Genomic DNA, 115,343 nt, shown 5'->3' on the forward strand with positions numbered 1-115,343 from the left:
ACTCATTCATTTGATGAAAGAACAATATGCCGTTGAACAAATTTATTTAAGTGTGCATGACGAAAATGAAAAAATCATACCTTATTATCAACGTTTTGGATTTGTTGATAGTCAAAGGTATGATCCAGAAAATGGTGAACGAATCATGTATTTAGATGTGTAGGTTAAGATCTTCGATTTTTATTTATTTTTTTGTTAGCTTTTTGATAACGAGTACCAATGTTAGAATCACTAACACAATTATCAGAAAGGCAAACAGCATTTCTGATAACACGCCTATCTTGACGATTAAATCACCCATGATTACTTTCCTCCTTTTGATAAGAAACGAATTGATAAATGAGTCTTCGTTTCTGTTCATATTCGAAATGCTAATATTATGTAAAAATCAAAAATTCTTGTTAAGTCAGTAGAAGACTACAAGGAAATTGATTTGTTTTTATCTTATCTTATCTATATTTTAGAAATTCAATCTATTTCGTTCTTTTTATTCTAAAGTTTCAATGTTGTCCCCGCAAAAGGCTGCTTAGTTAAAAGTAGTCATTGCGGGGATCTTTGTTTGTTCAGTATTTTTTCAACATTTTAAAAGGATAATCAAATGAGTTTTTGTGCTTTTTGCGTATTAGCAAAATGCAGCTTCGCATAATTGGCGAGTAGTGGTAGACCACCCTTTTTTAAGATGGTTGCTGCAACTGTATCTGATTTTGTGCCTGCACCAGATGGTAAAGTTATTCCAAGTTCAGCAGAAGCTTTATCAAGTTCTTCTAAAAAACTTGCACGGCTGATGATAGAAGCTGCAGCAACTGCTAGATGATATTGTTCACCCTTTGTCACAAAATAAAGTTTTTCTTGAATTTTATTTTTTTCTAGTCGTGCATACTTTTTGAAATTTGCTTCAGGGGTAAATTGATCAATTAAAATTGCTTCAGGCTTTGTTGGCGAAATTTTTTGTAAAAGTAAATGAATTGCTTGATTATGCAAAGCAACCTTCATCCTAACAGCATTATATTCAGGTTGTATTTCATTGTATTTTTTTGGTGTAAGTACTAACAATTGATAAGGAATCGTTTCCTTTAAAACTTTTGCTAATTGAATGATTTGAGTATCTTTCAGTTCTTTTGAATCTCTAACTCCTAAATTTTTCAAGGTTTTTAAGTGCTCTCGATCAACGTAAGCAGCGCAGACAGTAACAGGACCAAAGTAGCTTCCATTACCCACCTCATCACTACCTAGAACAGAAAGCTGACTAATATTATTAGGCAGTGAAGCAGAATTTTTTGCATTCACCTTTTTTGTAGGTGAGGATGTATTCGTGACTCCCCAGCGACTTGCTTCTTGTTCGGCATTGGCGCCTTGAAACATTACTTTTCCAGATGTATAGGCAGTGATTGTAGTACCATTTTTTTTAGCAGAAAAAGTTGTATAGGGCATTTTTTTTTGAAGCAAGTTTATTTGGTAAGCAGCTTTCATTTCATTCATTTTTGCTTCAGAAACTTTGATTATTACATTACTCATTTTAGGCCTCCATTATTTGCTGTGATCATGATAGTATGATTCGTTTGGCAGAATCAAGGTGTCACTGATGGGACATAGCATTTTTTCAAAGTTTATCATATAATAGTAAAGTATGTTTAAGAAAAATGTGCGAAGTACACACGTATAAAAACTTCGTGGTACACTATATAGGAATTTTATTATGGGAAGGAAATGGTTCGTATGGCGCATGAAAAAACACGCTATAAAGCAGTGATTGCTAATCAGACGTATACGATTATTGGTCGCGAAACGAAGCATCATATGGATATCGTTACAAAATTAGTGAATGACCAATTGATGGAGCTAAAACAATTATCGCCACAAATGGATAATGAACAAGCCGCAATTTTAATGGCGGTCAACGCGCTTTCGGATCAGTTGAAAAAACAAGAGCAACTCTTGGAATTAAATGAAGAAGTCGCGCAATTAAAGAAAAAAATGATTAAGTTTACTGAACTAGAAAATCGTGTGAAACGGATGGAAGCCATCGAGAACGAAGCACGTGAAGTTTTGAAAGAAAATGGTCAACCTGATCGTGAAATCAAAAATCATGTTGAAGCACAACAGATTTTGAATGAGAAGCGTAAAGGCCAAATCAAGCAGAAATCTGCTACTTAATCAAACAAAGTTTTTTGACTAAAGCTAGAAGAGAAAGGAACATGGCATGCTAAGTCTATTGATTATTATTTTTTTACTGATTGCCTTTTTTTCTGGTGCGAAAAGAGGATTTGCTTTACAAGTTGTCTATACTGTTGGCTATTTGGTATCTTTTCTTGTCGCACAACATTTTTATAAGCAGTTAGCGAATCATTTGGAACTATACATTCCTTATCCGGCCGTAACGCCAACATCGGATTTGGTCTTTTTCGATCAAACGATTTCTTTTAGTTTAGATCAAGCATTTTATGCAGGTATCGCATTTCTTCTTATTTTAATGGCTGGTTGGTTGATTACTCGATTTGTTGGTATCTTTGTACACAGCTTAACGTACTTGCCTGTGCTGAAACAAGTTGATTGGCTAGCTGGTGGTCTTTTGTCAGTTGTCGTAACTTTTGTCATGATTTTCTTGCTGTTGAGTTTACTTTCATTTGTCCCTTCAGATTTTATCCAAAACCAATTTAGAAGTAGCGGACTTGCTCGATATATTGTTGAAAACACACCAATATTAACGAATAAAATTTATGATTTGTGGATTACGAGGGTGATTGGATAAGGTTGTGGCGCAAAGCGTTAACTCCGACAAGATAGCGAGTAGTCACTTCAAATAGTTCTTCATATTTTGAAGTGACTGCAAGCTATATCGAGGAGTTGCTTTGGGAACACCGTGGATAAGGTTGTGGCGCAAAGCGCTTAGCTTCAAGCAATAAGAATGCTTTTCTAAAAATAGTTTTCCATATTTTAAGAAAAGGGGATTTATTGCCGAAGGAGCTGCTTTGAGAACACCGTGTATGAGGTTGTAAAAGAAGTGCCCAGCTCCAATAAATAAGAATAAATTACCAGAAATTGCTTCTCAAATTTTTGAGTAATTTGGGCTTATTTTGCAGGAGTTACTTCTTGAACACCGTAAATAAGGTTGTAGCGCAAGGCGTTCAGCTTACATCAATAAAAATTTCCCTAAAACAGCATGCATAGTTTTGAACAATTCTGAGTTATTTCGAGAAAAAGATTGTGGTACAAGAACCATTCTTAAAGTGATAAGAAAATTACGAGTTTTTAATGTAGTTAGTAGTATGTGAGTTGAAAAATGTAAAAAGTCTGGGGTTTTTGTTTGATCCCAGACTCCTTTTTATAGTTAAAGTGAAGTAGGTGAAAAAATGAATAAACGAATTTTAGAAACATTAGAATTTGAAAAAGTAAAACAGATGATCCAACAATTTGTCGTGACGGCCCAAGGAAAAGAAGAACTTGCTCGACTAGTTCCAGACAATCAATTGCAAAAGATTACCAATGCTCTTCAGGAAACAGAAGACGGGTTAAAAGTGCAACGATTACGCGGAGGGATTCCAATCCCTAAACTAGAAAATATTCGTCCGCATATGAAACGGATTGAAATTGGCGCTGACTTAAATGGCGTGGAACTGGCGCAAGTTTCTCGAGTGTTATCTACAACAAGTGAATTAGCTCGTTTTATCGACGATTTAAAAGACAGTGAGATAGAGTTTAATCGTTTATACATGTGGGCGGAGCAATTAGTTACGATCCCTGTTTTGAGTCGTCGACTAAAGGAGGCAATTGATGAAGATGGGCGAGTAACAGATGATGCTTCGCCAGAATTAAAAATTATTCGTCAAAATATTCGTCGCAGTGAACAAACGGTTCGTGAACAATTGGATAGCATCGTACGTGGGAAAAATGCGAAATATCTAAGCGATGCAATTATTACTATGCGTAATGATCGTTATGTTATTCCTGTTAAGCAAGAGTACCGCGGTGTTTTTGGCGGTGTTGTACATGACCAAAGTGCTTCGGGGCAAACGTTATTTGTTGAACCAAAACAAATTGTGGATTTGAATAATCGTTTACGTCAATATCAGATTGCAGAACGAAATGAAGTGCAACGAATCTTAAGTGAATTATCTGCAGAATTAGTCCCACATCGACAAGAAATCATTCATAATGCGTATGTTATCGGACAGATGGACTTGATGAATGCAAAGGCTCGATTTGGGAAAGAAATCAAAGCAATCGTGCCAACGATCAGCGAAGAAAACTATGTTGTCTTGAAGCAAGCACGTCATCCTTTAATCGATCAAGAAAAAGTGGTGCCAAATGACATTTCCATTGGTGAGGGGTATCAGGCAATTGTTATCACTGGACCAAATACTGGTGGGAAAACAATCACGTTGAAAACACTTGGATTACTTCAATTAATGGGACAGGCAGGTCTTCCAATTCCAGTTGATGAGGAAAGCCAAATCGGTATTTTTAAAGAAGTTTTTGCGGATATTGGAGACGAACAATCAATTGAACAAAGTCTTTCTACTTTTTCTTCTCATATGACAAACACGGTAGAAATCTTGTCAAAAGTAAATGAAAAAAGTTTAGTGCTTTTTGATGAGTTAGGTGCTGGAACAGATCCACAAGAAGGTGCGGCCCTTGCGATTGCCATCTTGGATGACTTGGGTAAAAAATCGGCTTACGTTATGGCAACGACTCATTATCCTGAATTAAAAATTTATGGGTATAATCGAGCGAACACCATTAATGCTAGTATGGAATTCAACGTTGATACCTTGAGTCCAACCTATCATTTATTGATTGGTGTTCCAGGACGAAGTAACGCTTTTGAAATTTCCAGCCGGTTGGGGTTAGCACAAGAAGTAATTGATGAAGCAAAACAACTAATCGACGACGAAAGCCAAGATTTAAACGAAATGATTTCTGATTTAGAAACGCGTCGAAAAATGGCTGAAACAGAATATTTAGAGATGCGTCATTATGTTGAAGAAGCGGAAGCACTTCAAGCAAACTTGAAAGAAGCATATAGCTATTTCTTTGAAGAACGCGAAAAGGAATTAGAAAAAGCAAAGAAAAAAGCGAACGAAGTGGTTTCAGAAGCAGAGGAAAAGGCAGAAAAAATTATTGCTGACATTCGCAAAATGCAGCAACAAATCGGTCGAACGAACGTGAAAGAGCACCAGCTGATTGATGCCAAATCACAATTAGCTGACTTACATCAAGAAGAGACTCTTAGAAAAAATAAAGTGTTAAAAAAAGCAAAACAACAAAAAATCTTAAAAGTAGGAGATGAAGTTTTAGTCACTACTTATGGTCAAAGAGGAACTTTGTTGAAGAAAAATGGGAATCAATGGCAAGTTCAAATTGGTATTTTGAAAATGAATGTGTCAGAAGATGACTTAACACCAGTAGCACCTGAAAAAGAACCAAAACAACGAGTGGTTCATGCTGTTCGTTCTGAATCAAGTAGCCATGTGGCGAATCAATTAGATTTGCGTGGGAAACGTTATGAAGAGGCACTAAATGAAGTAGATCAATACTTAGATTCGGCGATTTTAGCCGGCTACCCACAAGTGACGATTGTTCATGGAAAAGGAACTGGCGCGTTACGTCAGGGAATCACTGAGTATTTGAAAAATCATCGTAGTGTGAAAAGTTTTGAATTTGCACCTGCAAATCAAGGTGGAAATGGTGCAACGATTGTGAAATTTAAGTAAGACTTACTAATGGTAAGCAAATTGTTCGATGGATTGAGTTGAAGGTGTTATACTAGCCAGAGATTAATAAAAACGGAGGTCTTTTTTATGTCACGTGAAATTACAGATCAAACATTTAGCCAAGAAACAGATAAAGGATTAGTTTTAATCGATTTTTGGGCAACATGGTGTGGCCCTTGTCGAATGCAAGCACCAATTTTGGAACAATTACAAGAAGAATATGATGAAGACGAATTTCGTATTGTAAAAATGGATGTAGATGAAAATCCTGAAACACCACAACAATTCGGAATCATGAGCATTCCAACTTTACTTTTGAAAAAAGATGGTCAAGTAGTCGAAAAAGCTGTTGGTGTTCATTCAAAAGAACAATTGCGTCAAATGGTTGACCAATACCTATAAAAAATAAAAATCAAAGAGCGCAATTGCGAGAGGTCGGCAACTAGTCGACCTCTTCTTTTTGACGTTAATTAATAGAAGGGGAACTTTTGTTCTTGACAACCATGTTATAATAAATAAAAGAATAACGAAGAGGGGAGTACCCGATGAACGAAAGAATTAAGAACAAATTAGCTTTGCTTCCTGATCAACCGGGCTGTTACTTAATGAAAGATAAGAACGGGACGATCATTTATGTTGGTAAAGCAAAAATTTTGAAAAATCGAGTTCGTTCATATTTTACTGGTAGTCATAATACAAAAACAGAACGATTAGTCAGTGAAATTGAAGACTTTGAATATATCGTTACAGAATCAAATATTGAAGCATTACTTTTAGAAATTAATTTGATCAAGAAAAATGATCCTAAATATAATATTATGCTAAAGGATGACAAAACGTATCCTTTTATTAAAATCACAAATGAAAAGTATCCACGTTTGGTCATTACCCGAAAAGTTCTCAAAGATAAAGCAACGTATTTTGGTCCCTATCCAGATGTTGGTGCGGCTAATGAAACAAAAAAAATTTTAGATCGATTGTTTCCACTACGTAAATGTAAACCAAGTCAGACAAAGGAACCTTGCTTGTATTATCATCTAGGACAATGTTTATGTCCTTATTTCTTCCATGTTGATCCAGCTGTTTACACAGAAATTGTGGACGAAGTTAAACGATTTTTAGGTGGCGACTATGTAGCGATTGAGACAGAGATTCAACAAAAAATGGAAGTAGCAGCTGAAAATATGGAATTTGAAAAAGCTGCGGAGTATCGTGATCAAATTCGGGCAATTGATACCGTGATGACCCGCCAAAAAATGACAAATACTGACTTGAAGAATCGTGATGTTTTTGGTTATGCTGTTGATAAAGGCTGGATGTGTGTACAAGTGTTTTTTGTTCGTCAAGGAAAGTTGATTGAACGTGATGTTTCCATGTTCCCTTTTTATAATGAACCTGAAGAAGATTTCTTAACTTATATCGGGCAATTTTATCAAGAAAATGAACACTTCATTCCACAAGAAGTGCTCATTCCAGATACGATTGATAAGCCAAGTGTGGAAGCCCTACTTTCAACTAAAGTTTTGCAACCGCAAAGAGGAGAAAAGAAAAAATTGGTTGAATTAGCCAATAAGAATGCTCGAGTGGCATTAAATGAGCGTTTTGATCTCATTGTTCGAAAACAAGAACGAACAATTGGTGCCGTAGAAAAATTAGGAAATGCAATGAACATTCCAACACCGATTCGTATCGAAGCGTTTGATAACTCAAATATTATGGGAACATCACCCGTTTCGGCTATGGTTGTATTTATTGATGGAAAACCTGCCAAAAAGGAGTATCGAAAATATAAAATCAAAACAGTTCAAGGTCCAGATGATTATGCATCGATGAAAGAAGTGATTTATCGCCGTTATTCTCGCGTGTTAAAAGAAGGCTTACCACTCCCCGATTTAATTTTGATTGATGGTGGTAAAGGGCAAGTTGATGTTGCCAGAGAAGTGCTAGCAAATCAGTTGGGTGTCGATATCCCGATTGCTGGGCTGGCAAAAAATGATAAACATAAAACAAGTGAGCTTTTATTTGGTCCTGAACTTTCGGTGATTCCTTTAGAACGTAATTCTCAAGAATTCTTTTTACTTCAACGGATTCAAGACGAAGTGCATCGGTTTGCGATCACGTTTCATCGTCAATTACGTAGCAAAAACAGCTTTGCTTCTCGTTTGGATGGAATTGATGGGCTTGGACCTAAGCGAAAGAAGGCCTTGCTTAAGGAGTTCAAGTCTTTAAAAAATATCACTGCAGCATCAATTGAAGACTTGCAAGCAATTGGTCTACCAAAGAATGTTGCACAAAATGTACACGATAAGCTAAGTCAAAACTAAGTTAGGGACACTTTACAAACCTTGTAAAGTGTCCTATTATTTTTTATATAAAGAAAAAATGGATTGAAACAAGTTTTTTTTGACCAATATCTTTAAGTCAAGAAAGCTTGTCTCTTTTTGTATCTGTTTCAACTATTTTTATGAATGAAATGAAGAGCAACAGTTTAGGGAAGAAAAGGAGTGAAGTGATGTTAGAGGTTACAGATTTAGTTAAGACATTTGGCGACTATACTGCAGTTGACCATGTATCTTTTCGAATACCAGATGGAAAAATCATGGGGTTGATTGGACAAAATGGTGCAGGAAAAACAACTACGTTTCGTTTGATTTTGGATTTCTTGACTCAAGATCAAGGAGAAATTTTGTGGAATGGTAAACCATTAGGGGAAAAAGAATATGATATTATTGGGTATTTGCCTGAAGAACGTGGGCTTTATCCAAAAGTTACGATTCAAGATCAATTGATTTATTTTGCAGAGTTACGTGGGAAAACACGAAAAGAGATTGAGCCCAAGATTGATTTTTGGATGGAAAAGTTTCAAGTTAAAGGAAAGAAAACAGATAAGGTAAAGTCTTTGTCTAAAGGGAACCAGCAAAAGGTTCAATTGATTGCTACATTGATTCATGAACCAAAACTGATTATTTTAGATGAACCATTTAGCGGACTGGATCCAGTGAATGCAGAACTACTGAAAGATGGTATTCTTGAGCTGAAAGCAAAAGGATCATGTGTTATCTTTTCCAGTCATAATATGGATAACGTGGAGAAAATCTGCGATCATTTGATTATGTTGCGAAATGGGAAAATGGTACTTGATGGTAAGGTTCATGAAATTCGTGAGTCTTTTGGTCGAACAAAAATATTTTTAGAATCAGATTTAACACAAGCTGAAGTTGCTGAAGTTGAAGGTGTTGAAAAAGTCGTTTCGCGTGAAGATGATTCACTTGAAATTACGTTGTCAGACCCCGAGGCAGGTAAAGAAATCTTTACTCGTGCAACACAATTTGGCTATATCCCAATGTTTAATCAACAGCCGCCAACTCTTGAAGAAATTTTCAAACTGAAGGCAGGTGAGTTCGATGCGTAAATTTTGGATTATTACAAAAGATGTTTATTTAAAAAATGTAAAATCAATTTCCTTTCTAGTGATGATTCTGGTTCCATTTATTATGATGGGAATCATGTATGTGGCGGGGAACTTTGCACAGAATAATAGTGAAGTAAATAAAATCGGTATTTTATCAGAGAATCCTCAACTGAGTGAACAGATGAGCCAACTAAAATCAGATGAATTTAGTTTTGAAAAAGTAGATTCTGAAAAATCAGCACAAAAGCAACTTGAAGATGAAAAAATTGATGCCTATCTAGTCGTTACAATGGCTAATAATGAAGTCAAAGGAACTTTATACAGTGAAAATTCACTGGGACAAAGTACTCAATTGTTGATTCAACAACAATTGACAGGTATTCAATCAACTGTTCGTGCTAGTCAACTTGGGCTTTCTGCACAAGAAGTGGCAAGTTTAAGTGAGATGGCTGGATTGGATAGACAAAAAGTCAGCTTTGATGACCAAGGGAAGATGACTATTGGGGAAGATAATTCCCTTGTGCAATATGTGGTAAGTTATGTGGTCACTATTACGCTATTTATTATCATTTTGACGTATGCACAAATCATTGCTCAAGAAATTGCGTCGGAAAAAGGGACAAGAATCATGGAAGTTATTTTGTCTAGTACGACAGCACAAAAACATTTTTATGGGAAATTAACCGGTGTTTTGTTGGTCGCTTTGACACAGATGGGCTTATATGGCGTTATCTTTGGAGTAGGATATCAACAATTTAAGAATATGGACATGGTCAAAGAAATTTTGGCAGGTATTTCTTTGACGAATATCTTCGGTCCATTCTTGTGGTTCTCATTAGCGTTCATGATTTTAGGGATTCTGATTTTCTCTGTGTTGGCAGCTTTATGTGGCTCATTGGTCAATAAAGCAGAGGATACCGCAAAAGCTATTCTACCTGTAACTTATCTTTCATTAGGTGGTTATCTTTTGGGATTGATTCTTGGCGCATCAGATCCTAATAATATTGTGATTCGGATTACTTCTTATATCCCGTTCCTTTCTTCTTATGTTATGCCAATTCGTTTGGCGAATGATACAGTGGGATTGGGTGGTGCATGGATTTCGTTGATTCTCTTACTCTTGATTACTTTCTTCTTAACAGTCGTTTCAGCAAACATGTATAAATCGAATGTTCTTGTTTATAGTGAAGGTGGCATTTGGAGTTCATTGAAACAATCAATTTCGATTATGAGAAATGAACGGAAAAAAGGGTAAACTGCGTTTGTGAGAAAAAGCAGTTCATCTCTTTCTAACTGAATTTAAGTCAAAGACTCAGACAGTTTTGTCTGAGTCTTTTTTTTGGATAGACCAATTATTTGTTTTTATCTATTTTGATTGTTTTAAACTTGTTTAAAAAGTTTATTGGTAATAGAATATGAACTATACCGATTAAGGAGGGTCATTGATGGATCCGTATTTAGAATTATTGTCAGAAAAGTTTCCAACGACCGAAGCAGTTTTAACTGAAATCATTAATTTAGAAGCGATTTTACAATTGCCTAAAGGAACGGAATTATTTTTAAGCGATATTCATGGTGAATTTCCGGCTTTCGATCATATTTTGCGAATTGGTTCAGGAAACTTGAAGGAAAAAGTTCGCGAATTATTTGAAAATCAATTATCGGAAGAGGAAAGAAATCAGTTAACTTTGTTTGTTGCTTACCCAGAATATGTGCAACGAACAGCTTGGTACGCTCAACAAGAAAAGGAACAACTAGTCGTACAGTTGATTGATCTCTTGGGATTTACCTCAGTTAAATATACTCGGTCTAAAGTTAGAAAAAGTTTACCTAAAGAATACAGCTATATTATCGAAGAACTTTTGTACTTAGATAATCGGTTACAAGGAAAGAAAGCTTACGCACAAAAAGTGATTGAACAACTTGTACGGTTAGGAGAAGTCGATCGTTTTTTAGAAAAACTTGCGTTAACGATTCAAACGTTAGTGATCGATCATTTACACATTGTTGGTGATATTTTTGATCGCGGAACACAAGCGGCGAAAGTGATGGATCGATTGATGACACAATCATCAATTGATATTCAGTGGGGAAATCATGATATTTTATGGTTAGGTGCATTTTATGGTTCAAAAGCTTGCTTGTTGACTTTACTGCGTATTGCAACACGCTATAATTATTTGTTTGAGTTAGAAAAAGAATACGCGATTAATTTACGACCATTATTTTCGTTTGCCCATCAAACGTATAAAAAAAATGCTGTGTTTACACCAAAAAACAGCGAAACTATGACCGATTCTGAACAAAGTGAATTGGAACAAGTTCATCAAGCATTAGCGATTATGCAATTTAAAGTTGAAGAGCAGTTGCTCATGCGAAGACCAGAATTTGAAATGGACGAGCGCCAACTTCTACACAAAATTGATTATGAAAAAGAAATAATTACTTTAGAAGGAGCAAGCTATTCGATTAAAGGTGCCTGCTTTCAAACAATTTCCCCTGAAACACCTGAACAATTGACAAAAGAAGAGGAGCAAATAATTGATAGTTTGATGTATTCCTTTCAGCACTCGCTACGAATGAAGAACCACATGGAATTTTTATTGGAAAAAGGAGCGATGTATCTCGTTTACAATGACCATTTGTTATTCCATGGGTGTATTCCAGTGGATGAAAAGGGAAACTTTTTAGCGTTAGAGCAAGAGCAAGTTGTTGGAGGAGTTGAGCTGTTAACATTTTTTGAAGAAAAAATTCGTGAAAGTGCAAAAACACCAGATTCTGGTGAAGATTTAGCAACGGATTATATTTGGTATGCTTGGAGTGGGCGGGTTTCACCTTTATTTGGAAAAAGTAAAATGGCAACCTTTGAACGCTATTTTTTAGAAGAAACACAGACCCATGTGGAAAAAAGTAACGCCTACTATCGTTTGAGAAATGAGTTATGGTTTAGCCAAAAGGTCTTGTCCTCATTTGGTATAAAATCGACTGGCTCAGTGATTATCAATGGTCATACTCCTGTGAAAGTTTGTAAAGGTGAGTCACCAGTCAAAGCGGAGGGAACTGTTTTTGTGATTGATGGAGGACTGTCTAAAGCGTATCAGAAAACAACGGGGATTGCTGGCTATTCACTACTTTTGAATTCTTATGGTTTCCAGTTAGTCACTCATTATCCCTTTGTGTCAATCGAACAGCAATTAGCGCAGACAGATGAGGGAACCTATGTTAAAAAGGTGATTGATCAACAGTTGCCGCGTCGTTTAAATCGAACTACGACTAAGGGAAGAGTCCTTCAACGAGAGATTAATCATCTACATCAATTACTAGAGATTTATCCAACCAGATAATTGAATTAATTAGAAAAAGGAGATGTGACAAAAGTCTTGTCACATCTCCTTTTTCTAACAAACGGTGTTCCCAAAGCAACTCCTTCGGCAATAAGTCCTCTTTTCTTAAAATATGGAAAACTATTTTAAAAAAAGCATTCTTATTGCTTGAAGCTAAACGCTTTGCGCCACAACCTTATTCACGGTGTTCCCCAAGCAACTCCTCGAAATAATTCGTAACTGCCTAAAAATATGGCATGCTATTTTTGTCAGTTGCTCATTATTTTTTCGGAGCTAAACGCATTGCGCCACAACCTCTTTTTATAGTTTATTGACAAAGTAATCGAAGAGACTTTGATCCAGTGGATTGACTTGGTGTGTCAACTCAGGGTGCCATTGAACACCAAAAATTTTTTCTTCGGGATTTTTACTCTCGACTGCCTCAATGATTCCGTCATTTGCAATGGCGATTGCTTTCAATGAAGGAGCTAAATCTTTGATCGCTTGATGATGGTAGGAATTGACAAAATAAGATTCTGGTAACAAAGAACCAAGTAGACTATTAGCAGAAACCTTTACTTCATGAGTAGCAAAAGTTGGTACAGTTGGTTGTTGTTCGTGTTTAACTGCCCAATTGGGATAGAGGGAAAGATCCTGATACAAGGTTCCACCTAGTACGACATTCACTAATTGTGTACCACGGCAAACAGAAAAAATAGGTTTCTTTTGTTTGATTGCTTCTTTGATCAATGCTTGTTCAAAAAGATCTCGGTTCAAGTTAGTTTCTTGTAGCTTTGGATGTGGATCTTGCTGATATAATTGAGGGCTGATATCTTGTCCCCCAGCTAATAATAATTTATCGACACGGCTGATAAAGGCAGCTGCGTAGCTTGGTTCAAGTATGGGAAAGATGAGTGGTAAACCACCTGCTTGTTTCACTGCTTGAACAAATCCTTGTGGGGTATAAGTAACTTCATTTCCTTGAAAAGTATCTGTTGCTTTATTTAAATGATTACCGGCAATTCCAATAATAGGTTGCATAGTTGTTCCTCCAGACTGTAACTAAACTGATTGTAACAACTTTTGAAAAAAAGTGGAAATACTTTGAATTTTTTGTGGTACTGAAACCCTGATGCCATTAGGGTTGGCTAGACTTTTTTTGTAAGTCGCCATTAAAAAGCGTCCGAAAATGGTTGAACATTTACCTCATTTTGCTATAATGAAAGACAAATTCAAATAAAAAAGGTTGGGCGCAAGCTTTCAAGGATCAAGTTCTTCAAGGGGTGAGAAGAACAGTTGTTGAAAGTAGCTCGATTACCAGACAGATATCGTTAGAGGTAGCTGCTTTCAATGAACTTGAAAGGCAGTTACCTCTTTTTTTTTATCGAAAGGATGTGAACGATTTGTTAGAAATTTTGGAACAGATTCGTAAAGCGGAAGAAAAAAATGAACAACAGATGCAAGTTTTGCGTACTGAGATGCAACAGTTAACAAAGAAAAAAGAAGATGAGATTCACGTGATTGAGGAAAGAAAAAGGCAAGAATTGACTCAACTTCTTTCAGAGAAAAAACAAATCAAAGAAGCAACACTTCAGACCAAACAAAAACAGTTAGATGAGGAAATCCAACAGGTTCAACAAACACTAGCTGAACAATATGACGAACATCAAGAACATGCAATAGATCTAATTATTGAAAGGGTGAAAGAATATGTCCGTCACTAAGATGGAAAAAGTCACACTCATTTCAGATCAGAAGAACCAAGAAGCTGTTTTACAAGCTATCCAAGGAATTCAACAAGTTGAATTCCGCAATTTATTTCAAGAAACGACTAATAATCATTGGGTCGATACCTACTTTCCACAGACCAAAACTTTTACTGAGAATACGAGTCAACATGAATTAGAACAACGGTTGCAATCAATTCGTGAAGCGGTTCAATTTATTGAGCATCATGGTCATTCTCAACAAAAGCTGGTTCATTTAAAACGAACGGAACTTTCTTTGCATGAATTAGAAGCTGCTTATTCAGAAGCTGATTTTTTGAAAAAATTACAAGAAATCTTGGAATTAAAAAAACAGTGGCAGAAGCTAAGTGAACGACGTAAAGAACTAACGGAAGAAGAGGAATATCTTTCAAATTGGCAATACTTGGATGTGATTCCTGCAACTTTTCATAGTCAAAAGACAGTTCTAGTTTTGGGAAGTATGGGAACAACTAGTTTGGAACCTTTTCAAACAGCTGTAGCACAATTACCTGTTTATTTGGAAGAGATTTATTCTACACCAAAATCTGTTTACTTGGCGTATATTACTTTGCAAGACGCAGCGGAACAGGTAGCAGAACTTGCAGGTCGGCATGGCTTAACGGTGTGTAATTATCCCTATGATGAAGTGCCAAGCAAAGCTTTAACCAAAATCAAACAGCAAATGCTAGAAGTGCAAACTAACCAAAAGGAACTAGCTGCCAAGATTGGTTTGTATCGTGAAAAGATTCGTGAATTTGAATGGGTGGAAGAAGTGACCTTAGCGCTGATTGAACGTGAAAGAATCAAGCAACAATTTGTGCGTTCAAAGCAACTGATTGTTTTACAAGGCTGGATTGGAATAGATACAAAGGAAGATTTGATGACAGCTTTAGCAGAAAAACTTCCAGCTTCGGCTGTTCATGTTCAATTTGAGTCGCCAACAGTCGAAGAAATTCAAATGGAAGTACCAACAAAATTAACCAATCATCCACTAGTCGAGCCATTTGAATTACTAACAGAGATGTATAGTTTACCAAAATACGAAGAAGTTGATCCAACGCCATGGTTCATGCCGTTTTATCTTGTCTTTTTCGGTATGATGGTCGCAGATGTTGGGTATGGGTTATTGTTATTGATTGGTTCGATCTTATTACAAAAATGGGTCACTTTACCACGTGGACTTACAAGATTTGTTAAGTTTTTTGAGATTTTATCTATCCCAACGATTATCTGGGGCTTGATTTACAGTTCATTTTTCGGCATGGCGTTACCAAAAACAATCTTTGGTCTACCACTACCATTTCCTATTTTATCAACAACAGAAGATGTTAATACGATTTTGATTTTATCAGTTATTTTTGGTTTGATTCAAATCTTAGTTGGTCTATTTGTTTCAGCAAAAGAAAACTTGAAGAGAAAAGCGTACTTAAATGCGATTAGCGAAGGATTTGCATGGCAAGGTATCTTAATCGGAATTGTCTTAGCTGTAGTCGGAGCAGTTGTGTTAAAACAAAAACAATTTTTGTATCTTGGAGGCAGTATTGCGATTTTATCGGCGCTTTGTATTGTGATTATTCCAATCATTCAGTCTACTTCGAAAGCGAAAGGGGCTGCCAAGGGCGTATACAATCTATACGGATTAACGAGTTATATCGGTGACCTAGTTAGTTATACTCGTTTGATGGCACTTGGGATTTCTGGTGGAAGTATCGCCGCCGCGTTTAATATGTTGGTAGCATTTATGCCACCAGTAGCGCGATTTAGTGCAGGTTTGTTTTTGATTGTTCTCTTACATGCATTAAATCTATTCTTAACATTATTGAGTGCATATGTTCATGGTGCTCGGTTACAATATGTCGAATTTTTTGGCAAGTTTTATACAGGTGGTGGGCGAGCATTTCAACCACTTAAAACCGCAGAAAAATATGTCAACATCAATCATCGAAAACAAAAAAAGTGAATAATGGAGGAGTTTTAACAAATGATGGATTACTTAATTACAAATAACGGTGGAATTGTTTTTGCAGTATTAGCGATGGGCGTGGCTACGATTTTTTCAGGAATTGGTTCAGCTAAAGGTGTGGGAATGACTGGTGAAGCAGCAGCAGCACTGACAACTAGCCAACCAGAAAAATTTGGTCAGGCACTGATTTTACAATTGTTACCAGGAACGCAAGGACTCTACGGCTTCGTAATTGCTTTCTTGATTTTCATCAACTTGAGTGGCGACCTATCTGTTGTTCAAGGAATGAGCTATCTAGGTGCATCTTTACCAATTGCATTTACAGGATTATTTTCTGGTATTGCACAAGGTAAAGTGGCGGCAGCAGGTATTCAAATTTTAGCGAAAAAACCGGAACATGCAACGAAAGGAATTATTTTTGCTGCGATGGTTGAAACCTATGCGATTTTAGGCTTCGTGATTTCTTTCTTATTAGTTTTAAACGCGTAAACGTAAAGGAGGAGAATCAATGGATGCCATTGAACAAATCATTAAGCAAATAAATGAAGACGCAGCAAATGAACGTGCTGCTTTTGAGACAGCTGAACGTAAAAAGATTGAGCAAGTGTTCAAACAAAAATCAGAACAAGTAACGACTACTTTTCAGCAACAAGAGCGTAAGCAACTCGAGTCATTAGAGCGACACTATCGTCAATTAGAAAATCGTCAGCAAGTCGAAGCTCGACAAGATATGCTAAATCAAAAACAAGCTTTTTTAGATAAGTTATTTGATGAAGCAATTGAGAAAATGGAAGCGTGGAAACCACAAGATGTTCTCGCATTTGTACAGACAGCTTTAAGTCCATTGGCATTAAAAGGAGAAGTAATCTTTCGCGTAGGTGAAAAATCGGCAGATATTTTTACGGAAGAGCAAATAAAAGATTTCTCTCAAAAACTGCCCTTTACATTAGTTAAAGATCCAAAGGTAATCCCAAATGAAGCTGGTTTTGTCTTGGACAGTAAAGGAATTCAATACAATTTTTTGTTTAGTCGGTTAGTGACGGAGTTAAGAGGCTCGATGGGGTATGAGCTAGCACAACAATTGTTTACTTAAGGAGGGGAACGATGAACTATCACGAATTAAATCCTTTGATTCGCGGGAGAGAGCTTGAATTATTGACGAATGAAGATTTTGAGCGTTTGATTCAAGCCCCTTCAATCGACGCATTTGGCGAACAATTGAAAACGACGATTTATCAACCTTATCTTTATGAGGGATTTGAATACGAATTGGAACAAAACTTAGCAAAGGAACAAAGTGAATTGTTTGCATGGCTAAAGGAACGAGTTCCTGAACCAGAGATTCTTTGGATTTATACGATGCGCTTTACTTTCCATAACTTGAAAGTTTTAACCAAGGCAGAGCTAACAGGCAAAAATCTGGATCAGTTATTTATTGATGACGGCTTCTATTCATTAGATATGATGAAAGAAGCGGTTCGAACACAAGATTCTGTTGAATTACCGGAGACATTACTTGCCAGTATCCGTGAAGTGTTTGATTATTTTGAAGGGGCAACTATTTTACAGGGAATTGATGTGATTTATGATCGTCATTTTCTAACAGAACAGCGCCGACTTGGCGAGAAACTCGGGTACAAGGAACTGTTAACGGAAATCATTGCATTGATTGATCTCACAAATATTATAACGATGGCACGTGGACTGAGTCAAAATCGAACGAAAGGATTTATGACAACTGTTCTTTCAAGTGCGGGTGGCATCGAAAAGGAAATCTTTTTGTCTTTTGTTGGTCAAGAATTAGAAGCATATACTCGCTTTTTATTAACAACTGATTATGCAGAAATTATTCGCCCTGCACTAAAAGAAACAGAAATTGATCTAATTACTTTGGAACGTTTGAAGGATGATTACCTTTCCTCCCTTTATCAAGAGGCGCAAACACAGGCTTTTGGTCCATTACCATTACTTGCTTTTTTAAATGCAAAAGAAGTAGAAGGAAAAAATTTGCGTTTGTTAGCAGTTGGTAAACGTAGCCAATTTAGTACAGAACAAATCAGAGAGCGGGTGAGGACAGTCTATGGGACATAAAATTGGTGTAATTGGTGACAAGGCATCTGTCTTACCTTTTCAGTTAGTTGGTTTTGATGTTCACTTTGAAACAAATCCACAGAATGTACGTCGACTCGTGGAGCAAATGGCAAAAGAGGGCTATGGTGTAATCTATGTCACAGAACAATGTGCGACTTCCATCCCAGAAGTAATTGCTCGCTACCAAGAACAACTGATACCAGCAATCGTATTGATTCCTAATTATCAAGGAACAGAGAAGATTGGATTAACTGAAATTCAAAACAATGTTGAAAAAGCCGTAGGTCAAAATATTTTATAGTAGGGAAAAGGAGCGAATGATTTGCAAATTGGAAGAATTATCAAAGTGTCTGGACCACTTGTTATGGCTGAAAATATGAGTGATGCTAGCATTCAAGATATGTGTTTAGTAGGAGAACTTGGGGTTATTGGCGAAATCATTGAAATGCGTGGTGATGTCGCTTCAATCCAAGTTTATGAAGAAACATCAGGAATTGGACCAGGTGAACCAGTACGTTCAACGGGCGAAGCACTGTCTGTTGAACTGGGACCAGGAATTATTTCTCAAATGTTTGATGGTATCCAGCGCCCGTTGGATACCTTCATGGAAATCACCCAAAGTAATTTTTTAGGTCGGGGTGTACAACTACCAGCTTTAGATCATGAGAAAAAATGGTGGTTTGAAGCAACAGCTGAGGTAGGAGAGTTTGTCGTTGCGGGGGATGTAATTGGAACTGTGGCTGAAACGAAAGTAATCCAACATAAAATCATGGTTCCAAATGGAATCAGTGGGAAAATCAGCCAATTAGCGTCAGGAAATTTCACGATTGATGAAGCTGTATGTGTTCTTGAAACTGAACAAGGAAGTCAAGAATTAACGATGATGCAAAAATGGCCAGTGAGACGAAGTCGACCAATTAAGGAAAAACGCAACCCAGAAGCGCCTATGATTACTGGACAACGAGTGATTGATACTTTCTTCCCAGTGACAAAGGGAGGAGCAGCAGCTGTTCCCGGACCATTTGGAGCTGGAAAAACAGTTGTGCAGCATCAAATTGCTAAATGGGCAGATGTTGATATGGTTGTTTATGTTGGTTGTGGCGAGCGTGGAAACGAGATGACGGATGTCTTAAATGAATTTCCTGAATTGATTGATCCAAATACTGGTGAATCCATAATGGAACGTACAGTTTTAATTGCAAACACATCAAATATGCCAGTTGCGGCACGAGAAGCGTCGATTTATACAGGCATTACAATTGCTGAGTATTTCCGTGATATGGGCTATGATGTGGCAATCATGGCAGATTCTACTTCTCGTTGGGCGGAAGCTTTACGAGAAATGAGTGGTAGATTGGAAGAAATGCCGGGAGACGAGGGGTATCCAGCTTATCTGGGCTCGCGTTTAGCAGAATATTATGAGCGGTCAGGGCGAGTAATGACTCTTGGTTCAGTGCCCCGAGAAGGTAGCATTACAGCCATCAGTGCCGTTTCTCCTTCAGGTGGAGATATTTCTGAGCCTGTGACACAGAATACATTGCGTGTGGTGAAAGTTTTCTGGGGGTTAGATGCTAACCTAGCACAACGTCGTCATTTTCCATCAATCAACTGGATGCAAAGTTATTCTTTGTATTCGACGGAAGTTGGTCAATATTTGGATCAAGTATTGCAAGCAGACTGGTCAAAAATGGTTACAGAAGGCATGCGTATATTAAAAGAGGAAGAACAATTAAATGAAATCGTTCGTTTAGTTGGGATTGATTCACTTTCTGATAATGATCGTTTGACTTTGGAAGTTGCAAAGTCAATTCGAGAAGACTATCTTCAGCAAAATGCTTTTGATGATGTTGATACATTTACTTCAAGAGAAAAACAGTTCAAAATGTTGCAACTGATTTTAACGTTTGGACAAGAAGCGCGTCGTGCGCTGTCTGTAGGTTCATATTTAACTGAAATTATGGAAGGAACGGTTGTCCTTCGTGACCGAATTGCACGAAGTAAATATATACCAGAAACTGAAATCCAGCAGCTTGATGCACTATTGGTTGAAACGAAAGAAACAATCCAAAAAATCATTGTGGAAGGAGGAATGACTGTTGATTAAAGAATACCAAACGATTGGTGAAGTAGTTGGTCCTTTGATGGCGGTAGAAAAAGTAGCAGGTGTAAAGTACGAAGAGCTGATTGAAGTTCGTATGCAAAATGGTGAAATTCGCCGAGGACAAGTGTTAGAAGTTCAAGAAGACAAAGCAATGGTTCAGATTTTTGAAGGAACTAGTGGTATTAATCTGCGAGATTCTGCTGTACGATTTCTTGGGCATCCGTTAGAACTTGGTGTTTCTGAAGACATGATTGGCAGAGTCTTTGATGGTCTAGGTCGCCCGAAAGATCATGGTCCAGAAATTTTGGCAGAGAAAAAAGTCGATATTAATGGGGAAGTTATCAATCCAGTTGCACGAGATTATCCCGATGAATTTATTCAAACTGGTATTTCAGCAATCGATCATTTGAATACGTTAGTAAGAGGACAAAAATTACCTGTATTCTCTGGTTCAGGACTCCCACATAAAGAATTGGCCGCTCAAATTGCACGACAAGCAACGGTGCTGAATGAAGCGGAAGATTTTGCTGTCGTCTTTGCCGCAATTGGGATTACATTTGAGGAAGCAGAATTTTTCATGGAAGACTTTCGTCAAACGGGTGCAATTGATCGAAGTGTCATGTTTATGAATCTGGCTAACGATCCTGCAATTGAGCGGATCGCTACACCACGAATGGCACTGACAGCAGCAGAGTATTTAGCTTATGAAAAAGGGATGCATGTCTTGGTCATTATGACAGACATGACCAATTATGCGGAAGCTTTGCGCGAAATTTCTGCGGCACGACGAGAGGTTCCAGGACGTCGTGGCTATCCAGGGTATCTATACACGAATCTAGCAACGTTATTTGAACGTGCTGGTCGAATTCGTGGCGTAAAGGGTTCTGTCACTCAGATTCCGATTTTGACGATGCCAGAAGATGACAAAACGCATCCGATTCCTGATTTGACAGGTTATATCACAGAAGGGCAGATTATTTTATCACGAGAATTGTATAAGAGTGGGATTCAGCCACCGATTGATGTGTTACCTTCCTTATCTCGACTAAAGGATAAAGGAACGGGTGCCGGCAAAACAAGGGTCGATCACGCAGCTACGATGAATCAATTATTTGCAGCTTATGCGCAAGGAAAGCAAGCGAAAGAACTTGCAATCGTATTAGGTGAGTCGGCGTTGTCTGATGTGGATAAAATCTATGCAAAATTTGCGAACCGTTTTGAAGAAGAGTACATCAATCAAGGATTTACCACGAATCGCTCAATTTTTGAAACCCTTGACCTAGGTTGGGAATTACTTTCGATGTTACCAAGGACAGAGTTAAAGCGAATCAAAGAAGAGTTGCTAGAGGAATATTTACCTGAAAAGGAAGTGCGCTAATGGCAAGACTAACGGTGAATCCAACGCGTATGGAGTTTACTCGTTTAAAAAAACAGTTAACAACGGCTACTCGTGGACACAAATTACTGAAAGATAAGCAAGATGAATTGATGCGTCAGTTTATTCTATTCGTTCGCAAAAATCATCAGCTTCGTCAAGAAATGGAAGCTGAGTTACAGGCTGCCATGGCAAATGTGGTTCTTGCGAATGCATCAATCAATGAAGCCTTCATTGAAGAATTGTTTGTGCTACCTGCCGAAACGATGGAATTAGCAGTGACTGAAAAAAATATTATGAGCGTCAAGGTACCTGTGATGAACTTTCAATATGATGACCGACTGGGAGAAGCGCCGTTAGAATATGGCTATTTAAACTCCAATGCAGAACTAGATCAAGCAATTGAACAATTTACGAGTGTGTTGCCTAAACTGTTGGCATTAACGGAAATCGAAAAAACGTGTCAGTTGATGGCAAGCGAAATTGAAAAAACACGACGAAGAGTAAATGCTTTAGAGTATATGACGATTCCTCAGTTGGAAGAAACGATTTATTACATTCAAATGAAACTCGAAGAAAATGAACGTGCAGAAGTTACTCGTTTAATCAAAATCAAGGATATGGGAAGTAGCCATTCATAGTAGCTACAATTCTGCGTGAGCGAAAAAAGAGAGTTGATGAAAATCAAGTCTCTTTTTCTCAAAAATGGACTAGCACAAGACGAACAGGAAGGCAGTGAACTTGCTTGAAGACACGATTGATTCAACTTTTTCAAAAATTATCAGCGGTACAATTATTAGCTTTCGGTTTCTTTGCGCTGATTTTTACTGGAGGAAGCTTATTATCCCTGCCATTGTTTAGTCGAAGTGGGGAGGCAACCAACTATCTGGATGCGCTGTTTACAGCGACATCGGCGATTTGTGTTACCGGACTAACTACTTTAAATACTGTCGAACATTGGAATGGTTTGGGACAACTGGTTTTGCTGATTTTAATTGAAATTGGTGGATTAGGCTTTATGATGGTGCCAATTTTATATTTCACGCTTGCTCGAAAAAAGATTAGTTTGAGTACACGTATTGTGTTAAAAGAAGCGTTGAATTTAGAAAAAATGGCTGGTGTAACCGATTTGATGCTTTATATTTTTAAGTTTGCTTTAGTAATCCAGCTAGTAGGTGCCGTGGCATTATCAATCGTGTTTGTTCCTGAATTTGGTTGGATTAAGGGAAGCTGGTATGGTATTTTTCATGCTATTTCTAGTTTTTGTAATGCTGGATTTGATTTGTTAGGCGAGAGCCTGGTTGCACATCAAGAAAATAATTATTTATTACTCGTGATTTCAATATTGATTATTGCTGGTGGATTAGGGTTCATTGTTTGGCGTGACTTGTTGACCTTTCATCAAACGAAAAAAATCAGTTTACACTCAAAAATTGCTTTAAGTATGACGAGTATTTTGTTAGTAGGTAGTTTTTTCGTTTTTCTTTTTACGGAAAAAAATGGAGCAAACTTTTTACAAGGCAATTTTAGTAATCGGATAGTTAATACATTCTTTTTAAGCGTGACACCTCGAACGGCAGGTTATTCGTCGATTGATTATTCTAAGATGAGCCATGCTGGTTTGATCCTAACCATGTTTTTGATGTACATCGGTGGAACTTCTGGTTCAACTGCGGGGGGACTTAAAACAACCACTTTGGGTGTGTTGCTAGCGCAAATGCGTTCAATGTTTAAAGGGAGAACAAGAGCTGAAATTTTTGGACGTACGATACGACAACCAACTATTTTGCGTGCGTTGACTTTATTTTTTTTAACACTGACTCTTTGTGTGGTGGCAGTAATGATTTTATCAATTACAGAATATGTACCAGAAAAAATGGGGCTTGAATATATCGCATTTGAGGTCTTCTCTGCTTTTGGCACGGTTGGTTTGACAATGGGATTGACGCCAGATTTATCAGTTGTTGGGAAAATTTTGATTATGGCATTGATGTATACTGGGCGCGTTGGCGTGTTGACGATTGCTTTTTCATTGATGAAAAAAGTTCATCAGCAAGAAATAAAAATCAAATATCCAGAAGAAAGTGTGATGATTGGGTAAGTCAAATAAAAATAGTGCTTTTTTGACGATACTCCGAACAAAAAAGAAACTGGGAAAAAATAAAAAAACCATCGTTCTTAACACATTTCAAAAAAACGCCTAAAATCAACGTTTTCAAAACGAATTTTAGGCGTTTTTTCTATCTAGGTTAGCTCTTTTTAAGTGAGTGGATTATCCACGAATAACTTCAATTTTATAACCATCAGGATCGATAACAAAGTAATAAGAAGGAGCAGTTCCCGGCAATCCTTTTAAGTCAGTTATATTTAAACCAGCAGCTTGGTGTTTCTCATGTAATGCTTCCAAGTCATCTGCAGCAATTGCAATATGGCCATAACCGTTTCCTAGATCATATGCTTCATGATCATAGTTGTACGTCAATTCTAGTTCGTAATCATCTCCCGGCAAAGTTAAGTAAACAAGAGTGAACTTATTTTCTGGAAAATCGCGACGGCGACTTTCTTCAAAGCCAAACGCAGTTTGATAAAATTCAAGAGATGCGTCAAGGTCTTTTACGCGGACGCAAGTGTGTGCCATTTTCATAAATAAAAACTTCCTTTCTTTTTTATTCATGATAGCAAAGAATAACAAGAAAAATAAATATTGGTGCTTGTTCATGAGAAAACTCTCATGTAAAATAAAAAGAAAAAGGTGGGAAAATGAATGGATTATCCAGTTTTTGGAGAAAAGAAACAGTCAGCCAGCTATCAAACACGCTATGCTGCATATATCATTGTAGAAAAAGAAACAGAAATAGCTTTGGTTGAGGCACCAAATGGCGCATTTTTCCTACCCGGCGGAGAAATCGAGGGACAAGAAACCAAAGAAGAAGCCATTGCTCGTGAGATGATTGAAGAACTTGGTATCACGGTAGTCATTGATTGTTTCTTAGGACAAGCAGATGAATATTTTTATTCCAACTACCGCGCGACCTATTATTACAACCCTGGTTATTTTTATGTTGCTAAAAGCTGGGAAAAAATTGGGGAGCCTACTGAAACAACAAATCGTATTTGGTGGGTAACTCCTGCGGATGCGATTGTGAAGCTGAAGAGAGGTAGCCATCAATGGGCGGTTAAAAAATGGCTAGAGGACAAATATAAAGTTGAACAAGAAATTGAAACAAAAAATTAAAATCGTAAGTACAGAATTAAGTTGTTTAAAAATTCAACGTCTATTTTAGAAGATTTACTTAACAGATGGTTATTAAAAGTTTAGTTCTGGCTTGTGATTCATTGAGGAAAGTAAAAAAGTTGTGGCACAAAGGAGTTAACTTCAAGTAATAAGAACGTCGTTTCTAAAAACAACTTCACATAATTTTAGGAAGGGTAGATTTATTACTTGAAATTGCTTTAGGAACGCCATTTATTCAGCAAAAAAGGCTGTGACAATCCATTTGTCACAGCCCTTTTTGCTGATTCACCTTACTAATTTTTTGGGAATAGTAGTTGCTCAAATAAGTGATGCAGCTGGCTTAGTTTAGCACATATTTTTTGATTGCTTCAGCTACGCCGTGTTCTTCATTTGAAGCTGTTAGTGCGTTGGCTGCTTCTTTTACGATGGTTAAAGCATTTTCCATGGCTACTCCAAGGCCAGCATATTCGATCATTGATAAATCATTTTCATTGTCGCCAATTGCCATGACTTCGTCTTGTGTGATGCCAAGATGTTGTGCTAAGTTTGCAACTGCGGCTCCTTTATTGGCTTCTTTATTCAAGACTTCAAAGTAAAAAGGTGCACTTTTAACCGTTGTATATTTATCACGAAATTCTTGAGGAAGACGCGCAATTGCTGCATCTAAAATTTCAGGTTCGTCGATCATCATCATTTTGACAATATTCATGTCAGGTGTCATTTCTTCAGGGGTACGATATTTCAACGGCATGTTTACAAGGCCAGACTCATGGACAGAGTAAGGGCTAATATCACGGTTTGGTGTGTAGATTGCTTTTTCATCAATTGAGTGTAAGTGGCTGCCAACTCGACGCGCCATCACTTCGATTTCTAAAAAGTCTTCGTGAGTCAATCCGTGACGCGCGATGATGTTTCCTGTTTTCGTTTGTTGAACTAAAGCACCATTATAAGTGATGACATAGTCTGTGTCTTTGAATAATTCTAATGCTTCGAGTTGTTCTCTGACACCAGGTAATGGACGACCTGTACATAAGACAATGTTTACTCCTTGTTTGTCTGCTTGCTGAATTGCTTCTTTGACTTCCGTTGTTAATTCACGTTGATCATTTAACAACGTGCCATCGATGTCGATAGCGATTAATTTGATAGACATAATTTCCTCCAACATTTTTCTTACTTATTTTCAATTAGTGCGCCATTTTGAATGTGACTGGCAAATTCTTGATATGTTTCATCAAAGAGATCATAATGGTTTCTCAAAGTGGGATCAACCATTTCTTTTGGGAAGAAGAACCGTTCGTCACCTTGTTCTTGACCAGCTAAAGCAGCAACTAATTGGCTAACCTTGGATAATTCTATCAAAGTTCCGTCATTTCTCAAAATCTCAATTTGGGTACGATGTCGGTTTTGCTCTGGACGATAGAAATCATAAGGTAAATCATAACTAGAATTGATTGCGGTGTAGTACACAGGATTGTAGCCCACTTTTTCAACTAGTAGAGTGAGTTCTTCGATTAGTGGTGAGTTGCGATCACCGGAAAAAGTGGCAGATTTTAATGGTTTTCGATTTAAAAATCGTTTTGCTAAGTCATTTAAAATCGGATCAGTTGCTTCTGTCCATTGTGTAAAATAAGTCCCTAATACGCCATCGTCAAGTTTCAAGTAATCATCTAACGTAAATGATTCAGCCAAGAAAGGAAGCAACAGTTGTGCATGCATTTCAAATGCAGCAGAGTCTTCCAAATAAAGTTCATGTGCCCGATGAAGTAGGTGTTCTAAAATGACTTCCATTCCACGAGAAACTGGATGGAAATAAACTTGAACGTACATTTGGTAACGACTAACAATGTAATCCTCCACAGCGTGCATCCCATTCATTGAAAAGGCGATACCACCTTCGTAGGGACGAATCACTCGTAAAATCCTAGTCAAATCAAAAGTTCCATATTCAGTCCCTGTGTAATAAGCATCTCTCAATAAATAATCCATACGATCGGCATCGATTTGACTAGAAATCATTTGAACAACCTGTGGATTGGGATACGTTTTTTGAATCACACTTGCAACTTTTTCGGGAAAGCCATCTTCCACTCGATTCAAGATTTGATAAACTTCTGTTTCTGGTGAAGTAATGATTTCTACGGTAATTGCTTCATGATCCGTATGGAAAATATGTTCAAAAGTATGTGAGTAAGGACCGTGACCGACATCATGAAGAAGTGCCGCGCAAAGCGTAACTAATCGTTCTTTGTCATCCCAGCCATTTTCACCAATTTTTTCTTTCGAGTAGTTCCGTGAAAAGATATCACAAATTCGTCGGGAAATTTCATACACACCTAATGAATGTGTAAAGCGACTGTGTTCTGCACCATGAAAAGTAAATGAAGCTGTACCTAATTGCTTAATGCGTCGTAGTCGCTGGACTTCTTTTGAGTTGATTAAGTCCAAAATAACTTGATGCTGTACATGGACATAATTATGGACAGGATCACGAAATACCTTTTCAATAGGAAGAACTTGGTATTTATAAGGAATTGTCATACTGTTGCTCCTTTAAGATAGAATTTCTGTCAGCCATTCGTGCTAGCTGTGTTTCCCATTCATCTGCTGAAATATAGTTTTGTAACCAATCAGTAGAAGAAAGGGGAATGAGAGGCACAGATTGCCCCATAAGGTTTTGAAAAGCAGTTGCTAAGCGGATTTTAACCTCAGAGACGGTCAATTGTTGCTGTAAAAGGTCGCTAAGATTCGCCATTTTTTCTGGTTTAACAGCAGGATAGCCATCTGTACCAAAAGCTTCTTTTAGTGAGACTTGATAAAAGCTTCGCATCAATTCGCCGCGTGCCTGTTGATTCCCATTGACGCTTAGATACATCATGACGGCAATCCCGTTTTTGATTCGGCGTTGTGCAATTCCAGCAAATTTTTTCCCAGAGATACTCAAATCATACGTTCCAGGACAATAGGAGTCAGAAATTTCAAAAGCTTCAATGGCTGCTTCAGGAAAAGCTTTTCTGGTCAAAGCTAACATTCGTTCGTAACCATCATCAATTGAAATTTTTTTATCATCTGTTTGTGGAAATAGCAAGGAAACATTCAAAATACCAGTATCAGAAACGATACCTAAGCCTCCTGAATTTCGTACGACAGGCGTATATCCCGCTTTGCGAATGGATTGAACACCTTCAGTAAAGAAAGGTGTGCGGGTATCTTTCATTCCAAAAATCACTGTTTTGTTATATTGCCAGAAATGAAGAAATGTTTGTTGCTGTTTCTTCGTTTCAGCGGTTAATAAATCGGTCAATGCAAAAGGGGAAAAGTCATTGCCTTGATAGATGTCTTGATCCAATAAAATAGGAGGATTCATTTCATCAACTCCTTGTTCAGTTAGTTCCCTTATTTCTCTCCTAGTATACCTCAAAAACAGTCAGAAGTTTTTAGGTACGCTTCTTATTAGAAGAACTAACAGCGGCTAAAGAAGGGTGAAAAAAGCAAAAAGATAAAAAATATACAAGTTGGTTGACAAAATAGCAGAAACTGGGAACAATAAGCCTATGAGAAGTAAAGGAGAATGCGAGATGGATTTATCACAAGGAACACCGATTTCAATAAAACTACGTACAAAAGTGAAACAGCAAGGGGAAGTGCAAGACTTTTATTTTGATTTAACGGGTCAAATGGTAAAAATTGGTGATACGTTATACATACGGTATAAAGAAGTTCAAGAAGAAACAGGACAAGAAGTTCCTGTGACGATCAAAATCATTCCTGATGGTCATGTTCAGTTAATTCGTGCTGGGGAAATGCGAATGCGTCTAAAATTTGGCTACAAAGAACGTTTAGAAACAGCCTATAAGACACCTTACGGAATGATTTTGATTCAAACATTTACCAACGAACTGCATGTTAGTTTAAAAGATCGACCGGCCTCAGGAAATATTGTGATTGCTTACGATCTATTTATGGGCGAAGAAAAACTAGGTGAATATCATTTGACCTTAGATTTTACAGCATAATTTAAAAGAAAAGTTTGATTTTTTATCGTTGATTTTGTATGATAAGGGATAGACTGTGAAAGGACGTGTCCTGATTGGAAATTAGTGTATTTGAAGGTGCAAACAAAAACGAATTATCAATGATCGAAGTTGCACATGCGATTTTAGAACAACATGGTGATGTGATGGATTTTTCTGATTTAGTTAATCAAATCCAAAACTATCTTGGCAAAACAGATGGAGATATTCGTGATTCATTAGCACAGTTTTATACTGACTTAAATATTGACGGCAGCTTTATTTCTTTAGGTGACAACCGTTGGGGCTTGCGCTCATGGTATGCAATTGATTCAATTGATGAAGAAGTAAATCATGGAATTGACGAAGAAGATGAAGATAAACCTCGTCGCCGCAAACGCAAAAAAGTGAATGCCTTTATCAATGATGATGAAGATGCAATCGACTATAACGATGATGATCCAGAAGATACTGACTTGTCTGATGAAGATGACGATGATCTATTTGAAGATGATGATGACGACGATGAAGAAATCGCGGCGTACAACTCTGATTTACAAGAAATCGGTGCGGATGACAATAGTGACGATGAAGAAGTATTACCAGGAAACATTGAAGAAGACTTGAGCATTATCGAAGACGATGACGACGATGATGATGAAGAGTATGACAATGAAGAATTTTCTGAAAAAACAGAGTAACGAATCTTTCGCTTGAAGAACAATGCATTCTAATTGTAGAAATGTATAGAAAGATCAGGACCAACTAGCTGGGAAATGGCTGGTTGGTTTTTTTTCAATAAAAAGAAGTGAAAAAACATTCATTTAAGAGTGAAATATATGTATAAATAATATTTTTGGTTGTTTTTTAATTACAAAATATAACATTTATGATTAAAAAACTTAAATTATTGGTTGGGTTAAACAAAATTATGTTTTAATAATTTTAACATAGTTAGCGCTTACTACGTTGGGGAATTAAAATAATATAATAGAATATTGGAGGTAAAGTATATGTATGCAAAAAAAATGGTTGTGTTATCCGTATCTACTCTTATGTTAGCAACGACTTTTGTTTCACCTGTGGTAGGGTTAAGTAATGAGGTCTTTGCTGATGAAATTGGGACAAAAGTTGATACAAATGCTAGTTTACCAGATTCTATGCTGTTTAATAAGGCGATTGCTAATAAAGACTTTAATTCTAGTATAAAGATTTCTTACGATGGTGCTACTAAAATCAGTCAGTTAGTAGATGAAAATCAAAATGTATTAGCTACTGAAATTTCAAATCCTGTAACTTCAGAAGTTTTAGCTGTTACAAGAACAGCTAAAGAAGTTATTGTTGAAAAAACAATTAAAGGATATAATGGCGAATATAATACACAAATCAAACATTTTGCATTAGCTGTAATAAATGAGAACGTCGATGTTAATGAGACATCTAGTATCAGCCCAAGATATCATTATACACCTTGGAGATATACTAATCTTGCAGTAGGAGCAGATCTTTTTGCATTTCTTACGGATCTTTCTTTAACGGCAGTAGTGGCATTTACAGCAAATGTTTTTGGAATTACTTTAAAAGCAGCTGATTGGTTGCTTGGATACATGGGAGCAAAAGGGTTAAGTACTGGAGAAGCGCTCGCATCGGCATTAGATACAAGTGGAAATGGTTGGATTGGATTATATGTTCGAGAAATGTGGAATGATTCACAGACGGTTTTCTATGGAACACAACATAAGACAATGTAAGTAAGGAGAAATAATGAAAAAGCTGGATTCCAGATATATAATGGGAATATTTCTTGTACTATTTATTTCAATAGGAATCATAGAATTTATTTGGAAAGAAAATTATTCATTTACTCTCAATGAAATTTATTTTAGAGTACTGATTGTTGGTAGTATTATGATTGAACTGCTACCAATTAATAAAGATTGGGGTACGTTAAAATCTCTTTTTTTCATTTTTTTGAGTGATTATTTACTGAAAAAATTATTTGATTTTTTAGGGTTAGAAGAAATAACTTTTAAACTAATACCTTATATTGTTGTCTTGGGAATCCTTCTGATTGTTTTTGTTGCTAGACTAACCATAAAATCGAAAAAAGAGTCTCCTACATATTTAAAAAAAGAATAGAGGAATCAGAGCCCAGAAAGTTTTTTCTTGGGCTTTCTTTATGATTATTTACTAATGATAGTCGGAAAAGTAAAATGAATAAATAATAAAGCTTTGGGAAATATCAGTCTAACAGCCGTAATTATTCACTTAGTGTATTACAAAGGGATTAAGAGGAATATTCTAAGCTGTTTTTATTTAAGGGATTCTCCATAAAATGTGCTTAAAAAACACCTTAAACTAGCAGTTGAGAGGTGATATATGTTTTATAAAAAGAAAATTAAAACAAGCCAATCTTCCCCAACTCATTCAAAAAAAGATAGACAATTCACAAACTAAAAAAATACACAAAAAAGAAGTGAAGGATTCCAACTGAATCCTTCACTTCTTTTAAATAATAGAAAGCAAAGATGTTTAAATTATGCTAAAATGGCTATTGAACGCGTCCTGAGGGAATCGAACCCCCGTCTCAAGAACCGGAATCTTACGTGATATCCACTACACTAAGGACGCAAGCACTGGCATAATTGTAACCAACCAAAAAATAATTTACAAGGGGATAAGGCAAAAAAATGAAATTTCAACAGAATTTTTCACAAAAACAACAACAAACGCAAAAATTGGCTATGACTCAGCAATTGCAGCAATCAATCCAAATCCTCCAATATAATAGTGAAGAATTATTAGCCTTTGTTGAAAATCAGGCGCTAGAAAATCCTTTGGTTGAAGTAGTCGAGCCTGAATGGCAACCGGACTACAAAAAAACAAGTAACAATTATGATGGAGAAGAGACAAGCTATCTTAATCAAATTCCTGATACAAAAGGCTCGTTGTTTGAATCATTGATCGATCAAGTACATTTGAATTATCGTGACACATTTTTACGTAAAATGATTTTATATTTGATTGAATACATTGATTTAAATGGTTTTTTGACAATTGATTTGGCCGATGCGTCCGAAGACACGGGTGCATCAGCAATCCAACTATTAGATGCATTGACGTTAATTCAACAACTAGAGCCGGCAGGTGTAGGTGCTAGAAATCTTCAAGAATGTCTGATGCTACAAACTGAAAGAGATGATTTTGCTCCAGCTTTAGCTTACATTGTTTTGGAAGAATGCTTTGATGAACTAGTCCAACGAAAATGGAAAGACATCGCACAAAAATTTTCAATCGAACTTAGTGAAGTTCAAAAAATATTTGATTATCTTCAAACTTTATCACCAAGTCCAGGTAGGATCTTTGACAACAGTAATGAACTGTATATCATTCCAGATGTGAAGGTTTTGGTTCATAGCAACAACGAAGTGCAGGTAGTTTCGAATCGAGCAAGTCAGCCGAATATTCGTTTTCAAGAAACCTATTTCAAACAAATGAATCAAAAAGCAGACAAAGAAACAGCTACGTATTTAAAAGAACGTAAGCAAGAATTTGATTGGCTAAAAAAAACAATGATGCAACGCGGTGATACTATTTTAAAAGTGGCACAAGTAATCGTTTCTCGCCAAAAAGAATTTTTCACCGATGTTAATCGACCAATCAAACCATTGACCTTAAAAGAAGTGGCTTCTGAAATCAATGTCCATGAATCAACTGTGAGTCGAGCTGTTCACGGAAAATATTTGGAAACAACTTTTGGCATTTTTGAACTTAAAAAGTTTTTTACAACCCGCATAGCAAACAACAATACGACTGGGTCGGAAGATTTATCCACAGAAATGGCAAAGAAAAAACTACAAGAGTTAGTTGATCTGGAAGATAAAGCAAAGCCATTATCGGATCAAAAGTTAGTCGAACTTCTAAAAAAAGAAGAAGTTGTGATTTCTAGAAGAACCGTTGCAAAATATCGAGATCTTTTAGGAATCCCGAGTTCATCAAAAAGAAAACGGTATGATAAATAAAAAAAAGAGGGCTAGTAAAAGTATTTTACTTTTCTAGTCTTTTTTAGTTGAAAAGTTAGGAAGAAACTGTTAGACTAACGCATGTGAGGTTGAGGTTTTCCTTTTCATAAAAAAGAAAGTAAAACAATCAATTTTATTTTTTTGTCGTACATGGGTCGTTTTGAGTCTACATTGGACGTTTATCGTCCAACTAAGGAGATCGCTATGCTAGATGAATTGAAAATGATTGAGTCCGTTGCACCAGATATTATCGAAGTTCTTCAAGAACGCTATAAAATTTTACGTAATATTTATTGGATGCAGCCGATTGGTCGACGTAGCTTATCTGAAAGTATGGGGATAACAGAGCGAGTTTTGCGAACAGAAACAGATCTTTTGAAAAATCTTCAACTAATCGATACGTCAAAAAGTGGCATGACGTTGACCACGAAAGGTGAGGAAGTTTATCAAAGTCTTGAAAACTTCATGGATCAGCTTTTAGGAATGCATCAGACAGAAAAAAAACTGGCTGAGTATTTTGGTAATCAACGTTGTATCGTTGTTTCGGGGAATAGTGACGCACAATCAAAAGTGACAGATGCTTTTGGTGAAGCTTTAAACGAATCCTTGAACTTATTACTTCCAGAAGGTGAAAATATCATTGCCGTAATGGGAGGAACCACAATGGCTGTGGTTGCTGAACAGTTGACGAATTTGGAAAACAAGAAACGACATAACTTGTTTGTTCCTGCAAGAGGGGGAATTGGTGAGGCGGTTACCGTACAAGCGAATTCAGTTAGTGCCAGAATGGCAGCTAACACAAATGGGGATCATCGGGCATTGTATGTTCCAGAGCAACTAAGTTTAGCTACCTACAATTCTTTACTCAATGAACCATCTATTCAAGAAGTGTTAAACTTGATAAGTCAGGCAAATTGTGTTATTCATAGTATTGGACGTGCGTTGCATATGGCAGCCCGCCGAAAAATGACTGAAGAAGAGTTAATCATGTTGAAGCAGGCGAATGCTGTAGCGGAATCCTTTGGTTATTTCTTTAACGAAAATGGAGAAGTTGTTTACAAGGTTCCAAGAATCGGCATCGAACTGAAAGATTTAACACAGGTACCAATCATCCTTGCGATTGCTGGCGGAAAAACAAAAGCCAAAGCAATCCGAGCGTATATGAAAAATGCACCAAAACAAACGTGGCTGATCACAGATGAGGCCGCAGCAAATGAGATTTTAAAAGGGGTAACCCTTTAAAATAAAAATTTTTTTGATTTTCATAAGGAGGAAATCTTAAATGACAGTTAAAGTAGGTATTAATGGTTTTGGACGTATCGGACGTCTAGCGTTCCGTCGTATCCAAGATGTAGATGGAATCGAAGTAGTAGCAATCAATGACTTAACAGATGCTAAAATGTTAGCACACTTGTTAAAATATGACACAACTCAAGGACGTTTCAACGGAACAGTTGAAGTTCATGAAGGTTCTTTCAACGTTAACGGTAAAGAAGTTAAAGTTTTAGCTAACCGTAACCCTGAAGAATTACCATGGGGCGAACTAGGCGTAGACATCGTTCTAGAATGTACTGGTTTCTTCACTTCTAAAGCAGCTGCTGAAAAACATTTAACAGCTGGTGCTAAACGTGTTGTTATCTCTGCTCCTGGTGGAGACGATGTTCCAACAATCGTTTATAACACTAACCACGAAACATTAACTGGTAAAGAAACAGTTATCTCAGGTGCTTCATGTACTACTAACTGTTTAGCTCCTATGGCTAAAACATTGAACGACAAATTTGGTGTTGTTGAAGGATTAATGACAACTATCCATGCTTACACAGGTGACCAAATGACTCTAGACGGACCACACCCTAAAGGTGACTTCCGCCGTGCACGCGCTGCTGCTGCAAACATCGTTCCTAACTCAACAGGTGCTGCTAAAGCTATCGGCTTAGTTATCCCTGAATTGAACGGTAAATTAGACGGAGCTGCTCAACGTGTTCCTGTTCCAACTGGTTCATTAACTGAATTAGTAACTGTTCTTAACGAAAAAGTAACAGTTGACGAAGTTAACGAAGCTATGAAAGAAGCTGCAAACGAATCTTACGGATACAACACTGACGAAATCGTTTCTTCAGATATCGTAGGTATGACTTTCGGTTCATTGTTTGATGCAACTCAAACTAAAGTAATGACAGTAGGCGACCAACAATTAGTTAAAACTGTTGCTTGGTACGACAACGAAATGTCTTACACTGCACAATTAGTACGTACTTTAGAATACTTCGCTAAACTATAAGAAACACGTACGAGTGTAAATTTAAACAAGTACACTTAAAAGCGGGGAAGCAATCGCGCTTCTCCGCTTTTTTTGATAACAAGTTTATTTAGGAGGAAACAAAATGGCTAAGAAAACAGTAAAAGATATCGACTTAAAAGATAAAAAAGTTCTTGTCCGTGTTGACTTTAATGTTCCTTTGAAAGATGGCGTGATCACTGATGATACACGTATCAAAGCTGCTTTACCAACAATCAACTACGTGCTTGAACAAGGCGGAAAAGCAATCCTTTTCTCTCATCTAGGACGTGTGAAAGCTGAAGAAGATAAAGCAGGTAAATCTTTAGCACCAGTTGCTAAACGTTTAGGCGAATTATTAGGTAAAGAAGTTACTTTCGTACCTGAAACTCGTGGAAAAGAATTAGAAGACGCAATCAGCAACATGAAAGACGGCGAAGTTGTTGTTTTTGAAAACACTCGTTTTGAAGATGTTGATGGTAAAAAAGAAAGCAAAAATGACCCAGAATTAGGTAAATATTGGGCTTCATTAGGTGATGTTTTTGTAAACGATGCTTTCGGTACAGCTCACCGCGCACATGCTTCTAACGTAGGAATCGCTTCAACTGGTATTCCAACAGTTGCTGGATTCTTAATGGACAAAGAAATCAAATTTATCGGTGAAGCTGTTGAAGAACCAAAACGCCCAATGATCGCAATCCTTGGTGGCGCTAAAGTTTCTGACAAAATCGGCGTTATCGAAAACTTGATTCCAAAAGCTGACAAAATCTTGATCGGTGGCGGAATGACTTATACATTCTACGCAGCAAAAGGAATGAAAATCGGTAGTTCTTTAGTTGAATCTGACAAAATCGAATTAGCAAAAGAATTGATTGAAAAAGCAGGCGACAAACTTGTATTACCAATCGACAACGTTTGTGCACCAGAATTCTCAAACGACGTAGAAACTCAAGTTATCGAAGGCGACATTCCTGATGGATTGATGGCTTTAGATATCGGACCTGCATCAGTTAAATTATTTGCTGATACATTAAAAGGTGCGAAAACTGTTGTTTGGAACGGACCAATGGGTGTGTTCGAAATGAGTAACTTCGCTAATGGTACAATCGGAGTTTGTGAAGCAATCGCAAACCTTGAAGATGCTACTACAATCATCGGTGGTGGGGATTCTGCAGCTGCAGCTGAACAACTTGGCTTTGCTGACAAATTTACTCACATCTCAACTGGTGGGGGCGCAAGTTTAGAATTGTTAGAAGGTAAAGAGTTACCTGGTCTAGCAGCAATTAACGACAAATAATTCACTTATATCTAGGTGTACACTTTGAAAAGAGTGTACGCTTAGCCTTGTGTTTTGAAAAAGAAAAAGGAGTGTGTGTTCATCATGCGTAAACCAATCATCGCTGGTAACTGGAAAATGAACAAAACTGCATCAGAAGCAAAAGCATTTGCTGAAGCAGTAAAAAACAAAATCCCTTCAAATGAAGTAGTTGATTCTGTTATCGGATCACCTTCATTATTCTTACAAGAATTAATGGCATCTGCTGAAGGTACTGAACTAAAAATTTCTGCACAAAACTGTTTCTGGGAAAACTCAGGTGCATTCACTGGTGAAACTTCACCAGCTGCATTAGCAGATCTTGGTGTTCAATATGTCATCATTGGTCACTCAGAACGTCGTGAATACTTCCATGAAACTGATGAAGATATCAACAAAAAAGCAAAAGCCATTTTTGCAAACGGCATGACACCTATCTTATGTTGTGGTGAAACTTTAGAAACATATGAAGCAGGAAAAACTGCTGAATGGATCGAAGGTCAAATCACTGAAGGTCTTAAAGACTTAACAGACGGTCAAGTAAGCAATATGGTAATTGCTTATGAACCAATCTGGGCAATCGGTACTGGTAAATCTGCTGATGCACAAATCGCTGATGAAATTTGTGGCGTTGTTCGTCAAACAGTTGAAAAATTATATGGTAAAGAAGTTTCAGAAGCTGTACGTATCCAATACGGTGGTTCTGTTAAACCAGAAAACATCGCTGAATACATGGCTAAAGAAAACGTTGATGGTGCTTTAGTTGGCGGAGCTAGCTTAGAAGCTGATTCATTCTTATCTTTATTAGACGCTGTAAAATAATTTTTGAAAATTTGTGAAAAAAAGCAATAAATGTTTGCACTTCATCACAAAATTAACTAAAATCGTATATGAGGGAAATCCCTTAGGATAAAAACAAACTCAAAGGAGAGACAAAACATGTCAATTATTACTGATGTTTACGCTCGCGAGATCTTAGACTCACGCGGTAACCCAACAATCGAAGTAGAAGTATACACAGAAAGCGGAGCTTTTGGCCGTGGAATGGTTCCTTCAGGTGCTTCAACTGGTGAATACGAAGCAGTTGAATTACGTGATGGCGACAAAGCTCGTTACGGTGGTAAAGGTGTTACTAAAGCTGTTGACAACGTAAACAACATCATTGCTGAAGCAATCATTGGCTACGATGTACGTGACCAAATGGCTATCGACAAAGCTATGATCGCTTTAGACGGAACTCCTAACAAAGGTAAATTAGGTGCGAACGCTATTTTAGGTGTATCTATTGCTGTTGCTCGTGCAGCTGCTGACTACCTAGAAGTACCTTTATACCACTACCTAGGCGGATTTAATACAAAAGTATTACCAACTCCAATGATGAACATCATCAATGGTGGATCACATGCTGATAACTCAATCGACTTCCAAGAATTCATGATTATGCCTGTAGGAGCTCCAACGTTTAAAGAAGCTCTACGTATGGGTGCTGAAGTATTCCACGCTTTAGCTGCAATCTTAAAAGGTCGCGGATTAGCAACTTCAGTTGGTGACGAAGGCGGATTTGCTCCTAACCTTGGTTCAAATGAAGAAGGTTTCGAAGTTATTATCGAAGCTATCGAAAAAGCTGGCTATGTACCTGGTAAAGACGTTGTTCTTGCTATGGATGCTGCTTCTTCAGAATTCTACGACAAAGAAAAAGGTGTTTACGTTTTAGCTGACTCAGGCGAAGGCGAAAAAACAACTGACGAAATGATCAAATTCTACGAAGAATTAGTTTCTAAATACCCAATCATCTCAATCGAAGATGGCCTAGACGAAAACGACTGGGACGGATTCAAGAAATTAACTGACGTATTAGGCGACAAAGTTCAATTAGTTGGTGACGACTTGTTCGTAACAAACACTCAAAAATTAGCTGAAGGTATCGAAAAAGGAATTGCTAACTCAATCCTTATCAAAGTTAACCAAATCGGTACTTTGACAGAAACTTTTGAAGCAATTGAAATGGCTAAAGAAGCTGGTTACACTGCAGTTGTATCTCACCGTTCTGGTGAAACAGAAGATTCAACAATCTCTGATATCGCTGTTGCAACAAACGCTGGCCAAATCAAAACTGGTTCTCTTTCACGTACTGACCGTATTGCTAAATACAATCAATTATTACGTATCGAAGACCAACTTGGTGAAGTTGCTGAATACAAAGGTTTGAAATCTTTCTACAACTTGAAAAATAAATAATTTTTATTAATTAACTATTTTTAGACGTGGGGCTTGCCCCACGTCTTTTTTTTGTCCATAAAATACTAGGTAGTTAATTGTTTTACAAGCTGGTCGAATTTTTATATGATAAATAGCATCAATAAGTAGCTAAGGAGAGGAACAACATGCATCTTTTTTCAACGATCATCATCACATTAGTAGCAATCGAATTTTTTTATATTATGTATTTAGAGACGTTCGCAACGACATCAGCAACCACTGGACGAGTGTTTCATTTATCAAAAGAAGAATTAGCACGTCCGTCAGTAAATGTTTTATTCAAGAATCAAGGAATTTACAATGGATTGATTGGAGTAGGATTGCTTTATGCGACATATGTTTCTTCCGCAGGTAGTGAGTTAGCAAAGGTTTTGCTAGTCTATATTATTTTAGTGGCTTTGTATGGAAGCATAACGAGTGATAAAAAAATTATTATTACACAAGGCGGATTAGCGATTATTGCTTTTGTTTCACTCTTTTTTTAAGTTAAGTATTTAAAAATTCAACAGTTTTATTTATTAGAATGGTACAATAAAAATATAGTTTACTTGAATTTTCTTTAAAGAAAAAATCAGTCTTGGTTAATTGATCGCATAGTGAAAAATCAAGGATAGCTGAGTGGTGGAGGTGATTAATTGATTATTATGTTGTATTTTATTTTAGTAATCGTGATTCTTGCTATTATTTTTAATGTTATTTCTTATTCTTATGCAAAAAAGTTGATCACGGTTGGTGTACAACGAGGTCATAACTGGTATGAAACAACAGGACACCTCTTAATGGATCCTGCAGCGACTGAAATTGTCGAAGCAAAACGACAACAGCTAGAAGAAGCGGCAGAATCTTTTTGGCAAACAGGTGTAACAGAAACAATCAAAAGTCACGATGGATTAAAACTAACGGGAAAATGGTTTGTTACAGATCGAAGACAAAAAAATTGGGTGATTTGTATCCATGATTACCGAAGCACGGGCAAGCGTGACATGTCTTTTGTTGGGAAAAAATATGCAGAACAAGGGTTTAATGTTTTGATTCCAGATTTACGTGCCCATGGCGAAAGTGAAGGAGAAATCATCGGAATGGGCTGGTTGGATCGTCTGGATTTGATTGCTTGGATCAAGCAGCTGATGAAAGAATATCCGGATGCTTCGATTGTTTTGCATGGCGGTTCAATGGGCGCTTCGACGATTATGATGGCTAGTGGTGAGAAGCTGCCTTCTTCTGTGAAAGGCTTTATCTTGGATAGCGGGTATGTTTCTGTCTATGCAGAATTTCGTTATATGCTAAGCAAGTTAACTTCATTTCCAAAGTGGTTGATTATGAGATATGCAAATTCTTACGCCCAAAAATATGCTGGTTATTCTTTGAAACAAGCATCTGCTACACGCCAACTAGGTAGTAATCATTTACCACTATTAATTATCCATGGTGAACACGATTATTTTGTGCCTGTTGAAGCAGCTTACACTGTGCAAAATGCAACAGCGGGGGAAAAAGAATTACTATTGGTTCCAAATGCAGAGCATCTAGCGGCAGTATTGAATGAGCCAAAGACTTATTGGACTGTTGTGTTTTCTTTTATCAATGAACGAATTTTAGCTGGGCAATAAATCGTGTTGCATTCTTGAATGATGAGTTGTCAAACTACTAATTAATATAGAAGAAAAAAATTCGCAAAGTTTCCTATAAGCAATTTATATTTATAGTGAACTCCAAGTTGAAAATCTGACGGAGTAGTTACGTGTGATTTATTAAAAAAGAATACTTTATCTGATTACTCCTGTTTGCGAGGATAAATAGTTGCTGGTTTGAAGAGAGATTGTTAGAATGAATTGTACAAAAACGCAAGTTATTTTAGGGGTGGTATGATGGGGCAACAGGTGAACAATGAACATTTTTCAACCGAAGAAGAATTGTTTGAAGCTGGTTATCGAAAATATTCGGGTGAAAAGATAGACATTTTTTATAACAAAGAGATTTGTATCCACAGTGGAAATTGTGTTCGTGGGAATGCAGCTGTTTTTGAAGTTGGTCGCAGACCGTGGATCATGCCGGATAATGCAAGTGCTGATGAAAGTAGTCGCGTTATTCAAACATGTCCGAGTGGCGCATTGAAGTTTATTCGAAAGGATGAAGTGTAAAATGGAAATCAAAGAAGAAAAAAATCGTTTTGCTTTATACAATGATGAACAACAAGAAATTGGAGAAATGACTTGGTCTGATGCTGGACCAGATATCATGATTATTGATCATACATTTGTCGAACCTACTTATCGTGGACAAAAATTAGCGGAAAAATTAGTGAATAGCGGTGTTGAATTAGCTCGTCGCGAAGGTAAAAAAATTATTCCACTATGCCCATTTGCTAAAAAAGAATTTGATACAAAACCTGAATATGGAGATGTATTACGCAAATAAATAGAAACAAGTAGAAGAGTTACGTTTGACGTGACTCTTTTTTTTGAATAGATTGTTGAAAGTCGATTTTCATGAGGAGTCTAAACGTATGGAGCTAGCGTTGGAAAGAAAACATTGCTATTTGCGATGAAACATTGGAAGATAAAGTTTTTCGATGTTTCCCAAAAAATTCTCGCAACAAGCCATAGATCAATAAAGTAATGGGAGCTATTTTATCAGACTGTTCACTAGTTTGTAGGAACGAGATGCTTTGCGCCATAATTTTATTCACGGTGTCACCAAAGCAACTTCGCAAAATGATTTATAATTGTTCAAAAATATGAAAAAATACTTTTATCAGTTGCTTTTTATTTTTTCGAAGCTTGAAGCTACAACCTTCTTTTATAACCTTATTTTGAATTTATTTTCATTCTATGGTAAAGTTAAAGAGATGATATTTTTCAAAGAAGGAGGAGCTGAAGCGTATGTATAATTTAATTTTAGGAATCGTAATTGCCTTATCAATCGTCATGATTATCGCAATTATGATGCAGCCAAGTAAACAAAATAGTGCAGCGAGCGCATTTACTGGTGGAGCGGATCAGTTGTTTGGGAAGCAAAAAGCACGTGGCTTTGAAGCCGTGATGCAACGAACAACTGCTGTGCTGGGAGCCGTTTGGATGATTTTATTATTTGTCCTAGCGTTTTTATCTTCAAACTAATCAAGAAACCTCTCGCCGATTTGCGAGGGGCTTTTTTTATTGGTGGAGCAGGTGAAAACGAGAAGTTTCTGAGTGCAACTATGTTAAAATGAAGAGCGAGAGGTGATTGAATTGAAAGGAAGTTTACCAAAATCATTTTATGCGGAGCATGGAGAGAAAGCTGTTTTACTTTTGCACGCATATTCAGGTAGCTCAAACGATGTCCGAATGCTTTGCCGTTTTTTAGAAAAAGCAAATTATACTGTTTATGCACCGATGTTTTCGGGACATGGAACGTTGAATCCAGAAGATATTTTACATCAAGACGCCACAACTTGGTGGGAAGATGCGAAAGCAGCGCTCGCGTTTTTAAAAGCAAATGGCTTTCATGAGATTGCTGTTTTTGGTTTGTCTATGGGTGGTATTTTTGCGACAAGACTACTTGAAGAAGAAAATGTGATTGGAGGCGGCTTTTTCTGTTCACCAATTTCACCAGTAGAAACGAATGTACCAGAAAACTTTCTCATTTATGCACAACAAGTATTGAATATCGCAGGACTGTCAGAAACAGAAATTCAGCAACAACTTGAAATTTATCGTCCCTTAGTTAAGGAACAATTAACAGATATACAAGAACAAGCAGCTTATGCAAATGAAAAGCTGTCAAAAATTCAAGCACCAATGTTCCTAGCTCAAGCAGGTCAAGATGAAATGATTGATCCAATGGGTGTTTATGAAACGGCTCGTCGTTTGAATAAACAGCGAGTAACGCTTCAATGGTATCCAACCAGTAAGCATGTGATTACGGTTGGAAACGCTCGGCGGGAGTTAGAACGAGATGTCTTAGAATTTTTAGAGAAATTACCCTGGAATGAGGAAAATAAATGACAAAAAAAACAATTAAAGAAAAAATTATTTTTTTTATGGAAAGTAGCCGTAAAAAAAGCTTTTCAATGGAAGAAATTGCAGAAGGCTTAGGCTTTCAAAAAAGTGAAGACTTTAAATTATTAGTTCAAACAATTGCACAAATGGAAAGAGAGCAGAGCATCGTTTTTAATAAGAAAGGTAAAGTGAAATTACCATTACAACCATTATTGATTGAAGGAACATTTCGTGGCAATGAACGTGGCTTTGGTTTTGTAACGATTGATCCCGAAGAAGATGACATCTATATCCCGAAAGAATCAACTGGTTATGCAATGGACGGAGACACTGTAGCAATCGATATTATTAAAACGGCAGATACGGCACTTGATCGAGGAGCTGAAGGAAAGATTGTTGAAATCCGAAAACGTGGAACAACACAACTCGTTGGTGAGTTCGTTGCTTATTCACCTGAGGAAGAAGCAGAAACGGATCTTTATGGTGTCGTGATCCCTAAAGATAAAAAATTAACAAAGTTTAAGGTGTATGCAGCTGCAGAAGGAATCCGCCCAGTAGATGGAAGTATCGTGATTGTAGAATTGACCCATTACCCAGAAAATGGCTATGCTACTAGTTTAGAAGGAATTGTCAAACAAGTAATTGGCCATAAAAATGACCCTGGTATGGATATTTTATCAATCGTTGTAGCAAACGGAATTCCAACAAAATTTCCTGATGATGTAGTGGCAGAAGCAGATAAAGTTCCTGATCATATCAATGAAAAAGATTTGGTTGGTCGACGTGATTTACGGGATCAATTGATTGTAACGATTGATGGTGAAGATGCAAAGGACTTAGATGATGCAGTAACTGTTCGCAAACTAGCAAATGGAAATTACTTTTTAGGCGTTCATATTGCAGATGTTTCTTATTATGTAACACAAGGAAGCCAGTTGGATCGAGAAGCTTATGATCGTGGAACAAGTGTCTATTTGACTGACCGTGTGATCCCAATGATTCCACAACGATTGTCAAACGGAATTTGTTCATTAAACCCACATGTGCCAAGATTGACGATGAGTTGTGAAATGGAAATTGATTCAAGTGGGCATGTCGTTAGTCATGAGATTTTCCAAAGTGTTATTCAAACAACCGAACGAATGACTTATACTGCCGTGAATGAAATTTTAGAAGATGAAGAACCTGAAACAATGAAACGTTATAAACAATTAGTGCCAATGTTTCAAGCCATGAAAGAACTACACGAGATTTTAGAGAGTATGCGGATTCGCCGTGGGGCTATTTCTTTTGAAGATCGCGAAGCGAAAGTGTTAGTGAATCCAGAAGGACATCCATTGGATATTTTGCTGCGAACACGTGGTGTAGGGGAACGCTTGATTGAATCATTTATGCTTGCTGCCAATGAGACAGTGGCGCAACATTATCATGATCTTCATTTACCATTCATCTATCGAATTCATGAACAACCTAAGGAAGAAAAAATGCAACGCTTCTTTGACTTTGCTTCAGCATTAGGAATCCTAGTTAGAGGGACAAAAGGTACGATTACGCCGAAAGACTTGCAAAAAGTAATCGAAGATGTGGAAGAAAAGCCTGAATCTGCGGTAATTAATACGATGTTGTTACGAAGCATGCAACAAGCTCGTTATTCAGAAGAAAACTACGGTCATTATGGCTTAGCAGCAGAGTACTACACACACTTTACTTCACCAATTCGCCGTTATCCAGACTTGATTGTTCACCGTTTGATTCGTTCTTATGGTGAAGATCGTAGTGAAGAAAAACAAGCAATCTGGTCTGCAGAACTTCCAGACATTGCTGAACACAGCTCAAAAATGGAACGCCGAGCAGTGGAAGCAGAACGTGAAGTTGATGCAATGAAAAAAGCAGAATACATGATGGATAAAGTCGGGGAAGAGTTTGATGGCATCATTAGCTCAGTGGTAAAATTCGGTTTGTTTATTGAGCTACCTAATACAATCGAAGGTCTGATCCACATCAATGACTTGAAACAAGACTATTTCCACTTTATTGAAAATCATTTAGCATTAGTTGGCGAACGAACGGGGCTAACATTTAAAATTGGGCAAAAGGTCCGCGTCAAAGTAGTCAAAGCAAGTCCAGAAGAACGAGCAGTTGATTTTGAGTTAGTTTCGGCAGAAGAAGTGCCTCAACTTGAACGACCAAAAGCAAAGCAAAAAGGGAAAGCATCAGGCAAACAAAATCAAAATCGTGGACGCAAAGCAGCTCCACGAAATAAAAAAGTAGGCGGGAAGAGAAATGACTTCCAGCCTGCTAAGAAAAAAGGAAAAGGTGGTAAAAAACCTTTCTATAAAGGAATTAAGAAAAAGAAAAAATAAGATAGTTTGGGGGAAGTAGAATGCCAAAAGGCGAGGGAAAATTAATTGCACAAAATAAGAAGGCTCGCCATGACTACTCGATTATTGACACGATGGAAGCAGGCATGGTTTTACAAGGGACTGAGATCAAATCGATTCGAAATAGCCGAATCAATCTAAAAGATGGATTCGTACGTGTTCGAAATGGCGAAGCCTTCCTATATAATGTCCACATCAGTCCGTATGAACAGGGAAATATTTTTAACCACGATCCGTTGCGGACACGCAAACTACTTTTGCACAAAAAACAAATTGCCCGACTAGTTGGTGAAACAAAAAATGCAGGGGTAACAATCGTCCCATTAAAAGTGTACATCAAGAATGGGTACGCCAAAGTTTTGATTGGTTTAGCTAAAGGGAAAAAGTCCTACGACAAACGAGAAGATTTGAAGCGTAAAGATGTCGATCGTCAAATTGATCGGACGTTGAAAAATTTCTCCAGATAATTTCAATATCCTTTTTCGCATATTCGGTGCTTTTACTTTTACTTAGTGATAAAATTTGGTAGCATTTAATCTGATAAAGCACGATTACTAAAGGTTTTCCTAGAAAATCACCATCATAATTTAAGTGAAAACTTCATCAAATTAGACTGAAACGAAAAAGTGTCTAATTTTCATGAAAATGTTTTGTATTTTCTGTTTCATGGTGGTATGATACCGATTGGTTATGATCAGATTTTTTCAGAGAAACCAAATGCGCACTTGAAAGTTATTTCATGTGAATTTCAGGGAAAAGAGAAAAGAGGTGAAATGAATTGGATGAACGCTCGCTAACGTTCCACATTGGACCTGTGTGGTTTGATGGTACTGTTTGTATGATGGTGTTATTGACTTGTCTAATCGTTTTCTTTCTAGTGTACTTCTTTACGCGTAACTTAAAGATGAAACCAACTGGAAAACAAAATGCGATTGAATGGGTAATTGATTTTAGTCGAGGAATCGTTACAGATAACTTGCCTAGAAAAGAACTAAGTAATTTCCATTTACTTGCATTTACCTTATTCTTATTTGTATTTATTGCAAATAATATCGGTCTAATGACAAAAATCGTATTACCAGATGAAACGACACTTTGGAAAAGCCCAACAGCTGACCCATTTGTGACATTGACCTTGGCATTTATGATGATTTTACTTACACATTTGTTTGGGGTAAAACGATTTGGGTTGAAAGGCTATTTTGTAAATTCATTCTTGAAACCGTATAGTTTCATGTTACCAATGAAGATCATTGAAGAATTTACAAACTTATTAACACTTGCTTTACGTCTTTATGGGAATATTTTTGCGGGGGAAGTTTTGCTAACCTTGATTGCAAAAATGATGACAAGTCTAGGGTGGCTATCCTTGCCATTAGCGATTCCATTAGAGATGATCTGGATTGCATTTTCATTGTTTATCGGAAGCATCCAAGCATTTGTCTTTGTCACTTTATCGATGGTTTATATGAGCCATAAGATTGAAGTAGAAGAGTAATATTTATTTAAGTAATTTACTATTTATTTTAGGAGGAAAAAATATTATGAATTATATCGCAGCAGCAATCGCAATTTTAGGGGCAGCAATCGGTGCCGGTTATGGTAATGGTAAGGTAATCTCAAAAACAATCGAATCAATGGCTCGCCAACCTGAAATGTCTGGTCAATTACGTACAACAATGTTTATTGGGGTAGCCTTAGTTGAAGCTGTTCCTATTCTTGGTGTGGTTATCGCTTTAATTCTAGTATTCATGTAGAAAGAAGTTAAGTACTATATTATTCTCATTGAAACTAGAGAGACCTCAAAGAAAGGAAGGCTAGCTTATGCTGAATCAATTGGCAATTGCAGAAGTTGGCAATCCGATGTTAGGTAATATCATCGTTGTCAGCGGCTCATTTTTGATCCTACTTGCTCTTTTAAAGCATTTTGCTTGGGGACCAATTAGTGAAATTTTGAAGAAACGTGAAGATAAGATCGCCAATGATTTAGATTCTGCAGAACAATCTCGCATCAACTCAGCGAAAATGGAACAAGAACGCGAACAACAATTGTTAGCTTCTCGCTCTGACGCAGCTGAAATTATTAAAAATGCGAAAGAAAGTGGAGAACTTAGCCGCCAAAATATTTTGAAGGATACACAAGATGAAGTTATTCGTCTAAAAAACAAAGCTAAATCGGATATCACGTTAGAACGTGACAATGCGTTAAACTCTGTTAAAGACGATGTTGCTGATCTTTCACTTCAAATTGCGGAAAAAATCTTGAATAAAGAATTATCTCCAGAAATGCATGAATCATTAATCAACCAATATATCGAAGGTCTAGGTTCTTCAAATGAAACTAGATAAATATACTGTCGGTAGACGCTATGGAAAAGCTTTGTTTGAACTGGCGATCGATTCAAACAAGAGTGAAGAAATCTATCAAGAACTGTTGAGCTTGCGTAAAATTTATGAAAAAGTCCCTGAATTAGGGGAAGTGCTCAGTGATGCTCGTTTAGAACCACATGAAAAACGACTTATCATGGATAAGTTGATTAGTGGCTATGACGGTGTTGTTAAGAACTTTTTAGAAGTGGTCTACAATTACAATCGGATGGATGATCTGTTGTTCATGATTGACGAATATGAACATCGTTATAATGAGAATAATGGATTATTACTTGGAACAGTAAAAACTGCCGTTCCTTTATCTGATGAACAGTTAAAAAAATTAGAACAGAATGTAGCAAAAACAATGAACTATCAAACAGTTGAATTAGAAACAATCGTTGATTCTTCTATTCTTGGTGGCGCAATTGTTGAAGCCGACCATCGAGTGATCGACGGCAGCATTCGGACGCAATTGGAAACAATGCGTAATCAATTAAATAGATAGTACAAAGAGGTAGGTGAATCGAATGGCCATCAAAGCAGAAGAAATTAGTGCCTTGATTAAAGAACAAATTGAAAATTATCAAAGCGTGCTTTCAGTTGAAGAAATTGGTACTGTCACATACGTCGGTGACGGGATTGCTCGTGCGCATGGATTGGAAAATGCAATGAGTGGTGAGTTGCTTGAATTTTCAAACGGCTCATACGGAATGGCGCAAAACTTAGAATCAAATGATGTAGGGATTATTATCCTTGGTGATTTCGAATCCATTCGTGAAGGTGATAAAGTAAAACGTACAGGTAAAATCATGGAAGTTCCAGTTGGAGATTCTTTGATTGGACGTGTCGTGAATCCTTTAGGTCAACCGATTGATGGACTAGGAGAAATCGTTACCGATAAAGCTCGTCCCGTAGAAGCAATGGCACCAGGTGTTATGCAACGTAAATCAGTTAATGAACCAATGCAAACAGGTCTAAAAGCAATCGATGCTTTAGTACCAATTGGTCGTGGTCAACGTGAATTAGTTATCGGTGACCGTAAAACAGGTAAAACATCCATTGCAATTGATACAATTATCAACCAAAAAGGGCAAGATATGATTTGTATCTACGTTGCGATTGGACAAAAAGATTCAACTGTACGTACACAAGTTGAAACATTGAAAAAATATGGCGCTATGGACTATACAATCGTAGTCAATGCGGGTGCTTCTCAACCAGCACCATTACTTTACATTGCACCTTATGCTGGTACAGCGATGGGTGAAGAATTCATGTATAACGGCAAACATGTTTTGATTATCTTTGATGATTTATCAAAACAAGCTGTTGCTTATCGTGAACTTTCACTACTACTACGCCGTCCGCCAGGTCGTGAAGCATATCCAGGGGATGTTTTCTACTTGCATTCACGTTTGCTAGAACGCGCAGCAAAATTAAGTGATGAATTAGGTGGCGGTTCAATGACTGCTTTGCCATTCGTTGAAACACAAGCAGGAGATATCTCTGCATATATTCCAACAAATGTTATTTCAATCACTGATGGACAAATTTTCTTAGAAAGTGATTTGTTCTACGCAGGAACACGTCCAGCCGTTGATGCTGGGTTATCTGTATCCCGTGTTGGTGGTTCTGCACAAATCAAAGCAATGAAAAAAGTTGCCGGAACGCTACGTCTTGACTTAGCAAGTTACCGTGAACTTGAAGCATTTACGCAATTTGGTTCAGATTTGGATGCAGCGACACAAGCTAAATTAAATCGTGGTCGTCGTACTGTAGAAATCTTGAAACAAAAATTACATGCACCACTTGCTGTAGAAAAACAAGTAGTCATTTTATATGCATTGACGCATGGTTTCCTAGACAGCATCCCAGTGGATAGCATTCTTGACTTTGAAAGTGAATTATTTGAATACTTGGATACAAATCATCCAAATATCTTTGAAATTATCCGTACAACACAAGATCTTCCAGAAGAAGATGAGTTGAACAGCGTAATCAAAGAATATAAAGACATTTTCTTAGCTTCTAAAGGTAGTACATCCTCGACAGAAGACAAATTGAAATCCATTCAAAATGCATAGTGAGGTGAGATGAATGGGTGCTTCACTAAATGAAATTAAGACACGTATTGCTTCAACGAAAAAAACAAGTCAAATTACGCGTGCCATGCAAATGGTTTCTGCTTCAAAGTTAACGAAGTCGGAAGCTTCATCTAAGAAGTTTCAGGTCTACGCGAACAAAGTGAGAGAAATCGTTACGCATTTAACAGCAACCCAATTAAGTGATATTGCTTCTTCAAACACAAATAATGACATTAATTATAACTCAATGTTGATTAGTCGCCCTGTTAAAAAGACAGGCTATATTGTCATCACAGCTGACGGTGGTTTAGTTGGCGGTTATAATAGTTCAATTTTGAAACAAACGATGTCTATTTTGGAAGAAGATCACCAATCATCCGACGAGTATGTGATGATTGCAATTGGTGGTACTGGCGCGGACTTTTTCAAAGCTCGTGGCATTGACCTTGCGTATGAATTACGTAACTTATCTGACCAACCAAGTTTTGACGAAGTTAGAAAAATCGTAAACATGGCTACAACAATGTATCAAAATGAAGTTTTTGACGAATTATATGTGTGCTATAACCACCATATAAATTCATTAACTAGTCAATTTCGTGTAGAAAAGATGTTACCAATCTCAGATTTAGATCCAGAAGAAGCAACAAGCTTTGAGCAAGAATATATTTTTGAACCTTCAAAAGAAAAAATCTTAGCTCAATTATTGCCTCAATATGCTGAAAGTTTGATTTATGGTGCGATTGTAGATGCTAAAACTGCCGAACACGCAGCAGGCATGACTGCAATGAAAACAGCAACTGATAATGCTGCAAACATTATTGATGACTTGACGGTTTCTTATAACCGTGCAAGACAAGGGGCTATTACCCAAGAAATTACCGAAATTGTTGCCGGAGCTTCGGCACTAGAATAGTATTGAGATTGGAGGAAAAAAGATGAGTTCAGGCAAGATTGTTCAAGTAATCGGTCCCGTTGTCGACGTGGAATTTTCTTTAGACCAATCCTTACCAGATATCAACAACGCTTTAGTTGTTTATAAAAAAGATGAGAAAAAATCAAAAGTTGTTCTTGAAGCAACCCTAGAACTAGGTGACGGTGTAATCCGTACGATTGCGATGGAATCAACAGACGGTTTACAAAGAGGGATGGAAGTTGTCGATACAGGCAAAGCAATCTCTGTTCCAGTTGGTAAAGAAACATTAGGTCGCGTATTCAACGTATTAGGGGATACAATTGATTTAGAAAAACCTTTCCCAGAAGATGCTGAAAGAAGCGAAATTCATAAAAAAGCACCTAATTTTGATGAATTAAGCACAAGTACTGAGATTTTAGAAACAGGGATCAAAGTTATTGACTTATTAGCTCCTTACCTTAAAGGTGGGAAAGTTGGTTTGTTCGGTGGTGCCGGTGTTGGTAAAACCGTACTGATCCAAGAATTGATCCACAATATCGCACAAGAACATGGTGGTATTTCTGTGTTTACCGGTGTTGGTGAACGTACACGTGAAGGGAACGACCTTTACTATGAAATGAAAGATTCTGGCGTTATTGAAAAAACAGCGATGGTGTTTGGACAAATGAATGAGCCACCAGGTGCGCGTATGCGTGTTGCCTTGACTGGTTTAACAATTGCTGAATACTTCCGTGATGTTGAAGGTCAAGACGTATTACTATTTATTGATAATATTTTCCGTTTCACACAAGCTGGTTCAGAAGTATCTGCCTTACTTGGCCGTATGCCTTCTGCCGTTGGTTACCAACCAACTTTAGCAACAGAAATGGGTCAATTACAAGAACGTATTACTTCAACGAAAAAAGGTTCAATCACTTCCATCCAAGCAATCTATGTACCAGCCGATGACTATACTGACCCTGCGCCAGCTACAACATTTGCTCACTTAGATGCAACGACCAACTTGGAACGTAAATTAACTGAACAAGGGATTTATCCAGCGGTAGATCCACTTGCATCATCTTCAAGTGCACTTGCACCGGAAATCGTTGGGGAAGAACACTATAAAGTCGCTACTGAAGTCCAACACGTTTTACAACGTTACCGTGAATTGCAAGATATCATTGCAATCTTAGGGATGGATGAATTATCTGATCAAGAAAAAGTTTTAGTTTCTCGTGCACGTCGAATTCAATTCTTCTTGTCACAAAACTTTAACGTTGCAGAACAATTTACTGGTCTTCCAGGATCATACGTTCCTGTTGAAGAAACAGTTAAAGGTTTCCGTGAAATCTTGGAAGGTAAATATGACGATCTTCCTGAAGAAGCTTTCCGAAGCGTAGGTCGAATTGAAGATGTCGTTGAAAAAGCGAAAAAACTAGGCTACTAGAAAGGGGTGCCCCATGGATCAATTTTTAACAGTTAATGTGGTAACACCTGACGGCTTGGTCTATGATCACCATGCAGCAATTGTCGTTGCACGTACAACTGCTGGAGAATTGGGGATTTTACCGAAACATGCTCCAATTATCGTTCCTTTAGCCATTGATGAAGTTCGCATCAAAAGAACGGACTCTGATACGCACGTTGACTGGATTGCCGTTAACGGAGGAATCATGGAAGTTCGTGATAATCTAGTTTCAATCGTCGCAGATACTGCGGAACGTGAGCGCGATATTGATGTTTCTCGTGCTGAAAGAGCAAAACAACGAGCAGAACGCCAAATCGAAGAAGCAAAACAAAAAGAAGATACGAATGAATTGAAACGTGCAACTGTTGCATTACACCGTGCAATCAATCGGATTAATGTTTCTAAGCACACGTAGATTCAAATGAACTTATTTTTTGATAAAAACTGTGCCAAAGTCAGTCCTTGATTTTGGCACAGTTTTTTTAATTGCATTTATTTTATGTAAAAAAGGCACAGTTATTTTTCCTTTTAGAAAATTTATGGTATTATCGTTTTATTGAGTTTACAGTAAATAGATGCAAGAAAGGACGTTATGATGCAAGTCTATGGAATTGACGCGATTATTCGAATTGTGAGTCATTTAGCGTTTATTTATTTAGCTTTTTGGTCTTTGCGTTCTTTGCGTACAGAAACGTTTTTTAAATATATGCAGAATACTACGCAAATCAGAATGGTAATTGTCTTTTTTTCAATTTTTTTAGGATACACTGCCAGTAATTTTTTTCTAGAAATCATAGCGTTATGTCGGAATCTTTTTGTTAGTATCTAATTTCAAAAAAGGGTACTATTTTAAAAGAAGAAATGCTATAATAAAAAAGATTTTGAGTAAGAGTATGCTCATTGGAATTTTTTTGGGGGGAACAACATGGAAGAGATCATCGTACAAGGTGGCAATCAATTAACAGGAACTGTCAAAATTGAAGGAGCTAAAAATGCTGTATTACCAATTTTAGCTGCTAGTTTATTAGCGGAAGAAGGAACAACAACATTAACAAATGTTCCAATTCTTTCAGATGTATTTACAATGAATCAAGTGATTCGTCATTTGAATGTAGATGTTGACTTTGATGAAGATCAAAATCAAGTGACACTTAATGCGTCAAGACAATTAGAAATCGAAGCGCCTTATGAATATGTTAGTCAAATGCGCGCATCAATCGTTGTTATGGGCCCATTGTTAGCCAGAAATGGTCATGCAAAAGTGGCAATGCCTGGTGGCTGTGCCATTGGCAAACGCCCAATTGATTTGCATTTAAAAGGATTCCAAGCGCTAGGCGCAAAAATTATCCAAAAAAATGGTTATATCGAAGCAATCGCTGATGAATTGATTGGTAATACTATCTACCTAGACTTTCCAAGTGTAGGTGCAACACAAAATATCATGATGGCTGCTGTGAAAGCAAAAGGTACGACGATTATCGAAAACGTTGCTCGTGAACCCGAAATTGTTGACTTAGCAAATATCTTAAATAAAATGGGTGCCAATATTTATGGTGCTGGTACAGAAACAATGCGTATTGAAGGTGTTGAGCATTTACATGCAGTGACACATTCAATCGTTCAAGACCGTATTGAAGCAGGAACATTCATGGTCGCCGCAGCAATGACAGAAGGAAATGTTTTAATTGCTGATGCAATCTCTGAACACAATCGTCCTTTGATTTCTAAGTTAACAGAAATGGGTGCGACGATTACAGATGAAGAAGGCGGCGTTCGTGTTGTTGGACCAAAACATGTATTACCAACTGACGTGAAAACAATGCCTCATCCTGGCTTTCCAACAGATATGCAAGCACAAATGACAGCCATTCAAATGGTTGCTGAAGGCACAAGTGTCGTAACTGAAACAGTCTTTGAAAATCGTTTCCAACATTTAGAAGAAATGCGTCGTATGAATGCGCACGTTAAAATTGATGGGAATGTTGCAATGATTGAAGGGGCACATGAATTACAAGGTGCAGAAGTATATGCTACGGATCTACGTGCTGCTGCTGCCTTGATTTTAGCTGGATTAAAAGCAAATGGTGTGACACGTGTTCGTAATTTGAAATATTTAGATCGTGGCTATTATAATTTCCATTTGAAATTACAACAACTTGGTGCAAATGTTGAACGTGTTGAAATGGATCAAACACCAACAGAAAAAACTGCACAAACTATCGCTTAAGGACGTGTTTGAATGAGTAACCATCGTTATATTTTAGTCAGTTTGATGAAGATTTTAATTGTAATCATCTTACTTTTTCTTCTTTTTATTGCCGGTACAATGATTGGTTACGGCGTAATCGGTGGCGGAAATCCTTTCCGAGTTTTCCAACTTGATTTGTGGCTTCATATTCGAGACTTTTTTAACTGAGATCTAAGGGGTTGTGGCAAACTTTTGTCGCAGCTCCTTTTTACATAGAATGATTAGTGAGGCAGAGTAGATGAAAAAATTTCTGATTTATTTAGTAAGAGGCTATCAACGATTCATTTCGCCAGCATTTCCACCGAGCTGTCGGTATTATCCAACGTGTTCGAATTACATGATCCGTGCGATTCAAGTACATGGGGCTGTGAAAGGAACATTGATGGGAACAGCACGAATTTTACGTTGTCATCCTTTTGTAAGAGGGGGCATTGACTATGTGCCAAAGAACTTTAAATTAACAAGGAATACAGTCGACAAAGAACAGCCAGATTATGAAGGAAAAGAGTAAAAGGGAAAAGTTTACTCTTTTTTTATCGTTGAAAGGAGAAAGGTTACCGATGATCGAGCAATTAAAACCAAATGAACTTCCTTGGGATTTGCTATTGGATGCGGATCCTGAAAAAGAAAAAGTTCTTGCTTATCTTGAGCAAGGAGAAGGAATTGTTTGGAAAGATAATGGAGAAACGCTAGGAGTCTTGATTTTTGTCGCAACAAAAAACGAATTTGAAATCATGAATGTTGCAGTAGCACCACAAAGTCAGGGAAAAGGAATCGGTGGCTTATTATTAGAAGCTGCATTCCGACAAATCATTGAAGAGGTAGATAGCCAAACACAAATCATCATTCGTACAGGCAGCATTACTTCTGCTGCTTTACATTTGTATCAAAAGAAGGGCTTTAGCGAAATTTCCCGAGAAAAGGATTATTTTATCAAAAACTATGTAGAGCCCATTTATGAAGAAGGTATTCGATTAAGAGATCAAGTGACCTTAGCCAGAACGATTCAATCGCTTCGCTAGAATTCCCTAACCATTTACGGAAAAGGCTTTCAAAAACATAAGGATTGTTTTACAATATTTTTAGGAAGCAAAAAGGAGCGAAAATAGTTATGGGAATTCTTGTATTTGATTTTGGTGGTTCGGCAGTAAAATATGGTTATTGGAATGGCCATCAGTTAGAAGCAACCAACCAATTTCCAACACCTGGTACTTGGGAAGAAATGAAACAAAAATTAAGTGAAACATACCAAGCGTTTGCTGAAACAAACGCAATTGAAGGCATTGGTATCAGCGCTCCCGGTGTGGTTAACAGTGAGCGTCAAATTATTGAGGGAATTAGTGCGATTCCTTATATTCACGGATTTAATATTTTTAAAGAATTAGAAGAATTATTTGGATTACCAATTACCATTGAAAATGATGCGAATTGTGCTGGAATGGCAGAATTTTATGAAGGTGCAGCGCGCAATTACCAAGATGTTGCATTTGTTGTTATTGGGACAGGAATTGGTGGTGCAATGTTTACGAAGGGACAAATGAACAAAGGTGCTCATCTTTATGGTGGCGAGTTCGGGATGATGTTTTTAGATGGTGATCAAACATTCAGCCGCTTAGGAACTGCTGTGCAGATGGCTTGGCGTTATTGTGAACGTTTAGGTTTAGACAAGATGACCTATTCTGGAAAAGAAGTATTTCAACTGGCTGAATCAGGTGATGTGATTGCACAAGAAGAAGTGGAAAAATTTTATGATTACTTGGCAAAAGGACTGTTCAGTATTCAGTTTTCATTTGATCCAGAAGTGATTGTGCTCGGTGGTGGGATATCTGCAAAAGAGGGACTTATTGACGAATTGAATCAACGTATTGAAAAATTAATGGACAAGTTGGATCTACACGATTTTGTTCCAGAAATCTTATTATGTGACTATCGAAATGATGCAAATTTAGTTGGCGCTGCTGCGAATTACTATGCTCGAAGTCAAAGAGAAGCATGAGAACGAAAAGAAATGAAACAAAAGAATGATTGTATGCCCTGTTGAGTAAACAGGGTATATTTTATTGTGGAGAGTATGCTAAAATAGGTGGGAGGTGAGAATGATGTCAAAAAAGAATAAAGATATTGAAGTACGAGTAGAAGAAATCCAAAAAGTAATTAATGGCAAAAATTATGAGGTTACTCAGTTATTTATTGGTAAAAAAAATATTGGTGAAATTTTAGCATATGGCCCAAAAGAATTCGAAATATTTTTCGGTGAAGAGGATTTTGGGAAAGAAAAAAGTCTTGAAAATGCGATAGAAACAGTAATTCGCCATTGGAATTTACAAGACTAAAAAAATATCAAAAAAGTTTTCAATAAAGGGTTGCAAAAATCTGTGAAATTAGGTATTATAACTAAGTCAGGTTGATACAGACCTTTCGGAGGAGTAGCGAAGTGGCTAAACGCGACGGACTGTAAATCCGTTCCTTAGGGTTCAGTGGTTCGAATCCACTCTCCTCCATTTTTTTATTGGGGTATAGCCAAGCGGTAAGGCAAGGGACTTTGACTCCCTCATGCGTTGGTTCGAATCCAGCTACCCCAGTTATGAAATGGACGTTTACGAGATAACAGTTTCTGTTATCTCGTTTTTTTTTTTGCTTACAGTGTCTTGCTTCTTGAAGTATTTGAAGAATTAGGCTAGAGTTAAATTAGGCACTTAAATGGAAAGGGTGAAGAGAATGAAATGGAAAGAAAAAGTCGATGAAACTGCTGAGAAAATATATGATTTGGTTAAATCCGGAAAATATGATGTAGAAGTCGGACTTCCAAAAAATGCAAAAAAAGCAGTCCAAATCAAGTCAAAACGTCCAACCAATCATACGAAAAAATGGTTAGCAAAAAACCGCTAATAATAACAAAAAACTGCCAAACGCTAAAAAAAGCGGCTTGGCAGTTTTTTGTTATCTTTCGACTTCGATTCCTAATACAGTTAGGTGACCGTTTCCTACTAATTTTACGACTAAAGCAGCCAATTGTTCTGCCGACATGTTCGTGTCACTAGTAATCCACCAGTGAAGAGTTCCGATGAAGATGGAAGTCATGTATTCGATGATAAAATCGATAGGCACTTCAAGTTCATTTTCTGTAATCTTTAAGCGATTGAAGATGTTTGCGTATTTATTGTATAAAAGTTCTTCTAGTTTTTTACGCAAAAGCTCGTTGGATGAACCGTCCATGATAGTCAAAAAGAAAGCTTTTCTTTCTTGGATATTTTTGTAAATATTCGTCAGTGCAGCAATGATTTGTTTGACTTTGATCCGGTTGCCATGAACAAGTTGTTCCAAATCTAACACAGAGGTAAAGGCGTTGATCGCCATTTCAAAAATTTGTTCGTAGAGATCTTGTTTGTCTTTAAAATGAGCATAAAAGGTCGCACGATTAATCATTGCTTCATCGGCAATATCTTGCACGGTCACGTTATCATATCCTTTTTCTTCCACCAAGCGAATAAATGCCTCGATAATCATTTTGTGTGTTCGCTTCACTCGAAGATCAATTTTCTTAACCATAAAAAATTCCTCACTTGTTATTCGACATTTTTGATTTGTTTGTTGCTTATCTCACAAATAGGGGGTGTTTGCCAGTTGCAAAACCAATAAATTGTTCCTAAAATATACATAAGTAGTATAACAGACACTTTGTTAGATAATCAACAAACTGTCTGTTTGAGGAGGGTGAAGAACAGATGAACTTACGAGCGGGAATTGACGTTGGGTCTACGACTGTCAAATTAGTATTACTAGATGAACGAAATCAAACAATTTTTTCTAAATATGAACGTCATTATTCAGATGTCAAGAAAGCAACAGCTAAGACTTTACGTGAAGCACAAGCCTTGGTTCAAAACCAACCAATTGCAATGGCAATTACTGGATCAGGCGGTATGGGACTTGCCGATGTATTGAACATTCCTTTTGTTCAGGAGGTGATTGCGTGTACACGCACGGTCGAAGAAATAATTCCTGAAACAGATGTGGCGATTGAATTAGGTGGAGAAGATGCGAAAATTACTTTTTTTGAAGGTGCACTGGAACAACGTATGAATGGTAGCTGTGCTGGCGGGACAGGTGCATTTATTGACCAAATGGCTGTTTTGTTGAAAACTGATTCAAATGGTGTGAATGAGCTAGCCAAGGAATATCGGCAAATCTACCCGATTGCTTCACGGTGTGGCGTGTTCGCTAAAACGGATGTACAGCCATTGATCAATGAAGGAGCAGATAAAGCGGATATTGCAGCGAGTATTTTTCAAGCTGTAGTAAATCAAACAATTGCTGGATTGGCAGCTGGACGAAAAATTAAAGGCAAAGTGGCATTTTTAGGTGGTCCACTGTACTTTATGTCAGAATTACGCAAACGATTTGTTGAAACGTTAGACATTGCGCCAGAAAATGTCATTTTTCCAGAAAATCCGCAGTTATTTGTGGCAATGGGTGCCGCGTTTTACGCTGAAGAAGCACGAGTGACGACAATTGAGGCTTTACTTGATGCTTTGGAAAATGGTAATCAAGCACAATTGACCCCGTCAACTACGTTAGCTCCGTTGTTCGAAGAAGAGGCAGATTTGACCGCTTTTCGCGAGCGTCATGCACAAGCGACTGCTTCAGAAAAATTACTTTCAGAACATCATGGTGTAGCATTTTTAGGAATCGATGCAGGTTCAACAACGACAAAAGTTACCTTGATTAATGAAGAAGGCGAGATTCTCTTTTCTTTCTATGGTAATAATGAAGGCCAGCCTTTAGAAACAACGATGAAAGTGCTAAAAGAATTATACAGTCAATTACCAGAAGACGTTTTTATCGGAAAAGCAGCAGCAACAGGTTATGGCGAATTATTGATCAAGAATGCTTTAAAAGTTGATATTGGTGAAGTGGAAACGATGGCGCATTACAAAGCGGCAAATTTTTTCCAACCTGGTGTTGATTTTATTTTAGATATTGGTGGTCAAGATATGAAAGCCATGACGATCAAAGATGGTGTGCTTTCTTCAATCCAATTAAATGAAGCCTGCTCTTCTGGCTGTGGTTCATTTATTGAAACATTTGCTAAATCATTGAATTATGATGTACGAGATTTTGCGAAAGCTGCAGTGGAATCCAAAGCACCAGTTGATTTAGGTTCTCGCTGTACAGTCTTTATGAATTCGAAAGTGAAGCAAGTTCAAAAAGAAGGTGCATCTGTAGGAGATATTTCTGCTGGGTTGTCTTATTCTGTTATCAAAAATGCTATTTATAAAGTAATTAAGATTCGTAGACCAGAAGATCTTGGCGAAAAAATTGTTTGCCAAGGTGGAACTTTTTATAACGAAGCGGTGTTGCGCGCATTTGAATTGATTAGTGGACGCGAAGTTGTTCGTCCCTCAATTGCTGGACTGATGGGGGCTTACGGAGCAGCGCTGATTGCCATGGAAAATTATGCGTTAGGTGAAGAAAGCACCATTTTGTCAGAAGAAGAGCTTGATCACTTTACTGCAGAAAAGGAATTTACGCATTGCGGTTTGTGTGAAAATAACTGTATGTTAACAGTTACGTTATTTTCTGATGGTCGCCAATTTATCACGGGAAATCGCTGTGAACGTGGCGCTCGAATCAAGATCAAGAAGGAAGATAAAAAAGTTAACCTAGTCGATTATAAGTATCGTCGTTTGTTTAAATACCGTCCATTACGTAAGAAAGAAGCAGTCAATGGTGTGATTGGTATCCCTCGAGTCTTAAATATGTATGAAAACTATCCTTTGTGGCATACTTTCTTCACTGATTTAGGATTCAGAGTAGAATTATCCCCACGCTCAAACAAAGAATTATACGAGCAAGGAATGGAAACAATTCCAAGTGACACAGCGTGTTATCCAGCTAAAATCACACACGGGCATATTCAAGCAATGATTGATGCAGGTATTCCACGAATTTTCTATCCAGGCGTTGTCTTTGAACGACAAGAATCAACTGAAGCGGATAATCATTTCAACTGTCCCATTGTCCAAAGTTATCCAGATGTTATTAAAAATAATGTGGATGACATTCGCGATGGTAAAGTTGATTATCGGAATCCATTTATCAACTTAGCTAACGAATCGGCAGTAGCAAAAGTCTTACATCAAACTTTTGCGGATTTTGATTTTTCGGAAGAACAGATTGCGAAAGCGTTGCATCATGGGTATGAAGAATTAGCAACGTTTAAGGAAGATATTCAGAAAAAAGGTGAAGAAACCTTATTGATGTTGAATCAAAAAAATGAGCGGGGAATTGTTATCTCAGGTCGTCCCTATCATTTAGATCCAGAAATCAATCATGGAATCTCAGAAGTAATTACGCAAGAAGGTTTCCATGTCTTGACAGAAGACAGCATTTCTCATTTAGGTGACGTTGGGAATTTACGCGTCGTGAATCAATGGGTGTACCACTCACGGCTATATGCGGCTGCACGAGTTGTTGCAAAATCAAAAAATCTTGAATTAGTTCAATTGAATTCATTTGGTTGTGGCTTAGATGCCGTAACAACAGACCAAGTCGAAGAAATCATGGAGCAATATGGAAAAATCTATACAGTTCTAAAAATTGATGAAGGTGCAAACCTCGGAGCAATTCGTATTCGGTTACGATCCTTAAAAGCAGCAGTCAATGAACGAGCCAAGCAAAATTTTGTTCCAGTCAAACGATTTGAAGAACCAGAAAAAATCGTCTTTACAAAAGAAATGAAAGAAAAGCATACTTTATTGTTGCCAATGCTTAGTCCAATTCACCAATCTGGCTTAGTTGATGTCGCGTTAAACGCTTCTGGTTACAATGTTGTCTGCTTACCAGCAGAGGATAATGAAGCAATCAATGTTGGACTGAAATACGTGAACAATGATGCGTGTTATCCAGCAATCATCTCCATTGGTCAACTAGTGGAAGCCTTGGAAAGTGGTAAGTACGATTTGGAAAATACAAGTGTGATGATGACTCAAACTGGTGGTGGCTGTCGTGCGACAAACTATATTCCATTACTTAGAAAAGCGTTGAATGATGCTGGATTTGGAAATATTCCAGTTGTTTCAGTCTCAATGGGGAACAAAGGGGTTGAATCAAACCCTGGATTTAAATTCACGTTTCCAATGTTGAAACGTTTGGCGATTGCCTTTTTATATGGTGATTTGTTTGAAAGAGTCGTCTATCGTACGCGCCCTTACGAGTTAGAAAAAGGGACAGTTGATCGGTTACATGAAGAATGGCTACAACGAGTTGAAAAAAATGTTCGGAATGGCTCCTTAACGTTGTTTAATAGCAATATGAAAAAAATTGTCAAAGCATTTGATACCTTACCGATTTCTGATGTGAAAAAGCCAAAAGTCGGAGTCGTTGGAGAAATATTAGTTAAGTATTCTCCAACTGCTAATAACGATATTGTTCGCTTACTCGAAGCAGAAGGTGCAGAAGCGGTCGTTCCTGATATTGTTGGTTTTATGAACTATTCCTTATACAACCAAATTTGGAAATATGAAAATCTTGGGATGGCTAAACAAAGTAAGTTGCTCGCGCAATTTGCGATTCGGATGATTGAAATGATTGAAAAACCAATGGATAAAGCCTTGAGAAAATCAGAACGATTTGATGGAATCCAGTCAATTCAAGACTTAGCAGAAGATGCAAGTAAAATTTTGTCCATTGGAAATCAGACAGGTGAAGGTTGGTTCTTAACAGGAGAAATGATTGAACTGTTGAAGCATGATGTGAATAACATTGTTTGTATGCAACCATTTGGCTGTTTGCCTAACCACGTAGTTGGGAAAGGAGTTATCAAAGAATTGCGTCGTCAATATCCTAAAGCAAATATTGCAGCGATTGATTATGATCCGGGCGTTTCGATTGTCAATCAATTAAATCGCATTCGTTTAATGATGGCAACAGCTAATAAAACATTAGCAAAAGAAACGATCTCCTAAACAACTTAACTGTACCAACAATAAAAGAGGAAAGAGTAGGTTTAAAACTTACTTTTTCCTCTTTTTCTTAAGGAAAACAAGCTGAATGGTTTCAATTACCTAACGGAGAAAATCCTTTTTTTGTTGAGAATCAGGTATATACCAGTTATAATAAAGAAAACGAAAGGAAGGATGAAATCAGATGTCAAATCAGTTACCCGTATATATACAAATTCATGATCAATTAAAAAATGAGATTGAACAAGGGGTCTGGAAAATCGGTGACCGCCTTCCCTCTGAAAGAGAATTGGCTGTGAAATTTAATGTGAGTCGAATGACTTTGCGCCAAGCAATCCAAAATTTAGCAGATGAAGGGATCTTAGAGAGAAAAATTGGTTCTGGGACTTATGTTGCGCGTGAAAAAGTTCAAGAGAAAATGTCTGGAACAACTAGTTTCACCGAAATTATGGAGTCACAAAATCGAGTACCTTCTAGTCGAACGGTTTCTTATTTCTTAACATCACCTAGTTCAAGTGAGATGGAAAAATTACAATTAGAGAAAGAGGACGTGATTCTTCGAATGGAGCGCATTCGTTATGCAGATAACGTGCCAATCTGTTTTGAAGTTGCTAGTATTCCACAGAAAATCATTGACGGCTATAGCAAATCAGAAATTACAGAATCTTTGTATCGAACGTTAGAAGAAAAAGGTGGAAAGAAAATTGGGCATGCAAACCAAACGATTTCTGCTATGTTAGCTTCAGAGCAGATTTCTGAATACTTAGAAGTCAAACGTGGGGACGCAGTTCTACGATTACGACAAGTTTCTTATTTTGAAGAAGGAACACCGTTTGAATACGTACGTACGCAATATGTTGGTAACCGATTTGAATTTTACCTAGAAAAATAAAACAAGCTGAAACAATTCGTTGTTTCAGCTTGTTTTATTTTTGCTTATTTTTTATTTAGTGTGATGAGTTTTTCGTGATAAGAAATTGGTCCTTTTTCAAAAGTGACTTGTCCATTCAATAGTTCAGTGACAGTTGCTTTAAACTGTGAGATGTCTGTTTCATCAACCATACAAACAACAATTACTTGATCAGTATAACGAGTTTCCTTGACAGTCACTTGTTGTAGCTCAAGAAAATTTTCTAACTTTCCTAATTGAGGATAGGTAATGGCAACGGCGAGTTCTTGTTGTAAGGTACCTTCAACAATACCAACCTCAGTTAGACCGTGAGAAACAGCCTGTGTGTAAGCACGAATCAGTCCACCAGCACCTAATTTGATACCACCAAAATAACGTGTGACAACGGCAACGACATTGATGAGTTCATTCTTTTTTAAAACTTCAAGCATGGGGATGCCAGCTGTTCCGCTTGGCTCTCCGTCATCACTACTGCGTTGAATCTCACTTTTGTCACCAATGACAAAAGCACTACAGTTATGATTTGCTTTCCAGTGTTCCTTCTTGACTGCTTGGATAAACGTTTTGGCTTCTTCTTCAGTCGTCACGCGTTTAAAGGAACAAATAAATCGGGATTTTTTTATTTCAATTTCACTTTGGCTATCTTCTTTGACCGTTAGATAACGTTCAATCATTGTTTTACCTCATTTCAAATGAAGAGTTACTTTCTTTAGTATATGAAAAATCTTTTGATGTTTCAACTTCCGAAATGGTTGCGCAAATGCTGGACTATGCGATAATAAAGGAAAGGTAGGTGAAGTTGGGAATGAAAGAACGTGTGAAAAAATATGATGCTATAACCCACTACATAAAAAATAATGGTGGTTCGCAAATTACTTTGACGTTTACTCAAATGGATGAGTTGTTATTTCCTAACAGTGGGCTTCCAAAGTCTGCCAGACAGACTACGGATTGGTGGGCAAATGATTACCGTCATCCGGAAAAAGGTGCTTACGGTTGGTTGAATGCAGGGTATGAAGTTGTTGTTGTTAATTTGGCAAAGGAATATATCGTGTTCAATCAATTAGTAAAATCAAGTTGGTTATTCGATTAGTTAACCGCATTCAGAAAACGTTGACAATTGTTATCTTTTAGCTATAATAGGTTCATAGGGACGAGAAAGCGGTTACGTTCCTTGGCTTAGAAAAGGGGAGATTAACAATGTCAAAAAAAACAATTATGCTTGTCTGTTCAGCTGGTATGAGTACGAGCTTATTAGTAACTAAAATGGAAAAGGCTGCGGAAGCACAAGGGTTAGATACAGACATCTTTGCAGTATCAGCTTCTGATGCAGATAATCATTTAGCAAGCAAAGACGTTGATGTTTTATTATTAGGCCCACAAGTTCGTTTTATGAAAGGCGATTTTGAAAAGCGCGTTGAGCCAAAAGGAATTCCATTAGATATCATCAACATGGCTGATTACGGTATGATGAATGGTGAAAAAGTGTTACAACAAGCTTTGACATTAATTGGTGATAAATAAAGAGTACTGACGAATTAAAAAGTGTGAGGTTTTTTCATTTTGAAAATGCCTCGCACTTTTTTTGCGTATCTTTTTTTAGGGAAGCAAAATGCCATATAAAACAGTTTGGGGAAGGCGACTATTAACGAGAGAAGTCGCCCAACTACCAAAAGAAATACTGAACCAAGCCACCTATCAACGAATTGCAGGTATAGTAAAACAAAATAAACAGATTGTTTGTCAACGATGTGGAAGAACTACGCAGCAACAAGAAGCCAAGCTAAATGAAGAAGACTATTATTGCCCACATTGTTTGCTTTTGGGGCGAAACGATACGACCCAAGAATTATGGCTGTTTGAACAGCCATCACTGTTTCCACGCCAAATAGTTTTTACTTGGGAGAAAACATTGACGACAGAACAAGCCAAAATCGCTCATCGTTTGACTACGCAGGTAACGGATCATCATTTAATCTGGGCAGTGACCGGTGCTGGTAAAACAGAAATCCTGTATCCACTTCTGCAATTGTTGCTAGCAACTGGGAAACGAGTTGCGATTGCTTCACCGCGGGTGGACGTGTGCCAGGAACTATGGCTACGTTTTACTGCAGTTTTTCCAGAAGAAAAAATCATTTTACTTCATGGCAAACAGCAGATTCCCTATGCGTTTAGTTCCTTCGTTATTTGTACGACTCATCAGTTGTATCGTTTTTACCATGCGTTTGATTTGCTAGTGGTTGATGAAATTGATGCGTTTCCTTATGTTATCGATCAAGGACTTCGGTATGCAACAGAAACAGCAAAGAAACCTGAGGGACAATTGATTTATTTGACGGCAACACCGGATGAACGTCTGTTAAAAGAAATCAAACGAACGTTTCAGATTCATTACTTACCTCTGCGTTTTCATCAACGATTGTTACCTGAGCCTCGACTCATTTTCTGGAATAATTGGCGCCGATGCTTAAACAAACGAAAAAAAATGGAACCATTAATCAAAGCAATCCAAAAACTAGTAAAAAAAAATCATGTCTTATTGTTTTGTCCAAGTATTGAGTTGATGAATGAGTTGCAAATGAAATTAGCAGAGTGGTTACCAACAATTAAAATTTCATCTGTATCTTCAAAAGATGAAAAGCGTCCAGAGAAAGTACAAGCGATGCGGCAGCAAAAATATGATGTGCTTTTAACTACTATGATTCTTGAACGAGGTGTTACCTTCGAAAATATTTCAGTTATTGTTTTAGGGGCAGAACATGAAGTTTTTACGAAATCTTCATTGGTCCAAATTGCTGGTCGAGCTGATCGCAAGGGAGAATTCAGTAATAGTCAAGTCTGTTTCTTTTATCATGAAAAAACGAGTGCAATCAAAAAAGCGGTGAAAGAAATCAAAAGGATGAACAAAGCGGGGAAACTCTTACAATGAAATGCTGCTATTGTCAAAAATCAATCATTAAAAATTTAACCATTAAGGAACTTCTTCAACCGAAAAAATCGAGTGAACTTTGTTGGCAATGTGCCAAACTATTTACTCCTTTGTCCACAGTAAACAGTTGTGATGGTTGCCAAAAAAGTTTGTTAGAGAGTGAGAAACAATTTGCACAAAGTCAAAAAACATTTTGCACGGATTGTCTTTACTGGAAAAATCGTTACCCGACATATGATTTTTGCCATAGAAGTTTTTTTCAATATGATGAAGCGATGCAAGCTTGGTTCCAACAATACAAGTTTATTGGAGATGTTCGCTTGGCTAAAACGTTTGAAAAGCAGTGGCAAAGTTTACCAAAAAGATTTCCGGATTATCTTTTTTGTCCGATTCCATTATCAAATGAGCGGTTGGCACAACGTGGATTTAATCAAGTGAGTCAGATGTTGACCGAGGCTAGGGTGACTTTTCAGTCATTGCTTGAACGAGTCAAACATCAGTCGACTCAAACACAACATTCTCGGGAAGAAAGACTGGCAATGCCTCAGCCGTTCGCTTTAGGTGTTGAGCCGGAGCAAATCAAGCAATGTAAAATTTTATTGATTGATGATGTGTATACAACAGGACAGACGTTATTTCATGCTGCGGCTTGTCTTGCAGAGCATCAACCAACTAAAATTCGGACGTTTTCTTTAGCACGATAAAAGAAAAACTAAAAAATACGTGAAATTGGTAGCGATTTAGTTTGCAAATAGATTAGAGTTCGATATAATATAAATAAGAAGAGGGAAAGAGTGGTCCTTCTCCTTCTTGATTGTGGTAGACGAAAGGGGTAATTTTTATGTTTAGATATAATGTACGCGGCGAAAATATCGAAGTAACTGAAGCGATTCGTGACTATGTTGAAAAAAAAGTAGGCAAGTTAGAACGTTATTTCAGTGATGCACCCGATGCTACAGCCCATGTAAACTTAAAAGTTTATACTGAAAAAACAGCAAAAGTGGAAGTAACGATTCCATTACCTTATCTTGTATTACGTGCGGAAGAAACTTCACCAGATTTATATGCAAGTATTGATTTGGTTGTTGATAAATTAGAACGTCAAATTCGCAAATTTAAAACAAAAATCAACCGCAAATCTCGTGAAACGGGCATGAATACTGCAAGTGCTGCAGTATTATTCAATGAAGAAAACGGTGAAGGCGAAAACGAATCTGAATTAGATATCGTTCGTACAAAACGTTTGTCATTGAAACCAATGGATAGTGAAGAAGCTGTCTTACAAATGAATATGTTAGGACACAACTTCTTTATCTTTGAAGATGCTGAAACCAATGGTACAAGTATCGTTTACCGTCGTAAAGATGGAAAATACGGTTTAATTGAAACTGACTAAAAATAACTATTTTTTAAACCCTTGTGGTGTCTGATTAGATACCACAAGGGTTTTTTTACATAAAGAAGCTGTATTTTTATTAAGAATAAAGAAGTTCAGAGAATAATATAGCTAAGATATTTCAATTATCTATAAGTAATGATAAAATGGATAGGAGAGTCTACATAAGCGAGATGGATACTGCAGAAAAAGGAGATTATACAACGAATGGCCAATTTTATACGTTCAATCATTGAAAATGATAAAAAAGAACTAAAACGTTTAGATAGCATTGCTAAAAAAGTTGAATTACACGCTGATAAAATGGCAGCTTTAACTGATGAGCAATTACAAGCAAAAACTGATGAATTTAAAGGTAGATATCAAAAAGGTGAAACTTTGGACCAACTATTGCCAGAAGCGTTCGCCGTTGTTCGCGAAGCAGCGAAACGTGTCTTGGGCTTATACCCTTATCACGTCCAATTGATGGGTGGGATCGTTCTTCATGATGGGAACATTCCAGAAATGCGTACTGGTGAAGGTAAAACGTTAACTGCGACTATGCCAGTGTATTTAAATGCATTGTCAGGTGAAGGGGTACACGTTGTAACAGTAAATGAATATTTAGCAACCCGTGACTCAACTGAAATGGGAGAACTTTATAACTTTTTGGGACTTAGCGTTGGTTTGAATATCAATTCAAAATCAGCTGATGAAAAACGTGACGCGTATAACTGTGATATTACTTATAGTACAAATAATGAATTAGGATTTGACTATTTGCGTGACAACATGGTTGTTTATCGTAATCAAATGGTTCAACGACCATTGAACTATGCGATTGTCGATGAAGTGGATTCAATTTTGATTGATGAAGCAAGAACACCATTGATTATTTCAGGACAAGCAGAAAAATCAACTGCTTTATACACAAGAACAGATAACTTCGTTAAACGTTTGAAGGAAGAAGAAGATTATAAAATCGATGTTCAATCAAAAACCATTGGGCTAACTGAAGCGGGAATCGAAAAAGCAGAGGAAACTTTTGGATTAGAAAACTTATATGATCTTGAAAATACTGCTTTGACACATCACTTAGATCAAGCATTGCGTGCTAACTACATCATGTTACTTGATATTGATTATGTGGTTCAAGACGGAAAAGTCATGATCGTTGACCAATTTACTGGTCGTATCATGGATGGACGTCGTTACTCTGATGGGCTTCACCAAGCAATCGAAGCAAAAGAAGGCGTGGAAATCGAAGACGAAACAAAAACAATGGCTTCAATCACATTCCAAAACTATTTCCGTATGTACAAAAAACTTTCTGGGATGACTGGTACTGCGAAAACAGAAGAAGAAGAATTCAGAGAAATCTATAACATTCAAGTTATTCAAATTCCAACGAATCGCCCAGTTATTCGTGATGACCGTGCAGATTTACTTTATCCAACATTGGAAAGTAAATTCCACGCAGTTGTTCAGGATATCAAAGACCGTTATCGTAAAGGACAACCAGTCTTGGTAGGTACAGTTGCGGTTGAAACATCTGAATTACTATCAGATATGTTGAACCGTGAACGGATTCCACATGAAGTATTGAATGCTAAAAATCACTTTAAAGAAGCTGAAATTATTATGAATGCTGGTCAAAAAGGTGCAGTTACGATTGCTACCAATATGGCTGGTCGTGGGACAGATATCAAGCTAGGTCTTGGTGTACGTGAATTAGGTGGTTTAGCTGTTATTGGTACAGAACGTCATGAATCTCGTCGTATCGATAATCAGTTACGTGGACGTGCTGGACGTCAAGGAGACCCAGGTATGTCACAATTTTATCTTTCATTAGAAGATGATTTGATGAAACGTTTTGGTTCAGAACGAATCAAAGCTTTCTTGGATCGGATGAAAATTGGGGATGAAGATGCGGTTATCCAAAGTAAAATGCTGACGAAGCAAGTTGAGTCTGCTCAAAAACGCGTAGAAGGAAATAACTATGATACGCGTAAAAATGTCTTACAATATGACGATGTGATGCGTGAACAACGTGAAGTAATCTATAAACAACGTCAAGATGTAATCATGGAAGAAAATAGTTTGTCTCAACCATTGATGAATATGGTCAAACGAACAATTAGTCGAGTAGTAGATGCACACACACAACTAGAAAAAGAAAACTGGAACCTTGAAGGAATCGTCGATTTTGCGGGGAATGCAATTGTCCACGAAGACAGCATCAGCGTGAAAGATCTTGAAGGAAAAACACCAGATGAAATGAAAGTTTATTTAAATGAGTTAGCACAAGACGTGTTTAATACAAAAGCCAACCATTTAAATGGTCCAGAACAACTCTTAGAATTTGAAAAAGTTGTTATCTTACGTGTGGTTGATTCGAAATGGACAGATCATATTGATGCAATGGATCAATTACGTCAATCAATTGGGTTACGTGCGTATGGACAAAATAATCCGTTAGTTGAATATCAAACAGAAGGATACAAAATGTTTGAAGATATGGTCGGCGCAATTGAATATGAAGTAACTCGTTTATTCATGAAAGCTGAAATTCGCCAAAATGTTCAGCGAGAACAAGTTTCTCAAGGTGAAGCTTCACATGCCACAGAAGCAAGTGCGGAAGAAAAAAGCAATACAAGTGCAAAAAAACAACCAGTTCAAGTGAATAAAGTTGGACGAAATGATCCTTGCCCTTGTGGAAGTGGAAAGAAATATAAAAACTGCCACGGAAAAAATGAAGCATAATCATTTTTAAATAGAAAGAAGCTGGTGAGAGAAGTTCTTTTTAGAAAGAATTTGTCTCACCTTCTTTCTGTTATCTTTAGATTCTGGTAGACTAGAAAAAGAAGTGAAAAGAAGACGAAAACGATTGTCCATAGAAAGAAGGAAGCAAACATGGAAATTTTTGAGATTCGTAATTTGTTAGCTGACATGCAAGAGAAGGTCACAAGCTTTAGGGGGTCTCTTTGACTTAGATCAGCTGGAAGAATCGATTGCACAAGCTGAGTACAAAATGGCTGAACCGGGTTTTTGGGATGACAGTGTTGCTGCGCAACAAGTAATTAATGAAAATAATGCGAATAAAGAAGCTTACGACCAATTTCATTCATTAGCAGGTGAATTGGAAGAGTTAGAACTTTTGACGGAGTTATTACAAGAAGAACCAGATGCAGAAATGCAAACGGAGCTGGAGACACGGTTACATGCATTAAATGAAAAAATGAATACGTATGAGTTAGCCATGTTACTTGATGGACCGTATGATCGAAACAATGCTATTCTGGAATTACATCCTGGAGCAGGCGGTACGGAATCACAAGATTGGGGCAGCATGTTGTTACGCATGTATACACGTTGGTCAGAACAGCATGGGTATCAAGTGGAAATCTTGGATTACCAAGCGGGAGACGAAGCTGGAATCAAGAGCGTCACTTTGTTAATCAAAGGGCATAATGCATTTGGTTATTTGAAATCTGAAAAAGGTGTTCACCGCTTAGTTCGAATTTCACCGTTTGATTCAGCTAAAAGACGTCATACTTCGTTTTGTTCGGTAGATGTCATGCCTGAACTGGATGAGACAATTGATATTGAGATCAATCCAGATGATTTAAAAATTGATACGTACCGTGCCAGTGGAGCTGGTGGACAACATATCAATAAAACAGAGTCTGCTGTGCGAATCACACATATGCCAACTGGAACGGTGGTTGCAAGCCAAGCACAACGTTCTCAGTTAAAAAATAGAGAGCAAGCCATGGGTATGTTGAAGGCGAAGCTTTATCAACTTGAAGTAGAGAAAAAAGAACAAGAAGCTGCAGCTTTACGTGGTGAACAAAAAGAAATTGGCTGGGGTTCACAGATCCGTTCCTATGTATTCCATCCTTATTCAATGGTTAAAGATCACCGCACAAATGCAGAAACTGGGAATGTTCAAGCGGTCATGGACGGTGACTTAGACTTATTTATTGATGCTTATTTAAAAATGCATCTGGTATAACATTAGTGGATTATTATTTAATTGACATAAAATTGTAAAATTTTGCAAGCAACTTGAAACATTGCCATGCTATAATGGCTGAAGACTGAAAAAGATATGGAGAGAATGCCATGATTGAAATGAAGGATGTAATGAAGAAGTACTCCAATGGTACGACTGCCATCCGCAATCTCTCGGTCGTTATCGATCAAGGAGAATTCGTTTATGTAGTTGGACCATCAGGAGCAGGAAAATCTACATTTATCAAATTGATGTACCGAGAAGAAAAAGCAACTAAAGGAACATTGACTATTGCAGGACATGATTTGATGGCTATCAAAAATCGTGAAGTTCCTTATTTACGCAGAGAAATTGGAATCGTCTTCCAAGACTATAAATTATTGCCGCGAAAGACTGTTTATGAAAATGTAGCTTACGCTATGCAAGTAATTGGTCGTAAACCACGTGAAATTAAAAAACGTGTGATGGAAGTTTTGGATTTAGTTGGTTTAAAACATAAAGTACGTGTTTTTCCAAGTGAATTATCTGGTGGGGAACAGCAACGTGTTGCGATTGCGCGCGCGATTGTAAACACACCAAAGGTTTTGATTGCAGATGAACCAACAGGTAACTTAGATCCTGAAAATTCATGGGAAATCATGAAACTTCTTGACCGCATCAATGCACAAGGAACGACAGTTGTTATGGCAACACATAACAGTACGATCGTAAATACAATTCGTCATCGGGTAATCGCCATTGAAAACGGCCGAATTATTCGAGACCAAGCGGAAGGGGAATACGGATACGATGATTAGAACCTTTTTCCGCCACTTATTAGAAAGTATCAAAAGCTTGAAACGTAACGGTTGGATGACTGTTGCCTCAGTTAGTGCGGTAACAATCACTTTAGCACTTGTTGGTATTTTTATGGCTGTTATTATGAATGCAACTAAACTTGCACAAGATATTGAAGGAAACGTAGATGTTTCAGTTTTTGTTGATATTGGTACAAAAGAGGCGGATATCAAAAAATTAGGAACAGAATTAGAAAAGCTTGACCATGTTGAAAAAGTATCTTTTTCAAGTAAAGACCAAGAATTGAAAAAAATCCAAGCAGCAATGGGTGATTCATGGAATTTGTTTGAAGGAGATAGCAATCCTTTATATGATGTATACGTGGTAAGTGCAACAGAACCTTCTTACACCAAAGATGTCTCAAAAGAAGCGGCAAAATTGTCTAACGTTTACCGAGCAGATTACGGTGGCACTTCTTCAGACCGAATCTTTGAAATTGCAGGAGCTGTTCGTACATGGGGATTAGCAGCAGCAGCGTTGCTATTATTTGTTGCTATGTTCTTGATCTCTAACACGATTCGAATTACAATTTTATCTCGTCAAAGAGAGATTCAAATTATGCGATTAGTTGGAGCAAAAAATGGCTATATTCGTTGGCCGTTCTTCTTAGAAGGCGGTTGGATCGGTTTGATTGGAGCAATTATTCCAATGTTGATTTTAACATTTGGTTATCGTGAAATTTTCCAATTGGTTAATCCATCGTTACTACGCTCGAACTATTCCTTGTTGCAACCAGCTGATTTTGTTTGGAAAATCAATGTTTTGATGACTGGTATCGGCGTAATCATTGGTTCTTTAGGATCGACGATCTCAATGAGACGATTCTTGAAAATTTAATCAATCATTCAAAGTAAAAGAACATTGTACTCATGAAAAGTGGGTGCAATGTTTTTTTGTTGTGTCGAAAAGAATACTGAAAAATGGAGGATTGAAGCGTGTTCTTTTTTCTCTTTACTTTAAAAAAAAACTTGGTTATGCTTAGGAGGTTAGAAAATGAAGAGGTGAATCCATGAAGGTGATTGTTGATAATTTTTTTACGATCATTTTGATTGCGAACATTTTATTATCGTTAATCATTGTGTTTCGTGAAAGAAGAGAAACAGCACAGACATGGGCTTGGTTACTTGTGTTGATGTTTATCCCGATTTTAGGATTTATTCTATACATTTTTTTTGGTAGGGGAATTTCAAAAGACAAAATTTTTGATTTGAAGATGCAAGGAAAAATTGGGATGAATTTGGAAATTGAAGAAGATAAACGAGCATTAAAACGTGGATTGTATCCCCATCCACCAACAGGACAAGCCGATGTCAGGCAACTGATTTATATGTTGACTGTTTCAGAAGGAACATTATACACGACGCAAAACGAAGTTACGTTGTTTACAGATGGTCGTGAAAAATTTGATGCGTTGATTGATGATATCAATCATGCACAAAATCATATCCATCTTGAGTATTATATTTATCGAAGTGATGATTTAGGCGTAGAACTGCGAGATGCATTGATTGTTGCAGCACAACGAGGCGTAAAAGTGCGGGTTTTATTAGATGCTTGGGGATCGACGCAGGTTTCACTAAGTTTTTTTGATGAATTAAAGAAAAACGGCGGAGAAGTCGCATTCTTTTTTCCATTATTTGTTCCATACATCAATCCGCGAATCAATTATCGAAATCATCGAAAAATCGTTGTAATTGATGGACAGATTGGGTATACAGGTGGATTTAATGTGGGGAATGAGTACTTAGGTTTGGTCAAAAAATTTGGTTATTGGCGTGATAATCATTTAAGAATTTATGGCGAAGCTGTCTACAGTTTACAAAATCGATTTTTGATGGACTGGAATTCTCAACACACAAATGAAGTCAGCTATTCGCCCAATTTTTTCCCAATGATTGATTCAACAGGGGAGATGGCTGTTCAAATCGTAACCAGCGGGCCGGATTCGGAACACGAACAGATCAAGATGACCTATTTAAAAATGATTTCTTTAGCAAAACGAGAAATTTTGATTCAGACGCCTTATTATATTCCCGATGGTTCGATTCATGAGGCACTCAAGCTAGCTTTGCTGGCAGGCGTCAAAGTTCATTTGCAAATTCCCAATAAACCTGACCATCCATTGGTTTACTGGGCAACTTATTCTTTTGCAGCAGAACTGATTGAGTATGGGGCAATCGTTGAAACCTACGAGAACGGGTTTATTCATGCGAAGACGATGATTATTGATGGTGGTGTCGTTTCAGTTGGATCGGCAAATATTGATGTTCGCTCTTTCCGTTTGGATTTTGAAGTCAATACGCTAGTTTATGATGAACGAATGGCTTCGCAAGTACGTAAAGCATTTTTTGATGACTCAAATGTATCGAAACAATTAACCAGAGAAATTTATGAAAATCGAGGAACGGTAATCAAACTTAAAGAAGGCTTAGCGAGATTAGTCTCACCGTTACTTTAAGAAGAATAAGCAAAAAGGACTTGAAGCATAAATCATTGATTTATGTTCCAGGTCCTTTTTTATCGGGGTCACTTCTGAATAAACTCAGAAATGAAGAAAACGTCTCAATCTACTTTCATGAACTTTGGGGTATTTCTTGTTTTTTGGGGAAAGCAAGAAATAAGTTCACTCAAGTCTTTATTCAAGAGACACATTTCAGAAATAGTATAGCATAGTCAAAAATAATGAGATAGTTTTATTTTTATTTTATCAAGAATAACTCATCAATTCGTTATTTAATGATTTTGATTCATTTTCAATAAACAAGGAAAATGTTAGAATAAAATTACTTTATGACTAAAGGAGATTTTTAATGAAAAAATTAAAATTATTATTACCAGTATTGGGATTAGCCGTTCTTTTATCTGGATGTGCGAAATGGATTGATCGCGGGGAATCAATTACAGCGGTAGGTTCTTCTGCATTACAACCGCTAGTTGAAACGGTCGCAGAGAGCTATCAAACAGAAAATCCTGGAAAATTTGTTAATGTCCAAGGTGGCGGTAGCGGAACGGGATTATCTCAAGTTCAATCTGGTGCTGTGGATATCGGTAACTCTGACTTATTTGCAGAAGAAAAGTCTGGGATTGATGCAAAAGCTTTAGTAGATCACAAGGTTGCTGTCGTTGGAATAACACCGATTGTGAATAAAAAAGTGGGCGTTTCAGCTATTTCCATGGAAGAGTTAAAAAAACTATTTACTGGTGAAATCAAAAACTGGAAAGAACTTGGTGGAAAAGATCAAGCAGTGGTTATTTTAAACCGAGCTTCTGGAAGTGGAACCCGTAGTACGTTTGAAAAATGGGTATTGGATGGTGAGTCTGCAATCCAGGCACAGGAACAAGATTCAAGCGGCATGGTTCGCCAAATTGTTGCCGACACACCGGGGGCAATCAGTTATGTTGCCTTTTCTTATGTAACAGACGAAGTAGCAACGCTTAAAATCGATGGCGTGGAACCAACAGATGAAAATGTGACAACAAATGAATGGACCATTTGGGCATATGAACATATGTATACAAAAGGAAAACCAACGGAGTTAACGGATGAATTTTTAGCGTATATTCTTTCAGACGAAATTCAAAATAATATCGTTGGCGAATTAGGCTATATTCCAGTTTCACAGATGAAAGTGGAACGTGATTGGGAAGGAAATATCATTTCTGAATAACCTTTACAAAAAATTTACAAACTTAGCGAAACTTTTACATGTTATTAAAACCAAATTGATGTTTGTTTTGTACACTGAACAAGTATGTTAAACCTGAGCAAGGGGGAGTCATCTGTGGAGGATGTAAAAAAAGTATTATTAACAAAATCGAAGCGTTCAAAAATGGAGCAACGTGGAAAATTTATTAGTTTTCTTTGTATCGCTTTAATTGTTTTAGTGGTATTAGCTATTTTTTATTTTGTTGCAAGTAAAGGGTTAGCGACTTTCTTTGTCGACAAAGTGAATGTGTTCGACTTTTTATTTGGGACGAGTTGGAATCCAAGTCAAGTTGGTCCAGATGGAAAACCGATGGTTGGGGCATTGCCAATGATCACAGGTTCATTTATCGTGACATTTTTATCTGCCATCATCGCAACACCATTTGCTATTGGTGCTGCAGTTTTCATGACGGAAATTTCGCCGAAAAACGGAACAAAAATTTTACAGCCAGTAATTGAGCTGTTAGTTGGTATTCCATCAGTCGTTTATGGTTTTATCGGTTTATCTGTGATCGTGCCGTTTGTTCGTAACGTCTTTGGCGGTACAGGGTTTGGAATCTTAGCCGGAACATTTGTCTTGTTTGTTATGATTTTGCCAACAGTAACAACGATGACTGTAGATGCATTGAAGTCTGTTCCTCGACATTACCGAGAAGCATCATTAGCTTTGGGAGCAACGAGATGGCAAACGATTTATAAGGTAGTTCTTAGAGCAGCTGTACCTGGAATTTTGACAGCAGTTGTTTTCGGAATGGCACGTGCCTTCGGGGAAGCTTTGGCGATCCAAATGGTGATCGGGAATGCAGCGTTGATGCCAACTAGCTTAACAACACCAGCTTCAACTTTGACTTCGATTTTAACAATGGGAATCGGTAATACGATCATGGGCACGATTGAAAATAATGTGTTGTGGTCCTTAGCATTGATCCTATTATTGATGTCATTATTCTTTAATATTGTTATCCGCATGATTGGTAAGAAGGGAGCCTTAAAATAATATGAATGCAAAACGTTCCGATAAAATCGCAACTGGTATTTTATATACCGTTTCTGGAATCATTGTCTTGATTTTGGCTGCTTTGTTACTATATATTTTAGTGCGTGGAATTCCTCATATCTCTTGGTCTTTCTTGACTGAGCCATCAAAAGCTTATCAAGAAGGTGGCGGTGTAGGTATTCAATTATTCAACTCGATTTATTTATTATTGATTACAATGATTATTAGTTTCCCTTTATCACTTGGTGCGGGAATTTATCTATCCGAGTATGCAAGCAAGAACTGGATGACAGATGTGGTTCGTACTTCTATTGAAATTTTGAGTTCATTACCTTCTGTCGTAGTTGGTTTGTTTGGTTTCTTGGTCTTCGTTATTCAATTTCAATATGGTTTTTCCATTTTGTCTGGTGCGTTAGCGTTGACTGTCTTTAATTTGCCACTTTTGACAAGAACAGTGGAAGAATCATTACAAGCTGTTCATTACACACAACGAGAAGCTGGTTTAGCTTTGGGCTTATCACGTTGGGAAACAGTTTTAAAAGTCGTAGTTCCAGAAGCAACACCTGGAATTCTAACTGGTGTAATCTTAAGTTCTGGAAGAATTTTTGGGGAAGCGGCTGCTTTGATTTACACAGCAGGACAAAGTGCGCCAGCTCTTGATTTTAGTAACTGGAATCCACTAAGTGTTTCAAGTCCGATTAGTATCTTCCGCCAAGCGGAAACATTGGCTGTTCATATTTGGAAAATCAATACTGAAGGAACGATGCCAGATGGCGCTGCTGTGTCAGCCGGAGCATCTGCCGTGTTGATCATTGCAGTCTTGCTCTTCAACTTTGGGGCACGTGCGATTGGGAAACGGTTATACCGTAAAATGACTTCAGCCTAAGGAGAAGAAGAAACTATGAAAGAATACAATTTGAATGATACAAATATCATCACGATGCCTCCTGAAAAGAACATTGCTTTACACACTGAAGATTTACATGTTTGGTATGGTGATAACGAAGCAATCAAAGGTGTTGACTTAGAATTTGAAAAAAATAAAATCACTGCATTGATCGGTCCTTCTGGTTGTGGGAAGTCAACTTATTTACGTTCGTTGAATCGAATGAATGATGGTATTGCAAACACAAAAATCACTGGGAAAATCATGTATAAGGATGTTGATGTCAACGCACCCCAAGTCGACGTTTATGAAATGCGTAAACGAATCGGTATGGTGTTCCAACGTCCGAACCCATTTAGCAAATCAATTTATGAAAATATCACGTTTGCTTTGAAGCAACATGGTGAAAAAGACAAAAAGAAGCTAGATGAAATCGTTGAAACTAGTTTAAAACAGGCTGCCCTGTGGGAACAGGTCAAAGATAACCTTGATAAAAGTGCTTTAGCCTTGTCAGGAGGGCAACAACAACGTTTATGTATTGCTCGTGCGATTGCAATGAAACCAGATATTTTATTACTGGATGAGCCAGCAAGTGCATTGGACCCTATTTCTACTGGGACAGTTGAGGAAACGTTGGTGAACTTAAAAGAAGATTTTACCATCATCATCGTGACACACAACATGCAACAGGCTGCGCGTATCAGTGACTACACGGCATTCTTTTACTTAGGAAAAGTAATCGAATATGATCAAACGAAGAAGATATTTACTAGACCGAAAATTCAAGCAACCGAAGATTATGTGTCCGGTCATTTTGGTTAAAACGGAGGCTTCATTATGACAAAAGAAATTATTTCATCAAAAGATCTTCATTTATATTATGGAAAAAAAGAAGCTTTAAAAGGAATTGACTTAAGTATCAACCAAGGTGAGATTACGGCGATGATTGGTCCTTCAGGTTGTGGAAAGTCAACCTACCTGCGTTCATTGAATCGAATGAATGACTTGATTCCTGGTGTAACGATCACCGGAAGTGTGCTGTATAAAGGAAAAGATATTTACGGTCCTAAAACTGATACCGTTGAACTACGCAAAGAAATCGGCATGGTATTCCAACAGCCTAATCCTTTTCCTTTTTCAATCTATGAGAACGTTATTTATGGATTGAAACTAAAAGGCGAAAAAGACAAAAAAGTGTTAGATCAAGTAGTTGAAGAAAGTCTAAAAGCCGCTTCAGTTTGGGATGATGTGAAGGATAAACTGCATAAGAGCGCTTTGTCTTTATCAGGTGGACAGCAACAACGGGTATGTATCGCACGTGTCTTAGCAGTCAATCCAGAAATTATTTTACTAGATGAACCAACAAGTGCACTTGACCCTGTTTCAACTGGAAAAATTGAAAGTATGTTGTTAGAATTGAAAGAGAACTATACGATGATTATGGTCACACATAACATGTCACAGGCTTCTCGTATTTCAGATAAGACAGCTTTCTTCTTAGATGGTCATTTAATTGAATTCAATGATACAAAGAAAATTTTTATGAATCCAGAAAAGCAAGAAACAGAAGATTACATCTCAGGACGATTCGGATAAGGGGGAAATAAAATGCTACGAACGCAATTTGAAGAGGAATTATTAAATCTTCATAATCAATTTTATGAAATGGGTATGATGGTAAGTAGTGCGGTGCATAAGTCTGTTCGCTCTTATGTGAAGCATGACAAAGCCCTGGCACAAGAAGTAATCGAAAACGATACAAATATCAATGATATGGAAATTCGTTTAGAAAAGAAAAGCTTTGAAATGATTGCTCTGCAACAACCAGTAACGACAGACTTGCGCATGATTATTACCGTTATGAAAGCAAGTTCTGATTTGGAAAGAATGGCGGATCACGCGGTATCTGTTGCAAAATCAACGATTCGTGTCAAAGGACAAACGAGAATTCCTGAAATCGAAAAAGAAATCTCGGACATGTCAGACTATGTGAAGAAAATGGTTGATAATGTGTTGGTTGCCTATGTTAAAACGGACGAAAAAGACGCTCGGACAATTGCCAACATGGATCAACGTGTAAATGAGTATTTCAATCGAATCTACAATGCGACAATCAAAAACATGGAAGCAAATCCAGAAACAGTCATTAGCGGAACAGACTATTTGAATGTTGCTAGTTACTTGGAGCGTATTGGTGACTATGTTACAAATATTTGTGAATGGATCGTTTACTTGGCAACAGGTAAGATTACGGAATTGAATACGACCCATGATGAGATTTTTTAAAAAGGTTGTGGCGCAAAGCGGTCAGCTCCGAAAAGATAGCGAACGAGCACTCAAAATAGTTTTCCATATTTTGAAGTGAGTGTGAGCTATGTCGAGGAGTTGCTTTGGGAACACCGTGAATAAGGTTGTGGCGCAAAGTGGTCAGGTTCAAGCAATAAGACTGATTTTCTAAAAATAGCTTTCTATATTTTATGAAGAGCAGCCTTATTGTCGAAGAAGATGCTTTGGAACACCGTGGATAAAATTTGTGACGCAAAGTGTTTAGCTCTGACAAGATAGCGAGTGTTCCAAAAAGTTAGTGTCAAACAATAAAAAATGAACTTACCTTTAAGAGATTGGGGGAAAACGCACTTTGTTTTCTCCCAATCTCTTTTTTTAGTATGATTAGAATAGTAGGGAATGACGGAAGGTGGAGAAAAAGTTACATCTTAAGTCCTATGACATTTTCTTCAAATGAAGGCATAATATGGATGTAAGGAAAAGTTGCAAACAATATTTGCTCAAGGAGGCAATTTCCATGAAAGAAAGAGAACGTATTTTAGACTTAGTAAAAAAAGGAATCCTTTCGACTGAAGAAGGCTTAGATTTGTTAGAAAGTATGGCAACTGAAAAAGACGAAAAGTCAATTAAAAAAGAAGCAGACAAAGTAACTGCTAGTCATAAAGAAAAAGATCAAGTAAGTCAATTGATGGATGATTTAGAAAATGATGCAGAGGAAACCTTCACTGATTCTGAAGTGGATCCAAAGGAAAAAGAAAAACAAGATCAAGAAAACTTAGAAAAAATTCTTGATGAATTAGCAACAGAAGCAAACAAAGCATCTGCACATTTAGATGAAGTGAATGCTGAATTACAAGAAAATCGACAAGCACGCAATGACAAACAGGAAGCATTGATGCAGTTGAATACAAAAGAAGAACTAGATGAGTTAACCGCAGAAGAACTTGAACAACGTCAAGCGTTGGAAAGTGAAATCCAAACGTTAGAAGCAGAAGGCAATAAGCTAGTTGAGCAACAATTGAAGCTCGAAGCAGAATTAAAAGATATTCGTAAAAACCAATGGTCAGAAACGAAAGATTCAATTGCTGAAAAATTTGACTTACCAGATGATTGGAAAGAACAAGCAACAGACACCTTGAACCAAGTTGGCGAAAAAATGTCTGAAGCGGGTAGCCAATTAGGCAAGTTCTTGAAGAAAACGTTCCAAACGGTTTCTGATTCTGTGAACGACAACATGGAATGGAAAGATGTTAATTTACGTGTTCCTGGTATTGCAACAACGAAATTCGAACATGAATTTTACTATGAAGCACCAGAAGCAAGTATCATCGATATCAAAGCGGCAAACGGAAACGTGCTTTTGAAAACGTGGGATAGTGAAGATGTCAAAGTAGAAGCCAAAATCAAACTCTACGGAAAAATGACAGCTGAACCATTTGATGCCTTTTTAGAAAGAAGCCAAATTGAAGTCAATGAAGACCACATTTCTTTCCAAATTCCGAATAAACGTGTACGAGCAGACCTTGTTTTCTACTTACCAACACGCTTATACGACCATGTAGCAATCAAATTGCTTAACGGAAATATCACAATTAAAGGTTTAGAAACAAAAGACACTTATGCGAAATCAACGAATGGAAATATCCTAATTAATGATTTGACAGCAACTATGTTAGAAATTGAAGGAGTCAATGGCAATATTGACGTGAATCGCGGTCAAATTTTAGACTCAATCATTGAAACGGTCAACGGAACAGTCACCATGGCAACAACGCCTGAAAATGTTTCGGTATCATTAGTCAATGGGGATGTTCGCTTGACATTAACAGAGAACTCATTAAGAAAAGTCGAAGCAAGCTCTGTCAATGGAAACGTGAAAGTAGCGTTACCGGAAACATTAGGTGTCGAAGGACATGCAAAAACAAGCTTAGGCAGTATCAATAGCCGCATGAGTGAGTATGATGTTGTCCGCGAAAAGAAAGAAAGAACCAATCAAATGTTACAATTCCGCCGTATTTCTGATACAGGAATTGCCCAGGTTCAATTATCAACCACAACAGGAAACATCTTTTTGAAAGATGCTGAGTAAGGGAACTCTTATTAAATAGAAAAACAAATGTGAGATGGACACAGGATAGCCCAAAAAAATGGGCTATTCTGGGTTGTTCATTCTAGTCTGTGTAGTCGCCAAAAAATACGTGGAACAGACTTTTGTTTCCCAATATTTTCGATTAAAATAGATAGGACAGAGGTGAAATAGAATGAAAAAAAAATTAACGAAATCAACTGATAATATTGTATTAACCGGTACACTTGCGGGAATTGCAGAGTTTATTGGTATTGATCCAACAATTGTTCGTGTGGTGTATGTCTTTTTGAGTCTTGTTGCATTTGGCAGTCCAATTATTTTGTACATTTTACTAGCTGTCATCATACCGTCTGGTAAATCTTCTCGTACAAACTATGGTCACAATAATGAATATTACCAAAAAAATAATTATCGCGAACAAACGAATAAACGCAAAGAAGCTGAAAAAATCGATGATGATGATTGGAGTGACTTCTAATGTCTTATTTCCAACGAATCGTTGTGAATACTTTGACATTCATTTCACTAGCAGTCCTTTTTCCCCAAATGATCCATGTGAGTAGCATTTGGACAGCGGTGTTAGCAAGTTTTGTTTTATCGGTGTTAAACATGTTCGTCAAACCGATTTTAACAATTTTATCTTTACCGCTGACCTTAGTTACTTTTGGATTGTTTAGCTTTGTAGTGAACGCAGCAATATTAAAATTGACTTCCTTCTTTGTTGGAGCAGCCAATTTTGGATTTGCATCATTTGGAGCAGCATTTCTAGTAGCAATTGTTATGTCATTAGTAAATGTTGTTGTTAGTGAGCATAATTTAAATCGTCAGTAACTACGAAAAGACACCAACTAAAAAATCATCATTTCTTTATTCAGCAAGAGAAAAAAGAGATTGCAGGGAAAGTTCAATAGACTTTTCTTGCAATCTTTTTTATTTGAAAAAGAAATAAACCGTTTTTTTTATTTGGTAGTAAGTTTGGGTAGACAATGATAAAATGAAAACGAACACCCTAATAGAAATGAGGTAGCATGAATATGGCAGAAGTAGTTAAAGTTAGCCAACTGGTTGAAAAATTATCTTTAGAAATCGTGACCGGCGATGAAAAAAGTTTAGAACGTGTCATAGTCACAGGTGACATTTCACGTCCAGGCTTAGAACTGACTGGTTATTTTAGTTATTATTCACATGATCGGCTTCAATTATTTGGAAGCAAAGAAATTAGTTTTGCAGAGCGCATGATTCCAGAGGAACGTTTGATGATTATGCGACGTTTATGCAGCGAAGATATGCCCGCGTTTATTATCTCCAGAGGTTTATCTGCACCAGAAGAAATGATTCAGGCTGCAAATGAACATGGGATGGCTGTCTTGCGCTCACCAATTTCAACATCACGTTTGTTAGGAGAACTTTCTAGCTATTTAGACGGACGATTAGCACCACGAACAAGTGTCCACGGTGTTTTAGTTGATGTCTATGGACTAGGTGTCTTGATTCAAGGAGATAGCGGAATTGGTAAAAGTGAAACAGCATTAGAATTGATCAAGCGTGGTCACCGTTTGATTGCAGATGACCGAGTGGATGTTTATCAACAAGATGAATTAACCGTGATTGGTGAGCCGCCAAAAATCTTGGAGCATTTGATTGAGATTCGTGGAATTGGCATCATCGATGTCATGAACTTATTTGGTGCAAGTGCGGTACGTGGTTCGATGCAAGTCCAACTGGCTGTCTATTTAGAGGCTTGGGCGAAAGATAAGAAATATGATCGATTAGGCTCAGAGGATACGTCGGTTGAAATTGCAGAAGTCGGCATCCCACAAATCAAAATTCCAGTTAAGACTGGACGAAATGTGGCTATCATCATTGAAGTTGCTGCGATGAACTTCCGTGCGAAAACAATGGGATTCGACGCAACAAAAACATTTGAAGAACGATTAAGTCGTTTAATCGAAGAAAATTCAGGAAATTAATAAATAAGGAGTGACAAAATGCTCGCACAAATCAATCGAGTAGCGTTTGAGCTTGCCGGAATCCCTATTTATTGGTATGCATTGATCATTGTTTCAGGGATCATTATTGCCATGTGGCTAAGCACTAGAGAAGCAGTCAGAGTCGGTATGAAAGCAGATGACGTGACGGATTTTATGCTATGGGGATTACCACTTTCAATCATCGGTGCTCGTTTATATTATATTCTTTTTGATTTACCTCAATATATTGCAGACCCAATCCAGATTTTTAATATTCGCTCAGGTGGGTTAGCTATTTATGGTGGATTGATTGCTGGTGGACTTACGATGTATTTCTTTACCAAGTATCACTTTATCTCACCGTGGACTTTTCTTGACATTGCAGCGCCTAGCGTGTTGCTTGCACAAGCCATTGGTCGTTGGGGAAACTTTATGAATCATGAGGCTTTTGGGCCGGAAACAACTCGTAGCTTTTTAGAAAGTCTACATTTACCACAGTTTATTATTGAAAATATGTACATTGATGGCGCGTTTCGCCAGCCGACTTTTCTCTACGAATCAGTATGGAGTTTGCTTGGCGTCATCTTATTATTGGTGTTGAGAAAACGACCACATTTGCTTAAAAAAGGAGAAGTTTTTCTTTTATATCTTATCTGGTATAGTTTCGGACGTTTCTTTATCGAAGGGCTTCGAACAGATAGCTTATACTTCCTAAATATCATTCGCATTTCTCAGTTACTCTCAGCAGTACTATTTATTGGAACCATCGTCGTATTCATTTTACGTCGTAAAAAAGATAAAAATTTAACAGATTATGATCGAAGTTTTGGTGATAATCAATCAATTATTTAATGATCAAGCAAACAATGTTCCGTGCAAAGGAGTGGTTAAATGCAACAAAAAATCGCAGTGTTAGGTCCTGGTTCATGGGGGACGGCACTAGCCCAAGTGCTTGCAGAAAATGGTCATGATGTAAGAATCTGGGGACACCGAGCAGAACAAGTAGCTGAAATCAACACAAAGCATACGAATCAACGATATTTACCAGAACTGAAATTAGCAACAGCTATTCGGGCGTTTACCGAAATGGCAGAAGCCTTAGCTGACGTAGACGCTATTTTATTCGTGGTGCCAACGAAAGCGATTCGTTCTGTAGCGCAAGAAGTTGTGATGAAAATGACGCCGAATACGAAACCTGTCATCATTCATGCCAGCAAAGGATTGGAACAAAAGACACATAAGCGTATTTCAGAAATCTTATTAGAAGAAATTCCAGTGGAACAAAGAAAAGCAGTCGTTGTCTTATCTGGTCCAAGTCATGCTGAAGAAGTAGCCAACCATGATATTACGACAGTTACAGCAGCAAGTACGAATACAGAAGCTGCAAAATATGTCCAACGATTATTTATGAATGACTATTTCCGAATTTACACCAACCCTGACGTCATTGGAGTTGAGATGGGGGCAGCGTTAAAAAACATTATTGCAATCGGCACAGGAGCAATTCATGGGCTAGGCTTTGGTGATAATGCAAAAGCTGCAATCATGACAAGAGGATTAGCTGAAATCAGTCGCTTAGGTGTTGCAATGGGTGCTAACCCTTTAACTTTCATTGGGTTAAGTGGTGTTGGTGATTTGATTGTCACAGGGACTAGTGTTCATTCTCGTAACTGGCGTGCCGGCAATTTATTAGGGCAAGGTCAAAAATTACCCGAAGTATTAGAAAACATGGGAATGGTAGTCGAAGGCGTTAATACGACGCAAGCAGCTATGGAATTGGCCAATAGTATGGGCGTGGAAATGCCAATAACACAAACGATTTATGAAGTCCTTTATGAGGGAAAAGACATCAAAAAAGCAGCAAAAGAAATTATGTTACGTGATGGAAAAGTTGAAAATGAATTTTCATTAACTATTTTTTAAAGGAGTCGTCAATCATGAAAGTAAAAAAAGCAGTTATTCCAGCAGCAGGATTAGGAACAAGATTTTTACCGGCTACGAAAGCAATGGCAAAAGAAATGTTACCAATCGTGGATAAACCAACGATTCAATTTATCGTCGAAGAGGCATTGAAATCTGGAATTGAAGATATTTTGATTGTTACTGGAAAAGCTAAACGTCCAATCGAAGATCATTTTGATGCCAATATTGAACTAGAAACAAATCTTCGTGAAAAAGGGAAAAATGATTTATTGAAATTGGTTGAAGAAACAACAGATGTCAATCTACATTTTATCCGACAATCTCATCCTAAAGGGTTAGGACATGCTGTTTTGCAAGCAAAAGCTTTTATTGGGAACGAACCATTTGTTGTAATGCTTGGTGACGACATCATGGAGGACGACATTCCATTAACACAACAACTAATCAATGACTACGAAGAAACCCATGCTTCAACCATTGCTGTAATGGAAGTCCCACATGAAGAAACATCAAAATACGGTATTATCAATCCTGGTGGCGAGCTAGAAAAAGGTCTTTACAATGTGAAAAATTTTGTAGAAAAACCAGATCCAAGCAAAGCACCAAGTGATTTAGCAATCATTGGTCGTTACTTATTGACTCCAGAAATTTTTGAAGTGCTAGAAAACCAAGAACCTGGTGCGGGAAATGAAATCCAATTAACGGATGCAATTGACACGCTGAATAAAACGCAACGTGTCTTCGCTCGTCAGTTTACTGGTCAACGTTTTGATGTAGGAGACAAATTTGGGTTTATGAAAACAAGTATTGAATATGGATTAAAACATCCAGAAGTCGGTGCACCATTAAAAGAATATATTATTGAGTTGAGCAAAACATTAGCAACTCCAGCAAAAGAAACAAAAAAAGTTGAATCAAAAGAAAAATAAGTTACTTTTGCGTAAGTAAGAAAAAGCTTCAACTACTCATAGTTTACTGGTAGTTGAGGCTTTCTTTTTTGATAAAAGTAAGAATTGGTAGTATTTTATTTGTCTAAAAAAAACGTAAATGCTATTCTTAAGAGGAGAGGCAAGGGAAGGAGATTGATTATGACAGGCGGAGAAATCGCAGGATTGATTGCAGCAATAGCTTTTGCAGTGTTAGTCGTGTTTTTAGTACGTATCTTGATGCAAGTATCAAAAACATTAGAAAAAGTTGATAAGACTGTTGCAGAAGCGAATACAACGATTGCAGTTGTAACAAAGGATGTAGATATCCTTTCAAGACAAGTAGAGGGACTACTTGTGAAGAGTAATGATTTGCTTGAAGATGTCAATGGAAAAGTTGCAACGATTGATCCATTGTTTACAGCTGTAGCTGATTTAAGTGAAAGTGTTTCAGAATTGAATTCTTCAAGTAAAAATTTGGTAACAAAAGTTGGCGGCTTAGGAAAAACAACTGCGCAAGCGACAGTTGCTGGTAAAGTCGGTGGAACAGCAATGAAATTTTTTAAAAATAAAAAACAGAATGAACAGACAGGAGGAAAATAAATATGGCTAAAAAAGGTGGATTTCTATTAGGTGCAGTGATTGGTGGAACAGCAGCGGCAGTTGCAGCATTATTGTTAGCACCAAAATCAGGAAAAGAGTTACGCGATGACTTAGCAGCACAAGCAGATGATCTATTAGACGCAGCTTCAGATTATACTGACCTTGCAAAAGAAAAATCTGCAGAGCTAACGGATATTGCAAAAGAAAAGGCTGCTGATCTTTCACAACAAGCTGGTGAGTTAGCCGGCAACATCAAAAACAAAGTTGACCAAACTGCGGAGCAAGCAAGCGATGAATCAGATGATATTTTATTGAATCTGAAAGAACAATCAGCAGATTTATCTGATCGTTTTAAAAAATCAGCAGATGAATTAAAAGAACAAACTGCAGATTTAGGTAGTCTTGCAAAAGACACAACAGCAGATATTGCAGAAGATGTGAAGGATTCTGCAGTGCAAGCAAAGGAAACAGTGAAAGATGGTGTTGCAGAAGCAAAACCTGTCGTTGAAGATACAAAAGATTTAGCAGACATGGCAAAAGAAGATGTGAAAGATGCTGCTAAAAAAGTTGTAGAAGAAAAGTAAGCTACACTGATAAAAAGACGGATCGGAAATTATTCCGACCCGTCTTTTTTGCTAGATATCGTGGTGTTCCCAAAGCAATTCCTCGACATAGCTTAGATTCACTTCAAAATATGGAAAGCTATTTTATGTTTCTACTCGACATAGCTCACACTCACTTCAAAATATGAAATGCTATTTTGAGTGCCTGCTCGCTATCTTTTCGGAGCTAATCGCTTGGTGTCACAACCTTATCCACGGTGTTCAAGAAGTAACTCCTTCAAAATAAGCCTAAATTTCACAAAAATTTGAAAAGCAATTTCCGAAAATTTATTCTTATTTATTGAAGTTGGGCACTTCTTTTACAACCTCATACACGGTGTTCCCCAAGCAGCTTCTTCGACAATAAGTTCTCTTTTCTTAAAAATATGGGGAACTATTTTTAGAAAAGCCTTCTTATTGCTTGAAGCCAATCGCTTGGTGCCACAACCTTATTCCAAAATCAACAATTCTTTTGGTGTTGTTGTAAATGGCACACAACCATCTTTTGTCACATAAACACAATCTTCAATACGCACACCCACTTGTTCAGGAATGTAAATACCTGGTTCAAGAGAGAAACACATACCTTCCTCAATAACCAAATCATTTCCTTCGACTAAAGATGGGTACTCATGAACAGTTGTACCAATCCCATGTCCTAAACGATGATTGAAGTATTCACCATAGCCATAGCTATCAATTACACCACGAGCAATCTGATCTAATTCGCCAGCCGTAATTCCAGGACGAACAGCATCATGAGCTGCTAGTTGAGCTTCTAATGTAATATTGTAGATTTTTTCTTGGAATTCAGTTGGTTTTTTGTAAGCAATTGTTCGAGTTGCATCACTACAGTAACCGTCCCAAACAACACCTAAATCAAATAGAACAAGTTCATTTGGTTTAACTTGTGTATTCCCTGGTGCACCATGAGGACTAGCCGCATTTTTTCCAGCTAAAACTAATGTATCAAAAGACATTTGTGAAACACCTTGTTTTTTCAATTGGTACTCAATTTCGGCAATGATTGCTTGTTCTGTAATGCCTTCCTTTACTGCTTTAAATCCAATTTCAAAAGCAACATCTGCCCATTTTCCAGCTGCAATTAATTTATCTTTTTCTTCCACTGTTTTGATCAATTGTAAACGTTGAATAACCGGAGTCAAGTCAGTAAAGAAATCTGTTCCAGATAAAATATCCGACATATAATCAAAACGTTCAACAGTCAAAGCATTTTTTTCAATTCCAACATTGCCGGGTTGACCATAACGCGTACGAATTTCTTTGCCAATGATTTCCCAAGGGTTTTCACTATCAAGGTAACCGCGAACATCAAAAGTCCAACCACTATTTTTGGCATCATCAACTTCTAAAGCTGGTGTGAATAAAAATGGGTCTTGTTCTAATGGAATAAATAACGCAAGCACACGTTCATGTGGATCACTTTCGTAACCTGAGAAATATGCGATGTGTCCAGGGTCGCTGATATAAGCAAGCTCAACCTGATTATTTGCCATCCATTGACGCAATTCATTGATTTTTACATTGTTCATTTAGCTTCCTTCTTTCTGATAATTCAAACTATTTATCATTGTAACATTAAATTTTTCGAAAGACCATTCCGATAAATTGAAAGAAAAACATAATTTTCATGAAAACACTGTTAAAACGGTTGCAATCCATAAAATAATTTGATATTCTAATTTAGAAATGTAAGTCGTATTTTCAGAAAAAATCAGATAAATAAGAACGGGAGAACACAAATGGAAAAACAAACAATTACTATCTACGATGTAGCTAGAGAAGCAAATGTGTCAATGGCAACTGTTTCACGCGTTGTGAACGGAAACCCAAATGTTAAACCTGCGACACGAAAGAAAGTTTTGGAAGTAATCGATCGTCTTGATTATCGACCAAATGCTGTTGCGCGTGGATTAGCAAGCAAGAAAACTACTACTGTTGGTGTAATCATTCCTGATGTCAGCAATATGTTTTTCGCTTCATTGGCTCGAGGAATCGATGATGTTGCGACAATGTACAAATACAATATTATTTTGGCTAACTCAGATGGTAATGACCAAAAAGAAGTAAACGTACTAAACAACTTGTTAGCAAAACAAGTTGATGGTGTAATTTTTATGGGACATCATATTACTGATGAAATCCGTGGCGAATTTTCTCGCTCAAAAACACCAGTTGTTTTAGCGGGCTCAATTGACCCAGATGAACAAGTAGGTAGCGTAAACATTGATTATACTTCTGCAACAAAAGATGCAGTGAATCAATTAGCAAAAAACGGCAACGAAAAAATCGCGTTTGTTAGTGGTGCACTAATTGACCCAATCAATGGTCAAAACCGTTTGAAAGGTTATAAAGATGCATTGAAAGAAAATAACTTACCTTATAGTGAAGGTCTGATTTTTGAAGCAAGTTATAACTTCAAAGATGGCTTGTCATTAGTTGATCGTATCCATAACAGTGGAGCAACTGCTGTATATGTTTCAGATGATGAACTAGCAATTGGTATCTTGGATGGCATGCTGGATAAAGGAATCAAAGTTCCTGAAGAATTTGAGATCATCACAAGCAACAACTCATTATTAACTGAAGTAGCTCGTCCTCGTTTGACAAGTATTACACAACCTTTATATGATATTGGTGCGGTTTCAATGCGTTTGTTGACAAAAATGATGAACAAAGAAGAAGTTGAAGAAAAAACAATTGTTTTACCTTATGGAATTGAAGAAAAAGGTTCAACAAAATAATTTTTGATTGAAAAAGTAGCCATGAGCAATCATTTTGATTGTTCGTGGCTTTTTTGATAAAAGGTTGTGGCGCAAAACGCTTAACTCCGACAAGATAGCGAGCAAGTACTCAAAATAGTTTTACATATTTTGAAGTGAATGCAAGCTATATGGAGGAGTTGTTTTGGGAACACCGTGGATAAGGTTGTGGCGCCAAGCGTTTAGCTTCAAGCAATAAGAAGGCTTTTCTAAAAACAGTTCCCCATATTTTTAAGAAAAGAGAACTTATTGCCGAAGAAGTTGCTTTGGGAACACCGTGGATAAGGTTGTGGCGCTAAGCGTTTAGCTTCAAGCAATAAGAAGGCTTTTCTAAAAACAGTTCCCCATATTTTTAAGAAAAGAGAACTTATTGCCGAAGAAGTTGCTTTGGGAACACCGTGGATAAAGCTTGTAGCACAAAACACTGCACTCAAAAGATAGCGAACAAGCACTCAAAAAATAGTAAACAAACATAAAAAACACCCACTTTTGAGAGCACAGTAGTTAGGAATTAAAAATAAGGACCAAAAGAAAATAGAACCAAAAGAAAAGCCACAGCATATGCCGTGGCTTTTCTTTTAGTCATTGTTGTTTCGTGCATTTTTTGTCTTGGAAGTTGTACGTGCATAAGTAGAAGCTGTCTTCCAATAATCAGTATAATTGTCATCTGTTCCACCAATACCGAATTTAAAGGTACTCTTTTCTGGTTCATTTTTTGCCCAAAGAGATTCAACCGTATTACTTGGTGTTTGAATCGAACGCTTATTGACTGTGACTTTTCCAGGAAGTTGACCAGTAAAGGAAGCCACTTTTTCTTTTTTCACATCAGAGGAAAGTTCGAATTTTTCTTGTGTTGCAAAAACAGTTGGATTGGTCTGATAGACACGGTTAATTAAATAGGCTAAATAGTTTGCGGAACGTTTTCCAGCCTGATTATCCATTGGCGTGTTATCATCGTGTCCCGACCAACTACTAATTGTAATTGATGGCGTTGAAACAATTAACCAAGAATCACGATATTCATTGGTCGAACCAGTTTTCCCAACCCAATCAGCATTTCCTAATGTACCATCTAAATTCGTAATCACTTCTTTAAATGGTGTAGTGATTTTTTGATCTAATACACTACGCATTAAGTTATTCATAATTGAAGCGGCTGCTTCTGAATAGACGCGAACAGGTTTTTCTTCATGTTGGTAAATAACGTTACCTTCGTTATCTGTAATCGAGTCGATTAGGTAACCTTCTTGGTAAACTCCATTATTAGCTAATGTTTGAAACCCATTTGTTTGCTGAAGGGTAGTCACTTCTACAGTTCCTAGTGGTGCAGATTCAACACCCCAATTATCATTTTTTGGATAATTCATTTTGGCTAAATAGTTATCATAAGCAGCTTGCTTTGAGCCACCTGAATCAAGTACATCTTGATATAAATGATAGGCAGGTATGTTATTTGACCAATCTAAAGATTCCCGAATCGTTTGGAAAGTGTTGAGATGTTGATTTGTCGCATTCACGATCTCTTCACCAGAGTTTGCGCCTTCTTTCCAAGTTGTGGTGTAGTTGGAAATTCGTGATTCGGAACCAACTAAGCCCATATCAATCGCGGGTCCATAAACCAATACTGGCTTGATTGACGAACCGGCTTGGCGCATCATATCAAAGGCATGATTATTTTGACTTTGCGCGTAATCACGACTGCCAACGAAGCCATAAATCCGACCCGTTCGATTGTCCATCAATACATTCCCAGTTTCGACACGAGTACCAGAAACGTCATCTAATAAATAACCGTAATTTGCAACGGCATCTTGCATAGCTGCATAAATATCTTTATCAATGGTTGAATGAACTGTATATCCTTTGTTTTGAATCGTTTGTTGCGCTTTTTGATAGTAAGCATCATACGTTTTGCTGTCGGCAAGATCCGCATTGTCTTTTTCGGCTAGTTGCTTCGTTACGATTTCAGTTGCGTTGTTCATAACAGTGTAGTAGAGAAAACCCCGATCATTTTGTTCAGCAATTTGCTGCGGTAAGAAATCTTTGGTCAAATCGTAAGCTTTCGCCGCTTCGTATTCATCTTTCGTAATTTTCTTTTCACGATACATACTAAACAAAACAAAATCTTTTCGGTCAAGTCCGTCTGAAACGTCTTCTTTCAAAGCACCAGTATTAGTGTAAGGGCTATAAGTAATTGGGCTTTGTGGCAGTCCAGCAATAAAGGCAGCCTGTGGTAAAGAAACATCTTTTGCATCTACCCCAAAAATCCCTTTCGCTGCTTCTTGTACACCGGCGATGTTTTGTCCTTTGTTATTTCGGCCAAAAGGAGAGACATTCAAATAAGTTGAAATAATCTCGTCTTTAGAAAAATATTTCTCGACTTGTGCCGAAAGTAAAATTTCATTGGCTTTTCTTTTAAATGTTGTTTCGTCAGTTAAAATTTGTTGCTTAACTAATTGTTGTGTCAACGTTGATCCACCAGAAGAACCAATTCCAGTAGCTTCAGAAACTAAGGCACGTAAGACTGCTTTAGGTACAAAGCCGTCATGTTCATCAAAATACTCATCTTCTGTACTAATAATCGCTGTTTTTAATAAGGGAGAAATCTTGTCTGAAGCGACGGTTGTTCGCATCAAATCTGTTTGAATGGTTGAAATCTCACTGTTATCTGAATAGACAAGTTTGGATGTTTCTGTGATATTGCCTAAGTCAGCTTGCAATTCTTCTTTTGTTGGTGTCTGGGTGTCTTCAACAAGGTAAGCAAAATAACCAGCTCCAATCCCGAGACCAAGTGCACCAGCTAGTAATAAAAGTACGACAATCACGACTGCTAACGACTGAAAAACTCTAAAAATAATTTTAGGAATGAACCATCTTTCAGTGTTGGCGTGTTTCTTCCTTTTTTTAATATCTTTTTGTGGCAAAAGAGTCACCTCAACTATTGAATTATTTCGCTAATTATAGCAAAAAAACGGGCAAAAAAACAGACTACGCATTTTTTAGGTTAAAATTACCAGTTTTAATTGAAAATAAGCAATCATTTTGAAGAATTTCTCCAACAAACAATCCTTAAACTTTTCTTTATGTACAGTTTCGGTTAAGATGAAAAAAGGGCTCAAAAGGGATCGATCATCTGGAGCAAACGACTGGAAATTAGGAGGGAAAATACATGTTACTAGGCTCACATGTTAGTATGAGTGGGAAAAAAATGCTTTTAGGCGCAGCTGAAGAAGCAGCAAGTTATGGCGCTTCAACTTTTATGATCTATACAGGTGCACCACAGAATACGAGAAGAAAAGCAATCGACGAAATGAATATTCCTGCAGGAAAAGAGTTTATGGCTGAAAACGGTCTTTCAAATATTGTGGTTCATGCACCGTATATCATTAATTTAGGAAATACGATAAAGCCGGAAATGTTTCCTTTTGCAATCCAATTTTTAAGAGAAGAAATCGAACGTGCTGAAGCATTAGGTGCGACTCAAATCACTTTACATCCAGGCGCACATGTTGGTGCTGGCCCTGAAGCCGGAATTGCGCGCATTGTCGAAGGATTGAATGAAGTATTGACGAAAGACCAAACTGCTCAGATTGCTTTAGAAACGATGGCAGGTAAAGGAACAGAGATTGGTCGCACATTTGAAGAGCTTGCAAAAATTATGGATGGGGTTACTTTGAATGAAAAATTATCTGTCACTTTCGATACTTGTCACACAAATGATGCAGGATACGATGTGAAAAATGATTTTGATGGTGTAATGACTGAATTTGATCGAGTAATCGGGCTGGATCGCTTAAAAGTGTTGCACATCAATGATTCTAAAAATCCACAGGGCTCACATAAAGATCGTCATGCAAATATTGGTTTTGGAACGATTGGCTTTGATGCGTTGAACACAATTGTTCACGATTCTCGCTTTGAACATGTATCAAAAATTTTAGAAACACCTTACGTTGGAAAAGATAAAAAGAAAGCTTATGCACCGTATGGTAAAGAAATCGCAATGTTCAAAGAACAAAGATTTGAGCCAACTCTCTTTCCAGAACTACTTGAAGAAGTATAGACTCAATTGTAAAATTATAAAATAGATAGTATGAAACAAAAAGAATCCGCAAAATCAAACGATTTTTGCGGATTCTTTTTTGTGATTTAAATGAAGCATTGTGACAAATTTCAAGATGTTGAAATTTGGTCGTAGCTAAATGTTTTGTACTGTAACGCTTTGCGCTACAACCTCATTTACGGTGTTCCTAAAGCAGCTTCTTCGGCAATAAGCCCACCTTTCATAAAAATATGCGAAACTATTTTTAGAAAAGTTTCCTTATTGCTTGAAGCTGAACGCTTTATACCACAGCCTTATTATCCTTCTTCTTGCATAACTTCTTTTAGATATTGTTCATGTTTCTTGTTTCCTTGATACAATTCAATGATGGTCCAAGCTAGCAATAACAGGACTGCCGCAATAATTGCATAGGCAATATTGTCAGCCAACGAGATTTCTGAAATCGTTGCTTGGCTACCAAAGAAACTTTCGATTTGTCCGGGTAATCCTCGTAAATTGAGATAAGTCAGACTAATGACAGAAAACCAACCTAAAATTTTGATTACGAATGAATTTTTGAATTGTTTTCCCATTTCTACTTGACTATTAGTCATCATCAATAAAGGAATCATTGAGAATGGTAAAGCAAAAGCCAAGAAGACTTGTGATTCATTCATCAGATTATTTAATGCTTCATGTTCAGCAATGGCACTTTTTCCGCTAGTTAACATGACACAGATCAGAACAGGAATAACTGAAAGTAAACGAGTTACTAAACGACGCAACCAAACTGGAATACGCATATGGATAAAACCTTCCATAATAACTTGTCCAGTCAAAGTACCCGTAATCGTTGAGTTTTGACCAGAAGCAAGTAGGGCAACCGCAAATAAAGTAGAAAGGATTCCTGATTTTGCAACTTCACCCAAAATCCCATTACTCATCGTGGCCGGATTTGATAAGGCTTCATAAAGGCCAAAGAAAGAGGGGTCTTCTACAGTTCCAGTTTTGAAAACAGCAACACCCATAATCAATAGAAGAGCGTTAACAAGAAAGGCCATGGATAATTGAATGTTAGAATCCCAAGTAGTAAAACGCACTGCACGAGCTACATCTGCGTTGTCATCATGGTTGATTTTTCTTGTTTGTGAAACAGCTGAATGGAGATATAAATTGTGTGGCATCACTGTTGCTCCAATGATACCTAAAGCACCAGTCAATGGTGTCTGTCCACCAATTGCAGGACTGTCAGCAAAAGTGTGACTGTTTGGAATGAAGCCTGCAAATAAAGCTTTCCAATCGGGATCAGACAAAGCAACTTGATAAACGAAAACGAATAAAATCACGAAAATCAAGCAAACAACAATTGCCTCAATTTTTCGAAAACCAACTTTCGTTAACAATAAAAGTAAGAAGACATCAAAAACAGTAATGAAAACAGCAACGACTAATGGAATTCCAAAGAGAAGATACAGAGCAATTGCTGCACCAATGACTTCAGCAATATCAGTTGCCATGATAGCTAATTCTGTCAGTACCCAGAGGATAATACCTAATGTTTTACTGGTACGAGCTCGAATGGCTTGTGCTAAGTCCATTTGGCTAACAATACCTAATTTGGCTGCCATGTATTGAAGAAGCATGGCAATCAAACTTGACATTAAAATGACTGACATGAGTAAATATTGAAAATTTTGTCCACCTGTAATAGAAGTTGACCAGTTACCTGGATCCATATAGCCAACAGCTACTAAAGCGCCAGGACCTGAATAAGCAAGTAAAGTTTTGAAAAAGCCTTTTCCCTTCGGTACTTCAACTGTACCATTGACTTCGGCCAAGGATAAGCCGTTTGTATGTTCAATTAAACGGTGTTTATGTTGGTTTGAATTTTCCACAATCAAACCACCTTTCTGTTTTGATTTTACGACTACATTTTACACCTAATTAAATAAAATTCAAGAAAAAAATTCGGTTAGCCTAAAATTAATAATAAGGCGCACCTTCTTAGGGGAGAATGGGAAAAATCCGAAAGAAAATGGGTGTACAAGGAATTTTTATCCAATTTTTTACGCATTATTCAGAAAACAGCTTTTCTTTTTATAAAATCTTTAGTAAAATGTTTTATTGAGAGCAATTCGGAAAAGGAAAGGAGAGATTTACATGGTATCAACAGGTATTGTCGTACTTATCGCTGTAATCGCGTTACTAATCGGCGCAATAGGTGGATTCTTTTTTGCGCGCAAATATATGCAAGACTATTTAGAAAAAAATCCTCCCGTTAATGAGGACATGTTACGATCAATGATGATGTCAATGGGGCAAAAACCATCTGAAAAGAAAATTCGTCAGATGATGCAGCAAATGAAGAACCAAGGCAAAAAATAGGTTCTCCTTCCAAAATGACACACGTTAAGCGGGCTGATTTTTTTCAGCCTGCTTTTTTTGATTGCAGTTGTTAGAAAATTCAGATAATTAAAACTGGATGCTCTTGAGAAAAAACAAAGGAGGCATAAAATGTCGATTTTTAGAAAACTTGGTTGGTTTTTTAAACAAGAAAAAAAGCATTATTTCGTAGGCGTATTCTCGTTGATGATTGTTGCACTTGTCCAACTAGTTCCACCAAAAGTCATCGGACTAATCATTGATGAAATCGCAGATAAAAAAATTTCATTGTCGACGATTGCCTTTTGGATTGCCATCTTATTAGTGGCAGCCGTTCTTCAATATCTTTTTCGTTACATTTGGCGTATGAACATTTGGGGAAGTGCCGCACGACTTGAGAAAGAGTTGCGTCAACGTTTATTCAAGCACTTTACTAAAATGGATACCCTCTTTTATCAAAAATATCGAACGGGTGACCTGATGGCACACGCAACAAATGATTTAAATGCAATCCAAAATGTGGCTGGTGCAGGAATTTTGACTTTTGCAGATTCAGTAATCACTGGAGGTGCGACAATCATTGCGATGATTTTATTTGTTGATTGGCGACTGACGCTGATTGCACTGATTCCGTTACCGTTGTTGGCTGTAACGTCGCGTGTATTGGGTACCAAGCTTCATGATGGATTTCGTGAAGCACAAGAAGCCTTTTCATCGATTAATGATAAAACACAAGAAAGTATCACGGGGATCAAAGTAATCAAAACGTTTGGTCAAGAACAAGAAGATTTGGTGGATTTTGAAACAAAGATTGCAGAGGCAATTGAAAAAAATAAACGAGTGAATTTTTTAGATGCCTTGTTTGATCCATTTATTACACTGATTATTGGTATTTCTTATGTTTTGACGATTATTCTTGGAGGAAAATATGTTTTAGAAGGAACGATTACAATTGGCCAGTTGGTTTCTTTCATTAGTTATATTGGGATGCTGGTGTGGCCAATGTTTGCGATTGGACGTTTATTCAATGTGTTGGAAAGAGGAAATGCTTCTTACGATCGTGTAAACGAGCTACTACATGAGAAAACGCATATTGTTGAGCAAATAGGCGCCATTCAAACACCAGCCAAAGGTGAGTTGACTGTTGCAATTGATTCATTCAGTTATCCTGAAGAACAAGGACCTGCATTAGAAAAAATTGATTTTACAGTTCATGAAGGGGACACTTTGGGGATTGTAGGAAAAACAGGTGCTGGGAAAACAACGATTCTTAAACTTTTGATGCGCGAGTACGACCAATATCAAGGAAAATTGATGATTGGTGGAAAGGATATCAAAGAGTACTCTTTGAATGCTTTATTGCAATCAATTGGCTATGTTCCACAGGATCATTTCTTATTCTCCATGACGATTCGTGAAAATATTCGTTTTTCTAATCCAGCATTGCCAGAAGATGCAGTAGAAAAAGCTGCAACTATGGCATTTATTAATAATGAAATCAAAGAGTTACCAAAAGGGTATGACACATTGGTTGGTGAACGTGGCGTGTCCTTGTCAGGAGGACAGAAGCAACGAATTTCCATTGCACGAGCATTAATTCAAAATCCAGAGTTGTTGATTTTAGATGATGCGTTATCGGCTGTCGATGCTAAAACAGAAGAAGCGATTCTTCAAAATTTAAAGTCGAATCGTAAAGAAAAAACGACAATCATTGCTGCCCATCGCTTAAGCAGTGTGATGCATGCCAAAGAAATCTTAGTTATCGATCAAGGAAAGATTGTAGAACGTGGAACACACGAGGAGCTATTAACGTTAGGTGGCTGGTATCAACAAATGTGGGACAAGCAACAACTAGAAGCAAAAATTGAGGGAGGTGAGGCGTAATGGACGAAAATTATCAATCGGAATGGACCAAATCCATTCCTTTAAAAGAACAGAAACAGATTATCAAGCGATTGCTGGTTTTTGCCAAACCATTTAAGCAAACATTCATTGTGGCTATCTTATTTGCGTTAGGTTTATCTGTTATTAATGTCATTTTGCCAAGGATCATCCAGTCGTTTATGGATAACCATTTAGCAAATCAATCAGCGACAACCCAAGTCATCTTGTTTTTTGCGGGGTTGTATTTATTCGGAGTTATTGTCAAAAGTATTATCTGGTTTTTCCAGTGGTATTTATATTCAATGGCTTCATTAAAGACCTTCCAGCATATTCGGGTAAAACTATTTGAAAAGCTTCATACATTAGGTATGCGCTATTTTGACCAGACACCAGCAGGTTCAATCGTGTCGCGTGTCACGAATGATACGGAAACATTATTTGAATTCTGGTATGTATTCTTGATGGTTCTGACGGGAATCTTTGCAGTGATTTCTTCATTAGTTGCAATGATTCAGATCAATGTGAAAATTACACTTTGGACATTAATCTTTTTACCAATTTTAGGTGTAGTTATTTGGTATTATCAAAAATTCAGTTCTCGGATTTATCGGAACATGCGTGAAAAACTGAGTCAGTTGAATACCAAGTTAAATGAATCAATTTCTGGAATGAAAATCATTCAGCAATTTCGGCAAGAAGCTCGTTTGGCCAATGAGTTTGAAGAAGTAAATGATGATTATTTGGCGACTCGCTATGCGATGATCAAAACGAATTCAATTTTGTTGAGTCCAATCATCAATTTTTTATATGCGTTAGCGATTGCGCTTGTCTTAACTTTATTTGGGATCGATGCCCTACACTCTCCAGTGGAAGTGGGATTGATTTATGCGTTTACGACATATGTTCAAGGTTTCTTTAATCCAATGTCACAAATGATGGACTTTTTAAGTGTCTTTACCGATGGAATCGTTGCTGGAAGTCGAATCTTAAAAATTATGGATACGACAGAATATGCGCCACAACAAGAGGAACATGCCAGCGGTGAAATTATCAATGGCAAAATCGAATTTAGAAATGTTAGTTTCTCTTATGATGGAAAAAACAATGTTTTAAATAATATTTCGTTTGTTGCAAATCCTGGTGAAACAGTGGCTTTAGTTGGGCATACCGGTAGTGGGAAAAGCTCAATCATCAATGTTTTGATGCGCTTTTATGAATTTTATGAAGGTGAAATTTTGATTGATGATCGTGACATCCGATCTTATCCAATCAATGAACTTCGAGAAAAAATGGGGTTGGTTCTCCAAGACGCATTTTTATTCTACGGCGACATTGCTGGGAATATCCGAATGTTTAACGACAAGATCACAGATGAACAAATTCGCGAAGCGGCTGAGTTTGTCCAAGCGAATCGATTTATTGATGACTTGCCGAAAGGGTATCATTCGAAAGTGATTGAACGAGGAGCGAGTTACTCCAGCGGGCAACGCCAGTTGATTACTTTTGCACGGACGATTGTGACAGATCCTAAAATTCTTGTGTTGGATGAGGCGACAGCAAACATTGACACGGAAACAGAGGGTTTGATTCAAGAAGGTTTGGCTAAAATGAGGCAAGGACGAACAACAATCGCTATTGCTCACCGACTGTCGACCATTCGTGATGCAGAACTTATTTTAGTTTTAGATAAGGGAAAAATTGTTGAACGAGGAAATCATGAAGAACTGTTACAAATTGGCGGTTTATATGCAGATATGTATCAACTACAAAGCAGTTAACCAATAGTAAAAATAAAGCAAGCAATGAAGAGGGCCTAAACAGGTCCATTCATTACTTGCTTTTTTATTGCAAAAAAGAAACATTTTTTGCGTAAAGGATCAATTGGGTAAAAAGGAATCCTTCACTTGAAAGTTTTCCCCGTGGTTCTCTTGCATGATCGCAGAGCTGATTGGACGTTTATCAACTTTTTGTCCAACAGCGATCAGATGGTTCAAGTTTTGTTGATAATTTTCAGCAAAGACACAGCCATAAAGTACATCTAGCAAATAGCAGATTGACGTATTGATTGTAAAATTCCCAATTTTTGAATAGAGTCGTTCCCGAGTTGTCAAACGTAGGACAACGGTACTTAAAGTGGAAAGACTGCACTCGCCGATGCTGGTCAAAGCTAAAATTGGCACATTTTTTTCGCGTAAAATGTGCGCGGTTTTTAAAATCATCTGATTCTCACCAGTATAAGAAATCAGTAAAGCACATGTGTCTTCATCACAGTTATACGCTTCATAAGATGATTCACCAAATGTGGTAACAATATGAACATCCATTTTGATACGTTTCATTTTTAAAATGAAGTCTTGGGAGATTAATGTATTGGCATTGCTGGCAAAAATGACGATTTTTTTTGCTTTGAGTAGTAACTGTTTTGCCTGTTGTAAGTCATCATGATGAATCAATGAAAGCGTATCTTGAATCGTTGTTTGTTCCAAAGAAGCTAATTTGTTTGCGATTGTCATGATTCCTTCCTCACCTGTAAAAGGCAGATTGGCATCAACTTCTTGAAAGTTTCTTTCTAAATATTCAGCTTCAGCTAAAAAAGTATCACGTAATTCAAGCCAGCCATTGAATTCCAGTTTTTTTGCCACGCGAATCAAAGTTGAAGGATGAACGAAAGATTGATTGGCAATTTCTTGAATCGTCAGTTGCGCAACTTGTTGCGTGTTCTCAAAGAGGAAGTGAACAACTTGTGTTTCGGCAGGTGAAAAAGTAGTTTGTTTGATTTTTTCTCGTAAAAGCATCGAACGCCTCCTTTTTACATGAATTATATCTTTTTTGTGAATGGATTGTAAACGCTTTTAAATTATTCTATAGAGAAATCAGTAAAGTTTAAGAAATATTAAGCGCTAGACAAAGTGGTATTTACAAAATAAACCAAAAAAAACCTCGATTTTTGTAAATGATTCTGCAAAATCAAGGAGGTGTCTTGAGAATTTATTTTACAAAAATGATAATGAAGATGTAAACAAAATTGAAGGAGTGAGCACATGACAAAAGGAATCAAGATTGCGACGATTGGCGGCGGCAGTAGTTACACCCCTGAATTAATGGAAGGCTTTATCAAACGCTATGAAGAATTACCAATACGTGAAATTTGGTTGGTTGATGTTGAAGCGGGGAAAGAAAAACTAGAAATTGTTAGTAAAATGGCCCAACGGATGTGGGATGCAACCCCTTATGATGTGAAAATCTATGCGACACTTGACCGTGAAGAAGCGTTAAAAGATGCCGATTTTGTAACAACTCAATTTCGAGTGGGTCAACTAGATGCACGTGTGAAGGATGAACGAATTCCTGCTTATTATGGCATGATTGGTCAAGAAACAAATGGCGCTGGTGGGATGTTTAAAGCTTTTCGTACCGTTCCTGTGATTTTGTCTGTGGTTGAAGACATGAAACGTTTATGTCCGAATGCATGGCTCATCAATTTTGCGAATCCAAGTGGTATGGTAACGGAAGCAGTTGTTCGTTATGGAAAATGGGATCGGGTCATTGGTTTATGTAATGTGCCTGTTATGGCGATGATGACTGAACCAGAAATGCTGGGTGAAAAGAAAGAAGATTTGATTTATAAATTTGCAGGTTTAAATCATTTCCATTGGCATAAAGTTGCAGATAAAACGGGGAAAGACATCACAGATCGCCTGATTGACCGACTTTATGATGAAGATAATGGTTTGCCAAAAAACATTTTCGATATTCCATTTTTCAAAGAACAATTAAAACAAATGCAAATGGTTCCTTGTGGCTATCACCGTTATTATTATCGCGAAGAAGAAATGCTAGCTCATGCACTGGAAGAATATCGGACAATCGGTACTCGTGCCCAACAAGTGAAAGAAACAGAGGCAGAGTTATTTGAGCTTTACAAAGATCCAAAACTTGACCATAAACCTGAGCAGTTACAAAAACGCGGAGGCGCTTATTATTCAGATGCGGCTTGTGAAACGATTGCCTCAATTTATGGAAATAAAGAGACTCAAATTGTCGTTTCCACGAAAAATGAAGGTGCTGTTCCTGATCTGCCAGCAGATTGTGTCGTAGAAGTAACTGCTTATGTTGGTGCTCAAGGTGCGCGAAATGTTGCCTTTGGTTCATTAGCACCAGCTGAAAGAGGTTGGTTACAAGTAATGAAAAATATGGAATTGTTAACCATTGAAGCTGCCGTAACTGGCGACTATGGAACGGCATTACAAGCGTTTACAATCAATCCGTTGGTGCGTTCAGGAGAAACAGCGAAACGAATCATGGATGAACTGTTTATTGCACATCAAGAGTATTTACCACAATTTAGTGAAACAATTGAACGATTAAAACAAGAAGGCATTGAGGTACAAGATGAAGTAGCTCGTGAGTTAGACGCAGTGAAAGTTTGAGGGGAATCGTCATGACGAAAAAAATTGTCTTTTTAGATGTAGATGGAACGCTAGTGAATTACGAAAATGATTTGCCTGAGTCAGCCATCAAAGCTATTCAAGAGACACGAAGAAAAGGAAATTTAGTTTTTACCGTAACGGGTCGCAGTAAAGCCGAGATGTATCAAGATATATTGGATATTGGCTTTGACGGGTATATTGGCGGTAATGGGAGCTATATTGAGTTTGAAGACAAAGTGCTAAAAGAAGCGACCTTGACCTTGGAAGACACAACTAAAATTGTTGATTGGCTAAAGCAAAAGGGTCTGGAATTTTATTTGGAAGCGAATAGCGGACTGTACGCTAGTGCCTTTTTTGAAGACCGTGGTGAAAAGACGATTCAAGAGTATTCACAACGAAAAGGGAAAGGACAGGCGACTGTTCGAGAAGTTTTTCCAGAGATGCTCTTTGGCGCAGACCTATACCGAGAAGATGTGAATAAAATCAGTTTTATCTTGGATAGCTATGAAGACTATTTAGAGGCAGTAGCAACCTTCCCAGAATATAAGCTTGGTACTTGGGGCGGCGCTGGTGAAACAGCTTTGTTTGGTGATATTGCACTAAGTGGTATCAACAAAGCAGTAGCAGTAGATGAACTATTAACTCATTTGCATATTGCTATAGAGAATAGTTTCGCATTTGGTGATGCGAAAGTTGATATTCCGATGCTAGAGCATTGCGGCACTGGGATAGCGATGGGGAATGGTGGCCCAGAAATCAAAGAAATGGCTGATTACATTACGGAATCTGTTGATAATGATGGCATTTGGTTAGCATTCAAGCATTTTGAACTGATCTGAGAACAAGAAGACAAGATGATGAATGGAATAGTTGAAAAGAAAAGGGGAAAGACAAATGGGTTTTAGAAAAGATTTTTTATGGGGTGGCGCAACAGCTGCCAATCAATGTGAGGGTGGCTACGATGAAGGTGGACGTGGCCTAGCTAATGTGGATGTGGTACCAATTGGTGAAGATCGTTTTCCAGTTATTACAGGTCAAAAATCAATGCTTGAATTTGACGAAGAACATTTTTATCCAGCAAAAGTAGCAATTGATATGTATCATCGTTATAAAGAAGATATTGCCTTATTTGCAGAAATGGGCTTTAAAACATATCGTTTATCAATTGCTTGGAGTCGGATTTTTCCAATGGGTGACGAAAAGGAGCCAAATGAAGAAGGACTAAAATTTTACGAAGATGTGTTTAAAGAATGTCAAAAGCATGGTATAGAACCACTAGTGACAATCACTCACTTTGACTGCCCAATGCATTTGATTAAAGAATATGGAGCATGGCGTTCACGTGAAGTAGTTGGTTTCTATGAAAATCTATGCCGAGTTATTTTTAACCGTTATAAAGGGTTGGTTAAATATTGGCTAACTTTTAATGAAATCAATATGATTTTACATGCACCGTTTATGGGCGCAGGTCTTGTTTTTGAAGAAGGCGAAAATGTTGAACAAGTAAAATATCAAGCAGCACATCACGAATTAGTAGCAAGTGCAATTGCAACAAAAATTGCGCACGAAGTGGATCCAAATAACCAAGTAGGTTGTATGTTAGCCGCAGGTGCAAATTATCCATACACATGTAAGCCAGAGGATGTGTGGGCATCACGCCAAGCAGACCGCGAAAATTATTTCTTTATTGATGTTCAGTCACGTGGAGAATATCCTGCTTACGCATTAAAAGAAATGGCACGTGAAGGTATCGAATTAAAAATGGAACCTGGTGATTTGGACTTACTTAAAGAACATACGGTGGACTTTATTTCCTTCTCTTATTACTCTTCTCGTGTATCGACAACAGATCCTAAATTATTAGAACAAACTGCAGGAAATATTTTTGCTTCTGTTAAAAACCCTTATTTAGAAGCAAGCGAATGGGGTTGGCAAATTGATCCATTAGGGTTAAGAATTACAATGAATGATATCTATGATCGTTACCAAAAGCCACTTTTTATTGTTGAAAATGGCTTAGGTGCGGTAGATGAACCTGATGAAAATGGGTATGTTGTTGATGATTATCGCATTTCTTATTTAGCAGCTCATATCCAAGCAATGAAAGATGCTGTTGAATTAGATGGAGTAGATTTATTGGGCTACACGACTTGGGGCTGTATCGATTTAGTATCAGCCGGAACAGGTGAAATGAAAAAACGCTATGGCTTTATCTATGTAGATCGAGATAACTATGGTGAAGGAACGTTAGCCCGTACGAAGAAAAAATCATTTGATTGGTATAAAAAAGTAATTGCCTCAAATGGTGAAGACTTAGCGAATGAATAATTAACTGAAAAGTCTATTGTTTTTGCGCCTTTTGTTCGAGTATAATGTACATATTCGAAAAGGTAAGCAGAACAATAGACTTTTTTTGATGTTGGCTGTAAAGTAAGCTTACTTGATTTTAAACGGAGGAATGTACATATGTATGATGTAATTGTCATTGGCGCAGGCCCTGCTGGAATGACAGCTGCCTTGTATGCTTCACGCTCAAATTTATCAGTTGTGATGATTGAGCAAGGCGCGCCTGGTGGTCAAATGAATAACACAGCAGAAATCGAAAATTATCCAGGATTTGAGTCAATTATGGGCCCTGATCTTGCGTATAAAATGTATGAAGGCGTCTCAAAATTTGGTACAGAAAATGCCTATGGGATCGTCCAAGATATCAGAGATCATGGTACGTACAAAGAAGTCATCTGTGAAGATAAAACGTATGAAGGAAAAACAGTCATCATTGCTACTGGCTGTGTCCACCGTAAACTTGGTGTTTCTGGTGAAGAAGAGTATGCAGGTCGCGGCGTTTCTTACTGTGCAGTGTGTGACGGTGCGTTTTTCCGTAATAAACGATTAGTTGTGATCGGTGGTGGAGATTCTGCAGTTGAAGAAGCGATTTACTTAACGCAATTTGCTTCTGAAGTTGTGATCGTTCATCGTCGTGATGAATTACGTGCACAAAAAATTATTCAAGAGCGTGCCTTTGCCAATGAAAAAATTTCATTTGTTTGGGACACAGTTGTTGATGAAATCATTGGAAATGAAATGGTGGTAACAGGTGTTAAAGCACATAATGTGAAAACAGGGAATGAAGTAGCTTTAGCAGCTGACGGTGTCTTTATCTATGTTGGTCTTGATCCACTAACAGATCCGTTCAAACAAGCTGGCTTAACCAATGCCGCTGGTTGGATTCCAACTGATCAAGAAATGAAAACGAATATGCCAGGTGTTTTTGCTGTAGGGGATGTGCGTGAAAAAGATTTACGACAAATCACGACAGCAGTTGGTGATGGTGGGATTGCTGGGCAACAAGTGTTCAAGTATTTAGAAACTTTAGCAGAATCCACTACACAAGCATAAACTTATTATGTTAACAAAATAAAAAAGCTCAACCAAAAGTGTATCCTCATTTTTGGTTGGGCTTTGTTTTTATTTATCCATTGAAAATCCTAACTGATATCATTTTTTCTCGTTGTGACTTTCATCTAATCTTAGTGAATGCTATACTAAAACAGAATTCATATTTTAGAAAGAGGTGTTATTTTCATGTCTTGGGAACAAGTTTATGAACAATGGGCAAATGAAGTGAACCTAGAAGAAAATTTAAAACAGCAATTAACTGTATTGAGTCAGGATTCTAAACAATTAGAAGATGCTTTTTATGCGCCTTTAGGATTTGGTACAGCAGGAATGCGTGGTATTTTAGGCCCTGGTATTAATCGTATGAATATTTACACAGTCCGCCAAGCAACTGAAGGACTCGCTCGTTTTATGGATGCACAAGATCCTGAAACAAAACGTCGTGGTGTAGCAATCGCATATGACTCACGTCATCAATCACCGGAATTTGCGATGGAGGCTGCGAAGACCTTAGCCAAGCACGATATTCCATCTTTTGTTTTTGAAAGTTTACGACCAACACCAGAATTATCTTTTGCTGTTCGTCACTTGAATGCGTTTACTGGCATCATGATTACGGCTTCTCATAATCCTGCTGCTTATAATGGTTATAAAGTTTATGGTGAAGATGGTGGACAAATGCCACCAGCAGATGCCGATGCATTGACTAAATATGTACGTGAAGTTAGCAATCCGCTGAAAGTCGAAGTGATGTCAGATGAAGAAGTGGAACACAGTGGTCTGATTTCAATTATTGGCGAAGAAGTAGACAACGCCTATTTAGCAGAAATGAAGGCTGTAACGATTGACCACGAATTGATTGAAGAAATGGGTAAAGACTTAAAATTGGTTTATACACCTCTTCACGGAACCGGGAAAATGTTAGGCGAAAAAGCCTTAAAACAAGCTGGTTTTGAGCAATTTGTTTTGGTACCTGAACAAGCCATTCCAGATCCTGATTTTACAACGGTTAAATCTCCGAATCCGGAAGAACATTCTGCTTTTGAATATGCAATCCGTCTAGGTGAAAAAGAAGGCGCTGATTTGTTGATTGCAACAGATCCAGATGCCGATCGTCTTGGTGCTGCCGTTCGTTTACCTGATGGTTCGTACGAAGTATTAACAGGAAACCAACTTGGCGCAATCATGATTCAATACATCTTAGAAGCACATCAAGCAAGAAAGACGATGCCAGCGAATCCAGCGGTGTTGAAATCAATCGTATCAAGTGAATTACCAACTGCAATTGCAAAAAACTATGGTGCAACGATGTTCAATGTGCTAACTGGGTTCAAATTTATTGCTGAAAAAATCCAACAGTTTGAAGAAGACCATTCACATACATTTATGTTTGGCTTTGAAGAAAGCTATGGCTATTTAGTTAAACCATTTGTACGTGATAAAGACGCAATCCAAGCATTAGTTCTATTGGCAGAGGTTGCTGCTTTTTACAAGAAACGAGGAAAAACATTGTACGATGGGTTACAATCAATTTTTGAAACGTATGGTTACTATGCAGAAAAAACGATTTCTGTTACCATGAGTGGTCAAGAAGGATCAGCTAAAATCGCAGCGTTAATGGAGAAATTCCGTCAAGAAGCACCAACTGAATTTGCAGGTGCCAAAGTATTGCAGACAGAAGACTTCAAGAAATTAACAAGAACAGACGCAGCTGGAAATGTTGAAGCATTAACAACACCACCTTCTGATGTCTTGAAATATATGTTAGAAGAACAAGGTTGGGTAGCAATTCGACCTTCTGGTACAGAACCAAAGATCAAATTCTACATTGGAGTTAAAGGAAACTCGCAAGACGATGCTGAAGCAAAAATTGCAGCTTATGAAGCAAGCATCCAAGCAATTACAAAAGACTAAGGAATTTGAGACTGACGGAAAAAGTGGTAAACTTTAGAAGTCAGTCTTTTTGGATAGTTGGAGGTGAAGCCTTTGTCAGAGGTTCAAGGAACAAAAATTGAAAAGATCAGTCAGCTATTTAAAATGTTAAGCGATCCAACACGTTTAAAAATTTTATTGTATCTAAAAAATGGTGAACAAAATGTGACAGCTATCAGCCAAGCGGTGGAAATGGAACAATCAGCTGTTTCGCATCAGCTGCGATTACTCCGAGAAAATAAAATCGTTCGTTCTCGCCGTGAAGGAAAAGCAATCTTATATGTGCTGGATGACTCCCATGTTTTAGATATCTTAGAGCAGACTGTCAAGCATGTGGAGCATGACTAAGTCAGAAAACAAAAAGTATTTGAAACAGTAATCCAGTCTAAGAAATAAAAGCCAAATGATTTTGCTCGAAAAAAGGTGAGCCCAAACCGTTATCGGATGTGGGCTCACCTTTTTCGTTGGTGCGAATTAAAATAAGAATCAGGGAATCAATCGGAAGTTTCAGAAGACTCTGTTCCATAATAGCTGTGGTCTTCTAATTCAAGTGCATTTAAAATCAGAGAAGCAGTTTCTTCAATAGAAAGCGAGGCGACATTGATTACTACACAGCCCAGTTTTTGATAAAGATCATTTGCGAAGTCTAGTTCCGCGCGAATCTTTTCAATATCAGAATAAGCAGTATCTGGATTTAACCCGTAAGAGCGCATGCGTTCCTTACGAATACTGTTCAAAATATCGGGATCATTGGTTAGACCGACAATTTTTTTAGGATCTACTTCCCACAATTGCTTTGGAATATGTGCTTGTGGAATCAAAGGTAAATTTGCAACCTTTAAATTTTTGTTGGCTAAAAATAGACTCAAAGGTGTTTTGGAAGTACGAGAAACGCCAAGCAAAACAACATCTGCTTCTAAAAATCCTCGAGGGTCTTTACCATCGTCATATTTCACTGCAAATTCCATTGCTTTGATGCGTTTGAAATAGTTTTCATTCAACAAATGAAGTGCGCCGGGTTGACGCGTTGGTTGAATCCCGGTTCGTCGTTCGATTTCGGCTACAGGTGGCGTCATGATATCAAAGCTGAACAATTCGTTTTCATCACAAAATGTTCGAGCTGTGTCGATCAATTCTTGATTGATCAAGGTGTGGAGAACGATGGCTTGTTCTGTCAAGGCATCATTTAATGCATTGAGTAAAGTTTCTTTGTCAGTGACAAATGTTCGACGAAATAAATTGAATTCGACACTTGGATACTGAGCCATTGTTGCTTGTGCTAATTTGGTTGCTGTTTCACCAGCAGAATCAGAGATGACAAAAAAAGTAACTAATTCAGTTGAATCTGAAGCCATAAGAAAAACCTCACTTGCTTTTTTTTTTGCTTTATTATACCATACTCTGGAATGCGTACTTCGTAATCGTTTTGATTTGGAGGAAGAGGAATGAAAAAGCAAACATTAATTGAACAATCTTTGGAAACACTCAAAAATAACGGATTTAAATACACGAAAAAAAGAGAAGCTTTGTTGACTTACTTGGTAAAGCGTAATCGCTATGTCTCTGCTAAAGAAGTCTTTGACTATATGAACGAAACATTCAAAGGTGTAAGTTACGATACGATTTACCGCAACTTGCATGATTTTGCTGAACTTGATTTATTGGAAGAAACCGACTTGAATGGGGAAATGAAATTCCGCTTTCATTGTTGTCAGGGCGAAATCGGTCACCATCATCATTTTATCTGCACTGTATGTGGGAAGACGAAAGAAATCCATATGTGCCCAATGAACTATTTTGAAGAACAACTTGGTGGGTGCACGATTGAAGGTCACCGATTTGAAATCTTTGGGCGTTGTGAAGATTGTCAATGATTCGATAAAATAAAATAACAACTAATAAATCAAAAAAAAAGAAAGAATCCCTTGACGGTCAAAAGAGCATTAGCTATAATGTTTAAAGGACAGTTTGTTTTTTGGGATAATTATTTCAATAGCACTACGGTTACTTTTTAAGCTCGGAGGGAGGGAATTAACATGTCAAAAACAGTCGTTCGCAAAAACGAATCACTTGACGATGCTCTTCGTCGCTTCAAACGTTCCGTGTCAAAAGCGGGTACTTTACAAGAATCTCGTAAACGTGAATTCTACGAAAAACCAAGCGTGAAACGTAAGAAAAAATCTGAAGCAGCTAGAAAACGCAAAAAATTCTAGTTCTTTGATGAATTGGAGCTGGTAGTGTGTCACTACTAAGTAGATTGAACGATGACATGAAAGCAGCGATGAAGGCAAAAGAGAAAGAAACTTTGCAAGTCATTCGTATGATTAAGTCATCAATACAAAACGAGCAAATCAAAGTAGGCCACGACTTGACGGAAGATGAAGAATTAACAGTGTTGTCTCGTGAGATGAAACAACGTCGTGATTCTTTACATGAGTTTGAGCAGGCAGGACGCGATGATTTAGCTGATAAAGTAAAAGGCGAAATTGTAATTGTCGAAAAGTATATGCCAGAACAACTTTCTGATGATGAAATTCGACAACTTGTTCAAGACGCTATTGCACAAACTGGTGCTTCATCTGTTAAAGAATTTGGCAAAGTAATGGGAGTTATCATGCCTAAAGTCAAAGGAAAAGCAGACGGAAATCAAGTAAATGCAATCGTAAAAGAACTATTACAAGCTTAATTTTGTAATCTGAACCGCAGACAGAAATGTTTGCGGTTTTTTTCTGTTGTTTGAGTTTGAAGAAAAAGGTGTGTCAACGCCCCGCTTTTTATTTGCTATATAGTTTTCTATGAGTGTGGTAAAATAGACAAGAAATGAAAGAGATAAAGGAGATGTCTATTTTTGACAGAAGAGTCCATTTCTTTAGAGATTAGATTAACAGCGGCTGACGATGCCAGCTTACTTTTTGGTGCGCACGATAAACACATCAAACTCATAGAAGATGCAACCGACACCGTTATCAACACGCGTGGTGAAACAATTCAACTAATCGGAACAAATGAACAAGTGAAATTGGCTAGTTCAGTTATCCGCACACTACAAGAACTGATCAAACGCGGAATCCATATCAGTACACCAGATGTGGTAGCGGCGATAAATATGGGGCGAAAAGGCACCTTAGATTACTTCATCGAGATGTATGAAGAAGAAATTGTGAAAGACAGAAATGGTAAACCTATCCGGGTAAAAAATAGTGGACAAAAGAAATACGTTGAGTCCGTCAAACATCATGACGTCGTTTTTGGTATTGGACCTGCTGGAACTGGAAAGACTTTCTTAGCGGTTGTGTTAGCAATTGCCGCATTAAAAAAAGGCGAAGTCCAAAAGATTATTTTGACTCGACCAGCTGTTGAAGCAGGGGAGAATCTGGGCTTTTTACCCGGGGATCTGAAAGAAAAAGTTGATCCTTATCTACGTCCTGTTTATGATGCACTTTACCAAATCTTCGGGTTGGAACATACGAACCGTTTAATGGAACGAGGCGTAATTGAAATTGCACCTTTGGCGTACATGCGTGGTCGAACATTGGATGACGCATTTGTTATTTTAGATGAGGCACAAAATACGACTGTGGCTCAAATGAAGATGTTTTTGACTCGTCTTGGTTACCAATCGAAAATGATCGTCAATGGAGACACTAGTCAAATTGACTTGCCAAGAGGGACAATGAGTGGCTTAGTTCATGCTGAACGTACGTTGAAGCAAATCAAAAAAATTGATTTTGTTAATTTCGAAGCCAGCGATGTTGTGCGACATCCAGTAGTTGCTGAAATTATTCAAGCGTACGAAAAAGCCGATCTTCATCAAGAATAAGCTTTGCTTAGGAGGATAAGCACATGTTGAATAAAACAATCCAGCAACTGCAAGCAAAATTAGGAAAAGCGTTTTTGCCCTTGCTGTTAGCTGTGTTTTTTGTGATCGTTTGTGGGGTGACTTTTAGTAGTGTCAAACAAAAAGCAAACGATTTTAGAGAAGGACAAGTAGCTGAAGAAAGTATTCGTGCAACCAAAACGATTGAGAATACAGAAGAGACCGAGCAAAAGAGAAAATTGGCAGCCGAAGCAGTCACACCAGAGTACACCTATCAACAAGATTTAGCAGCTGATCAAAATGACCGAATCAAGCAACTGTTTGATTTGATTAACAAAACAAATGATACAATCGACAAGGCGTATGATGAGAAAGTCAAAAAGGCCAGTGACGATGCTAATATTCCTAAACCAACGATTGATGAAAGAATTGCAGCACTGAAGAAGAATTTTGAAACAGTGAACGTAGAAGATGTCGCGTTTTACCAAAAGTTACCTAGCAATTTTTATACACTCATTTTCGGTATGACAGAGGATGAATTGTCGACTGTTCGTGATGAAAGTCTGAAATTAATCGATGAACAAATGAGTAAGCAAGTAAGAGAAAGCGATGTTGACACATTTAAGCAAGAGGCACAGGATAAAATCCAATATCTCAATGTTACCTCTGCGCAACAACAAGTACTGAACTACTTGGTGGATCAAGGAATCGTAGTGAATGATGTTCTTAATGAGAAGAAGACCGAAGAACTGAAAGCTACTGCACGGGAAGCTGTTCAGCCTGTAATGATTTTTCAAGGAGAAATCATTGTACGCGAAGGAAATCAAATTGATGCAGCCGCAATGAAAAAATTAGAATTATTGGGACTAACCAATCAAACAACTTCGATTTTTCCGCTAGTTGCAATGATTTTAGCCGTGTTGCTTCAAATTGTTGTTTTGACTTACAATTCATTGCAATTTCAAGATTCAGATAAACGGACGGAATATGTGTTGTTTTATGTAACAGCAATGTCTTTAAGTATTATCATGATGAAATTTTTCCAATTATTCCAAACGGAACAAGCAACTTATATCCCGTTGTTTTACCCAGCGGCGTTTACCCCATTGGTCTTAAATTTCTTCCTTAATCGAAGAGCCGGGATTATGGCAGCACTTTTCCAAGCGGTAACAGCGTTATTTATCTATTATGGTTCTATTGGGACAAATACCTTAACCGTGTTATTAGTTTCGTATCTGTTTTCTGGTTTGATGGGGACAATCGTTCGTCGTCAACGGATTTCTGAACAAGGATTACCAGCGGTTTTATGGGTAATTATCTTCCCAACGTTGATGAATATCATCTTGATTGTTTATCAAGGTATGAGCTTTAGTGATGGAACAACTTGGTTGACTTTAGTTTGTGGTGTAACAGGTGCACTGTTATCTTTCTTATTAACGATGGGCTTGCATCCTTACATTGAATTAATGGTGACAGATGATAGTGTGATTGTCTTAAATGAACTAAGTAACCCAAATCATCCACTATTGAAACAACTATTAGAAGAAGCGCCGGGAACGTATCATCATAGTATGATGGTAGCTAATCTAAGTGCAAATGCAGTAGCAGAAATTGGTGGTCGCTCGCTATTAACCCGAGTGGCTTGTTACTATCATGATATTGGTAAAATTAAACATGCTAGTTTTTTTGTTGAAAACCTACCGTCTGGTGCTGAAAATCCACATAATTTCCTGTTGCCAGAAGATAGCAAACAAATTATTTTTGGTCATGTGACTGATGGTGCTAAAATTTTAGAAGAATATGGTATGCCTGAAATGGTCATTGACATTTGCAACCAACATCACGGAACGACATTGATGCGGTATTTTTACGTGAAAGCAAAGGAACGTAACCCTGAAATAACAGAGGAGCAGTTCCGCTATCCGGGGCCAAAACCACAAACAAGAGAAGCTGGGATTGTCAATATTGCCGATAGCTGTGAAGCAGCTGTACGTGCAATGGATCATCCAACAGGTGAAAAAATCGAACAATTTGTTCATAACTTGATTGCAGAACGCATTTCAGATGGTCAGCTAGACGAGACTGGGTTAACATTGAAAGAAATTCGCAAAGTTGAGAAATCATTGATTAGTGGATTAAGTAGTACGTTCCACTCGCGAATCAAGTATCCAAAAATGAAATCAGAAGCTGAAAAATTAAAAGAAGAGCAAGCACAAACACAAGAATAATCTAAAAAGTGAGTAAAGAAAGAAGCGATGACTAATGGATATTACATTCATGGATGAAACAAACAAAGTACCTGAGGAGAAGATGCAAGAAATCGACGAACTACTCCAGTTTGCAGCCGATTATTTAAAATTGCCTGAAGAAACTGA

General features: G+C 37.4%; 111 protein-coding genes, 3 tRNA genes and 1 other annotated feature (2 of these 115 only partly in view). Of the genes, 100 read left to right on the forward strand and 14 right to left on the reverse strand.

What is annotated here, in order from left to right:
• Positions 1–163, forward strand: the 3' portion of a protein-coding gene (locus IGJ66_RS02795; RefSeq protein WP_430616801.1) for a GNAT family N-acetyltransferase. Its footprint begins 284 nt before the window's first position; only the last 163 of its 447 coding nucleotides appear in the window; its start codon lies off the left edge, out of view; its stop codon occupies positions 161–163.
• A 431-nt stretch (positions 164–594) separates the two neighbouring features.
• Here the strand turns inward: IGJ66_RS02795 and rnhC are convergent, their stop codons facing one another.
• Positions 595–1,515, reverse strand: a complete 921-nt coding sequence (gene rnhC / locus IGJ66_RS02800) for a ribonuclease HIII (protein ID WP_368027135.1) — start codon at positions 1,513–1,515, stop codon at positions 595–597.
• A gap of 201 nt (positions 1,516–1,716) precedes the next feature.
• Here rnhC and zapA point away from each other — a divergent pair, with 201 nt between their 5' ends.
• The 8 genes from zapA (at position 1,717) to IGJ66_RS02840 (ending at position 12,467) form a co-directional block, all read left to right on the forward strand.
• Positions 1,717–2,154 (forward strand): cell division protein ZapA, encoded by a 438-nt coding sequence (gene zapA, locus IGJ66_RS02805; protein ID WP_067481642.1) that lies wholly within the window; start codon positions 1,717–1,719, stop codon positions 2,152–2,154.
• A 46-nt stretch (positions 2,155–2,200) separates the two neighbouring features.
• Positions 2,201–2,749, forward strand: a complete 549-nt coding sequence (locus IGJ66_RS02810) for a CvpA family protein (protein WP_067481644.1) — start codon at positions 2,201–2,203, stop codon at positions 2,747–2,749.
• A 601-nt stretch (positions 2,750–3,350) separates the two neighbouring features.
• Positions 3,351–5,711 carry an endonuclease MutS2 gene (locus IGJ66_RS02815; protein ID WP_430616802.1) on the forward strand — a complete coding sequence of 787 codons (2,361 nt, stop codon included), beginning with the start codon at positions 3,351–3,353 and terminating at the stop codon, positions 5,709–5,711.
• An 87-nt stretch (positions 5,712–5,798) separates the two neighbouring features.
• Positions 5,799–6,113 carry a thioredoxin gene (gene trxA, locus IGJ66_RS02820; RefSeq protein WP_067481710.1) on the forward strand — a complete coding sequence of 105 codons (315 nt, stop codon included), beginning with the start codon at positions 5,799–5,801 and terminating at the stop codon, positions 6,111–6,113.
• Positions 6,114–6,256: 143 nt separating this feature from the next.
• Entirely contained in the window at positions 6,257–8,035 is a 1,779-nt protein-coding gene (uvrC, locus tag IGJ66_RS02825; RefSeq protein WP_067481712.1) for an excinuclease ABC subunit UvrC, read from the forward strand.
• Positions 8,036–8,223: 188 nt separating this feature from the next.
• Entirely contained in the window at positions 8,224–9,123 is a 900-nt protein-coding gene (locus tag IGJ66_RS02830) for an ABC transporter ATP-binding protein (protein ID WP_067481714.1), read from the forward strand.
• Complete coding sequence (locus IGJ66_RS02835; RefSeq protein ID WP_067481716.1) at positions 9,116–10,378, forward strand: ABC transporter permease; 1,263 nt, start codon at positions 9,116–9,118, stop codon at positions 10,376–10,378. Before IGJ66_RS02830 ends, IGJ66_RS02835 begins: the two co-directional genes overlap by 8 nt.
• Before the next feature lie 190 nt (positions 10,379–10,568).
• Positions 10,569–12,467, forward strand: a complete 1,899-nt coding sequence (locus IGJ66_RS02840) for a fructose-bisphosphatase class III (RefSeq protein ID WP_067481718.1) — start codon at positions 10,569–10,571, stop codon at positions 12,465–12,467.
• A 300-nt stretch (positions 12,468–12,767) separates the two neighbouring features.
• On the opposite strand, the gene IGJ66_RS02845 is transcribed toward IGJ66_RS02840, so the two are convergent.
• A complete protein-coding gene (locus IGJ66_RS02845; protein WP_430616803.1) occupies positions 12,768–13,487 on the reverse strand; it encodes a gamma-glutamyl-gamma-aminobutyrate hydrolase family protein in 720 nt (239 codons plus the stop codon).
• 203 nt (positions 13,488–13,690) lie between these two features.
• Positions 13,691–13,739, forward strand: a sequence feature (sodium ion sensor (DUF1646 type); this cis-regulatory element may regulate processes involved in with the transportation of sodium ions).
• Between the two features lie 110 nt (positions 13,740–13,849).
• On the opposite strand from IGJ66_RS02845, the gene IGJ66_RS02850 reads away from it, so the two are divergent.
• From IGJ66_RS02850 to IGJ66_RS02895, 10 genes are all read left to right on the forward strand, one after another.
• The gene (locus IGJ66_RS02850; protein WP_311801555.1) at positions 13,850–14,170 is read left to right on the forward strand and encodes a hypothetical protein; all 321 of its coding nucleotides are present in this window, start codon (positions 13,850–13,852) and stop codon (positions 14,168–14,170) included.
• Entirely contained in the window at positions 14,157–16,154 is a 1,998-nt protein-coding gene (locus IGJ66_RS02855) for a V-type ATP synthase subunit I (protein ID WP_430616804.1), read from the forward strand. Before IGJ66_RS02850 ends, IGJ66_RS02855 begins: the two co-directional genes overlap by 14 nt.
• Before the next feature lie 21 nt (positions 16,155–16,175).
• The gene (locus IGJ66_RS02860; RefSeq protein WP_067483716.1) at positions 16,176–16,646 is read left to right on the forward strand and encodes a V-type ATP synthase subunit K; all 471 of its coding nucleotides are present in this window, start codon (positions 16,176–16,178) and stop codon (positions 16,644–16,646) included.
• A 19-nt stretch (positions 16,647–16,665) separates the two neighbouring features.
• Positions 16,666–17,250 carry an ATPase V gene (locus tag IGJ66_RS02865; protein ID WP_071868658.1) on the forward strand — a complete coding sequence of 195 codons (585 nt, stop codon included), beginning with the start codon at positions 16,666–16,668 and terminating at the stop codon, positions 17,248–17,250.
• Between the two features lie 11 nt (positions 17,251–17,261).
• Entirely contained in the window at positions 17,262–18,248 is a 987-nt protein-coding gene (locus tag IGJ66_RS02870) for a V-type ATPase subunit (protein WP_430616805.1), read from the forward strand.
• On the forward strand, positions 18,238–18,549 hold the full coding sequence (locus IGJ66_RS02875) for a V-type ATP synthase subunit F (protein WP_071868660.1): 312 nt from the start codon (positions 18,238–18,240) through the stop codon (positions 18,547–18,549). The genes IGJ66_RS02870 and IGJ66_RS02875 overlap by 11 nt, the downstream gene beginning before the upstream one ends.
• Before the next feature lie 21 nt (positions 18,550–18,570).
• Positions 18,571–20,352, forward strand: a complete 1,782-nt coding sequence (locus IGJ66_RS02880; protein ID WP_071868661.1) for a V-type ATP synthase subunit A — start codon at positions 18,571–18,573, stop codon at positions 20,350–20,352.
• A complete protein-coding gene (locus IGJ66_RS02885) occupies positions 20,345–21,727 on the forward strand; it encodes a V-type ATP synthase subunit B (protein ID WP_067483724.1) in 1,383 nt (460 codons plus the stop codon). The genes IGJ66_RS02880 and IGJ66_RS02885 overlap by 8 nt, the downstream gene beginning before the upstream one ends.
• Entirely contained in the window at positions 21,727–22,365 is a 639-nt protein-coding gene (locus IGJ66_RS02890) for a V-type ATP synthase subunit D (RefSeq protein WP_270607293.1), read from the forward strand. Before IGJ66_RS02885 ends, IGJ66_RS02890 begins: the two co-directional genes overlap by 1 nt.
• Positions 22,366–22,469: 104 nt before the next feature.
• Positions 22,470–23,825 carry a TrkH family potassium uptake protein gene (locus IGJ66_RS02895; RefSeq protein ID WP_430616806.1) on the forward strand — a complete coding sequence of 452 codons (1,356 nt, stop codon included), beginning with the start codon at positions 22,470–22,472 and terminating at the stop codon, positions 23,823–23,825.
• 171 nt (positions 23,826–23,996) lie between these two features.
• Here IGJ66_RS02895 and gloA read toward each other — a convergent pair whose 3' ends face one another.
• A complete protein-coding gene (gene gloA / locus IGJ66_RS02900) occupies positions 23,997–24,368 on the reverse strand; it encodes a lactoylglutathione lyase (protein WP_067484141.1) in 372 nt (123 codons plus the stop codon).
• A 120-nt stretch (positions 24,369–24,488) separates the two neighbouring features.
• On the opposite strand from gloA, the gene IGJ66_RS02905 reads away from it, so the two are divergent.
• Positions 24,489–24,959 carry an NUDIX hydrolase gene (locus IGJ66_RS02905; RefSeq protein ID WP_067483727.1) on the forward strand — a complete coding sequence of 157 codons (471 nt, stop codon included), beginning with the start codon at positions 24,489–24,491 and terminating at the stop codon, positions 24,957–24,959.
• Between the two features lie 340 nt (positions 24,960–25,299).
• On the opposite strand, the gene yidA is transcribed toward IGJ66_RS02905, so the two are convergent.
• From yidA to IGJ66_RS02920, 3 genes are read right to left on the reverse strand one after another with little or no spacing between them, the layout of a single operon-like run.
• Positions 25,300–26,112: a sugar-phosphatase gene (gene yidA / locus IGJ66_RS02910; RefSeq protein ID WP_218658109.1), complete on the reverse strand. Its 813-nt coding sequence runs from the start codon at positions 26,110–26,112 to the stop codon at positions 25,300–25,302.
• Between the two features lie 20 nt (positions 26,113–26,132).
• Complete coding sequence (locus IGJ66_RS02915) at positions 26,133–27,500, reverse strand: HD domain-containing protein (protein WP_067483731.1); 1,368 nt, start codon at positions 27,498–27,500, stop codon at positions 26,133–26,135.
• On the reverse strand, positions 27,484–28,326 hold the full coding sequence (locus IGJ66_RS02920; RefSeq protein WP_071868664.1) for a lipoate--protein ligase family protein: 843 nt from the start codon (positions 28,324–28,326) through the stop codon (positions 27,484–27,486). The genes IGJ66_RS02915 and IGJ66_RS02920 overlap by 17 nt, the downstream gene beginning before the upstream one ends.
• Before the next feature lie 211 nt (positions 28,327–28,537).
• Here IGJ66_RS02920 and IGJ66_RS02925 point away from each other — a divergent pair, with 211 nt between their 5' ends.
• From IGJ66_RS02925 to IGJ66_RS02940, 4 genes are all read left to right on the forward strand, one after another.
• Complete coding sequence (locus IGJ66_RS02925) at positions 28,538–28,975, forward strand: DUF1934 domain-containing protein (protein ID WP_067483735.1); 438 nt, start codon at positions 28,538–28,540, stop codon at positions 28,973–28,975.
• 74 nt (positions 28,976–29,049) lie between these two features.
• Entirely contained in the window at positions 29,050–29,673 is a 624-nt protein-coding gene (gene rpoE / locus IGJ66_RS02930; protein ID WP_067483737.1) for a DNA-directed RNA polymerase subunit delta, read from the forward strand.
• Between the two features lie 312 nt (positions 29,674–29,985).
• Positions 29,986–30,723, forward strand: a complete 738-nt coding sequence (locus tag IGJ66_RS02935) for a hypothetical protein (protein WP_430616807.1) — start codon at positions 29,986–29,988, stop codon at positions 30,721–30,723.
• A gap of 13 nt (positions 30,724–30,736) precedes the next feature.
• The gene (locus tag IGJ66_RS02940; RefSeq protein ID WP_430616808.1) at positions 30,737–31,111 is read left to right on the forward strand and encodes a hypothetical protein; all 375 of its coding nucleotides are present in this window, start codon (positions 30,737–30,739) and stop codon (positions 31,109–31,111) included.
• A 420-nt stretch (positions 31,112–31,531) separates the two neighbouring features.
• On the opposite strand, the gene IGJ66_RS02945 is transcribed toward IGJ66_RS02940, so the two are convergent.
• Positions 31,532–31,603 (reverse strand) — tRNA-Arg (locus IGJ66_RS02945).
• 59 nt (positions 31,604–31,662) lie between these two features.
• Between IGJ66_RS02945 and rpoN the strand changes: the two genes are divergently transcribed.
• The 32 genes from rpoN (at position 31,663) to IGJ66_RS03105 (ending at position 57,170) form a co-directional block, all read left to right on the forward strand.
• Positions 31,663–32,994, forward strand: coding sequence for an RNA polymerase factor sigma-54 (gene rpoN, locus IGJ66_RS02950; protein WP_067483738.1), 1,332 nt, complete (start codon positions 31,663–31,665; stop codon positions 32,992–32,994).
• Positions 32,995–33,144: 150 nt separating this feature from the next.
• Positions 33,145–34,236, forward strand: coding sequence for a sugar-binding transcriptional regulator (locus IGJ66_RS02955; protein ID WP_176694879.1), 1,092 nt, complete (start codon positions 33,145–33,147; stop codon positions 34,234–34,236).
• A gap of 40 nt (positions 34,237–34,276) precedes the next feature.
• The gene (gene gap, locus IGJ66_RS02960) at positions 34,277–35,278 is read left to right on the forward strand and encodes a type I glyceraldehyde-3-phosphate dehydrogenase (RefSeq protein WP_067483741.1); all 1,002 of its coding nucleotides are present in this window, start codon (positions 34,277–34,279) and stop codon (positions 35,276–35,278) included.
• 103 nt (positions 35,279–35,381) lie between these two features.
• The gene (locus IGJ66_RS02965) at positions 35,382–36,572 is read left to right on the forward strand and encodes a phosphoglycerate kinase (protein ID WP_271026904.1); all 1,191 of its coding nucleotides are present in this window, start codon (positions 35,382–35,384) and stop codon (positions 36,570–36,572) included.
• A gap of 84 nt (positions 36,573–36,656) precedes the next feature.
• A complete protein-coding gene (tpiA, locus tag IGJ66_RS02970) occupies positions 36,657–37,412 on the forward strand; it encodes a triose-phosphate isomerase (RefSeq protein WP_067483743.1) in 756 nt (251 codons plus the stop codon).
• Positions 37,413–37,529: 117 nt separating this feature from the next.
• Positions 37,530–38,828, forward strand: coding sequence for a phosphopyruvate hydratase (gene eno, locus IGJ66_RS02975; protein WP_067483744.1), 1,299 nt, complete (start codon positions 37,530–37,532; stop codon positions 38,826–38,828).
• A gap of 146 nt (positions 38,829–38,974) precedes the next feature.
• Positions 38,975–39,334: a DUF1304 domain-containing protein gene (locus IGJ66_RS02980; protein ID WP_067483746.1), complete on the forward strand. Its 360-nt coding sequence runs from the start codon at positions 38,975–38,977 to the stop codon at positions 39,332–39,334.
• Between the two features lie 153 nt (positions 39,335–39,487).
• A complete protein-coding gene (locus IGJ66_RS02985; RefSeq protein ID WP_413125107.1) occupies positions 39,488–40,459 on the forward strand; it encodes an alpha/beta hydrolase in 972 nt (323 codons plus the stop codon).
• Positions 40,460–40,714: 255 nt separating this feature from the next.
• Positions 40,715–40,990: a (4Fe-4S)-binding protein gene (locus IGJ66_RS02990; RefSeq protein ID WP_067483748.1), complete on the forward strand. Its 276-nt coding sequence runs from the start codon at positions 40,715–40,717 to the stop codon at positions 40,988–40,990.
• 1 nt (position 40,991) lies between these two features.
• Complete coding sequence (locus tag IGJ66_RS02995) at positions 40,992–41,267, forward strand: GNAT family N-acetyltransferase (protein WP_067483750.1); 276 nt, start codon at positions 40,992–40,994, stop codon at positions 41,265–41,267.
• Positions 41,268–41,731: 464 nt separating this feature from the next.
• The gene (gene secG / locus IGJ66_RS03000; protein WP_067483752.1) at positions 41,732–41,968 is read left to right on the forward strand and encodes a preprotein translocase subunit SecG; all 237 of its coding nucleotides are present in this window, start codon (positions 41,732–41,734) and stop codon (positions 41,966–41,968) included.
• 111 nt (positions 41,969–42,079) lie between these two features.
• The gene (locus IGJ66_RS03005) at positions 42,080–42,835 is read left to right on the forward strand and encodes an alpha/beta hydrolase (RefSeq protein WP_067484143.1); all 756 of its coding nucleotides are present in this window, start codon (positions 42,080–42,082) and stop codon (positions 42,833–42,835) included.
• Complete coding sequence (gene rnr, locus IGJ66_RS03010; RefSeq protein WP_430616809.1) at positions 42,832–45,192, forward strand: ribonuclease R; 2,361 nt, start codon at positions 42,832–42,834, stop codon at positions 45,190–45,192. The genes IGJ66_RS03005 and rnr overlap by 4 nt, the downstream gene beginning before the upstream one ends.
• Before the next feature lie 20 nt (positions 45,193–45,212).
• Positions 45,213–45,677, forward strand: coding sequence for an SsrA-binding protein SmpB (gene smpB, locus IGJ66_RS03015; protein ID WP_067483756.1), 465 nt, complete (start codon positions 45,213–45,215; stop codon positions 45,675–45,677).
• A 311-nt stretch (positions 45,678–45,988) separates the two neighbouring features.
• Positions 45,989–46,708 carry a F0F1 ATP synthase subunit A gene (atpB, locus tag IGJ66_RS03020; protein ID WP_067483758.1) on the forward strand — a complete coding sequence of 240 codons (720 nt, stop codon included), beginning with the start codon at positions 45,989–45,991 and terminating at the stop codon, positions 46,706–46,708.
• A gap of 46 nt (positions 46,709–46,754) precedes the next feature.
• Positions 46,755–46,967: an ATP synthase F0 subunit C gene (gene atpE / locus IGJ66_RS03025; RefSeq protein WP_067483760.1), complete on the forward strand. Its 213-nt coding sequence runs from the start codon at positions 46,755–46,757 to the stop codon at positions 46,965–46,967.
• 67 nt (positions 46,968–47,034) lie between these two features.
• Entirely contained in the window at positions 47,035–47,559 is a 525-nt protein-coding gene (gene atpF, locus IGJ66_RS03030; protein ID WP_067483762.1) for a F0F1 ATP synthase subunit B, read from the forward strand.
• Entirely contained in the window at positions 47,546–48,088 is a 543-nt protein-coding gene (atpH, locus tag IGJ66_RS03035; protein WP_067483764.1) for an ATP synthase F1 subunit delta, read from the forward strand. The genes atpF and atpH overlap by 14 nt, the downstream gene beginning before the upstream one ends.
• 22 nt (positions 48,089–48,110) lie before the next feature.
• Positions 48,111–49,667 carry a F0F1 ATP synthase subunit alpha gene (gene atpA / locus IGJ66_RS03040; protein WP_067483766.1) on the forward strand — a complete coding sequence of 519 codons (1,557 nt, stop codon included), beginning with the start codon at positions 48,111–48,113 and terminating at the stop codon, positions 49,665–49,667.
• A gap of 13 nt (positions 49,668–49,680) precedes the next feature.
• Positions 49,681–50,583, forward strand: a complete 903-nt coding sequence (locus IGJ66_RS03045; RefSeq protein WP_067483768.1) for a F0F1 ATP synthase subunit gamma — start codon at positions 49,681–49,683, stop codon at positions 50,581–50,583.
• A 22-nt stretch (positions 50,584–50,605) separates the two neighbouring features.
• Entirely contained in the window at positions 50,606–52,012 is a 1,407-nt protein-coding gene (gene atpD, locus IGJ66_RS03050; RefSeq protein ID WP_067483770.1) for a F0F1 ATP synthase subunit beta, read from the forward strand.
• Positions 52,013–52,025: 13 nt separating this feature from the next.
• Positions 52,026–52,448 carry a F0F1 ATP synthase subunit epsilon gene (locus tag IGJ66_RS03055; RefSeq protein WP_067483772.1) on the forward strand — a complete coding sequence of 141 codons (423 nt, stop codon included), beginning with the start codon at positions 52,026–52,028 and terminating at the stop codon, positions 52,446–52,448.
• Between the two features lie 180 nt (positions 52,449–52,628).
• Positions 52,629–52,862: a DUF1146 family protein gene (locus IGJ66_RS03060; protein WP_067483774.1), complete on the forward strand. Its 234-nt coding sequence runs from the start codon at positions 52,629–52,631 to the stop codon at positions 52,860–52,862.
• Positions 52,863–52,958: 96 nt separating this feature from the next.
• A complete protein-coding gene (murA, locus tag IGJ66_RS03065; RefSeq protein ID WP_067483776.1) occupies positions 52,959–54,260 on the forward strand; it encodes a UDP-N-acetylglucosamine 1-carboxyvinyltransferase in 1,302 nt (433 codons plus the stop codon).
• Between the two features lie 12 nt (positions 54,261–54,272).
• A complete protein-coding gene (locus tag IGJ66_RS03070; protein ID WP_067483778.1) occupies positions 54,273–54,449 on the forward strand; it encodes a DNA-directed RNA polymerase subunit beta in 177 nt (58 codons plus the stop codon).
• Between the two features lie 70 nt (positions 54,450–54,519).
• The gene (gene yidD, locus IGJ66_RS03075; protein WP_067483780.1) at positions 54,520–54,792 is read left to right on the forward strand and encodes a membrane protein insertion efficiency factor YidD; all 273 of its coding nucleotides are present in this window, start codon (positions 54,520–54,522) and stop codon (positions 54,790–54,792) included.
• A gap of 49 nt (positions 54,793–54,841) precedes the next feature.
• A complete protein-coding gene (locus IGJ66_RS03080; protein WP_086270627.1) occupies positions 54,842–55,303 on the forward strand; it encodes a GNAT family N-acetyltransferase in 462 nt (153 codons plus the stop codon).
• Between the two features lie 89 nt (positions 55,304–55,392).
• Positions 55,393–56,277: an ROK family protein gene (locus tag IGJ66_RS03085; RefSeq protein WP_071868685.1), complete on the forward strand. Its 885-nt coding sequence runs from the start codon at positions 55,393–55,395 to the stop codon at positions 56,275–56,277.
• A gap of 100 nt (positions 56,278–56,377) precedes the next feature.
• Positions 56,378–56,614 (forward strand): DUF2969 domain-containing protein, encoded by a 237-nt coding sequence (locus IGJ66_RS03090; RefSeq protein WP_172843719.1) that lies wholly within the window; start codon positions 56,378–56,380, stop codon positions 56,612–56,614.
• Between the two features lie 87 nt (positions 56,615–56,701).
• Positions 56,702–56,782: transfer RNA gene (locus tag IGJ66_RS03095), tRNA-Tyr, on the forward strand.
• Between the two features lie 9 nt (positions 56,783–56,791).
• Positions 56,792–56,863 (forward strand) — tRNA-Gln (locus IGJ66_RS03100).
• A gap of 136 nt (positions 56,864–56,999) precedes the next feature.
• Positions 57,000–57,170, forward strand: coding sequence for a hypothetical protein (locus IGJ66_RS03105; protein WP_086270628.1), 171 nt, complete (start codon positions 57,000–57,002; stop codon positions 57,168–57,170).
• A gap of 51 nt (positions 57,171–57,221) precedes the next feature.
• Here the strand turns inward: IGJ66_RS03105 and IGJ66_RS03110 are convergent, their stop codons facing one another.
• Positions 57,222–57,830, reverse strand: a complete 609-nt coding sequence (locus IGJ66_RS03110) for a TetR/AcrR family transcriptional regulator (protein ID WP_067483786.1) — start codon at positions 57,828–57,830, stop codon at positions 57,222–57,224.
• A gap of 176 nt (positions 57,831–58,006) precedes the next feature.
• On the opposite strand from IGJ66_RS03110, the gene IGJ66_RS03115 reads away from it, so the two are divergent.
• Entirely contained in the window at positions 58,007–62,248 is a 4,242-nt protein-coding gene (locus IGJ66_RS03115) for an acyl-CoA dehydratase activase-related protein (protein WP_430616810.1), read from the forward strand.
• Between the two features lie 181 nt (positions 62,249–62,429).
• Positions 62,430–63,137: a GntR family transcriptional regulator gene (locus IGJ66_RS03120; RefSeq protein ID WP_067483789.1), complete on the forward strand. Its 708-nt coding sequence runs from the start codon at positions 62,430–62,432 to the stop codon at positions 63,135–63,137.
• A 44-nt stretch (positions 63,138–63,181) separates the two neighbouring features.
• Here IGJ66_RS03120 and IGJ66_RS03125 read toward each other — a convergent pair whose 3' ends face one another.
• A complete protein-coding gene (locus tag IGJ66_RS03125) occupies positions 63,182–63,829 on the reverse strand; it encodes a YigZ family protein (RefSeq protein WP_430616811.1) in 648 nt (215 codons plus the stop codon).
• A gap of 131 nt (positions 63,830–63,960) precedes the next feature.
• Here IGJ66_RS03125 and IGJ66_RS03130 point away from each other — a divergent pair, with 131 nt between their 5' ends.
• The 25 genes from IGJ66_RS03130 to IGJ66_RS03250 all read left to right on the forward strand — a co-directional run bounded on the left by IGJ66_RS03130 (position 63,961) and on the right by IGJ66_RS03250 (position 88,281).
• The gene (locus IGJ66_RS03130) at positions 63,961–64,248 is read left to right on the forward strand and encodes a DUF7662 domain-containing protein (RefSeq protein WP_067483793.1); all 288 of its coding nucleotides are present in this window, start codon (positions 63,961–63,963) and stop codon (positions 64,246–64,248) included.
• A 107-nt stretch (positions 64,249–64,355) separates the two neighbouring features.
• Positions 64,356–64,679 (forward strand): PTS sugar transporter subunit IIB, encoded by a 324-nt coding sequence (locus IGJ66_RS03135; protein ID WP_067483795.1) that lies wholly within the window; start codon positions 64,356–64,358, stop codon positions 64,677–64,679.
• An 88-nt stretch (positions 64,680–64,767) separates the two neighbouring features.
• Positions 64,768–66,084, forward strand: coding sequence for a DEAD/DEAH box helicase (locus tag IGJ66_RS03140; protein ID WP_430616812.1), 1,317 nt, complete (start codon positions 64,768–64,770; stop codon positions 66,082–66,084).
• A 320-nt stretch (positions 66,085–66,404) separates the two neighbouring features.
• Entirely contained in the window at positions 66,405–66,788 is a 384-nt protein-coding gene (locus tag IGJ66_RS03145; protein ID WP_244897481.1) for a ComF family protein, read from the forward strand.
• Between the two features lie 137 nt (positions 66,789–66,925).
• On the forward strand, positions 66,926–67,480 hold the full coding sequence (hpf, locus tag IGJ66_RS03150) for a ribosome hibernation-promoting factor, HPF/YfiA family (protein ID WP_067483801.1): 555 nt from the start codon (positions 66,926–66,928) through the stop codon (positions 67,478–67,480).
• Positions 67,481–67,687: 207 nt separating this feature from the next.
• Positions 67,688–70,222, forward strand: a complete 2,535-nt coding sequence (secA, locus tag IGJ66_RS03155; RefSeq protein WP_284590825.1) for a preprotein translocase subunit SecA — start codon at positions 67,688–67,690, stop codon at positions 70,220–70,222.
• 150 nt (positions 70,223–70,372) lie between these two features.
• Positions 70,373–71,474 (forward strand): peptide chain release factor 2 gene (gene prfB, locus IGJ66_RS03160; RefSeq protein ID WP_271015230.1). Its coding sequence is split into 2 segments (ribosomal slippage): positions 70,373–70,444 and positions 70,446–71,474, totalling 1,101 coding nucleotides; the frame shifts between segments, so codons are not numbered across the junction.
• A 110-nt stretch (positions 71,475–71,584) separates the two neighbouring features.
• Positions 71,585–72,271, forward strand: a complete 687-nt coding sequence (gene ftsE, locus IGJ66_RS03165) for a cell division ATP-binding protein FtsE (RefSeq protein ID WP_067483807.1) — start codon at positions 71,585–71,587, stop codon at positions 72,269–72,271.
• Positions 72,264–73,148 carry a permease-like cell division protein FtsX gene (ftsX, locus tag IGJ66_RS03170; protein ID WP_067483808.1) on the forward strand — a complete coding sequence of 295 codons (885 nt, stop codon included), beginning with the start codon at positions 72,264–72,266 and terminating at the stop codon, positions 73,146–73,148. Before ftsE ends, ftsX begins: the two co-directional genes overlap by 8 nt.
• Positions 73,149–73,320: 172 nt before the next feature.
• Positions 73,321–74,769: a cardiolipin synthase gene (gene cls, locus IGJ66_RS03175; RefSeq protein WP_067483809.1), complete on the forward strand. Its 1,449-nt coding sequence runs from the start codon at positions 73,321–73,323 to the stop codon at positions 74,767–74,769.
• Between the two features lie 352 nt (positions 74,770–75,121).
• Positions 75,122–75,979 carry a phosphate ABC transporter substrate-binding protein PstS family protein gene (locus tag IGJ66_RS03180; protein WP_067483810.1) on the forward strand — a complete coding sequence of 286 codons (858 nt, stop codon included), beginning with the start codon at positions 75,122–75,124 and terminating at the stop codon, positions 75,977–75,979.
• A gap of 114 nt (positions 75,980–76,093) precedes the next feature.
• Entirely contained in the window at positions 76,094–77,014 is a 921-nt protein-coding gene (gene pstC, locus IGJ66_RS03185) for a phosphate ABC transporter permease subunit PstC (protein ID WP_067483811.1), read from the forward strand.
• Between the two features lies 1 nt (position 77,015).
• Positions 77,016–77,900: a phosphate ABC transporter permease PstA gene (gene pstA / locus IGJ66_RS03190; RefSeq protein WP_067483814.1), complete on the forward strand. Its 885-nt coding sequence runs from the start codon at positions 77,016–77,018 to the stop codon at positions 77,898–77,900.
• A 15-nt stretch (positions 77,901–77,915) separates the two neighbouring features.
• Positions 77,916–78,722 carry a phosphate ABC transporter ATP-binding protein PstB gene (pstB, locus tag IGJ66_RS03195; RefSeq protein WP_075491427.1) on the forward strand — a complete coding sequence of 269 codons (807 nt, stop codon included), beginning with the start codon at positions 77,916–77,918 and terminating at the stop codon, positions 78,720–78,722.
• Positions 78,723–78,737: 15 nt separating this feature from the next.
• Positions 78,738–79,496 (forward strand): phosphate ABC transporter ATP-binding protein PstB, encoded by a 759-nt coding sequence (gene pstB, locus IGJ66_RS03200; protein ID WP_067483817.1) that lies wholly within the window; start codon positions 78,738–78,740, stop codon positions 79,494–79,496.
• Positions 79,497–79,508: 12 nt separating this feature from the next.
• Positions 79,509–80,186 (forward strand): phosphate signaling complex protein PhoU, encoded by a 678-nt coding sequence (phoU, locus tag IGJ66_RS03205; RefSeq protein ID WP_067483819.1) that lies wholly within the window; start codon positions 79,509–79,511, stop codon positions 80,184–80,186.
• A gap of 517 nt (positions 80,187–80,703) precedes the next feature.
• On the forward strand, positions 80,704–82,275 hold the full coding sequence (gene liaX, locus IGJ66_RS03210) for a daptomycin-sensing surface protein LiaX (RefSeq protein WP_067483821.1): 1,572 nt from the start codon (positions 80,704–80,706) through the stop codon (positions 82,273–82,275).
• Positions 82,276–82,447: 172 nt separating this feature from the next.
• Positions 82,448–82,753, forward strand: coding sequence for a PspC domain-containing protein (locus IGJ66_RS03215; RefSeq protein WP_067483823.1), 306 nt, complete (start codon positions 82,448–82,450; stop codon positions 82,751–82,753).
• A complete protein-coding gene (locus tag IGJ66_RS03220; RefSeq protein WP_067483825.1) occupies positions 82,753–83,106 on the forward strand; it encodes a phage holin family protein in 354 nt (117 codons plus the stop codon). Before IGJ66_RS03215 ends, IGJ66_RS03220 begins: the two co-directional genes overlap by 1 nt.
• Before the next feature lie 203 nt (positions 83,107–83,309).
• Positions 83,310–84,245, forward strand: a complete 936-nt coding sequence (gene hprK, locus IGJ66_RS03225; protein ID WP_067483827.1) for an HPr(Ser) kinase/phosphatase — start codon at positions 83,310–83,312, stop codon at positions 84,243–84,245.
• 18 nt (positions 84,246–84,263) lie between these two features.
• A complete protein-coding gene (gene lgt / locus IGJ66_RS03230; protein ID WP_071868691.1) occupies positions 84,264–85,097 on the forward strand; it encodes a prolipoprotein diacylglyceryl transferase in 834 nt (277 codons plus the stop codon).
• A 39-nt stretch (positions 85,098–85,136) separates the two neighbouring features.
• Positions 85,137–86,168 carry an NAD(P)H-dependent glycerol-3-phosphate dehydrogenase gene (locus tag IGJ66_RS03235; protein ID WP_067483831.1) on the forward strand — a complete coding sequence of 344 codons (1,032 nt, stop codon included), beginning with the start codon at positions 85,137–85,139 and terminating at the stop codon, positions 86,166–86,168.
• A gap of 14 nt (positions 86,169–86,182) precedes the next feature.
• Positions 86,183–87,097, forward strand: coding sequence for a UTP--glucose-1-phosphate uridylyltransferase GalU (galU, locus tag IGJ66_RS03240; protein ID WP_067483833.1), 915 nt, complete (start codon positions 86,183–86,185; stop codon positions 87,095–87,097).
• Between the two features lie 159 nt (positions 87,098–87,256).
• A complete protein-coding gene (locus IGJ66_RS03245) occupies positions 87,257–87,697 on the forward strand; it encodes a DUF948 domain-containing protein (protein ID WP_067483835.1) in 441 nt (146 codons plus the stop codon).
• A gap of 2 nt (positions 87,698–87,699) precedes the next feature.
• Complete coding sequence (locus IGJ66_RS03250; RefSeq protein ID WP_067483837.1) at positions 87,700–88,281, forward strand: YtxH domain-containing protein; 582 nt, start codon at positions 87,700–87,702, stop codon at positions 88,279–88,281.
• A 467-nt stretch (positions 88,282–88,748) separates the two neighbouring features.
• On the opposite strand, the gene IGJ66_RS03255 is transcribed toward IGJ66_RS03250, so the two are convergent.
• Positions 88,749–89,852, reverse strand: coding sequence for an aminopeptidase P family protein (locus tag IGJ66_RS03255; RefSeq protein ID WP_067483839.1), 1,104 nt, complete (start codon positions 89,850–89,852; stop codon positions 88,749–88,751).
• Between the two features lie 210 nt (positions 89,853–90,062).
• Here IGJ66_RS03255 and ccpA point away from each other — a divergent pair, with 210 nt between their 5' ends.
• Positions 90,063–91,064, forward strand: coding sequence for a catabolite control protein A (ccpA, locus tag IGJ66_RS03260; protein WP_067483841.1), 1,002 nt, complete (start codon positions 90,063–90,065; stop codon positions 91,062–91,064).
• 596 nt (positions 91,065–91,660) lie between these two features.
• On the opposite strand, the gene IGJ66_RS03265 is transcribed toward ccpA, so the two are convergent.
• Positions 91,661–94,015, reverse strand: a complete 2,355-nt coding sequence (locus IGJ66_RS03265; RefSeq protein WP_370629913.1) for a transglycosylase domain-containing protein — start codon at positions 94,013–94,015, stop codon at positions 91,661–91,663.
• A gap of 236 nt (positions 94,016–94,251) precedes the next feature.
• Between IGJ66_RS03265 and IGJ66_RS03270 the strand changes: the two genes are divergently transcribed.
• Positions 94,252–95,145 (forward strand): deoxyribonuclease IV, encoded by an 894-nt coding sequence (locus tag IGJ66_RS03270; RefSeq protein WP_349702588.1) that lies wholly within the window; start codon positions 94,252–94,254, stop codon positions 95,143–95,145.
• Positions 95,146–95,441: 296 nt separating this feature from the next.
• Here IGJ66_RS03270 and IGJ66_RS03275 read toward each other — a convergent pair whose 3' ends face one another.
• The gene (locus IGJ66_RS03275) at positions 95,442–97,019 is read right to left on the reverse strand and encodes an Nramp family divalent metal transporter (protein WP_370629914.1); all 1,578 of its coding nucleotides are present in this window, start codon (positions 97,017–97,019) and stop codon (positions 95,442–95,444) included.
• Between the two features lie 265 nt (positions 97,020–97,284).
• Here IGJ66_RS03275 and IGJ66_RS03280 point away from each other — a divergent pair, with 265 nt between their 5' ends.
• From IGJ66_RS03280 to IGJ66_RS03290, 3 genes are all read left to right on the forward strand, one after another.
• Positions 97,285–97,509: a YneF family protein gene (locus IGJ66_RS03280; protein WP_071868695.1), complete on the forward strand. Its 225-nt coding sequence runs from the start codon at positions 97,285–97,287 to the stop codon at positions 97,507–97,509.
• 129 nt (positions 97,510–97,638) lie between these two features.
• Positions 97,639–99,390 carry an ABC transporter ATP-binding protein gene (locus IGJ66_RS03285; RefSeq protein ID WP_430616813.1) on the forward strand — a complete coding sequence of 584 codons (1,752 nt, stop codon included), beginning with the start codon at positions 97,639–97,641 and terminating at the stop codon, positions 99,388–99,390.
• Positions 99,390–101,168 (forward strand): ABC transporter ATP-binding protein, encoded by a 1,779-nt coding sequence (locus IGJ66_RS03290; protein WP_430616814.1) that lies wholly within the window; start codon positions 99,390–99,392, stop codon positions 101,166–101,168. The genes IGJ66_RS03285 and IGJ66_RS03290 overlap by 1 nt, the downstream gene beginning before the upstream one ends.
• Before the next feature lie 99 nt (positions 101,169–101,267).
• Here IGJ66_RS03290 and IGJ66_RS03295 read toward each other — a convergent pair whose 3' ends face one another.
• Entirely contained in the window at positions 101,268–102,185 is a 918-nt protein-coding gene (locus tag IGJ66_RS03295) for a MurR/RpiR family transcriptional regulator (protein WP_067483853.1), read from the reverse strand.
• A gap of 246 nt (positions 102,186–102,431) precedes the next feature.
• Here IGJ66_RS03295 and IGJ66_RS03300 point away from each other — a divergent pair, with 246 nt between their 5' ends.
• The 6 genes from IGJ66_RS03300 (at position 102,432) to IGJ66_RS03325 (ending at position 109,499) form a co-directional block, all read left to right on the forward strand.
• Entirely contained in the window at positions 102,432–103,820 is a 1,389-nt protein-coding gene (locus tag IGJ66_RS03300) for a 6-phospho-beta-glucosidase (protein WP_067483855.1), read from the forward strand.
• A gap of 11 nt (positions 103,821–103,831) precedes the next feature.
• A complete protein-coding gene (locus tag IGJ66_RS03305; protein ID WP_067483857.1) occupies positions 103,832–104,659 on the forward strand; it encodes a Cof-type HAD-IIB family hydrolase in 828 nt (275 codons plus the stop codon).
• Positions 104,660–104,714: 55 nt separating this feature from the next.
• Positions 104,715–106,148: a 6-phospho-beta-glucosidase gene (locus IGJ66_RS03310; protein ID WP_067483859.1), complete on the forward strand. Its 1,434-nt coding sequence runs from the start codon at positions 104,715–104,717 to the stop codon at positions 106,146–106,148.
• Positions 106,149–106,286: 138 nt separating this feature from the next.
• Positions 106,287–107,219 (forward strand): thioredoxin-disulfide reductase, encoded by a 933-nt coding sequence (trxB, locus tag IGJ66_RS03315; RefSeq protein WP_067483861.1) that lies wholly within the window; start codon positions 106,287–106,289, stop codon positions 107,217–107,219.
• Between the two features lie 186 nt (positions 107,220–107,405).
• Positions 107,406–109,133 (forward strand): phospho-sugar mutase, encoded by a 1,728-nt coding sequence (locus IGJ66_RS03320; RefSeq protein ID WP_430616815.1) that lies wholly within the window; start codon positions 107,406–107,408, stop codon positions 109,131–109,133.
• A gap of 123 nt (positions 109,134–109,256) precedes the next feature.
• Positions 109,257–109,499 (forward strand): ArsR/SmtB family transcription factor, encoded by a 243-nt coding sequence (locus tag IGJ66_RS03325; protein ID WP_370629926.1) that lies wholly within the window; start codon positions 109,257–109,259, stop codon positions 109,497–109,499.
• 146 nt (positions 109,500–109,645) lie between these two features.
• On the opposite strand, the gene IGJ66_RS03330 is transcribed toward IGJ66_RS03325, so the two are convergent.
• On the reverse strand, positions 109,646–110,506 hold the full coding sequence (locus IGJ66_RS03330) for a pyruvate, water dikinase regulatory protein (protein WP_067483867.1): 861 nt from the start codon (positions 110,504–110,506) through the stop codon (positions 109,646–109,648).
• A 90-nt stretch (positions 110,507–110,596) separates the two neighbouring features.
• Between IGJ66_RS03330 and IGJ66_RS03335 the strand changes: the two genes are divergently transcribed.
• From IGJ66_RS03335 to ybeY, 6 genes are all read left to right on the forward strand, one after another.
• Positions 110,597–111,025 (forward strand): Fur family transcriptional regulator, encoded by a 429-nt coding sequence (locus IGJ66_RS03335; protein ID WP_067483869.1) that lies wholly within the window; start codon positions 110,597–110,599, stop codon positions 111,023–111,025.
• A gap of 162 nt (positions 111,026–111,187) precedes the next feature.
• On the forward strand, positions 111,188–111,364 hold the full coding sequence (gene rpsU, locus IGJ66_RS03340) for a 30S ribosomal protein S21 (RefSeq protein WP_002356740.1): 177 nt from the start codon (positions 111,188–111,190) through the stop codon (positions 111,362–111,364).
• Positions 111,365–111,390: 26 nt separating this feature from the next.
• Positions 111,391–111,837 (forward strand): GatB/YqeY domain-containing protein, encoded by a 447-nt coding sequence (locus tag IGJ66_RS03345; RefSeq protein ID WP_071868699.1) that lies wholly within the window; start codon positions 111,391–111,393, stop codon positions 111,835–111,837.
• 162 nt (positions 111,838–111,999) lie between these two features.
• Positions 112,000–112,971, forward strand: a complete 972-nt coding sequence (locus tag IGJ66_RS03350; RefSeq protein ID WP_067483873.1) for a PhoH family protein — start codon at positions 112,000–112,002, stop codon at positions 112,969–112,971.
• Positions 112,972–112,994: 23 nt separating this feature from the next.
• Entirely contained in the window at positions 112,995–115,196 is a 2,202-nt protein-coding gene (locus tag IGJ66_RS03355) for an HD family phosphohydrolase (protein ID WP_067483875.1), read from the forward strand.
• A gap of 34 nt (positions 115,197–115,230) precedes the next feature.
• Positions 115,231–115,343, forward strand: partial view of an rRNA maturation RNase YbeY gene (gene ybeY, locus IGJ66_RS03360; RefSeq protein WP_067483877.1) — the 5' portion only. Its footprint extends 364 nt past the window's final position; 113 of the gene's 477 nt are visible here — the first part of the coding sequence; it begins with the start codon at positions 115,231–115,233; its stop codon lies off the right edge, out of view.

The organism is Enterococcus sp. DIV0176, from assembly GCF_050528535.1.
GTDB lineage: Bacteria > Bacillota > Bacilli > Lactobacillales > Enterococcaceae > Enterococcus_B > Enterococcus_B thailandicus.

Bases quoted from the DNA above. Each gene is read 5' to 3' on its own strand.
- IGJ66_RS03290 (WP_430616814.1), top strand. From the start codon at position 99,390: ATGGACGAAAATTATCAATCGGAATGGACCAAATCCATTCCTTTAAAA.
- IGJ66_RS02835 (WP_067481716.1), top strand. From the start codon at position 9,116: ATGCGTAAATTTTGGATTATTACAAAAGATGTTTATTTAAAAAATGTA.
- secA (WP_284590825.1), top strand. From the start codon at position 67,688: ATGGCCAATTTTATACGTTCAATCATTGAAAATGATAAAAAAGAACTA.
- IGJ66_RS03110 (WP_067483786.1), bottom strand. From the start codon at position 57,830: ATGGTTAAGAAAATTGATCTTCGAGTGAAGCGAACACACAAAATGATT.
- pstB (WP_075491427.1), top strand. From the start codon at position 77,916: ATGAAAGAATACAATTTGAATGATACAAATATCATCACGATGCCTCCT.
- IGJ66_RS03120 (WP_067483789.1), top strand. From the start codon at position 62,430: ATGTCAAATCAGTTACCCGTATATATACAAATTCATGATCAATTAAAA.
- IGJ66_RS03285 (WP_430616813.1), top strand. From the start codon at position 97,639: ATGTCGATTTTTAGAAAACTTGGTTGGTTTTTTAAACAAGAAAAAAAG.
- IGJ66_RS03055 (WP_067483772.1), top strand. From the start codon at position 52,026: ATGGATCAATTTTTAACAGTTAATGTGGTAACACCTGACGGCTTGGTC.
- IGJ66_RS03080 (WP_086270627.1), top strand. From the start codon at position 54,842: ATGATCGAGCAATTAAAACCAAATGAACTTCCTTGGGATTTGCTATTG.
- IGJ66_RS03135 (WP_067483795.1), top strand. From the start codon at position 64,356: ATGTCAAAAAAAACAATTATGCTTGTCTGTTCAGCTGGTATGAGTACG.
- IGJ66_RS02925 (WP_067483735.1), top strand. From the start codon at position 28,538: ATGGATTTATCACAAGGAACACCGATTTCAATAAAACTACGTACAAAA.
- IGJ66_RS03045 (WP_067483768.1), top strand. From the start codon at position 49,681: ATGGGTGCTTCACTAAATGAAATTAAGACACGTATTGCTTCAACGAAA.
- IGJ66_RS03130 (WP_067483793.1), top strand. From the start codon at position 63,961: ATGAAAGAACGTGTGAAAAAATATGATGCTATAACCCACTACATAAAA.
- cls (WP_067483809.1), top strand. From the start codon at position 73,321: ATGAAGGTGATTGTTGATAATTTTTTTACGATCATTTTGATTGCGAAC.
- ftsE (WP_067483807.1), top strand. From the start codon at position 71,585: ATGATTGAAATGAAGGATGTAATGAAGAAGTACTCCAATGGTACGACT.
- lgt (WP_071868691.1), top strand. From the start codon at position 84,264: ATGCTCGCACAAATCAATCGAGTAGCGTTTGAGCTTGCCGGAATCCCT.
- IGJ66_RS03355 (WP_067483875.1), top strand. From the start codon at position 112,995: ATGTTGAATAAAACAATCCAGCAACTGCAAGCAAAATTAGGAAAAGCG.
- secG (WP_067483752.1), top strand. From the start codon at position 41,732: ATGTATAATTTAATTTTAGGAATCGTAATTGCCTTATCAATCGTCATG.
- IGJ66_RS03180 (WP_067483810.1), top strand. From the start codon at position 75,122: ATGAAAAAATTAAAATTATTATTACCAGTATTGGGATTAGCCGTTCTT.
- IGJ66_RS03255 (WP_067483839.1), bottom strand. From the start codon at position 89,852: ATGAACAATGTAAAAATCAATGAATTGCGTCAATGGATGGCAAATAAT.
- IGJ66_RS02935 (WP_430616807.1), top strand. From the start codon at position 29,986: ATGTATGCAAAAAAAATGGTTGTGTTATCCGTATCTACTCTTATGTTA.
- IGJ66_RS02940 (WP_430616808.1), top strand. From the start codon at position 30,737: ATGAAAAAGCTGGATTCCAGATATATAATGGGAATATTTCTTGTACTA.
- IGJ66_RS02855 (WP_430616804.1), top strand. From the start codon at position 14,157: ATGTCCGTCACTAAGATGGAAAAAGTCACACTCATTTCAGATCAGAAG.
- atpA (WP_067483766.1), top strand. From the start codon at position 48,111: ATGGCCATCAAAGCAGAAGAAATTAGTGCCTTGATTAAAGAACAAATT.
- liaX (WP_067483821.1), top strand. From the start codon at position 80,704: ATGAAAGAAAGAGAACGTATTTTAGACTTAGTAAAAAAAGGAATCCTT.
- IGJ66_RS02890 (WP_270607293.1), top strand. From the start codon at position 21,727: ATGGCAAGACTAACGGTGAATCCAACGCGTATGGAGTTTACTCGTTTA.
- IGJ66_RS02870 (WP_430616805.1), top strand. From the start codon at position 17,262: ATGAACTATCACGAATTAAATCCTTTGATTCGCGGGAGAGAGCTTGAA.
- IGJ66_RS03085 (WP_071868685.1), top strand. From the start codon at position 55,393: ATGGGAATTCTTGTATTTGATTTTGGTGGTTCGGCAGTAAAATATGGT.
- IGJ66_RS03115 (WP_430616810.1), top strand. From the start codon at position 58,007: ATGAACTTACGAGCGGGAATTGACGTTGGGTCTACGACTGTCAAATTA.
- IGJ66_RS03280 (WP_071868695.1), top strand. From the start codon at position 97,285: ATGGTATCAACAGGTATTGTCGTACTTATCGCTGTAATCGCGTTACTA.
- atpE (WP_067483760.1), top strand. From the start codon at position 46,755: ATGAATTATATCGCAGCAGCAATCGCAATTTTAGGGGCAGCAATCGGT.
- IGJ66_RS02990 (WP_067483748.1), top strand. From the start codon at position 40,715: ATGATGGGGCAACAGGTGAACAATGAACATTTTTCAACCGAAGAAGAA.
- rpsU (WP_002356740.1), top strand. From the start codon at position 111,188: ATGTCAAAAACAGTCGTTCGCAAAAACGAATCACTTGACGATGCTCTT.
- IGJ66_RS03250 (WP_067483837.1), top strand. From the start codon at position 87,700: ATGGCTAAAAAAGGTGGATTTCTATTAGGTGCAGTGATTGGTGGAACA.
- IGJ66_RS02995 (WP_067483750.1), top strand. From the start codon at position 40,992: ATGGAAATCAAAGAAGAAAAAAATCGTTTTGCTTTATACAATGATGAA.
- IGJ66_RS02965 (WP_271026904.1), top strand. From the start codon at position 35,382: ATGGCTAAGAAAACAGTAAAAGATATCGACTTAAAAGATAAAAAAGTT.
- rpoN (WP_067483738.1), top strand. From the start codon at position 31,663: ATGAAATTTCAACAGAATTTTTCACAAAAACAACAACAAACGCAAAAA.
- atpF (WP_067483762.1), top strand. From the start codon at position 47,035: ATGCTGAATCAATTGGCAATTGCAGAAGTTGGCAATCCGATGTTAGGT.
- phoU (WP_067483819.1), top strand. From the start codon at position 79,509: ATGCTACGAACGCAATTTGAAGAGGAATTATTAAATCTTCATAATCAA.
- galU (WP_067483833.1), top strand. From the start codon at position 86,183: ATGAAAGTAAAAAAAGCAGTTATTCCAGCAGCAGGATTAGGAACAAGA.
- pstB (WP_067483817.1), top strand. From the start codon at position 78,738: ATGACAAAAGAAATTATTTCATCAAAAGATCTTCATTTATATTATGGA.
- trxB (WP_067483861.1), top strand. From the start codon at position 106,287: ATGTATGATGTAATTGTCATTGGCGCAGGCCCTGCTGGAATGACAGCT.
- gloA (WP_067484141.1), bottom strand. From the start codon at position 24,368: ATGAAAATGGCACACACTTGCGTCCGCGTAAAAGACCTTGACGCATCT.
- IGJ66_RS03245 (WP_067483835.1), top strand. From the start codon at position 87,257: ATGACAGGCGGAGAAATCGCAGGATTGATTGCAGCAATAGCTTTTGCA.
- IGJ66_RS03295 (WP_067483853.1), bottom strand. From the start codon at position 102,185: ATGCTTTTACGAGAAAAAATCAAACAAACTACTTTTTCACCTGCCGAA.
- gap (WP_067483741.1), top strand. From the start codon at position 34,277: ATGACAGTTAAAGTAGGTATTAATGGTTTTGGACGTATCGGACGTCTA.
- IGJ66_RS03215 (WP_067483823.1), top strand. From the start codon at position 82,448: ATGAAAAAAAAATTAACGAAATCAACTGATAATATTGTATTAACCGGT.
- IGJ66_RS03270 (WP_349702588.1), top strand. From the start codon at position 94,252: ATGTTACTAGGCTCACATGTTAGTATGAGTGGGAAAAAAATGCTTTTA.
- IGJ66_RS03325 (WP_370629926.1), top strand. From the start codon at position 109,257: ATGTTAAGCGATCCAACACGTTTAAAAATTTTATTGTATCTAAAAAAT.
- yidD (WP_067483780.1), top strand. From the start codon at position 54,520: ATGAAAAAATTTCTGATTTATTTAGTAAGAGGCTATCAACGATTCATT.
- IGJ66_RS03140 (WP_430616812.1), top strand. From the start codon at position 64,768: ATGCCATATAAAACAGTTTGGGGAAGGCGACTATTAACGAGAGAAGTC.
- IGJ66_RS02915 (WP_067483731.1), bottom strand. From the start codon at position 27,500: ATGACAATTCCTTATAAATACCAAGTTCTTCCTATTGAAAAGGTATTT.
- IGJ66_RS02840 (WP_067481718.1), top strand. From the start codon at position 10,569: ATGGATCCGTATTTAGAATTATTGTCAGAAAAGTTTCCAACGACCGAA.
- IGJ66_RS02980 (WP_067483746.1), top strand. From the start codon at position 38,975: ATGCATCTTTTTTCAACGATCATCATCACATTAGTAGCAATCGAATTT.
- ccpA (WP_067483841.1), top strand. From the start codon at position 90,063: ATGGAAAAACAAACAATTACTATCTACGATGTAGCTAGAGAAGCAAAT.
- IGJ66_RS02865 (WP_071868658.1), top strand. From the start codon at position 16,666: ATGGATGCCATTGAACAAATCATTAAGCAAATAAATGAAGACGCAGCA.
- yidA (WP_218658109.1), bottom strand. From the start codon at position 26,112: ATGTCTATCAAATTAATCGCTATCGACATCGATGGCACGTTGTTAAAT.
- IGJ66_RS03305 (WP_067483857.1), top strand. From the start codon at position 103,832: ATGACGAAAAAAATTGTCTTTTTAGATGTAGATGGAACGCTAGTGAAT.
- trxA (WP_067481710.1), top strand. From the start codon at position 5,799: ATGTCACGTGAAATTACAGATCAAACATTTAGCCAAGAAACAGATAAA.
- IGJ66_RS02920 (WP_071868664.1), bottom strand. From the start codon at position 28,326: ATGAATCCTCCTATTTTATTGGATCAAGACATCTATCAAGGCAATGAC.
- smpB (WP_067483756.1), top strand. From the start codon at position 45,213: ATGCCAAAAGGCGAGGGAAAATTAATTGCACAAAATAAGAAGGCTCGC.
- pstA (WP_067483814.1), top strand. From the start codon at position 77,016: ATGAATGCAAAACGTTCCGATAAAATCGCAACTGGTATTTTATATACC.
- IGJ66_RS02830 (WP_067481714.1), top strand. From the start codon at position 8,224: ATGTTAGAGGTTACAGATTTAGTTAAGACATTTGGCGACTATACTGCA.
- IGJ66_RS03300 (WP_067483855.1), top strand. From the start codon at position 102,432: ATGACAAAAGGAATCAAGATTGCGACGATTGGCGGCGGCAGTAGTTAC.
- zapA (WP_067481642.1), top strand. From the start codon at position 1,717: ATGGCGCATGAAAAAACACGCTATAAAGCAGTGATTGCTAATCAGACG.
- atpH (WP_067483764.1), top strand. From the start codon at position 47,546: ATGAAACTAGATAAATATACTGTCGGTAGACGCTATGGAAAAGCTTTG.
- IGJ66_RS03220 (WP_067483825.1), top strand. From the start codon at position 82,753: ATGTCTTATTTCCAACGAATCGTTGTGAATACTTTGACATTCATTTCA.
- rnr (WP_430616809.1), top strand. From the start codon at position 42,832: ATGACAAAAAAAACAATTAAAGAAAAAATTATTTTTTTTATGGAAAGT.
- IGJ66_RS03330 (WP_067483867.1), bottom strand. From the start codon at position 110,506: ATGGCTTCAGATTCAACTGAATTAGTTACTTTTTTTGTCATCTCTGAT.
- IGJ66_RS02875 (WP_071868660.1), top strand. From the start codon at position 18,238: ATGGGACATAAAATTGGTGTAATTGGTGACAAGGCATCTGTCTTACCT.
- tpiA (WP_067483743.1), top strand. From the start codon at position 36,657: ATGCGTAAACCAATCATCGCTGGTAACTGGAAAATGAACAAAACTGCA.
- IGJ66_RS03310 (WP_067483859.1), top strand. From the start codon at position 104,715: ATGGGTTTTAGAAAAGATTTTTTATGGGGTGGCGCAACAGCTGCCAAT.
- ftsX (WP_067483808.1), top strand. From the start codon at position 72,264: ATGATTAGAACCTTTTTCCGCCACTTATTAGAAAGTATCAAAAGCTTG.
- uvrC (WP_067481712.1), top strand. From the start codon at position 6,257: ATGAACGAAAGAATTAAGAACAAATTAGCTTTGCTTCCTGATCAACCG.
- eno (WP_067483744.1), top strand. From the start codon at position 37,530: ATGTCAATTATTACTGATGTTTACGCTCGCGAGATCTTAGACTCACGC.
- IGJ66_RS03235 (WP_067483831.1), top strand. From the start codon at position 85,137: ATGCAACAAAAAATCGCAGTGTTAGGTCCTGGTTCATGGGGGACGGCA.
- IGJ66_RS03090 (WP_172843719.1), top strand. From the start codon at position 56,378: ATGATGTCAAAAAAGAATAAAGATATTGAAGTACGAGTAGAAGAAATC.
- IGJ66_RS03335 (WP_067483869.1), top strand. From the start codon at position 110,597: ATGAAAAAGCAAACATTAATTGAACAATCTTTGGAAACACTCAAAAAT.
- IGJ66_RS02955 (WP_176694879.1), top strand. From the start codon at position 33,145: ATGGGTCGTTTTGAGTCTACATTGGACGTTTATCGTCCAACTAAGGAG.
- IGJ66_RS02815 (WP_430616802.1), top strand. From the start codon at position 3,351: ATGAATAAACGAATTTTAGAAACATTAGAATTTGAAAAAGTAAAACAG.
- IGJ66_RS03320 (WP_430616815.1), top strand. From the start codon at position 107,406: ATGTCTTGGGAACAAGTTTATGAACAATGGGCAAATGAAGTGAACCTA.
- IGJ66_RS03125 (WP_430616811.1), bottom strand. From the start codon at position 63,829: ATGATTGAACGTTATCTAACGGTCAAAGAAGATAGCCAAAGTGAAATT.
- murA (WP_067483776.1), top strand. From the start codon at position 52,959: ATGGAAGAGATCATCGTACAAGGTGGCAATCAATTAACAGGAACTGTC.
- IGJ66_RS02860 (WP_067483716.1), top strand. From the start codon at position 16,176: ATGATGGATTACTTAATTACAAATAACGGTGGAATTGTTTTTGCAGTA.
- IGJ66_RS03060 (WP_067483774.1), top strand. From the start codon at position 52,629: ATGCAAGTCTATGGAATTGACGCGATTATTCGAATTGTGAGTCATTTA.
- IGJ66_RS02905 (WP_067483727.1), top strand. From the start codon at position 24,489: ATGGATTATCCAGTTTTTGGAGAAAAGAAACAGTCAGCCAGCTATCAA.
- IGJ66_RS02845 (WP_430616803.1), bottom strand. From the start codon at position 13,487: ATGCAACCTATTATTGGAATTGCCGGTAATCATTTAAATAAAGCAACA.
- IGJ66_RS03070 (WP_067483778.1), top strand. From the start codon at position 54,273: ATGAGTAACCATCGTTATATTTTAGTCAGTTTGATGAAGATTTTAATT.
- atpD (WP_067483770.1), top strand. From the start codon at position 50,606: ATGAGTTCAGGCAAGATTGTTCAAGTAATCGGTCCCGTTGTCGACGTG.
- hprK (WP_067483827.1), top strand. From the start codon at position 83,310: ATGGCAGAAGTAGTTAAAGTTAGCCAACTGGTTGAAAAATTATCTTTA.
- hpf (WP_067483801.1), top strand. From the start codon at position 66,926: ATGTTTAGATATAATGTACGCGGCGAAAATATCGAAGTAACTGAAGCG.
- IGJ66_RS02810 (WP_067481644.1), top strand. From the start codon at position 2,201: ATGCTAAGTCTATTGATTATTATTTTTTTACTGATTGCCTTTTTTTCT.
- IGJ66_RS03105 (WP_086270628.1), top strand. From the start codon at position 57,000: ATGAAATGGAAAGAAAAAGTCGATGAAACTGCTGAGAAAATATATGAT.
- rnhC (WP_368027135.1), bottom strand. From the start codon at position 1,515: ATGAGTAATGTAATAATCAAAGTTTCTGAAGCAAAAATGAATGAAATG.